Origin of the sequence: Streptomyces sp. NPDC001599 (genome assembly GCF_042893535.1) — a bacterium.
GTDB lineage: Bacteria > Actinomycetota > Actinomycetes > Streptomycetales > Streptomycetaceae > Streptomyces.
This window is the reverse complement of record NZ_JBIAVA010000004.1, coordinates 402890-504306: the sequence shown is the minus strand read 5'-3', so window position 1 is coordinate 504306 and position 101417 is coordinate 402890. Positions and strand designations below refer to the sequence as shown.

The following is a 101417-nucleotide window of genomic DNA, read 5'->3' as shown; positions in this document are numbered from 1 at the left end:
GTCAAGACCGACGAGTTGCGGGAGTGGCTGCGGTCGAAGATCCCCGCCTACATGGTGCCGCCGGTCATGGTGGTGCTGGACGAGATTCCGCTCAGTGGCAACGGAAAGGTCGACCGCAAGGCGCTTCCGGCGCCGGACAGGGGTGACTCGGCTGCCGTCTACACCCCGCCCGCGACCCCCGTCGAGCACGCACTGGTCGAGGTGTGGACGGAACTGCTCAACCCTTCCCGGCCGCTGTCGACCGGCGCCAACCTCTTCGAACTCGGCGCCGACTCCCTGCTCGCCCTGCGCGCCACCGCCGCAGCAGACCGGCACGGCCTGCGCCTCCAGCTCGCCGACGTCTTCGCCCACCCCACCATCACCCAGCAAGCCCTGGCCGCCGACTCCGTCTCGGTCGGCGCCACGCACGACGACCCGGTGGGGCCGGCCGGCATGACACCCTCGCAGCACTGGTTCCTCTCCCAGGACCTGCCGCGCCGCCAGCACTGGAACGACGCCTCCTTCCTGCTGGCGCTGCAACGACCGCTTGACACCGCCGTCCTGGCCCGTGCCCTCGAACGCGTCCTGGGCCATCACGACGCGCTGCGGCTGCGCTTCGCCCGAGGCGCCGACGGCGGGTGGGCCGCGCAGGTGGCGCCGCACGACGGGACGGGAGCGGAACTGCCCTTCACCGTGCACGATCTGTCGCACCTGGACAGCAGGGCACAGAAGAAGCAGAGCGTCGAGATCAGCGACCGGCTCCAGGCCAGCCTCGACCTCGGTCACGGACCCCTGCTGCGCATGGCCTACTTCGACATGGGGGACCGCCCGCACTGCGTGCTGTTCCTCGCCCACTGGCTCGCCGTCGACCACTACTCGGGCCGCATCGTCCTGGAGGACCTGCTCGGCTGCTACGCCGACCTGGAGGCCGGCGGCGAAGGACTGCTGCCACCGCGGACGACGTCGTTCCGTGCCTGGACCCGAGGGCTCGCCGAGTACGCGAACAGTGAGGAGGTGACGGCCGAGGTGGCCCACTGGGCGAGTGACGCCCGCCAAAACGCCACCGCCGTCCCGGTGGACGCGACCGAGGGTCCCAACTCGCTGGAGTCGCTGGAGAACGTCACCGTGCGCGTCGACCGCAAGGTGACCGACGCACTGGTGCACCTGCTGCCCCGGCACATCAGGGCCGACCTCTCCGAAGTACTGTGCTCGGCCGCCCTGCGCGCCCTGCACACGACGTACCCGAAGCTGGACGGCACCGCGCGGACGCTGATCGACCTGGAACGCCACGGGCGCGACCTCCCGGTGCCGGGCGCCAACGTCAGCCGTACGGTGGGACGTTTCTCCACCCTGGTACCGGTGCTGTTCGCCTACGACCCGGCCCTGCCCGCCGACGAGGCCCTGCGCCGGACCCGGGACCAGGTCGACGCCCAGCCCGCCAGGGGCGCCGGACACGGGCTGCTGACACACCTCTCGGTCCGGCCCGAGGCGGAGGCCGTGCGTGGACTGCCCGCCGCTCCCATCGGGGTGAACTACCTGGGCCAGGTGGACGAGGTCTTCCTGCGCAGCGATCTGCTGAGCGTGCCGCGCATGGCCTACGGCAGTCAGCGCAGCGACGTGGGGACCCGGTTCCGGCTGATCGACCTGATCGGGTTCGTGGTCGCGGGCCGGCTCAACCTGACCGTCGGATTCAGCGCCAACCGGCACTCCGCCGCCACGCGCGAGACGTTCACCGCCGCCCTCGTCGACGAACTCACCGAACTCGCCGCGTGGGTCCGCCGGCTGGAGGACTGAGCCGCACCGGAGCAAGGACGGGCCCGGCGGACGCCCCACGTCCCCCGGGCCCGCCTCACGCGCTCAGCAGCAGGGACAGACCGCCGAGCGTGAGACCGATCATCACCACGAACAGCGGGATCTGCGGCAGGACCTTGCGTCCGGGCGGCAGCGCACCGACCGCCGAGTCGTGGGCCGCGATCACGCCGAAGACATGACCGGTGACGACGGCCACCACCTGGAACAGCGCGATGAACACCGCCGCGGGCACGGCGTACGCGGCGGCCTCGGCACCGCCGTGGTGCGCCGCCGCGGGCTCCCCCGAGACGAAGAAGACGTCGACGAACCGCTGGAGCTCCAGCAGCAGCACCGAGGCGTAGTGCGCCATCACGTACCCCACGGCGACCGGGACGAGGGACGGCGCCATGAGACCGCTGTGCCACGGGGCGCCGCGGGACAGGAGGCGTGCCGCGGTCTCCGACAGCCGCAGCAGGCCCAGCATCGTCAGGGCCGTCGCGAGCAGTCCCGCCGTACGCACCGGCGACTGCGGCAGCCCTTCGCTCACCGCCCGCCAGGCGCCCGTGTTGGCCAGACTGTCGAAGGCGGTGAGCGACAGCATCACCGACACCAGGGCGGACAGGCCCGGTTCGTCGCGCACGCCGGCCAGCCCGTTGAAGGGGTTGCGCAGGACCAGCCGCCGGTCGCCGTCGGCCGAGCGGCCCAGCGGCGACATCGCGGCGAGCAGCGAGGAGTACACCTCGAAGGCGTCGCCGCGGGCGAACCACCGTGAGCCGAACACGGTCGCCGCGACCAGTTGCACCGCCCCGTACACCCAGAGCCACAGCAGCACGGTGGCCGTCGAGTCGCGGGCCGGGGCGGCCAGTTCGAGCCAGCCGAAGCAGAACAGGCCGACGACGGCCGGCCACACCCCGACCCGGGCCGGCAGCCGGCGCAGCCCCTCCTCGGGGGCCACACGCGTCAGCGCGCACACCGCCTGGTGCACGGCGCGCAGGGGGTTCATCAGCCGCCAGACCGGACCCAGCAGCAGGGACGCGGGGACGAGTCCCACCCAGAACAGCACGAAGACCATGCCGAGCCCCAGTTCCGTGCCGCCGTACCCGGTCGTCAGCACGGTCAGCGTCAGCACGGCGGAGGCGAGGCCCAGCAGCCGCAGCGTACGCCGCAGCAGCGGATGGTCGACGACCGGGGACAGCGTCCCGGGCAGGGGCCGCCAGACCCGGCGCTGGTCGAACCGACGCTCCTGCCAGCGCAGTCGCAGCGCGTCGAAGGACGCGTACAGGGCGGTCGCCCCGGCGATCAGCGCGTAGGTGCGGGGAATGGGACCGGATCCGTGTCCGACCACGTGGGCGAGAGTGAGGGCTGAGACCATGCGCCCACGGTGGCCGCGGCCCGCCACGGCCGCCCAACCTCCGGGGGCCGCGCCTTCGGGCCCGGTGCGGACGATGCCCGGGGTGCCCGATCGGGCAGGCCGATGGGACCCACCGGTGTCGGATCACGCTGCTACGGCGCCCAGGTGCACCGTGGTCGTATGGAATCGACAGGCATGCGCGCGGTCGTCGGACGGAACTCCATCCCCACAGGCGCCGACCCGCTCGGCCGGCGCAGGTACCTGGCATACGCCGGGGTGGTGATCTACCTCTTCGGCCAGGCCTACGACACCTACTGGCACGCGAAGAACGTCTCCTTCGTCGTCGAACCCCCTGGTTCACTGTGGACCATCCACCTCGGGATATGGGTGGGCGCCCTCGTCACCGCGACGGCCGGTGCGACGCTGTGGCGCGTGCGGGGGTTCCGGGTGGCGGGCGGGCTGCTCGCCCTCGGAGCGGCGGTCGAACTCGCCGGATACTTCCTGGACATGTGGAAGCACTCGCAGGGCACGTCCCTCGACTTCTATCATGACCTGGTGTGGTACGGATTCGGCGTGGTGGTCATCGGCATGGTCAGGATCGAGGCCATGCGCCGCAACCTCCTCGGCCGCTCCGTCCAGCGGGACGACTCAGAGCTGTGAGGCATGATGAACCCTAGCGACGCCGACAAACTGGGCAAGGCCCTGGGGCCGCTCGGCGCCGAGCTGCTCACCGTGCTCTGGCAAAACGGCCGTGGCATGACGGTGCGCCAGGTGCTCGAGCAGGTCAATCACGGGCGGTCGGAGCCCCTCGCGTACACCACCGTCATGACGGTCCTCAACCGCCTGGTGAAACGCAACGTGCTGCGCCGCACCGCGGAAGGCCGTGGATTCGCCTACGAGGCCCTCGTGCGGGACGCGGCCGACCTCGCCGTGCGCGATGTCATCCGGGACCACGGTGTCTCCGCGGTCGCCCACTTCATCGACCAGTGCCAGGCGGAGCCGCAGTTGCGCTCGCGGCTGATGAGACTCGTCCGGGCGGACCCCGACGACACCTGACCGGCAGAACACGAGGCAAGGACACGGGGGAGTGGTGGAAGTTGGCGCGGCTTCGCAAAGCCATGTCACGGAAGTGGGCCGTCGGCGCGGGCCTCGGCCTCGGGGCGCTGCTCGCGCTGGCGCTGCTGGACGTGCTGATCTACCGGCTCCTCAGAGCGTGGCGCCGAAGGCCCGAGGCAGGACCGAGCAGGGGCGTCGCGGAAGTGCTCGACATCCTCGCCCTCACCGGCGGGGCGGCGGTCGCGCTGGTCATCGCGACGGTCGCGGTGACGGTGCTGGTGCGGGCGCTCGTGATCACGCGACGCGCCCTGGTGCGGATCGGCGAGCACGCCCTTCCCCCGTCACGGCGGCTGCTCTCCGTCGCACGCCAGGTCCTTCCTGGCAACGCTGTCAGAATCGTCCAGCTCGACGTGCGGGAGCCCCTCGCCCTCACCTACGGGCTGCTGAGACCCCTGGTTGCCGTCAGCACCGGCCTGGTGGACCGTGCGACGGACGAGGAACTGGCGGCGGTGCTCGGGCACGAGATGCACCACGCGCGTCGCCGGCATCCGCTCGGGCGGCTCGTCGTCGAGACGGTCGCCTCCGCCCTGTGGTTCCTGCCCGTCCCGCGCATCCTGGCCCGTCATGTGCGCATGCGTCAGGAACTCTCCGCCGACCAGGCCGCCCTGACGCTGGTCGCGCCCAGCGTCGTCGCCAGTGCACTGATGAAGTGCCTGTCCGAGAGCGGACCGGCCACCCTCGGCATCGGCATGGGCGGCGACGTGGCGCTGGAGGCCAGGGTCGCCCAGCTGGAGGAGGGACCGAAGCGCTTCGCCCACTTCCTGGGCTGCTGTCACCTGCGCCGTACGGTCCTGGTGGCCGTCGCCCTGGTGGGACTGGTCCTGTACTGCTGTGTGGCGACCGTGGCCGGCGGGGTCACCGCCGTAGTGCCCTGAACCGGCACCCCGGCCCCGCCCGCGCGGGGAGAGCGGCCCCGGCGGGCGGCCCGCCGGGGGCCGGCGGTCAGGCCACGCGCGCGTCGGCGACCCCCAGGGCCTCGTCGATCCGGGCCAGGCCCTCCCGTGCGTCCTCCTCGCTGATGTTGCACGGCGGCGTGATGTTCAGCCGGTTGATGTACACCATCGCGTTCAGTCCGCGTTTCATCAGTGCACCCATCAGCTCCGCACCCTGCGGGGTGAGGCGGTCCGGGGCGTCGAAGCCGACGTACATCTCCCGGGTCTCCTTGCTCTTGACGAGCTCCAGCGACCAGATGGCCCCGATACCGCGGGCCTCGCCGACACAGGGGTGCCGCTCGGCCATCTTCGTGAGCTCCGGCTCGAAGACCTCGCGGCCCAGTCGCGCGGCGTGCTCCACGACGCCCTCGTCGCGCATCGTGTCGATCGCCTCCACCGCCACCGCGCAGCCGAGCGGATGCCCGGAGTACGTGGAGCCGCCCGGGTACGGCGTCTTGCTGAAGGTCTCCACGATCTCGTCGCAGACGACGACCCCGGACAGCGGCACGTACCCGGAGTTGACCCCCTTCGCGAAGGTCATCAGGTCCGGGCGCACGCCCCAGTGGTCGGAGGCGAACCAGGCGCCGGTACGGCCGAACCCGACCATGATCTCGTCGAAGATCAGCACGATCCCGTACCGGTCGCACAACTCCCGCACCCCCGCCAGATATCCGGCCGGCGGGACCAGGACGCCGCTGCTGGTGCCACCGACCGGCTCCAGCACCAGGGCGGCGATGGTCTGTGCCCCCTCCAGGACGATGACCTGCTCCAGGTGCTCCAGCGCCCGGGCGCACTCCTGCTCCTCGGTCTCGGCGTAGAACGCCGAGCGGTACAGGTACGGCGGGAAGAACCGCACCACGCCCGCGTTGCCGGTGTCGTTGCGCCACCGCCGGGGGTCGCCGGTGAGCTGGATCGCCGTCGGGGTGGCGCCGTGGAACGAGTGGTGGGCGGAGAGCAGCTTGTACCGCCCCGTGTGCAGCCGCGCGAGCCGCACGGCGTGCTCCACCGCCTCGGCGCCGCCCGTGGTGAACAGCACCCGGTTCAGGCCCTCGGGCGCCAGCTCCGCGATCTTGCGGGCCGCCGTGGCCCGCCGTTCCTCGGCGAAGTGCGGGGCGATCACGCACAGCCGGTCGGCCTGCTCCTTCACCGCGGCGACCAGGCGCGGATGCTGGTGCCCCAGGTTCGCGTACACCAGCTGCGAGGAGAAGTCGAGGTAGCGGTTGCCGGCGTAGTCCCAGAACCACGATCCCCGGGCTCCGGCCACCGGAAGGGCCATGTGCGCGCCCTGCTGCACCCAGCCCCGGAAGAGATGTGCTCCGTCGTCGGCGACGACCGCCTGCGCGGCTTCGAGTCCGTTGCCTGTCTCGGAAGGTGTCATGGTCAGCACGGTAGGGCGGGGCCCTTCCTCCTCACAGTTCCGTTCGGGCGAGCTAATCGGCTACCTGACGCGGGTCACCGGTGCCTTGGGCAGCGGCCCCGGCGGCCGCCCGGAAACGAAAGCCGGACCCGCCGGGGTGTGCCGTCATGCGCCGGTAGAGCGAGGTGCGGTACGGCCAGTTGTTGGTCAGCGTTCCGTCGGCCGTCTTGAACCAGCTCGTGCACGCTCCCGCCCACACCGTGGCGTCGCAGCCCTCGTCCACGAGGCGCTGCCAGGCCTCCAGGGCCTCCGGCGTCGCCTCCATGGCCGCGCCGTCCGGGCGGGCGTCCAGCAGTTCGACGCACCCGGCGATGTGCTCCGCCTGCGCGTCCAGGGCGAGGGTCACCGAGTTGTGGCCGAGGTTGGTGTTCGGGCCGTACATCAGGAAGAGGTTCGGGAAACCGGGCACGTGCATGCCGAGGTACGCCCGTGCCCCGCCCCGCCAGACCTCGTGGAGCAGCCGTCCTCCGGGACCGGTCACCGTCATGGGCGCCAGGAACTCCGTGGTGCGGAACCCGGTCGCGTACACGATCGTGTCCACCTCGCGGTGGGCCCCGTCGGCGGTCTCGAAGCCCTTGGCGGTGATCCGTGTGATCGGCTCCGTGACGACGTCCACGTCGGAGCGGGCCAGCGTCGGATACCAGTCCGACGACAGCACGATCCGCTTGCAGCCCAGCGCGAAGTCGGGCGTGAGTCTGGCGCGCAGCTCCGGATCGGGCACCCCCGCGCGCAGATGCCGTACGGCCATGCCGCGCAGCAGCGCGCCCGCGGCCCGGTTGCCGCGCAGGGCCCGCAGCATCACCGCCTCCGAGCGGCGGTACAGCAGCGAGCGGTATGCGCGGTGGGCACCCGGCACGCCGCGCAGCAGCAGCGACAGCGCGGGGTGGAAACGGGCACCGGGCTTGGGCAGCACCCAGTTCGCCGAGCGCTGGACCACGTACAGCCGGCGTACCCGGTCCGCGATGGCGGGCACCACCTGGGCGGCGCTGGAGCCGGTGCCGACCACGGCCACGGACCGTCCGTCCAGCCCGTGGGCGTGGTCCCAGCGGGCGGTGTGGAAGGCGGTGCCCTCGAAGTCCTCGGCGCCGGGCAGCGCAGGCACGTGGGGGCGGTGCAACTGGCCCACGGCGGAGACCACGACGTCCGCGGCGTGGGTGCGGCCGTCCGCGGTGTGCAGGACCCAGCCGCGGGTGGCGGGATCGTGGCGCACCGCCGTGATCTCCGTGTCGTACCGCACATGCGGCAGTACCCCCTCGTCCCGGGCGCAGGTACGCAGGTACTCCAGCACCTGCGACTGCGCCGGGTAGCGCACCCGGCCGTCGCGGTAGGGGGCGAACTCGTACGAGTACAGGTGCGAGGGGATGTCGCAGCCGGCCCCGGGATAGGTGTTGTCCCGCCAGGTGCCGCCCAGGTCGGACGCCTTCTCGTACACGGTGAACGAGGTGATGCCGCGCCGCCTGAGCTGCACGGCGGCGGCCAGTCCGGCGTAGCCTGCACCGATCACCGCCACGCGGGTCGACGTGTCGGGGCGCCGGGTCATGGCCGCACGGGGCCCGTCTTGCGGTACACCGCGACGTGCGCCTGGCTCTCACCGGTGAACGCGCCGCCGTCCCAGTCCGCGTACCGCCGCTCCAGGGTCAGCCCGGCCAGCCGCGCCATCAGGTCCAGTTCACTGGGCCACACGTACCGGAACCGCACGGTGTGCTCCCGCTCCGCGGCCGGGTCGGCCAGGCGGTAGCGGGGGTGCATGTGCTGGTGGACCGGATCGTGGTGGACGATGCCCAGGTCCAGACGGGTACCGCCGTCGCGTGCCACCTCCATCCGCTGCCCGCTCCGACGCGCCCCCTCGAAGCGCGCCGCGTCGGGCACGAAACCCTGGAAGACGAAGGCACCTCCCTCGGGGAGCAGGTCCGCAGCGCCCGCGAGGCAGCGGATCTGGTCCTCCTGGGTGGCCAGGCTGTAAAGGGTGTTGAAGACGATGTAGACCAGGCCGAACGGGCCCCGCACGTCCGGTCGCACGAAGTCGCCGTGCACCAGCGACACCTTGTCGCTGCCGGGCTTGCCGCGCAGCCGTTCCAGCATCTCGGCGGAGGCGTCCACACCGGTGACCTCCACGCCCGCCGCGGCGGCCAGCGGCAGGGCCACCCGCCCCGTGCCCACGCCGAGTTCGAGGACCCGGGACTCCCCGGTGTCCTTGGCGACGCGCGCGGCGAGACCGGCCAGGAAGCGCACGGTGGGCTCGGTGTCGTCCTGGAGACGGACGATCCAGTCGTCGTAGATGTCGGCCAGCTCTTCGCCGTAGCTGGTGGGGCCGTACTGCTGCTCGGTGGTCATGCTGCGGGACACCTCCGGGGCGAGAAGGGCGAGAAGGGCGCGAGGGGCGAGGGGCGAGGGGCGAGAAGGGTGAGGGGCGAGAAGGTGAGGGGCGAGAAGGGCGGACGGGAAGGGGCCGGGGCGGGTCAGCGGACCCCGGAGAACGCGACCTCCATGCGCTCGGGTCCGCGCAGGATCACATGCGGGCGGTACTCCAGCGACTCCCTCACCAGTTCCGGGTCGTCGACCCGGGAGAAGAAGGCCTGCAGGGCGAGGGCCGCCTCCAGCTTGCCGAGGTTCGCGCCCAGGCAGCGGTGCACCCCGCTGGAGAAGGACAGGTGGTCAAGACGCCGGCCGGTGGCACGGGTGATGTCGAAGCGGTCGGGCTCGTCGAAGACCTCGGGATCGCGGTTGGCGGCCGCCGCCAGGAGCAGCACATCCGTGCCGGCCGGGATCTCGAAACCGTCCAGCTCGATGGACTCCTTGGCCATCCGGTGCAGGATCTGCACCGAGGGCTCGAAGCGGAGGATCTCCTCCACCGCCCCGAACGCGAGGGCGGGGTCCTCCCGCAGCATCGCCAGCTGCTCGGGGTGGCGCAGTAGGGTGAGGATGCCGTGCGTGATCAGGTTGGCGGTGGTCTCGTGCCCCGCCATCACCAACAGGGCGAGCGTGGCGAGCAGTTCCTTCTCGGAGAGCCGGTCGCCCGCCTCCTCCGCTTCCACCAGCCGCGTCAGCAGCCCCTCGCCCCGGGCGCCGCCGGACGCGATCAGGTCGCGGAAGTACTGGTAGAACGCGGCCCGGGTCTCGGTGTCCTCCTTGTCGATCTCCGGCGTCCGGTTCGCCGCCATCAGCGGATCCAGCGCCCGGCCCAGAACCGTTGACCAGGTGCCGAAGATCTTGTGGTCCTCGGGCGGCACACCGAGCATCTCGCAGATCACCCGCACCGGTACGGGATACGAGAACACGCTCGGGACGTCCACGGGCGAACCGGCGCGGGCCACCTGGTCCACCAGGTCGTCGACGATCTCCCTGATCCTGCCCTCCAGGCTCTGCACCATGCGCGGCGTGAACGCCTGGGTGACCAGGCCCCGCAGCCGGGTGTGGTCGGGAGGGTCGAGGAAGGTCATGACCTCCTTGCGCGACTCGACCGCGTCCGTACTGAGGATCTTGGACTTGCCGCGGTCCGCGCTGGCCACCGGTGAACGCAGCACGGTCTCCACGTCCTTGTGCCGGCCCACCACCAGCAGCGCGCCGTCCATCGCGTAGAAGGGCGACGCCTCACGCATCCGGTGCAGCGCCGGGTACGGATCGGGGCGGTTCGCCGGGTCGAAGAAGGTGATCAGGTGCTCTTCCGGGCTCCGCGCGGCGGAAGCCGTCGTCGTCTCCGTCATGCGCCGAGGATCGGGCCACCGCAGCGCGCCCGCCCAGCCGCCGACGCCGTGGTCGTTCGGGCACCTCACATACACCCTCCAAAGGGCACTCCCCCTGCCCGCGCCCAGCACCGAGGGTGGCCCGACATGGGAACCGAACCGCTCGACCCCGCTGCCGCGGCGACCGCGTACGCGGCACCGCCGCCGCGGGGAGCAGCCTTCGACGCCTGGCGCGACTGGGAGAACCGGGACGGCGCCCACGGCCTGGTCGCGGCCGGCATCCTGGCGGCCAACGCCCGCAACGTCCAGCCGTGGCGGTTCACCGTCGACGACGGCGCCGGACGTGTCGACCTGTACGCCGACCTCACCCGCAGGCAGGGCGCCCTCGACCCGTTCGACCGCGAACTCCACGTGGGTCTCGGCTGTGCCCTGGAGAACATGGTGCTGGCCGCCCGCGCCCGCGGACTGGCCCCCGAACTGACCCTGCTGCCCGACCCCGGGCGGCCCGAGCACGCCGCGACCCTGCGCCTGACCCCCGGCGAGCGGGTCCCCTCCGAGCTGTACGACGCCATTCCGCACCGCCGCACCAACCGCGGCCCCTTCCGGCGCGAGCCGCTGCCACGAGCGCTGCTCGACGAGATCGGCGCCCTCGCCGCCGACGACCCGGGCGCCCCCGCCCTCCTCTGGTTCGCCGACGAGGAGCGGCGGGCGCGCGTGGCACACCTGCTGGTCGAGGCGACCGAGGCGGTCGTCGCCGACGAGGGGCAGTCGCTCGCGGGCCACCGCTGGTACCGGGGCACGGACGGCGCCGTCGAACGCCACCGTGACGGAATGACCGTGGACACCCAGGGCATGTCGCGCACGATGAGCAGTCTCGGCAAGCGGCTGCCCGCGCCCTCGCGGCGCACCGCCGACCGGTTCTGGCTGCGCAACACCCGCTCCGTACACGTCGCCACCGCCGCCGCCTTCGGCATGGTCACGGTGGCCGACACCGACGACCCGGCCCTGCGGATGCGCGGGGGACGACTGCTCCAGCGCGTCCACCTGTTCGCCACCGCCAGGGGACTGGCCGTCGGACACCTCAACATGATGACCGTCCGTGCCGACCGCGAACGCGAACTGGGGCTGCCGCCGCGCTTCGGCAAGGCACTGGACGAACTGGTCGGCGACGCGGGCGGCCGGACCCTGGTCACCTTTCGCATCGGCCGTCCGGCCCGTCTCGCCGGCACCAGCCCCCGGCGCCCCGTCGCCACCGTCCTCGGTGCCGACGCCGGGTGACGCCGGGTGACGCCCGGCCGCACACCTACCGTTCGGCGGACCCGCTCCGCCACCATGCCGAGGAGGCAGAGACCACCATGTACGACGCGATAGTCGTCGGTGCCCGGGTCGCCGGAGCGACGTCGGCCATGCTGCTCGCGCGGGCCGGCCACCGGGTCCTGCTGCTCGACCGGGCGTCCTTCCCCAGCGACACGATGTCCACCCACTACGTCCACCAGCCGGCCATCGCCCGGCTCGCCCGATGGGGTCTGCTGGAGCGGCTCGCCGCCACCGGCTGCCCGCCGCTCGACGTGGCCCGCTGGACCCTGGAGGACGTCAGCATCACCGGGTGCGCGCCACCCGTGGACGGCATCCGGACCGCCTACGGCCCCCGCCGCTACGTGCTCGACCACCTCCTGGTGACCGCGGCCGTCGAGGCGGGTGTCGAACTGCGTGAACGCGCGAACGTCACCGCCCTGGTACGGGACGGCGACCGGGTCACCGGCGTACGGATCAAGGGCGCGAACGGCGAGTACACCGAGCACGCGAAGGTGGTGATCGGCGCCGACGGCATCGACTCCGTCGTGGCCAAGGAAGCCGGCGCCCGCCGCTACGAGGAGGCGCCGAGCCTCAACTGCCTCTACTACACGTACTGGAACGGCCTCAAGGCCGACTACGAGGTGTACGTACGCGGTCGTCGCGCCATCGGGGTGGTGCCCACGCACGACGACAACGTCATGATCGGCATCCAGTGGCCGCGAGCCCAGTTCGACAGTGTGCGCGCCGACATCGAGGCGTCCTATCTGACCGCCCTGGAGGAGACCGCGCCCGAACTCGCCCAGCGCGTCCGGGAGTCCGAACGGGCGGCCCGCTTCACCGGCACCGGCCGGCTGCCCAACTTCTTCCGTCGTGCCGTCGGCCCCGGCTGGGCCCTGGTCGGGGACTCCGGCTTCCACAAGGATCCCGTGGGCGCCTTCGGCATCAGCGACGCGCTCCGCCACGCTGACCTCCTCGCGGGGCTGCTGGCCCCCGCGCTCGGCGGCGAACGCCCGGTCGACGAGGCGCTCGCCGACTTCGCCGAACAGCGCGACGAGGACGCCATGCCGGAGTACTTCTTCAACCTCCAGGCGGCCCAGCTCGAACCGATGCCGGAACTGCTCAACGTGCTGAGGGTCATCGAGGACGACCAGGACCAGATCGACCGGTTCTTCGGCCTCATCGCCGGCAGCTACACCTGGGACGTGTTCTTCACTCCGGACCTCATCGAGCGAGCGGCGGGACTGGCGGGCCAGGAGGCCTGACGCCGGGCAGGACGAAGGGCGGTGGGGAGGATGGTCCTCCCCACCGCCCTTCGCGCTGCTCCCGGCGTTCCGCCGCGCGTCCTACGCGGCGGTCACGGTCACCGGCAGCCGGGCCAGCCTGCGCTGCATGAACAACGGGAGCCATTCGGGCGCCTCGACCGCCTCCGAGGCCAGCCGGGCCGGCCAGCGGGCCAGCGCGTCCAGCAGCAGCGTCCCCTGCTGCTTGGCGAGCGCCGCGCCCAGGCAGTAGTGCAGGCCGTGACCGAGCGCCAGGTGCCGGGCGCCGGCCCGGGTGATGTCGAAGCGGTCGGGGTCCTCGTAGACCGCGGGGTCCCGGTTGGCCGCGCCGATGAACGTCAGGACCCGCACCCCGGCCGGCAGGGTGCGACCGCCGATCTCCAGTTCCTCCGCGGTCCAGCGTCCGCCGCCGGCGGTGGCCAGTTGCAGCGGACTCTCGTACCGCATCACCTCCTCGGTGGCCGCCGCGGCGAGTTCCGGATGCTCGCGCAACAGGGCCAGCTGGGCGGGATTGCGCAGGAAGGACAGGACCGCGCTCGCCGTGAAGGCGACCAGCGTCTCGTGGCCCGAGATGAACACCAGCGCGGCGTTGGCGTGCAGTTCGCTGCGGCTGAGTGCGCCGTCCAGGTGCGCCCGCACGAGGGAGGAGAAGAGGTCGTCGCCCGGGCTCTCGGCCCGGACCCGGGCGAGGTGCGCGAAGTAGTCGTCGAAGGCCTCGTACGCCGCCACCGCGCTGTCGATCGAGGACGGGGCGGCCGGTATGTCCGCGGCCGGCGACATGGCCTGCCCCCAGGCGCGGAGCTTGGGCAGGTCGGCCCGGGGAACGCCGAGCAGGTCGCCGATGGCCTGGAGCGACACCGGGAACGCCAGCTCGTCCACGACCTCCAGACGGCCGCGGCGCAGCCCGTCCGCCAGGATCGAGTCGGCCAGTGACCGCGCGTCGGCGAGGACCCCGCCCAGGCGCGGTGAGGCGAACGGGCGCCGGGTGAGCCCGCGCAGCCTGGTGTGGTCGGGCGGATCGGTGAACAGCAGGGTCCGGCTCATGGACCGCAGCGACTCCGGCACCACGGTGGCCATCAGCTCCGCCACCGGATCGGGCGGCTCCAGCCGCATGCGCGGGTCGGCGAGCAGCGCGGTGGCGTCCGCGTGGCCGCTGACCACGTACGAGTCGAGATAGTCCCAGTACGCGGGGCCGCCCAGCGCCCTGATCCGTTCGTAGTGGGGGTAGGGATCGGCCCGGAACGCGTCGTTGTACGGGTCGAAGTCCTCCAGCGCCGGCACCTCGCCGGGTACGGTGCCGGTGTCCTCGACGGGCTGCTGCGTCATCACATTCCTTTCGGGCCGGTCAGCTCCGCCAGTGCGTCGGCGGGCAGCCGGCCGAGCATGGCCAGCAGGTTGTCCGGGGAGAAGAACTCCTCGGCGGGCACCGATCCCGCGATCATCCCGAAGAACCGGTCGGCGTCCTCCTGGTGGGCGGCGACGACCTGGACCAGTTGCCGGGTCATCGGGTCCAGATCGAAACCGGCCGCCTCGCACGTGAACTCGTAGATCAGCTCGGAGCGGGCGTCGCGGGCACGCGCGTAGGCGGCGAGCGCGCTCTCCCACTCCTCGGCACCGGAGCGCACCCGGTCGACGGCGTCCGCGAGCAGTTCGGCGTCCCGCCAGGCGTCCGAGATGCCCTGACCGGTGAGCGGGTCCTTGTGGTAGCCGGCGTCGCCCACGAGGGCCCAGCCGGGACCGTACGGCTTGCGGTAGAAGTTGCCGAGGTCGGCGGTGCCGCGGAACCGGTCGACGCGTTCCGCGCCGTCGGCCAGCTCCCGCGCCAGCGCGGGCGCCGCTTCGGCGATGGCCTTGTGGTAGTGGCCCTCGATGTCCGAGCGGTAGGCGGGGTAGAACGCGTGCGGGCGGGCCACCTGGATCAGACAGGCGTCGTCGTGGGTCGGGATCACCCCGATCTGCTTGTCGCCCATGAGGAACACCTCGTTGAGGTGCCGGCGGTCCGGTGACAGACCGCGCCAGTAGGCGTAGTAGACGACGGTCAGCGGCGGACGCTCGTGGTACTTCACGGCGCCCGTCTCCCGCGCCACCAGGGAGTTGCGGCCGTCGGCGCCCACCACCAGCGGGGCGTGCGCCGTGTGCTCCCGGCCGCGCCGTTGGTAGCGCACCCCGGTCACCCGCCCGTCGTCGTCCCGGAGCAGGGACCGCACGGTGCACCGCTCGCGCACCTCCGCCCCCGCCTCACGGGCCGCGTCGACGAGCAGCTCGTCGAGCACCGTGCGGCGCGGGGCGAGGGCGCTGTCGACGCCGTCGTGGGGCGGGGCGAACCCCCGCACCGACAGGTCCTCGCCGAACCACCAGCGCGCCTGCGTGATCGGCGGGCAGCCGGTGCCGGCCAGCCGGTCCAGGAGGCCCCAGCGTCGCAGGCGGGCCAGGCCGCTCGGCTGGACGTAGTGCGTCGAGACGGTGTCCTTGGGAAACGCCGCACGGTCCAGGACCAGCACGCGGTACCCCTTGCGAGCCAGCAGCATCGCCAGCGGCGATCCCGCGCAGCGGGCACCGACGACTATGACGTCGTACATATGACCTCCGCGTACGTGCGGGGCGGCGGCCGGCGGACGCCGGTGCCCCGGACAGCAAAGCGGGGCGGCCCGGGGACCGTAAGGCCTGGGGGAGGTGCCCGGTCGGGCAGCGCCTTCGGCCCGCCGTCCCGGTCGTCACCGGCGGCCCCGATCCACCGCCCTGACGGCCCTGTCGCCGCCCACGGCGGCCCGGGCAGCCTGAGTGCCGTCCGACACACACCGGCTCGACCGACACGGGAGCGTGGAATGGCCCTGGACACCGGCAGGTTCGAAGAGATCAAGGAAGTGGCCGGACGCCGCAAGGAGGAGGAGGTCTTCGACTTCGCCCGGCAGCAGACCGGCGGCATCGCGGGGCTCCTCGACGACGTGTTCGGGAACATGCCCGAGGCCTTCCGCGCCGACCGGGCCAAGGGGCAGGAGGCCCGGTTCCAGTACCTGATCAACACGCCCGACGGCGTCTTCGAGTACTACGTCGAGATCGCGGACGGCGGCTGCCGGACCGCCCGGGGCCGCATCGACTCCCCCAAGCTGACCACCACCGTGGGCCTGCCGACCTTCCTCAAGCTGCTGACCGGCCGCCTCAACGGGATGCAGGCGTTCCTCGGCGGCAAGGTCAAGCTCTCCGGCAACACCCTGTACGCCGCCAAGTTCGAGCACTGGTTCGAGCGCCCCGCCTGACGGACAGCACCGCCCAACGCCCTGGGGGAGGCCCCGTGAAGTTCGGTATCGCACTGCCCACCGTCGGTCCGCCGGGCCGCCGGCGCTATCTGATCGACGTGGCGACGGCCGCCGACCGGATGGGGTTCGACTCCGTCTGGGTCAGCAGCCACGTCGCCCTGCCGCGGACCCGCAACAGCACCTGCCTGTATCCGCGGGCCAAGACCGCCAACGCCTACAACTGGGGCGTCGCCTGGCTGGAGCCCGTCGCCGTGATGGGCGTGGTCGCCGGAGTCACCGAGCGCGTGCGGATCGGCACCCACGTCCTGGCGCTGCCCTACCGCAACCCCGTCATCCTCGCCTCCGAACTGGCCTCGCTGGACCAGCTGTCCCTGGGCCGGACCGTGCTCGGGGCCGGCATCGGCTGGATGGACGAGGAGTTCAAGACCGTCGGAGTCCCGCGCACCCAGCGCGGTGCCCGCACCGACGAGGCCATCGAGGTGATGCGCACTCTGTGGAGCGCCCGTCACCCCACCTCGTTCCACGGCAGGTTCACCGACTTCGACGACATGTGGCTGGCCTCCCGGCCGCACAGCCGCACCGGACCGCCCGTGTACGTGGGAGGCAACACCGAAGCCGCCCTGCGCCGGGTGGCCCGGGCCGGCGACGGCTGGCTCGCCCACGAGCTGTACCCCGACGAGATCACGGCCGCCCGCACCACCCTCGACCGGCTCACCACCGAGGCCGGCCGCGACCCCGCCGCCGTCGAGATCACCGTGCGCCGCGCCCTGGTTCCGCCCTTCGAAGTCATGGACTTCATGTCCGACCGGGTCAGCATCACCGGCACCCCGGAACAGGTCGCCACGGAGATCGACGCCTACCGCCGGGCCGGGGTGCAGCTGATGGTCCTGGACCTGTCCATGCGCCCCGCGGAGATCGTCGAAACCATGGAGTGGCTGATCAAGGACGTTCTCGTCCTGCTGTGACCCGCTTTCGCAGCTTCGCGCCCACCCACCGACCCTGGAGAGCAGATGACCACGCCGGAGAACACCGTCGCCGACCGCGAGGCGCGCAAGGCCAAGATCAAGGAAATGGTCTGCCGGATCCTGGAGATCGACCCCGAGCAGCTCACCGACACCAGCCGGTTCAAGGAGGAGCACGACGCCGACTCACTGCGGGCCATCGAGATCCTGGCCGGCCTGGAACGCGAGTTCGGCATCACCATCGAGCAGGAGGAACTCAGCCGCATGGTCAACCTGGACGGTGTGGAGTCGGTGGTGGACCAGGCTCTTCCGGCGCGGTGAGCGCCGTGACGACCCCGGCCCCCCACCCGGAGGCGCAGGGGACACGACGGGTGGTGGTCACCGGGCTCGGCACGGTGACCAGCATCGGCATCGGCGTCGAGGAGTTCCTCGCCGGACTGCGCGAGGGACGCAACGGCGCCCGGCCCATCACCGCGTTCGAGACCGAGGGCTTCGCCCACGCCAACGGCTGCGAGGTCACGGGCTTCGACCCCGCCGAGTGGATCACCCACACCCCCGCCGAACACCTGGGCCGGGCGGCGCAGTTCTCCACGGCCGCCGCGGTCATGGCGGTGCGCGACGCCGGGATGGACGTCGCGGAGCTGCGCTCCCGCCGCGCCCTGGTCTGCGTCGGCACCACCGACGGCGAGTCGGCCGACCTGGACCGACTGGTCGCCACCGAGATCGCCGACGGCCCCGAGCACCTCGACCCGGCCGTCGCCCGCCGCAGCTCCGCCGGACGACTCTCCTCCGCCGTGGTCGCCGAACTGGGCCTGACCGACGTCGAGGCCACCACGCTGGCCACCGCCTGCGCGGCCGGCAACTACGCCATCGGCTACGGACTCGACGCGCTGCGCTGCGGAGACGTCGACGTCGCCCTGGTGGGCGGCGCCGACGCCATGTGCCGCAAGACCTTCACCGGCTTCTACCGGCTCGGCACCATCGCCCCCGAGGCGTGCCAGCCCTTCGACCGCAACCGCAAGGGCATCCTCACCGGCGAGGGCGCCGGCATCCTGCTCCTGGAAACCCTGGAGTCCGCGCTCGCCCGCGGTGCCCGCATCTACTGCGAGGTCCTCGGCTACGGACTCAACTGCGACGCCCACCACCCGGTCGCCCCCGACGGCGACAGCATCGCCCGCTGCATCGAACTCGCCCACGCCAACGCCCGCGTCAAACCCGAGGAGATCGACTTCATCTCGGCGCACGGCACCGGCACCAGGGCCAACGACGTCACCGAGGCCGCCGCGATCCGGCGCGTGTTCGGCGACCGGCCGCCGAGCACCATCTCCATCAAGGCGATGATCGGACACACCATGGGTGCGGCCAGCTCACTGGCCTCCGCCGCTTGCGCCCTGGCCATCGTCGAGGGATTCATCCCGCCCACCATCAACCACGTCGAGACCGACCCCGAGTGCGGACTCGACTGCGTTCCCAACGTGCCGCGCGAGGCCGACCTGCGCGTCGTGCAGAACAACGCCCTCGCCTTCGGCGGCAACAACGCGGTCCTCGTCCTCGGCAAGTACACGGAGGCCGCCCCGGACCCGGCCGGGGAGGTGCGATGAGCGCGCTGATCACCGGGATGGGCGCCAACTGCAGCGTCGGCGCCGACCGCGTCGCCACCTTCGACGCGCTGTGCGCCGGCCGCACCGGACTGGCGCCCCTGCGCGGCTTCGACCGCGCCAACTTCCGCGCCCGCAACGCCTACGAGATCGACGACCGGCCCGCCCCCGGCGCGGACCGCCCGTTGCGCCCCACCCGGTGGCTCCTGGCGGCCGTGGCCGAGGCCCTGGCCGACGCCGGCCTCCCCGAGGACCTCACGGGCATACCCGTGATCGTCGGCACCACCCTGCGCGAGCTGCGCTCCGCCGAGCTGAACTGGTGCGACGGCGCCCCGCTCGACCCGGCGGACCTGCACTTCGGCACCGCACTGCGCCGCCGCTTCGGGGCCGACCGCACCTACACCGTCGCCAACGCCTGCGCCGCCTCCCTGTACGCCCTCGGCATGGCCGTCGACCTGCTCGACCTCCGGGAGGCCGAGACCGTGGTGGTGGCGGGCGCCGACACCATCACCGAGAGCACCTACGGCATGCTCGACCGGGTCTACCAGAAGCCGCCCGAATCGGTGCTGCCCTTCGACCGCGGCCGACGCGGCATGCTCCAGGGCGACGGCGCCGCCGCGGTGGTGCTGCGGCGCGAACCGGGAGCCGGGCGCCGGCCGCACGCCAGGGTCAGGGGCGTCGGCGTCAACTGCGACGCCCACCACCCCTCGGCACCCGACGTGGACAGCATCGCCCGGGTGATGCGCGACGCCCACGCGCGGGCCGGGGTCAAGCCCGCCGACATCGACCTGGTCCTGCTGCACGGCACCGGGACCCCGCACAACGACGCGGCCGAGGCGCAGGCCCTCGTCGAGGTCTTCGCCCGGGTGGACACCGCGCCCCGGATGACCGCGATCAAGTCGATGATCGGGCACACCGCCGGCGCCTCCGGACTGCACAGCCTGATCACCGCCGTGCAGTCGCTCGACTCCGGCAGGGTGCCGCCCACCCTCGGACTCGCCGACCCCATCGACGAGATGGCCGGCTTCCGGCTGGGCCCCGACGCGGCCGTCGACCCGGAACTCTCCCTGGCCCAGATCGACTCCTTCGGCTTCGGCGGCCTCAACGCCGTGGCCGTCGTGGAAAAGGTGGCGTAGATGCGGGCGGCGGAAGCGACGGCGCGGGCCGAGGTGCTGATCAGCGGTTCGGGCACGGCGATCACAGGGGTGCGCGGACCGGACGCCCTGTCGGACCCGCCGGAGACCGTGCCGGGCCCGGACCCGGTGAGCACCCTGCGGGGATCCGGCCTGCGCTACAAGGACCGGGCCACCAAACTGGCCCTGTGCGCCGCCCGGGACGCGCTCGACGACGCCGGACTGCTCGGCCCCGACGGCGAACTCTGCGTCGACGGGGACGACTTCGGCGTGGTGGTCAGCAGCAACTGGGGCAACGTCGACACCGTCTGCGAGACCGCCGCCACGATCAGGAGCAGCACGTACCGGGCCACCAGCCCCATGCTGCTGCCCAACACCGCCGGCAACGTCACGGCCTCCTGGGTCGCCATCACCCACGGGCTGCGCGGCGCCAACGTCACCCTGTGCAACGGCGCGACCTCCGGGCTCGACGCGGTCCACTGGGCCCGTACGCTCATCGCGGCCCGGCGGCTGCGACGGGCCCTGGTCATCGGGGTCGAGCCCGTCAACGAGCCGGTCCTGCACCTGGTCGGCGACGCCGGACCGCTGTTCGACGGTGCCGTCGCCCTCGTCGCCGAGGCCGCCGACGCCGTGGAGGCCCGCGGCGGCACCCCCCGCGCCCGCATCGGCCGCTACGTCCGCGCGGGCGACCTGCCCCGGGCCCTCGCCGCCGCCCGCGAGAACGAGAGCCGCCCACCGGACGCCTGGTGGCCGCCGGAGTTCCCGCTCGCGCCCGCCGCCCCCGTCCCGCCGCCCCCGACCGGCGTCCCCGCCCGTGACCTGCGCGCACGGCACGGCCACTGCTCGGGCGCCCTCGGCGTGATGCAGTGCGTGGCCGCCACCGCCGAGCTCACCCGTACCGCGGGCCACTCGATGCTCGCCGCCGCGGGCCGCGGGCCGGGCGGCGACGGCCCCGGCGAGGACGACGCCGCGGCCGCCCTGGTCCTGCACGGAGTGTCCGTGGCGCCCGCGGGAGCCGCCTCATGAGCGCCCTGCGCGTGACCCTGGTGCACGGACTGGCCGGCAGCACCCGGCTGTGGGACGCGTGTCGCGCCGAGGCGCCCGAGGGCGTCCGGACGACCGCGGCCGACGTCCGCTGGCCCTTCGACGGCACCGCGGGCCCCGGGCTCGCCGGCGACCCGGCCGGCCTCGTCGCCGACGTGGTGCGCGGCACCCGGGCCGAGGTCGTGGTGGCCCACTCCTTCGCGGCCAACGCGCTGCTCGAACACCTCGCTTCACCGCAGGCGTCGCCGCTGCGCGCGGCCGTTCTCGTGGCGCCCTTCTACCGACCGCGCCGACAGGACTTCGACTGGGAGACGATCTCCTACTACTTCAACCGCTTCCACCTGATCCTCGAAGAGGGGCTGCACGTGTCCGCGGGCGGCCGCCTCGACCCCGAGGTCCGGCACGCGATGGCCCTGCGGGTCCGCGAGAGCATCGGCCCGTACGGCTGGATGGACTTCTTCGGGGCCTACCTGCGCACTCCCGCGCTGCCGCTGCACCGCGTCCGGCTGCCCGTCCTGGTCGTCGCCGGCAGCGACGACCGCGCCGCACCTGTGTCCGACGCCCGCGCGCTCGCCGGTGCCCTGCCCGCGGCCCGGCTCGCCGAGTTCCCGGGATGCGGGCACTTCCCGATGGCCGAACGCGCCCGGTCCTTCGGCCGGCTGCTCGGCGACTTCCTCGCCCCACCCGACCGCTCCGCCGGCGCCCCGTCGGCCGACGCCCCGCTGGAGATGACGTGACCAAGGCACCCGTGACCACCGCCCCCTCGCTGCCGGATTCCGTGGAGGTCCTGGAGCGGCCCTCGACCGTGCAGCTGCGGCCGCGGTACGAGGGCTCCAACATCTGTACCTGGATCGGCTTCAAACACGTCAACTACCTTGTGGAGGAGGCCGTCCTCGAACACCTGCGACGCAGCGGCTGGCCCGCCGGGATGCTCTACGAGGACTTCGGCCTGTGCGTCGACATCGTGAGTGTCGAGGCCGCGATCCTGTCCGCCACCCACATCGACGACATCGTCTCCGCCCGGGTCGTCGCCGAGGGGCCGCCCGTCGGACAGGAGATCGCCCTGACCGTCTCCCTGGACGTCCACGGCTCGGCGACCCCGGTCAAGACCGTTTCCGCCAAGGTCCGGGTGGCCCTGCGGCACGACCCGCGCGGCGGCGGCGCCGCCCCGGTGCCCCAGGTCCTGGAACGCTTCACCGTCAAGGAGATCGACCGCGCGCACCTGGTCCGGGTACCCGTCGCCGCCACCCCGCCGGCGAGGGTGGCCGACGGCGACGAACTGCTCGCCGCGCTGACCTCGGACGCCAACGCCTTCGGCTGGAAGTGGCGCATCCCGTACTTCTACTGCCACTTCACCGAGCGCCTCCAGATGTCCGGCTATCTGCGTCTGATGGAGGAGGCCGTCGACCGCTTCCTGGCCGACCGCGGCATCTCCATCAAACGGCTGCTGGACGAACAGAACTGGATCCCCGTCGTACCGAAGAACTCCGTCGTCATGCTCGCCGAGGCCCGGATGGAGGAGGACATCTACACCGTCCTCACCGTCGAGGACGTCTTCAAGCGGCTCATCTACACCGCCCGGATGGACTGCTACGTCCTGCGCGACGGCGTGCCCGTGCACACCGCCACCGGCCGCATCACCCACGGCTACGCGCTGATCGAGAACCGGCGCGACTGGAGCCTGGTGGAGTTCGACGACCGCATGGTCCAGCGGCTCAACGGGCAGCACGGCTGATGGACCCCGTCCTGGTCACCGGAGTCGGTGCCGTGACCTGCCACGGCACCGGAGTGCCCGCCCTCGGCGCCGCGATGGACCGGGCCCGCGGCAGGCAGCCGGACAAGGTGCCCGACCCGTGGGCGCGCATGGAGCTGCCCCTGATGTACCTGGTGCCGGAACCGGCCCTCGACGAGGAACCGGACACCGGCCCGGGCCGCGCCACCACCTTCGCCCTGCGCGCCGCGCACGAGGCGCTGGCCGGCGCCGGTCTCGACCGGGACGCGCTGCGCGCCGCCCGGGCCGCGGTGGTGCTCGGGACGTGCATGGGAGCCCTCGGCGACCGGGAACGGGAGCGGGACCGGGACCGGGAACGGGCCCGGGAACGGAGCGGCGGGGCCGCGCCGTCCGCGCCGCCGCACGATCCGCCGGCGGCGCCGGACCGGCGGCCCGACTTCGAGGTCTCCTCACGGCTGGCGGCCGACCTCGGTGTCACCGGTGCGGCGAGCAGCACCAGCAACGCCTGCGCCGCCAGTGGCTTCGCGCTCGCCACCGCAGCCGACATGATCCGCTGCGGCGAGGCCGACGTCGTCGTCACCGGCGGCGCCGACGCCTACTCCCGCATCGCCCTAGCCAACTTCAACCGGCTCGGCGCCGTCGACGCCCACGGCTGCCGTCCGTTCGCCGCCGACCGGGCGGGCACCGTCTTCGGCGAGGGCGCCGGCGTCGTGGTGCTGGAATCGGCGGCGTACGCCCGGGCCCGCGGTGCCCGGCCGCTCGCCGAGGTCGGCGAGGCCGGCTGGAGCTGCGACGCCGGACACCCCACCGCCCCCGAGGAGAGCGGCGAACAGATCGTCCGCGCCCTGCGGGACGCCCTCGACCGCACCCACGTCGAACCCCACGAGATCGGCTGCGTGATCCCGCACGGCACCGGAACCCGGCTGAACGACCGGATCGAGAGCGCCGCCCTGCGGACCACGTTCGGGCCGCGGACGGAGGTACCGCCCCTGTACAGCCTCAAGGCGCTCCTCGGCCACACCGGAGGAGCCGCCGCGGCCCTCGCCGCCGTCGCCGCCACGGTCGTCCTCGGCCGCGGCACCGTGCCCCCCAACGTGCCGGTCGGCGCGCCGGATCCGGACTGCTCGGTCCCGCTCCCGACGGCCGCGACGCCGCTGACCGCCCGGTCCGTGCTGGTCAACGCCTATGCCTTCGGCGGCAACAACATCTCCCTGGTACTGCGGGAGGCCCTGCCGTGCTGACGCCGCACCGCCCCGCCGAGGCGGACATCGTGGTCACCGGCGTGGCCACCGTCGTACCCGGTCCCGGACGGCCGCCCGGCGCCTGGTTCGACGCCGACGCCGAACTCGGCCCGCGCGGCCACAAGTACCTCCCCCAGGGCGCCCGTTACCTGCTCGCCGCCGGGCGACGCGCCCTGCGCTCCGCGACGGCGCCCGTGCAGGTGCCGCCGGACCGGCGCGGCCTCGCGGTCGGCACCAACAACGGGCTCGCGCCGCTCTTCCGAGACATGGACCGCACCGTCGTGGACACCGGGGCCGAACGGCTGCGTCCCGCCCTCGCCCCCTACTTCGCCGTCAACGTCCTCGCCGGCCGGTTCGCCGCCGAACAGGCCCTCAAGGGGTTCAGTTGCACCCTCACGACCTCCTCCGTCGCCGGCGTGGAGGCGGTGCAGACGGCCGTCCGGGCCCTGCGTCTGGACCGCGCCGACCTGGTGGTGGTCGCCGCCGTGGAGGACCTGGCTCCCTCCTCGGCCGGGGCGGCCGGACCGCCGCCCGAGGAGGGAGCCGTGGCCCTGGTCCTGGAACCGCGGGCCGCGGCCGAGCACCGAGGGGCGCCCGTGCGGGGCAGCCTGCGGGCCGCGGCCGCCTTCGTCCCGCCCGGCATCGACGCCGCCGACCCCGAACTCGGCCTCGCCGTCGGCGACCTGCTGAGCGCCGTCCAGTCCGAGCCGCCCGCACCGGTCCACGCCGTACTGGACGGCTCGGCCCGCGGCACGGCCGTCGGCGCGCTCCTCGGCGCGTCCGCCCGTCGGCCCCGCCCCGCCGGGGCCGGGTGCCTCGCTCCGCTGCTGACCGCGGCCGAGCCGTTCGCGGCCGGCGGCGGGGGCCGGGTGGTCCTCACGGCCACGGCAGCCGGACACCTCGCCGCCGTCCACGTCCTCGCCGCAGCACCACGACCCACCCCGTCAGGAGGCTTACGTGCGCAATCGACTGCGTGACCGTTGGTGTCTGGTCCTCGGCGCGTCGAGCGGCATGGGCCGGGCCACCGCCCTCGCCCTGGCCGACCAGGGCGCGCACATCGCCGGAGTGCACCTCGACCGCGCCGACGGACTCCGGGCGGCCCGGGAGCTGGAGTGCACCCTGCGGGCCAAAGGCGTGCGCGCCCACCTCTTCAACGTCAACGCGGCGTCCGACCGCGGGCGGGCCACCCTGCTGCCCGCCCTCGCCGAACTCACCGGCGGCCGGGCGCTGGCCACCGTCCTGCACTCCCTGGCCTTCGGCAGTCTGGTGCCGTTCCTGCCCACCGACGACACCAAGCAGTCCCTGACCCGTGCCCAACTGGAGATGACGCTCGACGTCATGGCCCACAGCCTCGTCTACTGGACCCAGGACCTGCTGTCCGCCGGGCTCCTCGCCGAGAACTCCCGGGTCTTCGCGATGACCAGCGCCGGCACCAGCCAGGTACTCCCGAGCTACGGCGCCGTCTCCGCCGCCAAGGCCGCGCTGGAGTCCCATGTCCGCCAGCTCGCCTGCGAACTCGCCCCGCACGGAGTCGCGGTCAACGCGCTGCGCGCCGGCGTCACCGTCACACCGTCGCTGCTGCGCATCCCCGGGCACGAGGAGTTCACCGACGAGTCCGCGGCGGGCAACCCGCACGGCAGGCTCACCACCCCCGAGGACGTCGCGGAAACCGTCGTCCTGCTGTCCAACGCCCCGTCCTCGTGGCTGACGGGCAACACGATCGGCGTGGACGGCGCGGAACTCGTCGCCGCCGGCGCCACCTGGAGCCGACGGGAGGCGACCCGATGACCACCACCGTGCCACAGCCGGCGACCGCACCACCCACCCCCGCCACCACCACCGTGATCTCCGGATGGTCGGTGCTCTCCCCGTACGGCATCGGCGCCGGACCCTTCACCCAGGGCCTCGCCGAACGGCGCCCCGTCGTCCCCCGGCTCAACCGCGAGGTGTGGCACGCACCGCCGGGCGACGCCCTGCTCGTGCCCGGGTTCGACGTGGTCACCGTGCTCGGCAGCCGCGGCACCCGCACCATGGACCGGCTCACCGGCCTCACCGTCGCCACCCTGGGCACGCTCGTCGACCCCGACGGGACCGCCCGCCGCCTCGACGAACCGGAACGCGTCGGACTCGTCCTCGGCACCGGCTCCGGCTCCGTGCAGAGCACCATGGACTTCACCCGCGACGCGCTGACCGGTGCCAAGCCCTTCTACGTCGACCCGGCGCTGTTCCCCAACACCGTCATGAACCGCGCCGCCGGGCAAAGCGCCATCTGGTACGGCCTCAAGGGGCCCAACGCCACCCTGGCGGGCGGCCCCCTCACCGGACTCCAGGCCCTGCGCTACGCCACCCGGCTGCGCGAGCGCGGCTACAGCCGCACGGTGCTGTGCGGTGCCGTGGAGGAGTTCTCCGAACAGCGCGCCTGGCTCGCCTGGCACACGAGGGGCGAGGCCCGCCGCGCCACACCGCTCGCCGAGGCGTGCGCCATGTTCCTGCTGGAGGATGCCGAGACCGCCCGGGAGGCCGGCCGCACCCCGTACGCCGACATCCTCGCCGTCCGCTTCGGCGCCGGCCCGCGGGGACCGCGCGCCGCCCTGGAACGGTGCGTGCGCGGCGCCCTGGAGGCAGCCGGCACCACACCGGGCGACGTCGCCCTCGCCGCACCCTCGGGGCGCGTCGCCCCGCCCCCCGGGGCCTGCCCCATGGGCTTCGGGAACCCCGCGTCCGGCACCGACGAGACCGACACGGTGGAGACGGACGTGCTCGGCACCGTACTGGACGGCACGGACGCCGAGTTCATCGGCGTGCGCGACCTGATCGGCGACGCCTCGGCCGCGTCCGCGGGCGTCCAGCTGGCCGCGGTGCTCGCCGCCGCCGCCCACCGCCCCCGGCCCGGCGCCACCGCCCTGGTCACCTCCGTCGACGACGACGGCCTCGTCGCCTGCCTCGTCCTGCGGCTCAGGTGACCCGCCGCCCCCGCCCCCGCCCGAGACCCGCCGAACCGGCAGCGAAAGGAACGTCATGGCCGAAGAGACCCGTACCGCACCCGAGCACACCAGCCGCACGCCCATGGACAAGGAGCGACTGCGCACCCTGCTGGCCGAGATCCTCGACGTCGACGTCGCCGAGATCTCCGACCGCGCCCACTTCGTCGACGACCTCGGGGTGGACTCGCTGATGGCCCTGGAGATCAGTGTGCGGCTCGAAGCGGAGTACCCCGTCAAACTGGCCGAGGAGGAGCTGACCGAACTTGCCACCCTCGACGACACCTACGCACTGCTCGAGGCCAAACTGAGGGCGGCCTCATGACCGCGCCGTCCGTCTCCCTGCTCGGCCTGGAACCCCGGTCCGTCCTCCGCGACGGCGGCGCCGTCACCGCACGGGCCACCGTCGACCCCGGGCACGAGGTCTTCCCCGGCCACTACCCCGGCTTCCCGGTCCTGCCGGGAGTGTGCCTCATCGAGTACGCCGACCGCAGCATCCTCTTCGACCAGCGGCGCCTGGACCGGGAGCGGGAGCTGGTCGCGGTGGACCGCTGCCGCTTCCGGGCCCCGGTCTTCCCCGGCGACGAGCTGACCCTGCGCGTCGAGTACGCCGACGGCGACGACGCCGCGCCCGAGCTGCGCAGCGACGTCGTGGTCAGCACCGGCCGCGGCCGCGTCGCCGAACTGCGGCTGCGGCATCGTACGGTGGCGAGCGGGGCGGGCCGATGACAGCCTGGGCCGCCGACACCGACGCCATCACCCGGATCATCCCGCACCGCCACCCCGTCCTGCTGGTCGACCGTGTCACGCGGGTCGATCCGGGACGGACCCTGACCGCGCTCAAGGCGGTCAGCGCGAACGAGTCGTGCTACCGCGGGGTCCCGGCGCACGGCGGTCCCGCCCGCTTCCACTACCCGCGTCCGCTGCTGATCGAGTCCTGGGCCCAGGCCGCCGTGCTGCTCGCCGTCTGGAACACGCCCAACCCCGACGTGACCACCGGAAAGGTCGAACTCGCCGGTGCCGTCGACGAGGTGGTCTTCCACCGCCCCGTGACCCCCGGCGACCTGCTCGAACACCGGGTGCGGGTCGTCCGGGCGGTCGGGGACACCACGATCCTGGCGGGCGGGACCCACTGCGACGGCGCACTGGTGACCGAGGTCGGCCACTTCATCGTCGCGCTGCGCCCGCTCGCCTCCGTCGCCCCACCGCTCGCCCCGGACCACTCCAGCCCCTGAGACCCGTCGGTCCCGTCCAGCCCCTGAGACCCGTCGGTCCCGTCCAGCCCCTGAGACCCGTCGGTCCCGCAGCCCTCCGAGGAGACCCGCCATGCCCGCACCCGACCGTCCCGTCGCCCTGGTCAGCGGCGGCTCACGCGGCATAGGGCGAGCCGTCGTGCAACGGCTCGCCGAGACCGGCCACGACGTGGCGTTCTGCTACCGCGGCCGGGACGACGCCGCGCAGGAGACCGCGGAGGCGGCCGGCAAGACCGGGGCCCGCGTGCTGCCCGTGCGGGCGGACGTCACCGACGCCGGGGCCGTCCGCTCGCTGGTCGCCGCCACCGAGCGGGAGCTCGGCCCCATCGCGACCGTCGTCGGCTGCGCCGGCATCGTCCGGGACAAACCCCTGCTGATGATGGGCGACGACGACTGGCGGGAGGTCGTCGACACCAACCTCAACGGCACCTACCACCTGTGCCGTGCCGTCGCCTTCGGGCTGATGAAACGCAGGTCGGGCAGCATCGTCACGCTGTCCTCCGTCAGCGGCCTGCACGGCAACGCCGGACAGGCCAACTATGCGGCGACCAAGGCCGGGATCATCGGCTTCACGAAGTCCCTCGCCAAGGAACTCGGCCGCCACGGCGTGCGTGCCAACGTGGTGGCCCCCGGCTTCATCTCCACCGACATGACCGCCGAGCTGCCCGCGAACACCGCCGAGAGCATGCGCGGCCGCATCGCGCTCGGCCGCTTCGGCGGACCCGAGGAGGTGGCCGACCTCGTGGCCTTCCTGGTGTCCGAACGGGCCGCCTACATCACCGGCCAGGTGTTCGCCGTCGACGGTGGCATCGCCCTGTGAACCGGGCGGCGCCGCCGGCCCCTCCCGCACCGCACCCGACCGCAGCCAGCCCCGGAAGGCGAGGGCCATGACCACGAGGACCATCTTCTACTTCTCCCTGCGCAGCCCGTACTCCTGGCTGGCCCACCGCGAACTGACGCGCCGCCGGCCCGGGGTCGCCGCCGAACTGGAGTGGGTGCCCTACTGGGAGCCGGACGCGCGCAGCGAACGGCTGCTGGCCGAGTCCGGGCACGCCTTCGTCTACACGGCGATGTCACGCCCCAAGCACTTCTACATCCTCGCCGACGTCCGCAGGCTCGCCACCGCCCGCGGTCTGAAGGTCACCTGGCCGGTGGACCGCGACCCCGTCTGGGAGGTCCCCCACCTGGCCTGGCTCGCCGCCCGGGCCCACGGCCGCGGCACCGAGTTCGCCGACCGCGTCTACACCGCCCGCTGGCTGGAGGGCCGCAACATCTGCGACCCCGCCACCATCGCCGCCCTCGCCGACGAGAGCGGCCTCGACCCCGCCGAACTCGCGGGCGCGGCCGACCACCCCGGGTTGCGCGAAGAGGGCGCCCGGGCGCTGCGCCGCGCCGTCGAGGACGGCGTGTTCGGCGTGCCGTACTTCATCAACGGCCACGACAAGTACTGGGGTCTGGACCGCCTCGACGCCTTCCTGGCCACCCTCGGCCCCACGGACGGCACCGCGCCGCCCCCCGAACCGGACCTGCGCGAACCCGTGCTCGAGGCTCGCGGAGGAGGTGACCTCGGACATGGCGGCGGGTGCGGCTGAACCGACGACACGGACACACGACACGGCCGGCGACGGCGACTGGGTCTTCGGCTGGCACCGGTGCGGCACCGGTGACCCGGTCGTCCTGCTGCACGGCCTGCTCACCGACAGCAGGGTGTGGGAGCCCGTCACGACCGCCCTGGCCACGACCCGGACGACCGTCGCCGTGGACGCGCCCGGCCACGGCCTGGCACCGGCGCGGACGGCGCCGTACACCCTGGAGGAGGAGGTCGACCGGCTCGCGGACACCTACCGCGGCGTCATGGGGGAGCGGCCCGCCGTCTGGGTCGGCCACTCCATGGGCGGCATGAAGTGCTTGCGCATGGCTCTGCGCCACCCCTCGCTCGTCTCCGCCCTGGTCCTGGTGGACACCCGCCCCGACGAGGAACCGGAGAACACCAGGCGCCCCTTCGAGGCGATGGTCGAGGCGGTGCTCGCGGACGGGATGAGCGCGGACCTCGCGGCCATGGTCGCCCGGCTCAACTTCCGCCGCGCCTTCCTCACCAGCGACACCGCCCGGGCCTGGACCGAGCACTTCACCACGCTCACCGGCGAGCGCATCGAGCACGCCTGCCACTCCGTCTACCGGCGGGGCGACCTCACCGGCCGGCTGCCCGAGGTGGATGTGCCGGTGCTTGTGGTCCACGGCGCCGACGACGTCCCGATCCGGCTGCCCGTCGTACGCGAGTACACCGCCCGCATGCCCAGGGCCAGGCTCGTGGTGCTGCCCGCCACCGGACACACCCCGCCCCTCGAACGTCCCGGCGAACTCCTCGCGGCCGTCCGCGACTTCCTCGCCGACCCGACCGCCTTCCCCCCATCCCCGGCCACGCAGGAGATCCCGTGACCACGGAGACCGTCACCACCCCCCGCCCGCGCGACGTTGTGCTGCCCGACGGCGCGGGTACCCTCCTCCTGATCACCCTGGAGAACGGACTGCCCCCGCTCGGCCCCGCCATGCGGCCCACCACGTTCGGTCCCGAGGGACTGGACCGCCTGGACGCGGTGCTCGACCGGGCGGCGGCCCGGGCCCGGACCGGGGAGATCGCCGCGGTGGCCGTCACCGGAACCGCCTTCATGTTCAGCACCGGCGCGGACCTGGCACTGGCGGCCGGCGTCACCGACCGCGACGAGGCCGTACGTACCCTGCGCCGCGGCCACGAGGTCTTCCGCCGCCTCGGCGAACTGCCCGTGCCCAGCTTCGCGTTCGTCAACGGCGCCGCGGTCGGCGGCGGCCTCGAACTCGCGCTGCACTGCGGCTACCGCACCCTGTCCCGTGGCGCGCCCGTCGTGGCCCTGCCCGAGTGCTCGCTCGGTCTGGTCCCCGCGTGGGGCGGCGCCTGGCTGGCGCCCCGGCTGCTCGGCCCCGACACGACCGTCACCCTGATGCTGGAACACCCCCTGTCCGCCCGGCGAATGCTCACGCCCGTCGAGGCCCACGACCTCGGCCTCGCGGACGTACTGCTCGACCCCACCCGCTTCCTGGACCGCTCGCTGGCCTGGGCCGCCGGGGTCCTGACGGGCCGGCAGACCGTGGACCGGACCCCGCCGGACACCTTCGCCGGCCAGTGGGACGGCGCACTGGCCCGCGCCGCCGACCTCGTCGAGACGCACACGCACGGCGCCGTGCCCGCCCCACGCCGCGCCCTGGAACTGCTCGAACTCGCCAGGACGGCCCCCCGGGACGAGGTCCTCACCGCGGCCGAACAGGCCGCCGCCGACCTGTTCGTCACCCCCGAGTTCCGCTCCAGCCTCTACGCCTTCCAGCTCACCCAGGGCCGCGCCGCCTCCCACCCGGCGCGCCCCGACACGAGCTTGGCGCGGCCGGTGCGCGGCGTGGGGCTGATCGGCGACGGCGAGGACGGGCTGCGGTTCGCCGCCCTGCTGCTGGAGAAGCTGCGCATGCCGGTCACCGTGTGCCTGCCCGACGCGGCCGCGTGCGAGGCCGTGACCGGCCGTCTGCGCGGCCTCGTCGACGAGGCGCGCGCGGCCGGACGCATCTCCGACCTGGACGCCGGACGGTGCGCCGCAGGGATCACCGCCGGAACCGCGGTGGACGTCCTCGCGGACACGGACGTCGTCGTCGCCGGACCCGGCGCGGACGACGCGCTGCTGCGGCAGGCCGAGGGCGCCGTCTCCGAGGAGTGCGTGCTGATCGCCGTCGGCCCCCGCCCGGCAGCCGAGGTGGCGGCCGGGCTCAAGCACCCGGGCCGGCTGGTCGGCCTCGGACTGCCGGCCACCGTCTCCGCGCCGGGCGTGGTGGAACTGGCTCGGGCCGGGGCCACCGACCACGCCTACGCCACGGCGGGCGCCCTCGTCGCCCGGACCGGCCTGCCCCTGCTGCCCGTCGGCGACCACCCCGGGGTCGTGGCCGACCGACTGCGCGGCACCTTCCTGGGCGCGCTGCTGGAGCGTGCCCCCGAGGAGGAACTCGACACCGTCTGCGCGCCGCTCGCCCTCCCGACGCCGCCGAGCGTGCCGGCCCGGCTGCTGCTGCGGGCCGGGATCCTGACCCGTGCGACGCCGCCCCCCACGACCACCGCCCCGGACGCGCTCGACCACGCGCTGACGGCCCTCGCCCGGGACATCGGCGCCCTCGTCGCCGACGGTGTGCTGGCCGCCCCCGCCGACGCCGACCTGATGCTCCTGGCGAGCGGCGAGTGGCCCTTCCACCTGGGCGGCGTCACGCCGTACCTGGACCGGTCCGGCATCGCCGAGAGCGCCGTCGGCGCCACGCCGGGGGAGCGGAGGTGACCGGCCGCGCACGACCGGAGCGCGCCCCGCGCGGATGAGGGGCGCGGCGCGTCGACGCCACCGCGTCATCGTCCTGCTCCACGAGCTCCGGCGGATGCTGATCGCCTACGGCGGCATGTGGACGGCCCCCGGTTGTCCGGAGTACACGGCACTGATCCTGCGCTCCGGCGACCCGCCGCCGGGTCACCCGGAGAGCCGGGACGCCGGGACCCCGCTCAGTGCCGAGGAGCGCGACCTCGAACGCCGCATGTACGCCGACGACCGTCCCGCGCGTGAGCGCCCCGGCGGCAGACGGAAGCGGAACAGGCCCGGCCACGGGCACCGACCGAGGGGAAATCCGTGACGCATCCCGACCGGCTCCTCCGCGACGCGCAGGCGACCCGGCTGGCGCTCGCGGCGCGCGACGGCGACACCGACGCGGCGGAGCGCTTCGTGCGCTCACTGCACCGGGACGTCTGGCGGTACGTGGCCCATCTCAGCCGTGATCCGCAGGCCGCCGACGACCTGACCCAGGAGACCTTCCTGCGGGCCCTGGGGGCCCTGCGCCGCTTCCGGGGCCACTCGTCCGCACGGACCTGGCTGCTCACCATCGCCCGGCGCGCCGTCGCCGACAACGGGCGGCACGCGGCGGCCCGGCCGCGTCTGTACGCCGTCCCGGACTGGGAGACGATGGCCGAACGCGCCCAACCACGCGGCCTGCCCGGCTTCGACGACGGCATCGCCCTGGGCCAGCTGCTCGACACGCTGCCCGAGGAACGCCGTGAGGCATTCGTCCTCACCCAGCTGCTCGGCCTGCGCTACACCGAGGCCGCGCGGGTCAGCGGCTGCCCGGTGGGAACCGTGCGGTCCCGGGTGGCGCGGGCGCGGGCGGCCCTCATCGAGGACCTGGAGGGCTGACCTCATGCATCACGCGGCACTGTCCGGGTTCCCCGGCTGGCTGCTTGCCGCCCTCTGCGCGGCGGTCGGCGCCTACTGCCTGTTCCGCGCCCGCACCGGCCCCCGCGCGGAGCGCGCCGAGATGGCGTCCGACGCCGTGATGGGCTTCGGCATGGCCGCGATGGCACCGCCCTCGCTCATGGCGGTCATGCCGGGCTGGAGCGGCACCGCGGGCGCGGCCTGCTTCGCCGCCGCCGGACTCGCCGCGTCGGCGTCGCCACCGGCACGGCAACGCCTGCACCACGTTCTCGGCGCGCTCGCCATGGTGTACATGTCCGTCACCATGCCGATGGGAGCGGACGGTCCCGGCACCGCACACGCCCGGCACACGGCCGAGACCGGCGTCCCGGTGCTCACCGGAACGCTGCTCGCCTACTTCGGCGGCTACGTCCTGTTCGCCGGCGCCGCCCTCGCGGCCGCGGGACCCGCCGACGCCTCCGGAGCCGCCCACCCCGGCATCCTGCTGGGACGCGCCTGCCGGGTCGTGATGGCGGTGGCCATGCTCACGATGCTCGCCGCACTCTGATCGACGACCCGAGGTCTCGTCATCCACCGCGTCGCCGGTCCGCGTCGATGCGTCCGTCAGCGCCTTTCGACTCCCGGCAGACCGGGCCCACTTCGTTCCGGAGGCGGGGAACAAGGGGCGCGGGACGATCGATAGCCTTCGGGGACAGACGCAGACAGCGAGGTGAGAGGCCCATGTTCACGACCCGTCCCACCCTGCAGGGCACCTTCGGCATGGTGTCCTCCACCCACTGGCTGGCCTCCCAGTCGGCCATGGCCGTACTGGAGGACGGGGGCAACGCCTACGACGCCGCCGTCGCCGGGGCCTTCGTGCTGCACGTCGTCGAACCGCACCTCAACGGGCCCGCCGGGGAGGTGCCGATCATGCTCGCGCCGGCCGGGGGCGAGGTGCGGGTGCTGTGCGGGCAGGGTGTGGCCCCGGCGGGGGCCACGGTGGCGCACTACAAGCGGCTCGGACTCGACCTCGTCCCCGGCACCGGACCGCTCGCCGCCGCCGTGCCCGGGGCCTTCGACGCCTGGCTGCTCCTGCTGCGCGACCACGGCACCAAGTCGCTGGCCGACGTGCTGAAGTACGCCGTCGGCTACGCCGAGCACGGGCACGCTCCCGTGGAGCGCGTCGCGGAGACCGTCGAGACGGTCCGGGAGCTGTTCGAGACGGAGTGGACGTCCTCCGCCGAGGTCTACCTGCCCGGCGGCCGTCCGCCCCGCCCGGGCGAGCTGCTGCGCAATCCGGCCCTGGCCGCCACCTGGAAGCGGCTGCTCGCCGAGGCCACCGGCGCGGGGGACCGGAAGGGCGTCCGTACGGGGGACCGGGAGGCGGAGATCGACGCCGCGAGGGAGATCTGGCGCTCCGGGTTCATCGCCGAGGCCCTCGTGCGGCAGGCCGGGCGGCCCACCCTGGACACCAGCGGCGAACGCCACACCGGCACCCTCACCGCCGCCGACCTCGCCGGCTGGTCGGCGCACTACGAGGCCCCGGCGACGTACGACTGGAACGGCTGGACCCTGTGCAAGGCCGGACCGTGGAGCCAGGGGCCCGTCCTGCTCCAGCAGTTGGCGCTGCTCCCGCCCGAGCTGCCGGACCACGGCGGTGCCGACTACGTCCACCTGCTGGTCGAGGGCTGCAAGCTCGCCATGGCCGACCGGGAGGCCTGGTACGGCGACGCCGACGGCGCGGACCGCGTACCGCTCGACGAGCTGCTGTCGCCCGAGTACAACGCGGCGCGGCGGCGACTCGTCGGCGACAAGGCCTCCTTCGAACTGCGCCCCGGTGCCCCGGGCGGACGCGTCCCGCGGCTCGCCGCCCACGCGCTCGTCGCCGCCGTGGAGGGGGAGGGCCTCGACGCCCTCGGGGTCGGTGAACCGACGGTCGCCAAGAGCCCGGCGTCCCCGGTGCCGGGGGAGCCGGACGTCGCGGCCGACGGAGGCACCCGCGGCGACACCTGCCACCTCGACATCGTGGACCGCTGGGGCAACATGGTCTCGGCCACGCCCAGCGGCGGCTGGCTCCAGTCCAACCCCGTCGTGCCCGAACTGGGTTTCCCGCTCGGCACCCGGCTCCAGATGACCTGGCTGGAGGAGGGACTGCCCAACTCGCTCACGCCGGGCCGTCGCCCGCGCACCACGCTCACGCCCTCCATCGCCCTGCGCGACGGGGTGCCGGTCATGGCCTTCGGCACGCCGGGCGGCGACCAGCAGGACCAGTGGCAGACGCACTTCTTCCTGGCGGTCGCGCTGCGCGCGCGGGTGCGGGGCGGTCTCGACCTCCAGGGCGCGATCGACGCCCCGAACTGGCACAACGACAGCTTCCCCGGTTCCTTCTTCCCGCGCGGCATGCGGGCGGGCTCGGTCACCGTGGAGTCCCGGATGCCGGCGGAGGTCGTCGAGGAGCTGCGGCGCCGCGGGCACGACGTGACGGTCGGGGAGGCGTGGTCGGAGGGCCGGCTGTGCGCCGTCGCCCGGGACCCGGAGACGGGCGTGCTGTCGGCGGCGGCGAACCCGCGCGGCATGCAGGGGTACGCGGTGGGCCGCTGACCGGCAGGTACGCGCGTGCACCCGATGTTCGTGCCGATTCCACCCGGAGTACACCACCCGGGTGGGGATTGTCAGTGGTGCGTGCTCTCATGGAGTCATGATCGAGGACAACGAAACCATCGACGAGTTTCTCGCCCGGCACACCGGCGACGTGGAGGAGGCCGTCCGCAAGGCGGCCGCGCAGGAGATCATGCCGCGCTGGCGCCGGCTCGCGGCACACGAGGTCGACCAGAAGGCGGGCCCGCACGACCTGGTGACGGACGCCGACCGCAAGGCGGAGCTGTACCTCACGGAGGTCCTGCCCCGCCTGCTGCCCGGCTCCGTGGTGGTCGGCGAGGAGGCGGTGCACGCGAACCCCGCTTCGTACGGGGCGATACGCGGCGAGGCCCCGGTGTGGATCGTCGACCCGGTCGACGGGACCCGGCAGTTCGTGCGCGGCAAGGAGGGTTTCTGCACGCTGGTGGCGCTCGCCCACCGCGGCGTCGTGCACGCCTCCTGGACCTACGCCCCGGCCGGCGACCGGCTCGCCACGGCCGTACGCCAAGGGGGCGCCTTCCTGGACGGTGAGCGGCTGTACGCGGGGCCGCCCGAGCCCGGCCGGGACCTGCGGGTGGCCACGTCCCACCCGGACTACACGACGGACGAGCAGAAGCGCGACCTGCTCGCCCTGCGCACCCCGGGCGTGGCCCCCCGCCCCTGCGGCTCCGCCGGCCTGGAGTACCTGGCCGTCGCCCGCGGCGAGTCCGACGCCACCGCCTTCTCCTGGGAAGCGGCGTGGGACCACGCGGCCGGTCTTCTCCTGGTCGAGGAGGCGGGCGGCACCCACCTGACCCGCACGGGCGAGCCCTTCCGCATCACCGGGGGCAACGAACTGCCGTTCACCGCCGCCCGGGACGCGGCCACGGCCCGGCAGGTGGTGGCCCTGCTGTCGGGCGAGGCCTGATCTCCCGGAAACCCGGTGCCCCGGCGGGCCGTCGCGTGGTCGACTGTCGGTTCAGGCAGCCGTCGCCGACCGACCGGAGTCACCTTGTCCATACACGTCACCGCTCTCACCGACCCCGCCCGCACCCCGTCCGCCCATCGCCTGGCCTGGCTGGCCTGCGGGGACGACGGCGGTCCGCTCGGGCACGCGTTCCTGCGGGTGTTCACCCGCGAAGGGCAGGACCACCTGGCGGAGCTGACGCTGAACGTGCACCCGGCGGAGCGCCGCAGCCGCGTCGGGTCGCGGCTCCTCGACACGGCGGTGGCCGCCGCGCGGGAGGCCGGCCGGCGTTCGGTCGTCGCGCAGGCCGATGCCGGCACGCCCGGCGACCACTTCCTCGCCGCCAGCGGCTTCCGCAGGGTGCTGGCCCTCACGTACGCCCGGCTCGACCTGAGCGGCACGGGCGGCGGCCGGGCCGGGGAGACCGACGCGATCGCCGGGCGGCCGCACCCCGGCTACCGGTTGGTGTCCTGGCGCGGCACCGTCCCGGACGACCTGGCCAGGACCTTCGCCGACTCGCGCCGCGCGATGGACGACATGCCGATGGACGACACCGACTACGGCGTCGTGGCCTGGGACGTCGAGCGGGTCCTGGCAGCCGCCCGGGCCGTCGCCGACCGCGGGGAGCAGCTCACCACGGTGGCCGTCGTCGACGAGGCGGACGGCTCGATCGCCGGCTTCTCGGAGTTCGTCGTGCCCGGCGACGGCAAGGGCGACGGGCTGCACTACGGCACCGGTGTGCTGCCCGAGCACCGCGGCCAAGGACTCGGCCGCTGGATGAAGGCCGAGTCGATCCGCCTCGCCCGCGCCCAGCACCCCGATCTCGCCGGTCTGGTCACCGACACGGCCGACAGCAACACGCACATGCGCCGCATCAACGACGCGCTGGGCTACGCCCCTACGCACCGGGCCCTGGAGTACCAGCTCGACCTGTGACGACCGGGCCCGCTGACGACCGGGCCCCACCCCCGGTCGCGCCGCGCGGGGCCCCCGCCGTCAGGCCGCCACCCGCTCCGCGGCGAGGAACTTCTCCACCGCCTCCCGCGCACGGCGGTCGAAGCCGGCGTACTGCGCCTCCCGCTCGGCGCCCTCGACCGCGTCGCCGACCAGCAGACTGCCCTCGGCGTCGACGCGCTGCGGGCGCTCCTCGGCGTCGGTGAGCAGAGCGACGGCCGAGTGGGAGAAGCCGCAGTAGTAGGCGATGCCCTCGCTGAGGTTGGTCTCCAGGAGGGAGTGCATCGCCTCGGTGACCGGATCGTCGGCGGTGGCACCGGCCAGGCCGAGCCAGAGCATGCGCTTGCCCGCCAGGCGCGGCTTGCTGCGGCCGTAGGCGAAGCCGTAGTTCCACACGCGGTCGATCCATCCCTTGAGGAGGGCGGGCACACTCTGCCAGTACACCGGGAAGACGGCGACGACCACGTCGGCGTCGAGTACGCGCCGCATGTGGGCCCGCACCTCGTCCGAGTACGCCTTCTCCCGGTCGCCCCAGTCCGGCTGGTCCGCCGTGTTCATCCGCGGGTCGAAGCCCTCGGCGTGCAGGTCGAGCAGGTCGACGCGGTATCCGGCGGCCTCGAGCCGGTCGGCGGTACGACGGGCCGTGTGCGCGGTGAGGGAACCGGCGCGGTGGTGCGCGACGACCACGAGGGCGGTCCTGGCGTTGCTGCTGCTGTGCTGCGTCACGGGGTCTCCCGGCTGGTCTCGGTCAGTGCGACGAGTCCAGTACAGCCGCGGCCGCATGGATGATCCATGGGAGAAACTCTTGGAAACATACGAGATCGTCTACGATGACCGGCGTGGATCCCCTGAGTTCACTGCTGAGCGGCATCCGGGCCGAGGGCTCGGTCGTCAGCCACGCCGTACTGACGGCGCCCTGGACGATCCGCTTCACCGACGGCGCACCGCTCACCATGGTCAGCGTGCTGCGCGGCGGCGGCACCCTGCTGCTGCCCGACGGCACCCGACGGGCGGTCGGGGTGGGCGACACCGCCCTCGTCCGCGGCCCCGCGCCGTTCCTTCTCGCCGACCGGCCCGCCACCGTCGACCGCCCGCACACCGAGTACGAGATCGCGTGCTTCACCGCGGATCCCGAGTGCACGGCCCAGGACCTCGGCGGCATCCGCTGGGGCACCGGTCCGGACGGGGCGACGGCGCTGATCGTGGGCGCCTACCGCGCCTCGGGCCACCGCCACGAACGGCTCCTGCGCACCCTGCCGTCCGTCCTGGTCGTCAACGAGGACGTCGAGGTCTGCGCCTGGCTGGAGGCGGCCGCGGCCGACGCCGCCCGGCTCTCGGCCGGTTCCCAGGCGCTGATGGACCGGCTCCTCGACTGGGCCCTGGTCTGCACGCTGCGCAACTGGTTCGACCAGGCCGGTGCCGACGCGCCCAGCTGGTACCGCGGCCTGGCCGACCCGGTCCTCGGCCCCGCCCTGCGGGCCTTCCACAACCGGCCCGACCAGTCCTGGACGGTGGCGTCGCTCGCCGGCCGGGCGGGCGTCTCCCGGGCGCTGTTCGCCAAGCGCTTCACCGAGCTGATGGGCCGCCCGCCTCTCGCCTACCTCACCGAATGCCGGATGGCCGACGCCGAGGCACTGCTGACCGACACCGACCTCAGCATCGCCCGAATCGCCAGGTCCGTCGGCTATGCCGACGCCTTCGGCTTCAGCGCCGCCTTCAAACGCCACCGGGGTCAGAGCCCCAGCACGTTCCGCGCCGCCGCGGCGGCCTGAACCCCGGCGCGCGGCCCGGCCCACCCGCGACCGTGCGCTGTCGGACCCCGGGCATATCCTGATCCCCAGTGGCCATCGGCTGACGAAGGGGTCCGAAGGTGCCGTCGATGCTCGATGCGGTCGTAGTGGGTGCGGGGCCGAACGGACTGACCGCCGCCGTGGAGCTGGCCCGCCGCGGCTTCTCGGTCGCCGTGTTCGAGGCGCAGGGCACCGTGGGCGGCGGCGCGCGCACGGAGGAGCTGACCCTGCCAGGCTTCCGGCACGACCCGTGCTCGGCCGCGCACCCGCTCGGCATCAACTCGCCCGCCTTCCGCGACCTCCCTCTGGAGCGGTACGGCCTTCAGTGGCTGCACCCCGGGCTGCCCATGGCGCACCCCTTCCTCGACGGCTCGGCCGCCGTGCTGTCCCGCTCGGTCGGCGAGACCGCCGCCTCCTTCGGAGCGCGCGACGCCGGTCCGTACCGCAGGCTGGTCGAGCGCTTCCTGCCCAGGTGGGACACGCTGGCCCGGGACTTCATGTCCCTGCCGCTGACCGCGCTGCCCCGCGACCCGGTCACCCTGGCCCGGTTCGGTCTGGTCGGTCTGCCCCCGTCGACGTGGCTGATGCGCCGCTTCCGCGACGACAAGGCCAAGACCCTCTTCGCCGGGCTCGTCGCGCACGTCATGGCCCCGCTCGGCGGCTTCGCCACCGGCGCCATAGGCCTGGTCTTCGCCCTGGCCGCGCACGCCCGCGGCTGGCCCGTCGCCCGCGGCGGCTCCCAGTCCATCTCCGACGCCCTCACCGCATACCTCAAGGACCTCGGCGGCGCCGTCCACACCGACTACGAGGTCAAACGCCTCGACGACCTGCCGCCCGCGCGGGCGTACGTCTTCGACACCTCGCCCACGGCCCTGGCCCGCATCGCCGGCCTCGGCAGCCACTACGCGAACTACCGCTACGGCCCCAGCGTCTTCAAGATCGACTACGCGCTGGACGGCCCCGTCCCGTGGACGGCCGAGGAGCCCCGCAGCGCGGGCACCGTGCAGATCGGCGCCGACAGCGCGGAGATCGGCGCCGCCCTGCACGCCGCCTCCGGCACGGACCACGCACCCGAGCGGCCGTTCCTGATCACCGTGCAGCCCAGCGTCGCCGATCCCACCCGCGCCCCGGCCGGCAAGCACGTCTTCTGGGCCTACGGCCACGTCCCCAACGGCTGGAGCGGCGACCTCACCGACGCCATGGAGCGCCAACTGGAGCGCTTCGCCCCCGGCTTCCGCGACCGCGTCCTCGCCCGCGCCACCGCGGGACCGGCCGAACTCGCCGCCCGCAACGCCAACTACGTCGGCGGCGACATCTCCTCCGGCGCGGTCTCCGGCCTCCAACTGCTCCTGCGCCCCAAGATCTCCCTGTTCCCGTACTCGACCCCGCACCCGGCCGTGTTCATCTGCTCGTCGGCCACCCCACCCGGCCCCGGCGTCCACGGCATGTCGGGCCACAACGCGGCGAAGGCCGTCTGGCGCAGGCTGAGGCAGACATGACCGACATCACCCTCGTCCAGGGCGACATCACCCGCGAGAGCGCCGACGCGATCGTCAACGCCGCCAACTCCTCCCTCCTCGGCGGAGGCGGCGTCGACGGCGCCATCCACCGGCGCGGCGGCCCCGCGATCCTGGCGGAGTGCCGCAGGCTCCGCGCGGGCCACCTCGGCAAGGGCCTGCCCACCGGCCGTGCGGTCGCCACCACCGCGGGCGACCTGGACGCGCGCTGGGTGATCCACACGGTCGGCCCGGTCTGGTCGGCCACCGAGGACCGCTCCGGCCTCCTCGCCTCCTGCTATCGCGAATCCCTGCGCACCGCCGACGAGTTGGGTGCCCGCACGGTGGCCTTCCCCGCCATCTCCACCGGCGTCTACCGCTGGCCGATGGACGACGCCGCCCGCATCGCCGTCGAGACGGTGACGACCACCGGGACCTCGGTGACCGAGGTCCGCTTCGTCCTCTTCGACGCCCGCGCGTACGAGGCGTTCGCGGCGTGGGTGGCCTGAGCGCCGCCGGTGCCCTCACCGGTGCGGGGCACTCGGCGGCCTACCGGCGGCGGTGCGGGAAGCGGGCGCGCGGGAAGCGGTCGCGCACCCGTACGGCCCCGACGGCCAGGGTGGCGACGGCGATCGCCGCACCGCCGCCGATGGGATACAGGGAGTCGGCGACCATGCTTCTGCGTTGATCGGCCACGGTCGCCTCGCCCACGTCCTGCCCGTTGAGCAGTCTCCGGCAGTCGACCGTCTCGGACGGGACGCAGTACGGCTCGAACGTCACGACGGCGTGCACGCCGAAGGCGATCAGCCCGACGCCGGCCGAGAGCGCGAGCAGCCACAGGAGGAAGGCCGCCACCGTCAGGAGCGGGCCGCCGACGGCCAGCACCACGCCCACGATCCCGCTCACGCAGATGATCGCCGCGTACCCCAGGACGACCCACCCCCACCACCCGGTCGCGAACCCCACCGGCAGCAGGATGACCGAGAACGCCACGCACCAGTACCCCCCGTTGCGAAGGCCGTTCTGCACCCCGTCCATAGTCCGTTCCCGTCGTCGCAAGGCGGTGTCGGGCGCGGCGGTGCCGTCCCGGCCGGCCGCCCCGGGCAGAGTCCAGCGGCCGCCGGTTTGTTCAGCAACCCGCTCCGCCGCCCTGAACATTCGCCGCATCCCGCCGGTCACCTCCGCCACCTGGCTTGACGCTTTATTGCGAGTGATGTGCAATAGCCACGCATCGACAACAAGCGTGGGGGAGACATGACAGCCCGTCGGACCCGTTGGACCCGTCGGACCGACCGGAGCCTGGCGATACGGAGTGCCGCCGTCGCGGTGGCCTTCGCCGCCGGTGCGACCGCCTGCTCCGCGCCCGCGGACGGGGGAGGGGACGGCGGCGCCGACGCGGCCGAATCCGTCGTGATAGGCGTGGCCTCGGAACCGGACACCCTCAGCCCGCTGCTCGGCTACGGCAAGGACGGGAACTCCAAGATCTTCGACGGGCTGCTCGCCCGCGACACCGACCTGGAGCTGAAGCCCGCCCTCGCCACCGCGCTGCCGAAGGTCACCGACGGCGGCCGGACGTACACGTACACCCTGCGCGAGGGCGTGAAGTTCAGCGACGGCGAACCGCTGACCGCCGAGGACGTGGTCTACACGTACCGCACCGTCCTCGACGAGAAGACCAACAACACCGCCCGCAGCGAACTCGACGCCGTCGAGGACGTCCGCGCGAGCGGGGACGACACCGTGGTCTTCACCCTCAAGTACCCCTACGCACCCTTCGCCGCCCGCACCGTCCTGCCCATCGTCCCCGAGCACGTCGCGGGGAAGCAGGACCCCAACACCGGCGACTTCAACACCGAGCCGGTCGGCACCGGACCGTACGTGCTCACCAGCTGGAGCAAGGGCGAGAAGCTCGGCTTCAAGGCCAACCCGCACTACTGGGGCGACAAGCCCGCGGTGAAGTCGTTCACCATGGCCGTCATCGCCGACGACAACGTACGCGCCACCCGGCTGCGCTCCGGCGACCTCGACGGCGCCGTCCTGCCGCCCAACCTCGCCGCCACCTTCGAGAAGGACGACGGCAGACGCACCTACCGGGCCAGGTCCTACGACTTCCGGGCCGTCACCCTGCCCACGGCCGGCAAGGTCACCGGCGACCGCGCGATCCGCAGGGCCCTGGACGCCGCAGTGGACCGGAAGGCCATGGTCGACAAGATCCTCGACGGCGCGGGCCGGCCGGCGTACGGGCCGCTGCCCGTCGACGACCCCTGGTACGAGCGCGGCATCGAGCGCCCGCACGATCTCGCCGAGGCCGGGCGCATCCTGGACGAGGCCGGGTGGCAGCCCGGCTCCGGTGGCATCCGTGCCAAGGACGGCCGGCGCGCGTCCTTCACCCTGTACTACCCCTCCGGCGACAAGGTCCGCCAGGACCACGCGCTCGCCTACGCCTCCGACGCCAAGAAGGCCGGCATCGAGGTGAAGGTCGAGGGCGCCACCTGGGAGGTCATCGAGCCGCGGATGAAGACCGACGCGGTCCTCGCGGGCTTCGGCAGCGTCGGCGACCCCGACTTCGGCCTCTACACGCTGCTGCACTCCTCGCTCGCGAACGACGGCTTCAACAACATGGCCGGCTACGACAACAAGGCGGTCGACGAGGCGCTCGACGCCGGACGCCGCAGCCAGGACCCGAAGGTGCGCGCCGCCGCCTACGAGAAGGTCCAGCAGGCGCTCGTGGCGGACCCCGGATACACCTTCCTCACCCACATCGACCACCTCTACGTCCTCGCCGACCGCTGGGACGGGCTGACCACCCAACTGGAGCCGCACGAGCACGGCTTCGCCAGCGGACCCTGGTGGAACATCGAGGACTGGCAGCCGAAGAAGTGATCCGCTCGGCCCGACGGCTGCCCTGGGGCGCGATGGCACGGCTGGCGGGGCGGCGGGCGCTGTTCGCCGTGCCCGTCGTCCTCGTCGTCACCTTCGGCGTGTTCGCGATCGCCGCCGCCTCACCCTTCGACCCCGTCAAGGCGTACGCCGGCACCGCCGCGCTCGGCGCCGACCAGGAGACCCTGGACCGGCTGCGCGAGAACCTCGGGGTGGACGAGTCCTTCGTGGTCCGCTGGTGGCACTGGCTGACCTCCGCGCTCACCGGCGACCTCGGCCACTCCGGCGTGCTGCGGCAGCCGGTGACGCAGGTGATCGGTGAACGGCTCGTCTGGTCCGCGCTGTTGTGCGCCGTCGCCTTCGCCGTCGCCGTCACCCTCGGCATGCTCCTCGGCGTGCTGGCCGCTCGCAGGCCGGGCTCGGTGCTCGACCGGGCGGTCACCTCCCTCGCGTACACCCTGGAGGCGGCGCCGGTCTTCTGGATCGCGCTGCTCGCCGTGTGGCTGTTCGCCCTCCAGTGGGACGTGCTGCCCGCCGGCGGCCTGACCGACACCGCCAGCGAACAGATCACCCCGGGACAGGTCGCGAGCCACATCGTGCTGCCCGCCGGTGTGCTCGCCGTCTCCCAACTGCCCTGGTTCACCCTCTACGTGCGCCAGGGCGTCGGCGACGCGCTCGCGGAGGACCCGGTGCGCGGCGCCCGGGCCCGCGGACTGGGGGAGGGCACCGTCCTGGTCGGACACGCGCTGCGCTCGGGGCTGCTGCCCGTGCTCACCCTGATCGGCTCCCGCGTTCCCGAACTCATCACCGGCGCCCTGCTGGTGGAGAGCGTCTTCAGCTGGCCGGGCATCGCCGCGGCCACCGTCGAGGCAGCCACCGCCGTCGACTTCCCGCTGCTCGCCGCCCTGACCGTCCTCGCCACCGTCGCCGTACTCGCCGGCAACCTGCTGGCCGACCTGCTCTACGGACTGTTCGACCCGAGGGTGAAGCTCAGTGAGATGTGATGTTCATGGCTGAGACCACGGCCGACAAGACACACCGCCCGGAGCCCGACGGCCCGGCCTGGCGCTCCCGCGGCGGCGACCGCCGCTCCACCCGCACCCTGCGCCTGCGCACGTCCGCCCTGCTGCTGACGGCGACCGTGCTCGCCGTGCTGCTCGTGCCGCCGCTGGTGCGGCTCGACCAGCAGACCGTCGACCTGGCCGCCAAGCTCCAGGCCCCCGGCTGGGCGCACCCCTTCGGCACCGACGACGTCGGCCGCGACCTGCTGCTGCGCTGCGTGTACGGCCTGCGCGTCTCCCTGCTCGTCGGGGTGGCCGCCGCGCTGACCGCGACGGTCGTCGGCACCGCCGTGGGCGCCACCGCCGGTGCGCTCGGCGGCTGGGTCGACCGGGGCGTCATGCGGGTCGTCGACGCCCTCTCCTCCGTGCCCCACCTGCTGATGGGCATCTTCATCGTCGCGATGTTCCGGCCGGGCGTCTGGCCGGTGGTGGCCTCCGTCGCGCTCACCCACTGGCTGTCCACCGCGCGCATCGTCCGCGCCGAGGTGCTGTCCCTGCGTGCCCGTCCGCACATCGACGCGGCCGTCTCCGGCGGCGCGTCCCGGTGGCGGGTGACCGTGCGGCACCTGCTGCCGGGCGTGCTGCCGCAGGCCGCGCTGGCCGCCGTACTGATGGTGCCGCACGCCATGTGGCACGAGTCGGCGCTGTCCTTCCTCGGCCTCGGACTGCCCACCCACACCGCGAGCCTCGGCAACCTGATCCAGGAGGCCCGGGGTTCACTGCTGGCCGGGCAGTGGTGGCCCACCCTCTTCCCCGGCCTGTTCATCATCGTGCCCACCCTCGCCGTCGCCGGTCTCGCGGGCGCCTGGCGGGAGCGGATCAACCCCCGCCGCCGATCGGAGCTGATGCTGTGACCGGGCGAGCCCCCGTGCTGTCGGTGCGCGGTCTGTCGGTGCGGTTCCTGATGCCGGGCGGGCGCCGGGTCGCCGCCGTCACCGACGCCCACGTCGACGTGGCGGCCGGCGAGTGCCTGGCCCTGATCGGCGAGAGCGGCTGCGGGAAGTCCGTCCTCGCCTCCGCCCTGCTCGGCCTGCTGCCCGGCAACGCGCAGACCGCGGGCCGCGCGCTCCTCGGCGACCTGGACCTGCTCGCCGCGGACGAGCGGACCTTCGCCCGCACGGTGCGGGGGCGGTTGATCGGCCTGGTCCCGCAGAGCCCCGCTGCTCACCTCACCCCGGTCCGCACCGTCCGCTCGCAACTGGAGGAGACGGTCGCGGAACTCACCGGCGTCCGCGGCGGACGCACGGCCCTGCGCGAGGCCGCGGAGGCCGCCGCCGAGCGCGCCGCGTTCCCCGCGGACCACCTCGACCGCCACCCGCACGAACTCTCCGGCGGCCTCGCCCAGCGCGCCGCCACCGCCCTCGCCCTGGTCGGCGACGCCCCGCTGCTGCTCGCCGACGAGCCGACCACCGGGCTCGACCGGGACCTGGTGGACCGCACCGTGGACGAACTGCGGCGACACGTCGACAACGTCGGCAACGTCGACCACGTCGAGACCGTCGGCCACGTCGAAGGCGAGGGTGCCCGGCGCGACACCGGGGGCCGCGCCCTGCTGATGATCACCCATGACCTGGCCGCCGCCGCGCGCATCGCCGACCGCATCGCCGTGATGTACGCCGGGCGCATCGTCGAACTCGCCGACGCCGGCGCCTTCTTCGGCACCCCCGGCCCACGCCACCCCTACAGCCGCGGCCTGCTCGACGCGCTGCCCGACCGGGCCTTCACTCCCATCCCCGGCCTGCCGCCCGAACTCGGCGCCCTCCCGCGCGGCTGCGCCTTCGCCGCCCGCTGCGACCGGGCCACCGACGCCTGCGCCGACCTGCCCCCGCTGCGCCACACGGTGGCCTGCCACCACCCGCACGCCGCGCTCACGGAGGCCGCCGACCGTGCTTGAACTGCGCACCGTCACCGCCGGATACGCCAGGAACGCCCCCGTGTTCCGGGACGTTTCCCTTTCCGTCGCGCCGGGAGAGGCGGTCGGCCTGCTCGGCCCCAGCGGCTGCGGCAAGTCCACCCTCGCCCGCGTCGCGGCCCTGCTGCACCAGCCCGACGCCGGAGCGCTGCACCTCGACGGCACCCCCGTAGGGCGCTGGCGGCACCGCGCCCCACGGGAACAGCGCATCGCGTTCGGCGTCGTCTTCCAGCAGGCCCGGCTCTCCGCGGACCCCCGGCTGCCGCTGGCCGATCTGATCGCCGAGCCGCTGCGCGCCACCGGCCGCCGGGAGGGCGCCGCCGACCGTGTCGCGGACCTGTCCACGACCGTGGGCCTGACCGCAGACCTGCTGACGCGGCGCCCGCACGAGGTCAGTGACGGCCAGTTGCAGCGCGCCTGCCTGGCCCGCGCCCTGGTGCTGCGCCCGCGCTGGCTGGTGTGCGACGAGATGACGGCGATGCTCGACGCCTCGACCACGGCCGCCCTGGTGCGGGTCGTGGAGGACTACCGGGCCGCCACCGGCGCGGGCCTGCTGGCCGTCGGCCACGACCGGGTCCTCCTCGACCGCTGGTGCGACCGCACCGTCGAGTGGGCGTCCCTGGTGTCCCCGGCGGGGCGCTGACCCGCTCGCCTCCCCGGGTCCGTCAGCGCGTGCTCCACTTCTGGTTGTCGCGGCCGCTGCACTCCCAGAGCTGGAGCCTGGAGCCGTTGCCCGTCTTCTCGTCGACGACGTCCACGCACTTGTTGGCCTGCACATTGACCAGGTCCCGGGGGCCGGCCAGGATGAACTGCTGGGCCGGGTTGCCGCTGCACACCGCCACCTGGACCACCGTGCCGTTGGCCGTGCCGCCCCAGGTCGCGTCCATGCACAGGCCCAACGAGCGGATCGTGCCGTCGGGACGGAAGTCCCACTTCTGCCAGTTCTTGCCGGTGCAGTCCGCGATCTGCAGCGGCGCACCGTCCCGCCACTTGTGGCCCGCCACCTCGATGCAGCGGTTCGAGGCGTGGCCGTAGATGGTCGTGCCGGGGGCGACGGGCTCCGGCGCCTCGGCCTCCGGCTTCTCGTCGCCGCCGCCCCCGCCCGACGTCTCCTTCTCTGGCTGCTCGCGCTTCTCGGGAGCCGGCGCCCCTTCGCCACCGTCTCCGCCCTCGTCCGCCGGCTCCTGGGTGACCGGCTGCTGCGCCTGCGGCTGCTCGGCGGGCGCGGACCCGGCGGTGCTGGGCAGCAGCTCAGGGGTGGCGCTGGGACTGGGCGCGAGCGCGGCACCCGCCTGCTCGGTCTGCTCGGTCGCACTGGTGCGGACCTGCGGCTTGTACGCGATCCAGATCATCACGAACGCGATCGCCAACGCCAGGAAGATCCCGAAGAACGTCGCCAGCCAACGCGGCAGGAACCCACGCTGGACATACGTCCCCTCGATCTCGGTCGGGTCCACCCCGGAACGCCGGACGGCCAGCGTGTAGGGCCGCTCCTCCTTCGCACCGAACCAGATGATCTGCTTCGGCTTCAGCGTCGTCTCCACGAACGCCGCACGACCCGGCTCGATCTGCACATTGCCCGGCCGCACCTCGTACGACAGATGATCGCCGTGATCACTGCCCGCGATCGACGCCGTCACCTTCGTATTGCCGAGGTTGTCCACCGCGAGACGCGGCCGCCCCCGGAACCGGCCCTTCACCGTCGGCGGCACCAACTCCGCACGCACCTCGGTGAACGCCGTGATCGTCAGGTTCCCCTCCGGAACCGTCACCGCATCCGGATGCTCCGTCGGCGTGATCCGCACCGCGTACGGATTCGGCCCCGCCACCGCGTCCGGCGTCCGCGGCGGGGCGAAGGTCAGCTCCACGGTGCCGGTCGTGCCCGGATACAGGCGCAGCGTCTGCGGCTCGACCGTCGTCCAGGGCGCCATGTCCCCGACCGGCTCGAACCGGTACTCGTCCACCACGTCACCGGTGTTGCGCACCCGCAGTCGTACGCGCGTACTGCTGCCGGGGTCCACGGTCGCGGACGCGGGCTCCAGGGAAGTCCACAGGCTCACAGGGGGACGTTACGTGCTGATCCGGCCCCCGTCAGGAGCTCCAAGGGCAGACCTGGGTGCCCCAACGGCCCAGGTCACGTGACCGGTCGCCCCGAAAGCCCCGGTGTTCACCAGGAACAAACAAACTCCGACGGGGTAATTGATTCGGTTGTGTTCGGGTTCTAGGGTGACCCGTGACTCAGTAGTCGCCGTGTCACCGGCAGTTGTGTCCCACCACCAAGGCAACTGCTCTCACAGCACCGTGCGTTGAGCCGCCCCCGAAGCCCACGGAAGGCCACGGTCATGCCGCACTCGCCCGTGTCACCCGCCGAATCCCCGGCCCCTCAGCCCAGCCGACCCCGCCCGGTCGTCAGCCGCCGCCGTCTCCTGGAAGGCAGTGCCGCCGTCCTCGGCGCCCTCACGCTGTCCGCGTCGCCCCTCACGGCACAGTCGGCGGTACGACGGGCGGCGGCCGACGAGTCCCCGGAGTGGAACGACTTCGGCGTCTTCCGGCTCGGCACCCAGCCGCCGCACGCCACGCTCACGCCCTACGCCGACGTCGAGCAGGCGCTCGCCGGCGACCGCGCCCGCTCGCCCTACCGGCTGAGCCTGGACGGCACCTGGAAGTTCGCCTACGCCGACCGCCCCGAGGACCGGGACGCCGACTTCCACCGCACCGACGTGGACGACGGTGACTGGGAGACCATCCCGGTCCCGTCCGTGTGGCAGCTGCACGGCCACGACTTCCCCATCTACCTGAACATCACCTACCCGTACTGGGGCCCCAACGGCCTGGGCGAGGACCCGCAGCCGCCCGCCGCGCCGACCCGCTACAACCCGGTCGGCCAGTACCGGCGCACCTTCACCGTCCCCCGGGACTGGAAGGGCCGCCGCACCTTCCTCCACTTCGAGGGCGTCAAGTCCGCGCACTACGTCTGGATCAACGGCGAACTGGCCGGCTACGACGAGGACTCCTACACCCCCTCCGAGTACGACGTCACCGACCTCCTCAAGCCGGGCACCAACCAGATCGCCGTCGAGGTCTACCGCTACTCCGACGGCGACTGGATGGAGGACCAGGACATGATCCGGCTGAGCGGCATCTTCCGCTCGGTCCACCTCTACTCCACCCCGGCCGTGCACCTGCGCGACTTCAAGCTGGACACCCCGCTCGACGACACCTACACCGGCGCCGAACTGGCCGTCACCGCCAGTGTGCGGGCGTACGGCGAGGGCGGCACCGGCCGCTACACCGTCGAGACCCAGCTGTACGACGCGCGCGGCCACGCCGTCTGGTCCCGGCCGTTGCAGCAGCCCGTCGACGTCGGCACGGTCCGCGCGGGAGAGGACGTCACCGTACGGGCCTCGAAGGCCGTGCCGAGGCCCAGGCTCTGGTCGGCCGAGCACCCGAACCTCTACACGGCCGTACTGCGCCTGCGGGACCCCGCCGGGAAGGTGACCGAGACCCTGTCGCACCGGGTCGGCTTCCGCGAGTTCGCGCTCAAGGACGGGCTGATGCGGATCAACGGCGAGCCGGTGTCCCTGCGCGGCACCAACCGCCACGAGATGCACCCCTCCCGCGGCACCGCGCTCACCCGCGAGGACATGGTCGAGGACATCAAGATCATCAAGCGGATGAACATCAACAGCGTCCGCACCTCGCACTACCCCAACAACCCGTACTGGCTGGAACTGGCCGACGAGTACGGCCTCTACCTCGTCGACGAGACCAACCTGGAGACCCACGGCATCCGCGACGAGTACCCCGGCGACCACCCCGACTGGACCGCCGCCTGTGTGGCCCGCGCCCAGAACATGGTGCACCGCGACAAGAACCACGCCTCGGTCGTCATCTGGTCGCTGGGCAACGAGGCGGGCGGCGGCTCCACCTTCACCGCCATGCACGACTGGATCCGCTCCTACGACGACACCCGCGTCATCCAGTACGAGGGCGACGACCGCCCCGGCGTCAGCGACATCCGCTCGGAGATGTACGACAGCCCGCAGCGCGTCGAGCAGCGCGCGAAGGACACCGCCGACACCCGGCCGTACGTCATGATCGAGTACGCCCACTCGATGGGGAACTCCACCGGCAACTTCAAGAAGTACTGGGACATCGTCCGCCGGTACGACGTCCTCCAGGGCGGCTGGATCTGGGACTTCGTCGACCAGTCCCTCTACACGCCAGTCCCCGCCCGTACCCTGCTCACCGAGGCCGGGCCCGCCGGACTGCGCGGCGAGATCCTCGCCACCCGCGGCACCCTCGACCGCGACAAGGGCCTGTCCGGCATCACCGTCTTCGAACGCGACGACAGCCTCGACCTCACGGGCTCACTGACCCTGGAGGCCTGGATCACCCCGCACGTGACGGGCTACCACCAGCCGATCATCGCCAAGGGCGACACCCAGTACGCGCTGAAGCAGAACGGCCGGACGCTGGAGTTCTTCATCCACTCCGAAGGCCAGTGGATCACCGCGAACTGGACCGTGCCGGACGACTGGACCGGCCGCGAACACCACCTCGCGGGCGTCTTCGACGCGGACGCCGGGACCCTGACCCTCTACGTCGACGGCGTCGAACGGGCCACCCGCACCACCGACCGGCGCCCCAGCAGCAACACCGCGCCCCTCGCCCTCGCCACCGACGCCGACAACCAGGTACGGGAGTTCAGCGGCACCGTCCGCCGCGCCCGCGTCTACGCCCGCGCCCTCGGCGCCGCCGAACTGGCCTCCGAGAGCCGCGGTCCGGGCGACGACGGCGTGCGGTTCTGGTTCGACGCCGCCACGGTGAAGACCTCGACGCGGCGGCCCCGGGACAAGACGTTCCTCGCCTACGGCGGCGACTGGGGCGACAACCCCAACGACGGCGCCTTCGTCGCGGACGGCATCGTCACCGCCGACCGCGGCCACACCGGCAAGGCGGCCGAGGTCAAGCGCGTCTACCAGGCGATCAACGCCACCCGCACGCCCGGCGGCGGCCCCGGTGCCGTCACCCTCACCAACGAGTACCTCTTCACCCGCCTCCGCGAGTTCGACGGCCGGTGGGAACTCGTCGCCGACGGCGAGGTCGTAGGGCGCGGGAAGCTGACCCGGGACCAGCTGGACGTGGCACCGCGCTCCAGCAAGGACATCACCGTCCCCGTCCGACTGCCGGGCCGCCCCGACCCGGGCACCGAGTACTTCCTCCAACTCTTCTTCACCACCAAGGAGTCCACCCCGTGGGCCAAGGCGGGCTTCGAGGTGGCGCGGCAGCAGCTCCCCGTCGACACCGACGCCCCCGCCGTCACCCCGGCCCGCTTGGCGAGCGTCCCGGCCCTGCGCCACGAGGACCGCGACCAGGACGTCCGGATCACCGGCAGGGGCTTCTCGGTCACCGTCGACAAGCGCACCGGCACCATCACCTCCTACGAGGCGAGGGGCACCCGGCTGATCACCTCCGGTCCCGTGCCCAACTTCTGGCGCGCGCCCACCGACAACGACAAGGGCAACGGTCAGCACACCCGCAACCAGACCTGGCGCGACGCGGGCGCCCGCCGCAAGGTCACCGACGTCGCGGTGCGCGCGCTCGGCGACCGGGCCGTCGAGATCAAGGTCACCGGCACGCTGCCCACGTCGGCGGAGTCCACGTACAGCACCACCTACACCGTGTTCGGCAACGGCGAGATCAAGGTCGACAACACGCTGCACCCCGGCGCCGCCGACCTGCCCTACATCCCCGAGGTCGGCACGATGCTGTTCCTGCCGCGCGGCCTTGACCGCGTGCACTGGTACGGCCGCGGCCCCGAGGAGAACCACTGGGACCGCAACGACGGCACGGACGTCGGCCGGTACTCCGGGACCGTCGCCGAGCAGTGGACCCCCTACATCCGCCCGCAGGAGAACGGGAACAAGACCGGCGTCCGCTGGATCGCCCTCACCGACCGCCACGGCGTGGGCCTGCTCGCCTCCGGCGAACCCCTGCTGGAGGCCAACGCCTCCTTCTTCACCCCCGAGGACCTGTCGGCCGGCGTGCGGCACGACTACCAGCTCACCCCGAGGGACGAGGTCGTCCTGCGCCTGAACCACCGGCAGATGGGCGTCGGCGGCGACAACAGCTGGGGCGCGCACACCCACGACGAGTTCAAGCTCTTCGCCGACCGGGACTACGCCTACACCTACCGGCTGCGCCCGCTCACCGACGTGCGTGACGCGACGCGCGCCTCGCGGCGGCCGACGGCGACGGAGTAGCGGAGGGGAGCGGGGGAGCGGCGCCGTCAGCCGGCGGCGTCGCTGATCCCCAGCCGCAGGTGCTCCACGTGGTAGACGGCCTGGTCGAGCAGCCCGGCGACATGGTCGTCGTGCAGGGCGTACACCACCGAACGGCCCTTGCGCTCGCCGACCACCAGACCGAGGTTGCGCAGCAGCCGCAGCTGGTGCGAGCAGGCCGACTGCTCCATGCCGACCTCCGCCGCCAACTCGGTGGCGGGCAGCGGTCCTTCGCGCAGCCGGGCGAGGATCAGCAGCCGGGACGGGGTGGACAGGGCCTGGAGGGTCGTGGCCACCTTCGCGACGTTGTCCGCGTCCAGGCGCACCCGCTCGGCGGCGTCCTGCGCGGTGGTGGCGGCTCCGTGACCCATGCCGTCATCTTACGCACCCACCTGGAGGACTCCCCGGAGACACTGGAGACACATGAACGAATGAATGAGTCTTCATGTGTTCCTGTATGGTGTGGCGCGTGTCCACCACCCTCGCCCCAGCTCCGCGGAGCGCGCCCGCCGCCGCGGCGCCGCCCCGCCGCCGCACCCGCGTCCTGGCCCTGCCCGAGGCCCGCTGGGCGCTCGTCTCCCTCGTCGCCTTCCTCGCGGCCCTGCCCCTCGACCTCGGCTCCGCCCCCGCCTGGACGTACGGCCCGCTGTACGTGGTCGCCTACGCCGCCGGCGGCTGGGAGCCCGCGCTCGAAGGACTGCGGGCGCTGCGCGAGAAGACCCTGGACGTCGACCTGCTGATGATCGTCGCGGCGCTCGGCGCGGCGGCCATCGGGCAGGTCCTCGACGGCGCCCTGCTGATCGTCATCTTCGCCACCTCCGGCGCCCTGGAGGCCCTGGCCACCGCCCGCACCGCCGACTCCGTGCGCGGCCTGCTCGACCTCGCCCCCACCACCGCGACCCGCCTGCGAGAAGGCGGTGAGGAGACCGTCCCGGCCGCCGACCTCGCCGTCGGCGACCTGGTCCTGGTCCGGCCCGGAGAGCGGGTCGGCGCCGACGGCACGGTCGTCGAGGGCACCGGTGAGGTCGACCAGGCCACCATCACCGGCGAGTCCCTGCCCGTCCTCAAGCGCCCCGGCGACGACGTCTTCGCCGGCACCCTCAACGGCACCGGCGCGCTGCGCGTCCGTGTCGGGCGCGACCCGGCCGACTCGGTCATCGCCCGGATCGTCACCCTGGTCGAGGAGGCGTCCCGCACCAAGGCGCCGACCCAGCTGTTCATCGAGAAGATCGAGCAGCGCTACTCGGTCGGCGTGGTCGTCGCCACGCTCGCGGTCTTCGGCCTCCCCCTCGCCCTCGGCGCCGACCTCACGGACGCCCTGCTGCGCGCCATGACCTTCATGATCGTCGCCTCGCCGTGCGCGGTCGTCCTGGCGACGATGCCACCGCTGCTCTCGGCCATCGCGAACGCTGGCCGGCACGGCGTCCTGGTCAAGTCGGCCGTCGCCATGGAACGCCTCGGCGAGATCGGCACCGCCGCCCTCGACAAGACCGGCACCCTGACCGAGGGCACCCCCGAGGTGACCGCCGTGACCCCCGCGGCCGGTGTCGGGGTCGACGACGACGCCCTCCTCGCCCTGGCCGCCGCGGCCGAGCACCCCAGCGAGCACCCGCTGGCCCGTGCGATCGTGGCCGCCGCCCGCGACCGGGGACTGCACATCGCGCCCGCCGACGACTTCACGGCGGCTCCCGGCCGGGGCGTGACGGCCGTGATCGACGGCCGCACGGTGCACGTCGGCCGCGCGGACACCCCCGACGGCGCCGAAACCACCGTCCGCGTCACCCGCGACGGCATCCTCCTGGGCACCCTCGCCCTCACCGACCGCCTCCGCGCCGACGCCGCCCGGGCCACCACCCGGCTCACCGCCCTCACCGGTACCGCCCCCACCCTGCTCACCGGCGACCACGCGGCCGCCGCCGCCCGCGTGGCCGACGCGACCGGCATCACCGACGTCCGCGCCGGACTGCTGCCCGAGGACAAGGTCGAGGCCGTACGGGAACAGGAGCGGGCCGGACGCAAGGTGCTCTTCGTCGGCGACGGCGTCAACGACGCCCCCGCACTGGCCGCCGCCCACGCCGGGGTCGCCATGGGCCGGGCCGGTTCCGACCTGGCCCTGGAAACCGCCGACGCGGTGGTCGTGCGCGACGAACTGACGGCCGTACCCGCCGTCGTGGACCTCTCCCGGCGGGCCCGCAGACTGGTCGTCCAGAACCTGGCCGTCGCCGGTGTCTTCATCACCGTCCTCGTCCTGTGGGACCTGGTCGGCCACCTGCCGCTGCCGCTCGGCGTCGCGGGCCACGAGGGCTCGACCGTACTGGTCGGCCTGAACGGCCTGCGGCTGCTGCGCGAGTCGGCATGGCGCCCGGAGTGATCCGCGGGATCCCAGCACGCGGCACGTCCATGTCGGATTCCCGCCAGCCCCGGACCGGCCGGTGCACCATCCTGGACGCATGCAGACGGGAATGCACACCGACACCGAGCGCTGCGTGCGCGCCGTCCGGTCGAAGGACGCGCGGTTCGACGGCTGGTTCTTCACGGCCGTCCTGACGACCCGCATCTACTGCCGGCCCAGCTGCCCCGTGGTGCCGCCCAAGCCCGAGAACATGACCTTCTACCCGAGCGCGGCGGCCTGCCAGCAGGCCGGGTTCCGGGCGTGCAAACGCTGCCGCCCGGACACCAGCCCCGGCTCGCCCGAGTGGAACCGGCGCGCCGACCTCACGGCCCGAGCCATGCGCCTGATCGCCGACGGCGTCGTCGACCGCGAGGGCGTACCCGGCCTCGCGGCCCGCCTCGGCTACAGCACCCGCCAGGTCGAACGCCAGCTCCTGGCCGAACTGGGCGCGGGCCCCCTCGCGCTCGCCCGGGCACAGCGCGCCCAGACCGCACGGCTGCTGATCGAGACCACCCCGCTGCCGATGGCGGACGTCGCCTTCGCGGCCGGTTTCTCCTCCGTCCGCACCTTCAACGACACGGTCCGCGAGGTCTACGCCCTCTCCCCGAGCGAACTGCGCACCCGCACCCCCAAGAACCGCCCGGCCCCCACCGCCCCCGGCGCCCTGTCCCTCCGCCTCCCCTTCCGCGCCCCGCTCAACCCGGACAACCTCTTCGGCCACCTCGCCGCCACCGCCGTACCCGGCGTGGAGGAGTGGCGGGACGGCGCGTACCGCCGAACCCTGCGCCTCCCGTACGGTCACGGCATCGTGGCCCTCACCCCGGGCCCCGACCACATCGCCTGCCGCCTCACCCTCAGCGACCTGCGCGACCTGACCGTCGCCATCAGCCGCTGCCGCCGCCTGCTCGACCTGGACGCCGACCCGACGGCGATCGACGAGCAGCTGCGCGCCGACCCGCTGCTCGCGCCGCTCGTCGACAAGGCCCCCGGCCGGCGCGTCCCCCGCACGGTGGACGAGGCGGAGTTCGCCGTACGGGCCGTGCTCGGCCAGCAGGTCTCCACGGCCGCCGCCCGCACCCACGCCGCGCGCCTGGTCACCGCGCACGGCGACCCGGTGGACGACCCCGAGGGCGGTCTCACCCACCTCTTCCCGTCGACCGGGGCGCTGGCGGCGGTGGACCCGGAGACCCTCGCGATGCCCAGGACCCGCCGCACCACCTTCACCACCCTGGTCGCCCACCTGGCCGACGGCTCCGTCAACCCGGGCGTCGAGAGCGACTGGGCCGAGACCCGGGCCCGGCTCCTGGCCCTCCCCGGCTTCGGCCCCTGGACCGCCGACGTCATCGCCATGCGCGCCCTCGGCGACCCCGACGCCTTCCTCCCCACCGACCTCGGCATCCGCCGCGCCGCCGCCGCACTGGGCCTGCCCTCCACCCCGGCCGCGCTCACCGCCCGCGCGGCGGCCTGGCGGCCCTGGCGGGCGTACGCCGTCCAGTACCTGTGGGCGACCGACGACCACCCGATCAACTTCCTGCCCGTATGAGCCCGTTCGAGCCCGTCCGAGGAGCCGGAGCGAAACCCGTGAAACAGCACACCGTGATCGACAGCCCCTACGGCGCACTCACCCTCGTCGCCGAGGACGGCGCCCTGTGCGGCCTCTACATGACCGACCAGCGCCACCGCCCGGCGGAGGAGACCTTCGGCGCCCGCGACGAACGCCCCTTCGCCGAGACCGAGGAGCAGTTGGAGGCCTACTTCACCGGCGAACTGAAGGACTTCACCCTCGGCCTGCGGCTGAACGGCACCCCGTTCCAGCGCACGGTCTGGGCCCAGCTCCAGAAGATCCCGTACGGCGAGACCCGCACCTACGGCGAACTCGCCGCGGCCCTCGGCAACCCGGCCGCCTCCCGCGCCGTGGGCCTCGCCAACGGCCGCAACCCGATCGGCATCATCGTCCCCTGCCACCGCGTCATCGGCGCGAGCGGCGGCCTCACCGGCTACGGCGGCGGCCTGGAGCGCAAGCAGCGGCTGCTGGACTTCGAACGCGGGGCGGCGGCACCGCAGGCCCTGTTCTAGACGGGTGGGACGCGTGGGCTCCGGGCGAAAACGCGTTGTCCGCGCGCCGCGGGGCCCGTTACGCTCACCGGACTTCGAAGACCACGCTCTCCCGAACGATGCCGCAGATGGGGAGCAGGCCCGCGCACAGCAGCCCGGGACCACGGAGGGGCGGCGCCACTTTTCGGCATGCCCTCCGGAGGACCGCACCCATGCATTCCACGCACCGCCCGCACATCGGCCTCGGCCTGCCCGTCGACGACCCCGCCCTGCTGCTGACCTGGGCCCGGCGCGCCGACGCGCTCCCCTTCAGCACGCTCGGCCTGCTCGACCGGCTCGTCTACGACAACCCCGAGCCCCTGATCACCCTCGCGACCCTGGCTGGTGCCACCTCCCGCGTCCGCCTGCAGACCGAGGTGCTGATCGCCCCCGTCCACAGCACCGCGCTGCTCGCCAAGCAGACCGCGACCCTCGACCGCCTGTCGGGCGGCCGCTTCACACTCGGCATCGGAGTCGGCGGGCGGGCCGACGACTGCCTCGCCGCGGGCATCGACCTCCACCGCCGGGGCCGCCGCCTCGACGAGCAGATGACCCTGCTGCGCCGCACCTGGGACGGCGAGTCCTACGGCACGGACGTCGGCCCCATCGGACCCCGCCCCGCCACCCCCGGCGGACCGCGCGTGCTGTTCGGCGGCTTCGCCCCGGCCGCCCTGGAACGGGTCGGCCGGTTCGGCGACGGCTTCCTCGGCGCCGCGCTGCCCGCCGCGCACATGAGCGGACTGTTCCGCCAGGTCGAGGCGGTCTGGCAGAAGCACGACCGCCCGGGCCGGCCGCGCCTGGTCGCCCAGGCGAGCGTCGCGCTCGGCCCCGACGACACGGTGGAGCGGGCCCGGCAGAACCTCCGCGACTACTACGCCTTCACCGGGCGCGCCGAGTACATGACCAAGGGCCTGCTCACCACCGCACGGGAGATCCGCGCCGCCGTCGACGCCTTCCGGGACATCGGCGCCGACGAGGTCGTGCTCTACTGCTGGTCCTCCGACCCCGACCAGATCGACCGCCTCGCCGACACCCTGTTCTGACGGGCCTGCGGCTCCCGGTTCCCGCCGTCGCGGCTCAGCCCAGCCCGCGCAGCAGCTCGGGCAGGGCCGAGCCGATCGGCTCCCGGACCACCTCGTCGGCCAGCTCGTCGTAGGGTGTCGGCTCGGCGTTCACGACGACCAGCCGGGCCCCGTGCCCGACGGCGACGCCGGCCAGTCCGGCGGCGGGCTCCACCTGGAGACTGGTGCCCACCGCGACGAACACCTGGCACGCCTTGCTGATCGCGGCCGCCTCGCCCAGCACCACCGGGTCGAGGCGCTCGCCGAACATCACGGTCGCCGACTTCAGAATGCCGCCGCACTCCAGACACGGCGGGTCGGCCTCCCCGGCCTCGATCCGGGCCAGCGCGTCCGCCATCGGCCCACGGGCCCCGCAGCCGGTGCACACGCAGTCGCGCGCGGTGCCGTGCAGTTCGAGGACCTTGCGGGCACAGACCCCGGCGAGCTGGTGCAGACCGTCCACGTTCTGCGTGATCACACGGACCGGTACCCCGCGCCGCTCCAGGTCGGCCACCGCACGGTGCGCCGCGTTCGGCTCGGCGTGCAGCGCAGCGGTGTCGCGCCGCATCAGCCAGGAGCGCCGCCTGATCTCCGGATCGCCCATGTAGTACTCGTACGTGACGAGCTTCTCGGCCTCCGGATCGCGCCGCCACAGCCCGTTCGGACCGCGGTAGTCGGGAATGCCGGAGTCGGTGGAGACGCCGGCACCGCTGAGGATGGCGACGAGAGGCTTGCCGGTCATGCGGTCGAGGGTAGGGCGCCGGGGTGCGGCCGGCGAACGGTTATCGGTCGACCCGTACGCCGTCGACCAGTTCGGCCGTGCCGGAGCCGTCCGCCAGTACGTCCAGCGCGGCCAGCACCCGGCCGTGCAGGGAACCGAGCAGGTGGTCGCCGAGTTCCTCGCGCGGCACCAGCCGCCAGGACAGCAGCTCCTCCTCCTGCAGCCTGATCGCCTTGAGGTCGTCCTCCGACAGGACCCCGCCGTCGTACAGGTACGCCACGATCGGCGGCCTGCCCGCCCCGCTCGACCAGTCCACCGCGAGCAGCCGGCCGATCCGCACGTCGAGGCCGATCTCCTCCAGGGTCTCCCGCCACGCACCCCGCCGCGGGGTCTCCCCGTCGTCGGACTCGATGGTGCCGCCCGGCAACGTCCACCCCTCGCGGTAGTCGGGCTCGACGAGCAGTACATGCCCCGCGGCGTCCCGGAAGACCGCGGCGGCACCGGCGAGGACGCGGGGCAGTCCGGCGATGTAGGTGGCGTAGTCAGCAGTGCTCATCCCGGAAGGGTAACGAGCGGCCCGGCCCCGGGCCCGGCGCACTCCCGGGGCGGGTGCACGGCCGGTTCCACGGTGTGGGCAGGGCATGACGGCGCGGGCGTCCTCCGGTTAGGGTCGCAGCGGCGCGACTGCCTTGACGTGCGCAAGGCCCGAAGAGCAAGGGGAGAGCAAGGTGGCTGACGCTGCTGTGGACGGGACCCGCCGGGTACTCGTCGCCGCGGACAAGTTCAAGGGCTCGCTGACGGCCGTCGAGGTCGCCGAGCGGGTCACGGCCGGACTGCGCCGCGTCGTGCCGGACGTCGTGGTCGAGGCGCTGCCCGTCGCCGACGGCGGCGACGGCACGGTGGCCGCCGCGGTCGCGGCCGGGTTCGAACGCCGGGAGGTACGGGTCGCCGGTCCCCTCGGCGACGAGGTGACGGCGGCGTACGCGCTGCGCGAGGACACCGCCGTCGTGGAGATGGCCGAGGCCAGCGGCCTCCAGCGGCTTCCGGAAGGCGTCCTCGCACCGCTGACCTCGTCCACGTACGGCTCCGGCGAACTGCTGCGGGCCGCGCTGGACGCGGGCGCGCGGACGATCGTGTTCGGGGTCGGCGGCAGCGCCACCACGGACGGCGGTGCCGGGATGCTGGCCGCGCTGGGCGCGCGGTTCCTCGGCGCGGACGGGGAGCCCGTCGCGCCGGGCGGGGGCGGCCTCGCGGGCCTGGCCTCGGCCGACCTGTCGGGCCTGGACCCCCGCCTGTCCGACGTGGAGCTGGTGCTCGCCAGCGACGTCGACAATCCGCTGACCGGGCCGAAGGGCGCCCCGGCGGTCTACGGGCCGCAGAAGGGTGCCTCGCCGGAGGACGTGACGGCCCTGGACGCGGCCCTCGCGCACTTCGCGAAGGTGCTGGAGCAGACGGAGGGCGTGGGCGCGCGGGCCGCCGAGTACGCCGCGTCGCCGGGCGCGGGCGCGGCGGGCGGCATCGGCTTCGGGGCGATGCTGCTGGGCGCGCGGTTCCGGCCCGGCATCGAGGTGATGCTGGACGTGCTGGGCTTCGCGCCGGCGCTGGAGCGGGCGGACCTGGTGATCACCGGGGAGGGCTCGCTGGACGAGCAGACCCTGCACGGGAAGGCACCGGCGGGCGTCGCGGCGGCGGCCCGGGCCGCGGGCAAGGAGGTCGTCGCGGTGTGCGGGCGCCTCGCGCTGCCGGCGGAGGTGCTCGGGCGGGCCGGGATCCGGCGGGCGTATCCGCTGACGGATGTGGAGCCGGACGTCGCGAAGTGCATCGCGGACGCGGGGCCGATCCTGGAGCGGGTGGCCGAGTCCATCGCGCGGGACTTCGTCGCGTAGGGGAGTTTCGCCCCCGCCGCCCCTTCCCATACCCGACCCTGGGGGCTGCCGCCCCCAGACCCCTGCTTCGGCCTGAACGGCCTCGTCCTCAAACGCCGGACGGGCTGGTTGGGCCGACCACGGCCACTCATGTCCCCACCGAGTCGGGTGGTGGGTGGGCATAGGCCCGGGGGTCTGGGGGCGGAGCCCCCAGGGACGCCGACACCGACGCCGGGCACGCGCAAACGGAAGGGCCCCGAACCCAACCCGGGGTTCGGGGCCCCACCCAGCGGAGCGCTACGGCAACTGCGCCGCCCGCGCCTCCCGCCGATTGTCACGGAAATTGTTCACCCGGCGAGCCGTGGCGAACAGGGGAATCACCGCCCCCATCACCAACTGCAACGCACACCCCGTCTGCAGCAGCAACTGCCCGCTCGGCGCGTCGAACGCCCACCCGGCCAGCAGCCCCATCGACAGGACGATCCACGACAGCATCGCCACCGCGAGGCGCCCCCGCGGCTTCGGGTACTCGACCCGGCTCACCATCAGCCAGGCCGTCCCGAGGATCGCCAGCAGCGTCGCCACGAACGGCAGCTCCAGCAGCACGATCGACACCACCGTCAGCGCGCCGAACGGCGACGGCATGCCCTGGAAGGTGCCGTCCTTGACGGTGACGCAGGAGAAGCGCGCGAGCCTCAGCACCACCGCCAGCAGCACCACGATCGCCCCCACCGCCGCCACCCGCTGGTAGGCGTCGTCCGCGACCATGCCGTAGACGAGGACGAAGTACGCCGGCGCGAGGCCGAAGCTGATCAGGTCGGAGAGGTTGTCCAGCTCCGCGCCCATCGGCGAGGACCGCAGCTTGCGGGCGACCAGACCGTCGAACAGGTCGAAGATCGCCGCGCACAGCATCAGGATGACCGCCGTGGCCGCGCTGTGCCGGGCCATGCCCGACTCGTCGCTGCCCATGAGGTGCGGGATCAGGATGCCGGTGGTGGTGAAGTACACCGCCATGAAGCCGCACGTGGCGTTGCCGAGCGTGAGCGTGTCCGCTATCGACAGGCGGAGCGAGAGCGGCATCTCCTCCTCGTCGTCCACCTCGTCGGCCTCCGGCACCCATCCGGCCTGGGTCTGTGGATCAATCACGGTCAATTCGAGTCACCCCAGCCACCGTCTTCTGACCCACCTCGACATCCACCTCGACACCCTCCGGCAGGTACAGGTCGACGCGGGAGCCGAAGCGGATCAGACCGACCCGCTCGCCCTGCTCGACCTTGGTGCCCTGCGGCACGTACGGGACGATACGGCGGGCCACCGCGCCGGCGATCTGGATCATCTCGATGTCGCCGAGCTCGGTGTCGAAGTGCCACACGACGCGCTCGTTGTTCTCGCTCTCCTTGTTGAAAGCGGGAACGAAGCCGCCCGGCACGTGCTCGACCGACGTCACCGTGCCCGACAGCGGGGCGCGGTTGACGTGGACGTTGAGCGGGCTCATGAAGATCGCGACGCGGGTGCGGCCGTCCTTCCACGGCATGATGCTCTGCACCACACCGTCGGCGGGCGAGACGACCCTGCCCTGGGTGATCTCGCGCTCGGGGTCGCGGAAGAACCACAGCATCCCCGCCGCGAGCGCGGTGGCGGGGACGGCGACGGCCTTGGCGGCGCCGGAACGGCGGGCCCGCAGGAGGCTGACGGCTGCGGTGGCGACGGTCGGCAGAAGCCACGGCGAGGCTCCGCGCGCGAGGCGTACGCCGGCGAGGCTGTCGCGAGGTGCAGAGGTTTGGCTGTGGGGCATGGATGACCTTCGTAGCGGATGATGCCGCGCTATGACGGGGGACGGCGGCTTTCCGGCGATCGTAGCGGCTCCGCGCCGCAACTGGGTAAGCCAGGAAGCTGAGTCGGCGGCCGAACACTGCCTACGGGGTGTGACCTTCTTCTCCAAGAAAACACCCCGTATCCGGACATCTAACCCTGGAATCGATACTCTTCGAGCAGTCGGCGGCCGATGATCATTTTCTGGATCTCGGCGGTGCCTTCACCGATGAGCAGCATCGGCGCCTCGCGGTAGAGGCGCTCGATCTCGTACTCCTTGGAGAAGCCGTACCCGCCGTGGATCCGGAAGGCGTCCTCCACGACCTCCTTGCAGTACTCGGAGGCGAGGTACTTGGCCATCCCCGCTTCCAGGTCGTTTCGTTCGCCCGAGTCCTTTTTGCGCGCAGCGTTCACCATCATCGCATGCGCCGCCTCCACCTTGGTAGCCATCTCCGCGAGCTTGAACTGGATGGCTTGGTGCTGGGCGATCTGCTTGCCGAAAGTGTGACGCTGCTGGGCGTACTGGACACCGAGCTCGAAGGCACGCTGAGCGACGCCGCAGCCACGGGCCGCCACGTTGACGCGGCCGACCTCGACGCCGTCCATCATTTGGTAAAAACCTCGGCCGGTGACGCCGCCGAGCACCCGATTGGCCGGAATGCGCAGGCCGTCCATGATGAGCTCGGTGGTGTCGACGCCCTTGTAGCCCATCTTGTCGATCTTGCCGGGGATGGTCAGCCCCGGGCGGACCTCACCGAAACCGGGCTCCTTCTCCACCAGGAAGGTCGTCATCGACTTGTGCGGGGCGGTCCCCTCGGGGTGACCCTCGTCACTCTTCACCAGGACGGCCACAAGGGACGACGTACCGCCGTTCGTCAGCCACATCTTCTGGCCGTTCAGGACGTACTCCTCGCCGTCCCGCACGGCCTTCGAGGAGATCGCCGAGACGTCGGAGCCCAGCGCCGGCTCGGACATCGAGAAGGCACCCCGGATGTCGCCCGCGGCCATCCGGGGCAGGAAGTGGTCCTTCTGCTCCTGCGTGCCGTGCTGCTTGAGCATGTACGCCACGATGAAGTGCGTGTTGATGATGCCGGACACCGACATCCAGCCGCGGGCGATCTCCTCCACGCACAGGGCGTAGGTCAGGAGCGACTCGCCCAGGCCCCCGTACTCCTCGGGAATCATCAGGCCGAACAGGCCGAGTTCCTTCAGCCCGTCCACGATGTCCTGCGGGTACTCGTCCCGGTGCTCCAGCTCGGTGGCGACCGGAATGATCTCCTTGTCCACGAAGTCGCGGACGGTGGAGAGGATCTCCCGCTGGACGTCCGTGAGGCCGTGGGTCTGGGCGAGGCGGCTCATCTCTACTTCCCCTGTTCCTTCAGCTCGGGCCGGCCGGGCTGCTCGCCGCCGCGCTCCTTGGTGTATGTCTCGGTCGGCACCATCACCTTGCGGCGGAAGACGCAGACCAGGGTGCCGTCCTGCTTGTAGCCCTTGGTCTCGACGTGGACGATGCCGCGGTCGTTCTTCGACTTCGACGGCCACTTGTCGAGCACCGTCGTCTGGCCGTACAGCGTGTCGCCGTGGAAGGTCGGCGCCACGTGCCGCAGCGACTCGATCTCCAGGTTGGCGATCGCCTTCCCCGAGATGTCCGGGACCGACATGCCGAGCAGGAGCGAGTAGATGTAGTTGCCGACCACCACGTTCTTGCCGAAGTCCGTGGTCTTCTCGGCGTAGTTGGTGTCCATGTGGAGCGGGTGGTGGTTCATGGTGAGGAGACAGAACAGGTGGTCGTCGTACTCCGTGACCGTCTTCCCGGGCCAGTGCTTGTACGTCGCCCCGACCTCGAACTCCTCGTAGGTGCGTCCGAACTGCATCGCCCTCAGCCCTCCGGGATCTCGAACTTGCCGGTGCGCCGCATGCCGGCCGCACGCCCCTTGCCGGAGACGACCAGCGCCATCTTGCGGCTGGCCTCGTCGATCATCTCGTCGCCGAGCATCGCCGAGCCCTTCCTGCCGCCCGCCTCGGACGTGTAGTAGTCGTACGCGTCCAGGATCAGCTCGGCGTGGTCGTAGTCCTCCTGGGAGGGCGAGAAGATCTCGTTGGACGCCTCGACCTGGCCCGGGTGCAGCACCCACTTGCCGTCGAAACCGAGGGCGGCGGCGCGCTGGGCGACCTCGCGGTAGCCGTCCACGTTGCGGATCTGGAGGTAGGGGCCGTCGATCGCCTGGAGGTCGTTGGCGCGGGCGGCCATCAGGATCTTCATCAGGATGTAGTGGTAGGCGTCCGCCGGGTAGCCGGGCGGCTGCTCGCCCACGACCAGCGACTTCATGTTGATGGACGCCATGAAGTCGGCCGGGCCGAAGATGATGGTCTCCACGCGCGGGCTCGCCTGGGCGATCTCGTTGACGTTGTTCAGGCCCCGCGCGTTCTCGATCTGCGCCTCGATGCCGATCCGGCCGACCTCGAAGCCCATCGTCTTCTCGATCTGGGTGAGCAGGAGGTCGAGCGCGACGACCTGCTGGGCGTCCTGGACCTTCGGCAGCATGATGCAGTCCAGGTTCGGGCCCGCGCCCTCCACCACCGTCACGACGTCCCGGTACGTCCACTCGGTCGTCCAGTCGTTGACGCGCACGACGCGGGTCTTGCCGGTCCAGTCGCCCTCGTTGAGGAACTTGACGATCGTGTGCCGCGCCTCCGGCTTGGCGAGCGGCGCGCAGGCGTCCTCCAGGTCCAGGAAGACCTGGTCCGCCGGGAGGCCCTGGGCCTTCTCCAGGAAGCGCGGGTTCGAGCCCGGGACCGCCAGGCAGGAACGCCGGGGGCGGAGACGGTTGACGGTCGTCATGCGGGGACCTCCAGGGGGTCGAGCTTGTTCGCGTACCGGATCTCGTCGACGATCCGGCCGATGATGCCGGTGATGTCGAAGTCCTTCGGGGTGAAGACCGCGGCCACTCCCGCGGCCCGCAGTTCCTCGGCGTCACCGTTCGGGATGATGCCACCGGCGATCACCGGGATGTCTGTGGCACCGGCGACACGGAGCCGTTCGAGTACGTCCGGCACCAGTTGGGCGTGCGAGCCGGACAGGATGGACAGGCCCACCGCGTGCACGTCCTCCGCGAGGGCGGCGTCCACGATCTGCTCCGGGGTGAGCCTGATGCCCTGGTAGACCACCTCGAACCCGGCGTCGCGGGCCCGCACGGCGATCTGCTCGGCGCCGTTGGAGTGGCCGTCGAGGCCGGGCTTGCCGACCAGGAAGCGGAGCTTGCCGACGCCCATCTCCTTCGCCGTCAGCTCCACCTTGCGGCGCACCTCGGAGAGGGCCGAGCCCTCCTCGGCGGTGACCGCGACCGGCGCCGAGGACACTCCGGTCGGCGCGCGGAACTCGCCGAACACCTCGCGCAGCGCCCCCGCCCACTCGCCGGTCGTGGCGCCGGCCCGGGCGCACTCCAGGGTGGCCTCCATGAGGTTGCCGGTGCCGCGGGCGGCCTCCTTCAGCTTCTCCAGCGCCTTGCAGGGGCGCGGGTGGTTGAAGGGCGGCTGATAGCGGGTGTCCCGCCAGTTCCGCAGCGAGGCGACGACGCGGGCCTCCACCGCCGGGTCGACCGTCTGGATCGCGGTGTCCAGGTCGGCGGTCAGCGGGTTGGGCTCGGTGCCCTCGAAGGCGTTGACACCGATGATCTTCTCCTCGCCGGACTCGATCCGCGCCCGGCGCTCGGCGTGCGAGGCGACCAGCTGGGACTTGAGGTAGCCGGACTCCACGGCGGCCATGGCGCCGCCCATCTCCTGGATGCGGTCCATTTCCGCGAACGCCGCCTCGACCAGCTCCTCGACCTTCGCCTCGACCACCTTCGAGCCCTCGAAGAGGTCCTCGTACTCCAGCAGGTCGCTCTCGTGCGCCAGCACCTGCTGGATGCGCAGCGACCACTGCTGGTCCCAGGGGCGGGGCAGGCCCAGCGCCTCGTTCCAGGCCGGCAACTGCACGGCACGCGCGCGTGCGTCCTTGGAGAGGGTGACCGCCAGCATCTCCAGCACGATCCGCTGGACGTTGTTCTCCGGCTGCGCCTCGGTCAGGCCCAGGGAGTTGACCTGGACGCCGTAGCGGAAGCGGCGGTGCTTGGGGTTCTCGATGCCGTAGCGCTCGCGGGTGACGCGGTCCCAGATGCGCCCGAAGGCGCGCATCTTGCACATCTCCTCGACGAAGCGCACGCCCGCGTTCACGAAGAAGGAGATGCGGCCGACCACGTCGCCCATGCGCTCCTGCGGCACCTGACCGCTGTCGCGCACCGCGTCGAGCACGGCGATCGCGGTGGACATCGCGTACGCGATCTCCTGCACCGGCGTGGCGCCCGCCTCCTGCAGGTGATAGCTGCAGATGTTGATCGGGTTCCACTTCGGCAGGTGGGAGACCGTGTACGCGATCATGTCGGTCGTCAGCCGGAGCGACGGTCCCGGCGGGAAGACGTGCGTGCCCCGGGACAGGTACTCCTTGACGATGTCGTTCTGGGTCGTGCCCTGGAGCTTGGTGATGTCGGCACCCTGCTCCTCCGCGACGACCTGGTAGAGCGCCAGCAGCCACATGGCCGTGGCGTTGATGGTCATCGAGGTGTTCATCTGCTCCAGGGGGATGTCCTGGAACAGCCGGCGCATGTCCCCGAGGTGCGCGACGGGCACGCCGACCCGGCCGACCTCGCCGCGGGCGAGGATGTGGTCGGAGTCGTAGCCGGTCTGGGTCGGCAGGTCGAAGGCGACCGACAGACCCGTCTGCCCCTTGGCGAGGTTGCGCCGGTACAGCTCGTTGGACGCCTCGGCCGTGGAGTGACCGGCGTAGGTGCGCATGAGCCACGGCCGGTCCTTCTGACGCTCGGTCACGTGGCGCTCCTCAGATGTTCCGGAAGCGGTTGATGGCGTCGAGGTGCTGCGCGCGCTTCTCGTGGTCGCGCACGCCCAGGCCCTCCTCGGGCGCCAGGCACAGCACGCCGACCTTGCCCTGGTGCAGGTTGCGGTGGACGTCGTAGGCGGCCTGGCCGGTGTCCTCGAGGGAGTACACCTTGGAGAGCGTGGGGTGGATCCTGCCCTTGGCGATGAGTCGGTTGGCCTCCCAGGCCTCGCGGTAGTTGGCGAAGTGGGAGCCGATGATGCGCTTCAGGGACATCCACAGGTAGCGGTTGTCGTACTCGTGCATGTAGCCCGAGGTCGAGGCGCAGGTGGTGATGGTGCCGCCCTTGCGGGTGACGAAGACGGAGGCGCCGAAGGTCTCGCGGCCGGGGTGCTCGAAGACGATGTCGATGTCCTCGCCGCCGGTGAGTTCGCGGATGCGCTTGCCGAAGCGCTTCCACTCCTTCGGGTCCTGGGTGTTCTCGTCCTTCCAGAACCGGTAGCCCTCGGCGTTGCGGTCGATGATCGCGTCGGCGCCCATCGACCGGCAGATGTCCGCCTTCTGGTCGCTGGAGACGACGCAGATCGGGTTGGCGCCGCCGGCGAGGGCGAACTGGGTGGCGTACGAACCGAGTCCGCCGCTGGCGCCCCAGATGAGGACGTTGTCGCCCTGCTTCATGCCGGCGCCGTTGCGGGAGACCAGCTGGCGGTACGCGGTGGAGTTGACCAGGCCGGGAGCGGCGGCCTCCTCCCAGCTGAGGTGGCCGGGCTTCGGCATCAGCTGGTTGGACTTGACCAGCGCGATCTCGGCGAGTCCGCCGAAGTTGGTCTCGAAGCCCCAGATGCGCTGCTCGGGGTCGAGCATCGTGTCGTTGTGGCCGTCGGACGACTCCAGCTCGACGGAGAGGCAGTGCGCGACGACCTCGTCGCCCGCCTGCCAGGCGTTGACGCCGGGACCGGTGCGCAGGACGACACCGGCGAGGTCGGAGCCGATGACGTGGTACGGCAGGTCGTGGCGCTTGGCGAGGTCGCTGACCCGGCCGTAGCGCTCCAGGAACCCGAAGGTGGACAGCGGCTCGAAGATCGAGGTCCACACCGAGTTGTAGTTGACCGAGGAGGCCATCACGGCCACCAGGGCCTCGCCGGGGCCCAGCTCGGGCACCGGCACGTCGTCCAGGTGGATCGACTTGCGGGGGTCCTTGTCGCGGGTCTCGAGGCCCGCGAACATCTCCGTCTCGTCCTTGTGCACGGTGATCGCGCGGTACGACTCGGGGAGCGGCAGTGCGGCGATGTCGGCCGGTGTGGAGTCGGGCGACTGGATCGCGTCCAGGATGTCCTTCACGGTCACGGTGTTGCCTCCGGCGGTGAGCGCCCTGAGGGAGGGGCGCTGAGGGTTACGTCGGTGCTGCTGAGGTGAGGGTGTGTGCCTGTGACGCAGGCGTTCGGACGCGCAGGGGATGAGGTGCGGGGACAGCCCGAACACCTTCAACGTATGACACCGCGTGTCACCCCGCAAGGCACTGAGTGCCAGAAATGCTTCTCAGATGAAATCTTTACGCGACAGATGAGCGATGATCGATCGAATCATCTCCCGCCGAAGGTGAAAAAGGGGCGCCGACATGCAAAAACGGCCACCCGGTGGGTGGCCGTCGTCACAGTGCGGAACGGTGCGGAGGGGGCGGTCAGCGCTCCTTGAGCGCCTGCTCGATGGTGCGCATGACCTCGTGCAGCGGCGCGTCGGTGCGCGCCACCGTCACGAGCACCTCGCCCTGCACGGAGGCCGAGGAGGCGGCGGGACGGGCGGTGGAGGCCGTGCCGCGGCCCGCCCCGATGCCCGTGCCGAAGGTCTTCCGCACGATCGCGAAGGCGTGGTCCAGCTCGGCCTCGACGTCGCCCTGCCCGTCGGCCCGCAGCCAGCGCCGCAGCACGTGGTTGTGCGCCGTCACCACGGCGGACGCCGCGACCTCTGCGAGCAGCGGGTCGTCGTTGGCGTCGTCGTCGTGCGCGTGCTCGTCGAAGTGGCCGAGCAGATAACGGGTGAACAGCCGCTCGTAACGGGCCACCGACGCGATCTCCGCCTCGCGCAGGGTGGGCACCTCGCGCGTCAGTTTGTAGCGGGCGACCGAGATCTCCGGCCGGGCCGCGTACATCTTCATGACTTCCTTGATGCCCCGGCACACCGTGTCGAGCGGATGCTCGTGCGCGGGCGCCGCGTTGAGCACCGCCTCGGCCCGCACCAGGGTGTCGTCGTGGTCCGGGAAGATCGCCTCTTCCTTGGAGCGGAAGTGGCGGAAGAAGGTGCGGCGGGCGACCCCGGCCTGAGCCGCGATCTCGTCGACGGTGGTCGCCTCGTACCCCTTGGTCGCGAACAGCTCCATCGCCGCCGCCGCCAGCTCCCGGCGCATTTTGAGCCGCTGGGCGGCGGCTCGGCTGCCGGCCGCGCTCTCCGGCGCGTCGGACGTGGCTGAGGTACGTGAGGACTTGGCGGGCTGGGACATGACCCGAACGTACTGCATGCGGGCGCAATCATGCGCGTGACCGGGGATTCCCCCGCCCGCGCGGGGCGGGGGAGACCCGGCCGGATCGAGCAGTCCGCCCCAGTCCTCCTCGGACCGCGGCCAGTCGCCCGGCGGCTCAGCGGCGGGCATGCTCGCGGAAACCGCGGCCCGTCTTGCGGCCGAGGCAGCCCGCGGCCACCAGGTGCTCCAGCAGCGGCGCCGGGGCGAGGCCCGGGTCGCGGAACTCCCGGTGCAGCACCTTCTCGATGGCGAGCGACACGTCGAGTCCGACCACGTCGAGCAGCTCGAACGGGCCCATGGGATAGCCGCCGCCCAGCTTCATCGCCGCGTCGATGTCGTCGAGGGTCGCGTAGTGCTCCTGCACCATCTTGACCGCGTTGTTGAGGTACGGGAACAGCAGCGCGTTCACGATGAACCCGGCCCGGTCGCCGCAGTCCACGGCGTGCTTGCGCACCTCGGCGCAGACCTCGTGGACGGTGGCGTGCACGTCGTCGGCGGTCAGCACCGTGCGGACCACCTCGACCAGCTTCATCGCCGGGGCCGGGTTGAAGAAGTGCATGCCGATCACGTCCTGCGGGCGCGAGGTGGCGCGGGCGCAGGCGACGACGGGCAGCGAGGACGTGGTGGTGGCCAGCACCGCGCCCGGCTTGCAGACCTTGTCCAGCGTGCCGAACAGCTGCCGCTTGACCTCCAGGTCCTCGGCGACGGCCTCCACGGCCAGGTCGACGTCGGCGAAGTCGTCGTACGTGCCCGTCGGAGTGATCAGCTCCAGGGTCCGCGCGGCCGCCTCGGCGCTCATGCGCCCCTTGTCGACCGACCGGGACAGGGACTTCCCGATCCGGGCCTTGGCCGTCTGCGCCTTCTCCGCGCTGCGGGCGGCCAGCACGACCTCGTACCCGGCCTTGGCGAACACCTCGGCGATGCCGGACGCCATGGTGCCCGAACCCGCCACGCCCACCGCGCGGACCGGCCGCCCGGCGACCGGGGCGCCGTCCCCGGCGGGGGTCAGCGAGTCCGGCACGACGACCGCGCTGCCGGGCGCCTCGTAGGTGTAGAAGCCCCGCCCCGCCTTGCGCCCCGTCAGGCCCGCCTCGCTGAGCTGCCTGAGGATCGGCGCGGGGGCGTGCAGCCGGTCCCTGGAGGCGGCGTACATGGCCTCCAGGACCGTGCGCGCGGTGTCCACGCCCACCAGGTCGAGCAGGGCCAGCGGCCCCATCGGCAGTCCGCAGCCGAGCCGCATCGCGGCGTCGATGTCCTCGCGGGAGGCGTAGTTCGCCTCGTACATCGCGGCGGCCTGGTTGAGGTACCCGAACAGCAGCCCGTCCGCGACGAAGCCGGGCCGGTCCCCGACCGCGACCGGCTCCTTGCCGAGGTCCAGAGCAAGGTCGGTGACGGCCGTGACGGCGGCGGGCGCGGTCAGCACCGAGGAGACGACCTCGACCAGCTTCATCGCCGGTGCCGGGTTGAAGAAGTGCAGGCCGAGCACCCGCTCCGGGCGGGCCGAGTCCGCGGCCAGCCGCGTGACGGACAGCGCGTTGGTGCCGGTCGCCAGGATCGTCTCGGGACGCACGATCCCGTCCAGCTCCCGGAAGACCCGCTGCTTGATCTCGTACGACTCCGGAACGACCTCGATCACCAGGTCGGCGCCGGCCGCCGCCCGCAGGTCGGTGGAGGTGCGGACGCGGCCCAGGGCGTCGGCGCGCTCCTGCCCGGTCAGGCGCCCGCGCTCGACGGCACGGGCGGTGGAGGACTCCAGTGCGGCGACCGCCTTGACGGCCTGCGCCTCGCTGACGTCGATGCCGATGACCTCGCGGCCGGCTCCGGCCAGGATCTCGGCGATGCCGGTGCCCATGGTGCCGAGGCCGACGACGGCGACGGTGCGGAGCGGGGACAGAGAGGTGTCGGACAGGGGAGCGGCCATCGCGGGACTCCAGGAATGAGGGGTGACGACGGGAACACGCCCGGGTACGCCGTGGGGCGCACCGGGTGTGTGAGAAGGAGGAGAAAGAAGGGAGTGCGGGTGATGCCGGGCCGACTCGCGCACACGCCCGGTGCCGTCCTGAGGGGGCGTGCACACGCCCGCCCGGCGGCCTGTGACCGGCCCTGTCCCGAGGCCGAGTCCTGATGCGGTACCCGAAGTACCGGACCGACTGCCCTCCCGGTGGTTGCGTCACCAGACCACCGTGAGGAGTTGCTGCGGGTGGGTGACCCGCTCGTCTGAGGTTAACCCGCCGGTAACGAGCGCGCCAGCCCCCGGCGTTCGTGATGTACGTCCCAGACGGGGTGTGACGCCCCTAACCTCGGTGTCATGGACGAAGAGTTGCGAGCGCTCACGGAGCGCTTACGGGCCGAGTCGGCGGCCTCGGGTGTTCCGGAAGCCGCGGCCGTGTACGACCGGCTCGTGGCGACCGTGGACCAGGACGAACTGGCCGCCGTGCTCACCGAGCCCGGACACCCGCTGTGGGCCCGGGAGCTGGCCGCCTTCCGGCTGGGGGTGGCGGGGGACCGGCGGGCCTTCGAGTCGCTCGTACTCCTGCTGAACCACCGCGACCCGCCCCGCTGTGCCTCGGCCGCATACGCCCTGGCCCGCCTCGGCGACCCACGGACGGCCCGCGCGGCCGCGGCCCTCGCCACCAACGAACTGCGGGTCGCCTACGCCCTGCACCCGGTACGGCTGCTGGTGGAACTGCGGGCTCCCGAGGCGGTGCCCGCGCTGATCACCACTCTGGAGCGGCGGCTGCGCCCGCACGACCCGTACCGGCGTGTCGCGCTCGCCTGCGTGGAGGGACTCGGTGCCCTCGGGGACGACCGCGCCGGCCCCGTCCTGAACGACGCCCTGGCCCACCCGGCGCTGGCACAGGCGGCGGTGCGGGCCCTGGCGCGCATCCCGGGGCAGCGGTGAGCGGCGGACCGGTGCCCCGGCGACGACGGGCCGGTGTCGCGCGACGACGGGCCGGTGTCGCGCGACGACGGGCCGGTGTCGCGCGATGACGAGCCGTCAGCCGTCCAGCGCCCGGGCGTAACGCACCTCGGGCACCGCGACGCCCTCCACCTCGAAGGGTTCCTCGGCTCCGTCGGGGCGAAATCCCGCCCGCTCGTAGAAGCGCCGGGCGCGGGTGTTGTCCCGGAGCACCCACAGGAGCATGCGCGCGTGCCCGGCGGCCCGGCACCGGCGTACCGACTCCCCGACGAGGGCCCGGCCGATGCCCGCGCCGAACCGTGCGGTGTCGACGTAGAGGGCGTACAACTCGGCGTCCGCGGTGCGCGCCTCGCCGTCCCGGTAGGGACCGTGACAGGCCCAGCCGACGACCTCGCCGGCCTCGTCCTCGGCGACCAGGTTCACCAGGCCCTGAGGGGGCCGGGCGAACAGAGAGCGGCGGCGCTCGGCGTCGGCGGCGGGGTCCATCGCGTCGAGGTACGGCTGCGGCATCAGGCCCCGGTAGGCGCTCTGCCAGCCCCGGACCCGGATCCCGGACACCTGGTCGCAGTCCGCGAGCGCCATCTCCCGCACCCGCACGCGCGCCTGCGGACCGCTCACGGCGCCACGACCGCGAACGCCTCGATCTCCATGAGGAACTCCGGCCGGACCAGCGCGGCCACCTGCACCGCGGAGGCGGCCGGCAGCTTGTCGTCGGGTATGTGCTCGGCGCGGGCGGCGCGGATCGCGCCCATGTGGGCCATGTCCGTGACGAAGAAGGTCAGCTTCACCACGTCGTCGAAGACCGCTCCGGCCGAGGCCAGGCACCGGCGCAGGTTCTCGAAGACCTGGCGGGCCTGGGCCGCGGGATCGCCCTCGCCGACCACCCTGCCGTCCTCGTCCAGGGCGAGCTGCCCCGAGACGGCCACGAACCGCCCGGTGCCGAGGACGACATGGGTGTACTGCGCGGCGGGCGCGACGCCCTCGGGGGCCGGGATCCTGGTCAGTTCACTCATGCGTCCATCGTGGACCACGCCACTGACAACGCCGCCGACGGGGTGCGGCCGACGTGCGGCGACGGGACGGCTAGCCGCGGAAGCCGAGCAGTCCGTGCAGGGTCGAACCCCGCGAGGACGTGGAAGCCGCCTTGGACTCCAGCGGCTTCGGATCCGGCAGTGCCGGGCACACCGCGTCCGCCTCGCCGCCGTCGCCGCGCGGCACCGTTCCGTCGGTCAGGTAGGCGGTCAGGTGCTCGTCCAGGCAGTCGTTCCCGCTCAGCGTGATGCCGTGGTTCCCGCCGCCCTCCTCGACGACGAGGGCGGAGTCGCGCAGCAGCCGGTGCGCGGCGACGCCGCCCTCGTACGGCGTGGCCGCGTCGCCGGTCGCCTGGAACAGCAGGACCGGGGGCAGGTCGCCGTTGGCGACGTCCACCGGCTGCCCGGACCCCGTGGGCCAGAACGCGCACGGCGCGTTGTACCAGGCGTTGTTCCACACCATGAAGGGCGCCTTCTCGTACAGGTCCCAGCTGTCGTCCCGCCACTCGTCCCAGTCCCGCGGCCAGGCGGCGTCGCGGCACTGCACCGCGGTGTAGACGCTGTAGCCGTTGTCTCCGGAGGCGTCCAGGGCACCGAAGTTCTCGTACGCCTCGACCAGCGGGCCGGTGTCCTCGTCCTTGACCCAGGCGGCGAACGCCTCGGCCAGATAGGGCCAGTAGCCGTTGTAGTACCCGCCGGGCATGTAGGTGTCCTCCAGCTCGGAGGCGCCGACCTTCCCGCCGGCCGGCCGCTTCGCGAGCGCCGTCCGCATGGCGTACCAGGCGGCCTCGACCCGCTCGGGGTCGCTGCCCAGACCGTAGGCCGCGTCGTGCTCGGCGATCCAGGCCAGGAACGCCCGGTGGCGGTCGTTGAAGGCGAGGTCCTGGTTGAGGTTGGCGTCGTACCAGACGTCGTCCGGTCCGACGACGGAGTCCAGGACCAGCCGCCGCACCCGCTCCGGATAGAGCTTCGCGTAGACGGCGCCCAGGTAGGTGCCGTACGAGTAGCCGAAGTAGTTGAGCTTCTCCGAGCCGAGCGCCGCGCGGATCGCGTCGACGTCCCGCGCCGCGTCGACCGTGTCGATGTGGGGCAGCACGTCCGCGTACTTCTCGCCGCAGGCGTCGGCGAAGGACTTCGCGCGCGCGAGGTTGGCCTGCTCGACGTCCGGCGTGTCCGGCAGCGAGTCGGGCCGCACCGGGTCGAAGTGGCCCGGCAGGCAGTCCAGCGCGGGAGTGCTCCTGCCCACGCCGCGCGGGTCGAAGCCGATGACGTCGTACTGGGCGGCCACCTTCGCGGGCAGCGACGACGCCACGAACCCGGCGAGCGTCAGCCCGCTGCCTCCGGGACCGCCGGGATTCACCAGCAGAGGGCCCTGGTACGTCCTGGAGGTGTGCGGGACGCGGGACAGCGCCAGCGTGATCTGCCTCCCGCGCGGACGCGCGTGGTCGAGCGGCACCTTCAGGGACGCGCACTGGAGGGTCGGGTAGTCCTCCGTGGCGCACTTCTCCCAGCGCAGGCCGGCCGCGGGCGCCGCGGGCGCGGGGTGCGTGGGCCGTGGTGCGCTCGCGTCGGCGGGGACGGCGGCGACGGTCCCGGCGGCGATGACGGCGGCGCCGCACAGCACGGCTGCGCGTTGTCTCATGGCGTTCTCCCAGGACTCCCAGGACGGAAGGGCTGCGGTCCGCGCGGGTCGCGGTCCTCGCCGGATCGTCCCGGGGAGCGCCTTGGGAAGAACGAGACCTGTCCATACTTGACCCGATTGGGTCGGAAGATGCCCTCCAATGCTCTTACTCGGCCGCTCCCGATGGGCTCACGGTGCCGTCAGGCCCCGAGCCCACCCGCGACCGACATCTCCTGCTTGGTGAACTCCCCCGTCAGCATCGGCATGGCCCGGCCGATCGCGTCCTTCGCCTCGGGCAGTTCCAGCGAAGCGTCGTGATGTTCCCGGGTCCGCCACACCTCGGTCACCCAGATCGTCGTCTCGTCGTCGTCGGACAGGCCCACGAGATAGAGCTCGCATCCGGCGTCCCGCAGACCGTCGGTGGCGCTCAGGAGGAGGGAGACCACCTCGTCGCGGAAGCCGGGCCGGGTCTTCATCGAGGCGATGCATCCGTAGGCCATGGAGGATCCCTTTCACTCGGGCGGGGCCGACTTCTTCGACCGGAGCGCGCACCGAAGGCTGTCAGACGAGTCAGATGAGGGAAAGCTGCACCGGCTCCGGGGACGGGGGTCCGGCCGGGCGCGCGTGCTCAGGCTCCTCGATCCTTCGCGGCATCCCCGCGCGCGCGGGACCGATGCCGTACTCGCGGGCCAGGTCGTGCACCTGGCGCGTGATCCTGCGCTGGTACCACTTCGGGGCGTAGGCGCCGTCCGCGTACAGCCGTTCGTACCGGCGGACCAGGTGCGGGTGGTGCCGGCCGAGCCAGGCCATGAACCACTCGCGGGCGCCCGGACGCAGGTGCAGCACCAGGGGTGTGACCGAGGTCGCGCCGGCGGCGGCGATGGCCCGCACGGTGGCCCTGAGCTGGGCCGGTTCGTCGCCGAGGAAGGGGATGACCGGTGCCATCAGCACCCCGCAGCCGATGCCGCGCTCGCCGAGCGCCCGGACGACCTCGAGCCGGCGCTCCGGGGCCGGGGTGCCCGGCTCCACGGTGCGCCACAGCTGCGCGTCGGTGAAGCCGACCGAGACCGAGATGCCCACGTCCGTCACCCGCGCCGCCCGCGTCAGCAGGTCCAGATCGCGCAGGATCAGCGTGCCCTTGGTGAGGATGGAGAACGGGTTCGCCCGCTCGGTGAGGGCCTCGATGATGCCCGGCATCAACCGGTAGCGGCCCTCCGCGCGCTGGTAGCAGTCGACGTTGGTGCCCATCGCCACGTGCTCGCCCTGCCAGCGGCGCGAGGCCAGCTGGCGGCGCAGCACTTCGGGCGCGTTCACCTTGACGACGATCTGGGAGTCGAAGCCGAGCCCCGTGTCGAGGTCCAGGTAGCTGTGGGTCTTGCGCGCGAAGCAGTACACGCACGCGTGCGTGCAGCCCCGGTAGGGGTTCACCGTCCACTCGAACGGCATGCGCGAGGCCCCCGGCACCCGGTTCAGGATCGAGCGGGCCCGCACCTCGTGGAAGGTGATGCCTCTGAACTCGGGCGTGTCGAACGTGCGGGTGACGACGGCGTCCGCGCCGAACAGCGCGGTGTCCGCCGCCCGGGCGTGGTCGGAGTCCGTGAGGTTCTCCCAGCGCATTGAGGCCTCCTCGGTAGCACTGCCGACACAATAGAACACTTGTTCCCTTGATCGTGCGGACGAATCGTGTGGAGGAGTCGTGCGGACGAGTCGTGCGGACGAGTCGTGCGGGGCCGCTTCGCGCCCCCCGATTTGGTGGCCGGGCGGCGGGGTGGTTGGCTTGCCCCGAACCCGAGAACCAGGCCCTGGAGGAACCCGATGGCGCAGGTCGAGGCGACGACGGAGCGGATCGTCGCAGCGGACGCGGAGACGGTGTTCGACACCCTCGCCGACTACAGCGGCACCCGCGAGAAGCTGCTGCCCGAGCACTTCAGCGAGTACGAGGTCCGGGAGGGCGGCGACGGCGAGGGCACCCTCGTGCACTGGAAGCTCCAGGCCACCAGCAAGCGCATCCGCGACTGCCTGCTGGAGGTCACCGAGCCGACCGACGGCGAGCTGGTCGAGAAGGACCGCAACTCCTCCATGGTCACCACCTGGCGGGTCACCCCGGCGGGCGAGGGCAAGTCCCGGGTCGTCGTGCTCACCACCTGGCAGGGCGCGGGCGGCGTCGGCGGCTTCTTCGAGAAGACCTTCGCTCCCAAGGGCCTCGCCCGGATCTACGACGCCCTGCTCGCCAAGCTCGCCGCCGAGGTCGAGAAGTAGCCAAAGGGCAGGCACCGGGCGGCCGTTGGCCGCCTCACCGGTTCGAGTGATCTCCGTGCGAACCCGCCGTACGTCCGTAACTCGTCGCACTTGTTCGCAGTTGTCGCCTCAGGCGGCAAATGTGAGCAGGTGTGACGAGGGGAGCGGTACGTGGGCGGGATCACTCTGGTGCAGGACCCGGTAAGGGATCCCGCACAGGACGAACCGGTCGTCGCAGTCCAGGCGCCCCCTGGGCCCGCCGTTCCCGAGCCGGGCGGGGCGCGGGACACCGGGCTGAGCCCGCGCCGGGTGCGACTGGTCTTCGTCGGCCTGATGCTGGCGCTGCTGCTCGCCGCCCTGGAGCAGATGATCGTCGCCACGGCGCTGCCGAAGATCGTCGGTGAGCTGCACGGTCTGGACAAGATGTCCTGGGCGATCACCGCGTACCTGCTCACCTCGACCGTCGGACTGCCGATCTACGGCAAGCTCGGCGACCTCTTCGGCCGCAAGGGCGTCTTCCAGTTCGCCATCCTGGTCTTCGTCGTCGGCTCCGCGCTCGCCGGACGCGCGCAGACCATGGACCAGCTGATCGCCTTCCGCGCGGTGCAGGGCGTCGGCGCGGGCGGCCTGATGATCGGCGTCCAGGCGATCATCGCGGACATCGTGCCGCCCCGCGAACGCGGCCGCTACATGGGCCTGATCGGCGCCGCCTTCGGCCTCGCCTCGGTCGCGGGCCCGCTCCTGGGCGGCTACTTCACCGACCACCTCTCCTGGCGCTGGTGCTTCTACATCAACGTGCCCTTCGGCCTGCTCACCATGGCCGTCGTCGCCGTCGTCCTCAAGCTGCCCAGGCCGCGGGTCAAGCCGCGCCTCGACATCCTCGGCGCCCTGCTGCTCGCCGCCGCCTCCACCTGCCTGGTGCTGCTCACCAGCTGGGGCGGCACCGAGTACGACTGGGACTCAAAGGTCATCCTCGGCCTCGGCGCCGGAGCGGTCGCGGCCACCCTGCTCTTCCTGGTCGCCGAGCACTTCGCGCCCGAACCCCTGATCCCGCTGCGCCTGTTCCGGGACTCCATCTTCAACGTCACCGCCCTGGTCGGCCTCGTCGTCGGCGTCGCCCTGTTCGGCGCCGCCAGCTACCTGCCGACCTTCCTCCAGATGGTCGACGGCGCCAGCGCCACCGAGTCCGGCCTGCTGATGCTGCCGATGATGGGCGGTGTCGTCGGCGCCTCGATCATCTCCGGACAGCTCATCAGCCGTACCGGTCACTACCGGATCCACCCGATCCTCGGCAGCGCGCTGTCCGTCGTCGGCATGTGGCTGCTCTCCCGCCTCGGCACCGACACGTCCCGGCTGCACTACAGCATCTGGATGGCCGTCCTCGGCGCCGGCATCGGCCTGGTGATGCCCGTCCTGGTGCTCGCCGTCCAGAACTCGGTGCGCCCCACCGACCTGGGTACCGCCACCAGCGCCAACAACTACTTCCGGCAGATCGGCGGCAGCGTCGGCGCGGCCGTCTTCGGCACCCTCTTCGCGGGCCGGCTCACCGACGCCCTGGCCGACCGGATCCCCGCCGAAGCGGGAGTCGACCTCCCCGACGCCGAGGCCATCACCCCCCAGCTCGTCCACTCCCTGCCCCCGGCGCTGCGCGACGCCTACATCGGGGCGTACGCCGACGCCATGCCGCGGATCTTCCTCTACCTGGTGCCGGTGCTCGTCCTTGGGCTCCTCATCGCCCTCTTCCTCAAGGAGAAACCCCTGGTGTCCCACAACGCCCCCGTCACCGACCCGGAGACCGCACAGCACGTACAGCACGCCCCCCAGCCGCAGCCGGCCGCCCAGGTCCCGCCGGCCCGGTCGCCCTACGCGGGCGGCATCCCCGTCTGCGGCACGGTGCAGCACCCCGACGGCACCGTCGTGCCCCGCGCGGCGCTCACCCTCATCGACGTCGGCGGACAGCAGATCGGCCGGGGCGCCAGCGGCGACGACGGACGGTACGCGCTGGCCACGCCCGGCTCCGGGGCGTACGTCCTGATCGCCGCGGCCGGCGGCCACCAGCCGCAGGCGGTCTCGGTGACGGTCGGCGAACGCCCGGTGGAACTCGACGTGGTCCTCGGCGGCGCCGGACGCCTCGCGGGCAGCGTCATGACCGCCGACGGAAGCCCCGTACGCGACGCGACCGTCACCCTCACCAACGTCCACGGCGAGGTCGTCGCCACCACCCGCAGCGGCCGCGAGGGCGGCTACGTCATCTCGGAGCTGGTGGCCGGCGAGTACACCCTCGCCGCCAGCGCCCCCGCCTTCCGCCCGGCCGCGCTGCCGGTCAGCGTCCAGGCCGCCCGGGAGACCCGCCAGGACGTCGAGCTGGCCGGCGGCGCCGTGCTGCGCGGCACCGTGCGGGCCAGTGGCGGGCGGGCCGTGGAGGACGCGCGCGTGACGCTGCTCGACGCCGCGGGCAACGTGGTGGACACCCTCACCACCGGCCCGGACGGCACGTTCCGGTTCGTGGACCTGTCGTCCGGCGAGTACACCGTCATCGCGGCCGGTTACCCGCCGGTCGCGACCGTGCTCCAGGTGGCCGGCGGTGGCCGGACGGAGCGTGACCTGCAGCTCGGCCACGAGGACTGAGACCGGCACACCGGCGCGCGGGCGCGCGCCGGTGTGTTCGCGCGCCACCAATTCCCCCGTTGCCGCACATGGTCACCGGCCACCCCCGTACGGTGGTGACGGCGACACAGATCTTGCGGAGCCGTGGGCAGAGAGGGCCTGACGCCATGGACCATGGCACCGAGCGGGACGCACCTCCCGGCCACCGTGCCGGACCCGACACCGTGCCGGCCGACCCCGTGACGGGCCGCGTCCCGCTGGCCGTCGTCGTGGTGGACCGCGACGGGCTGGTCTCCCACTGGAGCCGTGGTGCACGGCGGCTGTTCGCCCTGCCCAAGGAAGAGGCGATCGGACGGCCCGCCCCCGATCTGCTGCCCGTCTCGGGCGTGCTCCCCGAGGACACGGAGCCGGGCGGCGCCGAGCACGACGACTCCTACCGCTCGTACCCCGCCCACGACGGCCTGGGGCCCGGCCTGGAGTCCTCCCTCGACGGGCGGCTGTCCTACCCTGCCGCGGGCCGCGCCCGGCTGACCGTGCGGGCCGACGACCGCGTCGACGTGCTCTGGTGGGCCTACCCCCTGGTGGGACCCGGTCCGGAGCGGCTGCTGGTGCTGGCCGCCGACGCGGACGGACTGCGGCGGAACTACGCCGACGGGGCCGACGACAGCGCCGGGCCGGCCGTCGTCGAGCGGATCGCCCCCGGATTCGCCCTGCACACCGACTTCCCCGGCGCCGAAGAACTCTCCCGCCGACTCCCCGAGATCCTGCCCAGCATGAGCGTCGGCGAGAGCGCCCGCATCGTCGCGCAGGTCCTGGAACTGGGCTATCCCGTGCTGGAGTTCAGCCAGAACGACCGGGTGCCCGTCACCCCCGACTGGGGCGTGCCCCGGCGGGCCGAGCGCCGGGCCCGCCGCGAACGGGCCGCACGGGCACTGGCGGCCGGTGAACCGGTGCCGGACGAGCTGCGGGACGAGGCCGAGGACCTGGAGTACGCCGCGGTCCGCGAACGCCTGGAGTTCCTCAACGAGGTCAGCGGCGCGATCGGCACCTCGCTGGACCTCTCCCGGACCATCGTCGAGGTGAGCCGGGCGGTCGTCCCCCGCTTCACCGACGTCGCCGGCACCTATCTGCGGGAACAGGTCGTCGCCGGGGAGGGTTTCCCCGACGGCGTGCCCGACACGACGACGATGTGGCACCGGGTCGCCCTGGAACACACCGACGAACCGGGCCGCTGGGACGACGTCGTACCGGTCGGCGAGGCCATGCCCTTCCCGGCGCACACCCCCTTCTTCCAGTGCATGACCACCGGTGAGCCGGTCCTGGTGCCCCGCATCACCGAGGAGATGGGCCACGCCATCGCCTCCCAGTTCGAGAAGCGGGACATCCGGCCGCTCATCACGGGCCGCTCGATGCTGCTGGTGCCGCTGAAGGCACGCACCGTCGTCCTCGGCTTCATGATCCTGCTCCGGCACCCGGAGCGGCCCGTCTTCAACGACATGGACCGCGTCACCGGCGCCGAACTGGCCGCCCGCGCGGGCCTCGTCCTCGACAACGCGCGCATGTACACCCACCAGGAGAACGTCGCCGAGACGCTCCAGGACAGCATGCTCCCGCACATCCCCGCGCGCCTGGCCGGCTGCGACATCGCCACCCGCTACCTGCCGGGCACGCTGCTCGGCCGGGTCGGCGGCGACTGGTTCGACGCGGTCAAGCTGCCCGGCGCCCGCACCGCCCTCGTCGTCGGCGACGTCATGGGGCACGGACTCAACTCCGCCGCGATGATGGGCCAGTTGCGCACCGCAGTCCAGACCATGGCCGGTCTCGACCTGCCCCCGGCCCAGCTCCTGCGCAACCTCGACGACCTCGCCCAGCGGCTCGGCGACACCCACCTCGCGACCTGCCTGTACGCCGTGTACGACCCCATCGCCGGGGAACTGCACCTCGCCAACGCGGGCCACATCCCGCCCGTCCTGGTCCGTGCCGAGGACGGCGCCAGCGAGCTGATCGACCTGCCGACGGGGGCGCCGATCGGCGTCGGAGGGGTGCCCTTCGAGTCGGTGCGTGTCCCGGTGGCGCCCGGTGACCGGCTGGTGATGTGCACCGACGGCCTGGTGGAGGTGCGCGGCGAGGACATCGGCGTCGGCCTCGCCACCCTCTGCGAGTCCGCCGCCCACCCGGCCGCGTCGATGGACGACGCCTGCGACACCATCATCCGGGCCCTGGGCACCGGCGGCGGCCGCAAGGACGACGTCGCCCTGCTGATGGCCCGGCTGACCGGCATCGAGCCCGACGCCGTCGCCGAGTGGCGCCTCGCCCGCGACCCGGCGGAGGTGGGCCGCGCCCGCGCGGCGGTTCGCGAGCAGCTCCACGACTGGGGGCTGCCGAAGCTGGTGGCCCCCGCCGAGCTGATGGTCAGCGAACTCGTCACCAACGCCGTACGGCACTCCCACGCCCGCCCCGTCGCACTTCGTCTGGTGCGCGCCGACACGCTGCTGTGCGAGGTGGACGACGACGACCACGAACTGCCCACGCTCAAGAGCGCGGGCCCCGGCGACGAGACCGGGCGCGGTCTGCGCGTCGTCAGCACCCTCGCCCGCGAATGGGGCGCCAGCCGCACCGGCGCGGGCAAGACGGTGTGGTTCGAGCTGACACTGCCCGCCCGGCACCGGTAGGGGGAGCGCCGGGGCGCGGCCGGCCGCGTCTCCCGCGCCGTACGACGGGCTCGCGTGCTAGGCGCTGTCGCGGTCGCGCGCCGCCTTGCGTTGCAGGGACTCGCGCCGGGTGCGCAGTTCGCGCTGGCGGCGTCGGCTCTTCCTGCGCCGCTCGGCGCGCGCACGAGCACGGGGGTCCCGGAGCTTCGTATGGTCCAGCCTGGTCAAGTACCAGATGAGGCCGCAGAAGAGGGCCAGGAGGAGTACACCCAGGACGGCGGCGACCGCCGGCGGCATGTCCGCGACCTCGATGTCCCGGTACCTTCCGACCCCCATGCCGTCCCCCGCCCCTGGTTCCGTCCTCGTCGCCCGGACCGGGCCGACCGACCGCAAGTTACCCGATCGGCCCGGCGGCCGGATCCGCCCGGCGCGAACTACCGGTGAAGGAATGCGCCCGGCGCTTGTGGCCGTGCGCCGGGCGCGATACACCGTACGGACCCGTCGTCGGCGGGTCGTACGTCGTCGCACCTGGGGAGACGGGCATGAGCGTGACGAGTCGGTACCGGGACGCCTGGGAGGGCTTCTGGAACGAGGCCTCCGGGGACCGGGGGGCGGTGTTCTGGGACGCGGAGCCGACGCTGACCGCAGGCCGTCACCTGGCCCACTTCGAGCCGCACCTGACCGACCCCGCCCTGCCGCTGATAGACCTGGGCTGCGGCAACGGCACCCAGACCCGCTACTTCGCCGAACGCTTCCCGCACGTCGTCGGCGCCGACCTCGCCACCGCCGCCCTCGACCACGCCCGCCACGCCGACCCGGCCGGACTGGCCGCGTACCGGCAACTGGACGCCGCCGACAAGGCCGAGGCGGAGGCCCTGCACGCGGAGCTGGGCGACGCCAACGTCTACGTCCGGGGCGTCCTGCACCAGTGCGAGCCCGACGACCGGCAGCCCCTGGCCGACGCCCTCGCCGCGCTCCTCGGCGAACGCGGCCGCGCCTTCCTGGTCGAGCCCTCCCAGGCGGCCAAGACCGTCCTGATGGGCCTGGCCCAGGGCCCCGCCGGGCCGCCCGCCAAACTCGCCCCCGTCCTGCGCCACGGTCTGACCCCCGGCGCCGTCCCCGACGAGGCGGTGCCCGAGTACCTGCGCGCGGCCGGCCTCACCGTCCTGGCGAGCGGCGAACTTCCCCTGAGCACCACGGAGTACACGCCGGACGGCGCCCGGATCGAGCTGCCGTCGACCTGGGTGGTGGCCGGCCGGTCCGCGTGAGGTCGTGTCTGACCAGGGCCGACTCATTATTGGTATGGACCGGTGAGAGTTATCCACAGGCCTGGCTGAGGCTCGGCGTGAGCGCGTAACGTGACGCCACATGAAGATCCTCATCAGTGCCGACATGGAAGGCGCCACCGGCGTCACCTGGCCGGCCGACGTGCTGCCGGGGACACCGCAGTGGGAGCGGTGCCGGTCGATGTTCACCTCGGACGTGAACGCGGCCGTGCTGGGCTTCTTCGACGGCGGCGCCGACGAGGTGCTGGTCAACGAGGCGCACTGGTCCATGCGCAACCTCCTCCTGGAGCGGCTCGACGAGCGCACGGAGATGCTGACCGGGCGGCACAAGGCGCTGTCCATGGTGGAGGGCGTCCAGCACGGGGACGTGGACGGCATCGCGTTCATCGGATACCACGCGGGCGCCGGCATGGAGGGCGTCCTCGCCCACACCTACCTCGCCAACCAGCTCACCGGCGTCTGGCTGAACGACGTACGGGCCAGTGAGGGTCTGCTCAACGCCCACGTGGTCGCCGAGTACGGAGTGCCCGTGGTGCTGGTCACGGGCGACGACGTGGCCTGCGAGGACGCGCTCGGGTACGCGCCCGAGGCGCGCAAGGTCGCGGTCAAGGACCATGTGTCGCGGTACGCGGCCGTGTGCCGCACCCCGGCCAGAACCGCCGCCGACATCCGGGCCGCGGCCAAGGAGGCCGCCGTGCTCGCGGTGCGGCACGAGCCGGTGAGCGGCGGACCGTTCACCCTCGCCCTGGAGTTCGACGCCGAGCACCTGGCGGCGGCCGCCACCGTGGTGCCCGGTGTGGCGCAGGTCGGGGAGCGGAAGGTGGCGTACACCCACGACACGATGTTCGAGGCGATCCGGACGTTCAAGGCGGTCACGACGATCGTCTCGGCGGCGGTGGAGGAGCAGTATGGCTGAGCACACGGGGACCGGACCGGACACGGGCGAGCAGGCGCTGGACGAGGTCGTCCGGTTCACCTCCGAGCTGATCCGGATCGACACCACCAACCGCGGGGGCGGCGACTGCCAGGAGCGGCCCGCCGCCGAGTACGCCGCCGCGCGGCTCGCCGAGGCCGGGATCGAGCCCACGCTGCTGGAGCGGACCCCGGGCCGCACCAACGTCGTGGCCCGCATCGAGGGCACCGACCCGTCGGCCGACGCGCTGCTGGTCCACGGGCACCTCGACGTGGTGCCCGCCGAGGCCGCCGACTGGAGCGTCCACCCGTTCTCCGGGGAGATCCGCGACGGCGTCGTCTGGGGGCGCGGCGCGGTCGACATGAAGAACATGGACGCGATGATCCTCGCCGTCGTCCGCGACTGGGCCCGGCGGGGCGTGCGGCCACGACGGGACGTGGTGATCGCCTTCACCGCGGACGAGGAGGCCAGCGCCGAGGACGGCTCCGGCTTTCTCGCCGACCGGCACGCCGCCCTGTTCGAGGGCTGCACCGAGGGCGTCAGCGAGTCCGGGGCGTTCACCTTCCACGACGGGGCCGGGCGGCAGTTCTATCCCATCGCCGCCGGTGAGCGCGGTACCGGCTGGCTCAAGCTCACCGCACGCGGGCGCGCCGGGCACGGCTCGAAGGTGAACCGTCAGAACGCGGTCACCCGGCTCGCCGCCGCCATCACCCGTATCGGCGCCCACGAGTGGCCGCTGCGCCTGACCCCGACCGTGCGCGCGGCCCTGACCGAGATCGCCGCCGTCTACGGCATCGAGACCGACCTGAGCGACGTCGACGCCCTGCTGGACAAGCTCGGCGAGGCGGGCAGGCTGGTCGAGTCCACCGTCCGCAACAGCAGCAACCCGACCATGCTGGACGCCGGGTACAAGGTCAACGTCATTCCGGGAGAGGCCGTCGCCCACGTCGACGGGCGGTTCCTGTACGGCGGCGAGGACGAGTTCCGCAGCACCCTCGACCGGCTGACCGGGCCGGACGTGGACTGGGAGTTCGTCCACCGCGAGGTGGCCCTCCAGGCACCGGTGGACTCTCCGACGTACGCCCGGATGCGTGCGGCGGTGGAGGAGTTCGCGCCCGAGGGGCACGTCGTGCCGTACTGCATGTCCGGGGGCACCGACGCCAAGCAGTTCTCCCGGCTCGGCATCACCGGATACGGGTTCGCGCCGCTGAAGCTGCCCGAGGGCTTCGACTACCAGGCCCTCTTCCACGGCGTGGACGAACGGGTCCCGGTCGAGGCGCTGCACTTCGGAGTCCGTGTCCTGGACCGTTTCCTGCGCACGGCGTAAAGACCCGGGCACCGCCCGGACGAGCAAGCAGCTGGAGGAGAAGTGGGGGAGTCAGTGCCGACTCTTTCGTACGGATCGTGGCCCTCGCCCGTCGACGCGGCCCTCGCCGCCGCGCACGACGGACGGCCCGACGACGTCGGCTTCGTCGGTGACGAGGTGTGGTGGACCGCGCCCCGGCCCACCGAGGGCGGGCGGCGCACCCTGGTGCGGCGGCACGCCGACGGCACCGAGGAGCCGGTGCTGTCCGCGCCGTGGAACGTGCGCAGCCGCGTCATCGAGTACGGCGGCCGGCCGTGGGGCGCGGCCACGACCGACGCCGGTCCGCTGGTGGTCTTCGTGAACTTCGCCGACCAGCGGCTGTACGCCTTCACTCCGGGCGGCGGCGAGCCGCGGGCGCTGACGCCGCTGTCCGCGGTGGGCGGCGGGCTGCGCTGGATCGAGCCGGACCCGCGTCCCGAGCGCGGCGAGGTGTGGTGCGTTCTGGAGGAGTTCACCGGCGAGGGACCCACCGACCTGCGCCGCGTGCTGGTGGCCGTGCCGTTGGACGGTTCCGCGGCCGACGACCGGGGCGCGGTCCGTGAACTCGCTCCCGAGCGGCACCGCTTCGTCACCGGACCCCGCCTCTCGCCCGACGGGAGCCGCGCCGCCTGGCTCGCCTGGGACCACCCGCGCATGCCCTGGGACGGCACCGAGCTGATCGTCGCCGAGGTCGGCCCCGAGGGCACCTTCCGGGACGCCCGGACCGTCGCCGGCGGGCCCGAGGAGTCGATCGCCCAGGCGGACTGGGCCCCGGACGGCACCCTGCTGTACGCCTCCGACCGCACCGGCTGGTGGAACCTCTACCGCGACGGGCGGCCGCTGTGCCCCCGCGAGGAGGAGTTCGGCGGGCCGCTGTGGAAGCTCGGGCAGCGCTGGTTCGCGCCCCTGGACAGCGGCCTGATCGCGGTTCTGCACGGCCGGGGCGCCGCCGTCCTCGGCATACTCGACCCCGAGACCGGCGAGGTCGTCGACGCGGCGGGCCCCTGGACGGAGTTCGCGCCCGCCCTCGCCGCGCACGGGGAGCGGGTCGTCGCCGTCGGCGCAAGCCCCCGCAGCGGCTACGAGGTCGTCGAGCTGGACGCCCGCACCGGCCGCGCCCGGGTGATCGGAGCCCCGCACGAGGACGCCACCGACCCGGCGTTCTACCCGCGGCCGCGGATCCGCACCTTCACCGGTCCGGGCGGACGCGAGATCCACACCCACCTCTACCCGCCGCACAACCCCGGCTTCCGGGCCCCGGACGGCGAACTGCCGCCGTACGTCATCTGGGCGCACGGCGGCCCCACCAGCCGTTCCCCGCTCGTCCTCGACCTGGAGATCGCCTACTTCACCTCCCGCGGCATCGGCGTCGCCGAGGTCAACTACGGCGGTTCCAGCGGCCACGGCAGGGAGTACCGCAACCGGCTGCGCGAGCAGTGGGGCGTGGTCGACGTCGAGGACTGCGCGGCCGTCGCCCTCGCCCTCGCCGACGAGGGCACCGCCGACCGGGAGCGGCTCGCCGTGCGCGGCGGCAGCGCCGGTGGCTGGACGTCCGCCGCCTCGCTGGCCACCACCGACGTCTACGCCTGCGGCACGATCAGCTACCCGATCCTCGACCTGACCGGCTGGGGGACCGGCGAGACCCACGACTTCGAGTCGCAGTACCTGGAGAGCCTGATCGGCCCGTACGCCGAGGTCCCGGACCGCTACACCGACCGGTCGCCCGCCGAGCACGCCGAGCGCGTCACCGCCCCGTTCCTGCTGCTCCAGGGACTGGACGACGTGATCTGCCCGCCCGTGCAGTGCGAGCGGTTCCTCGACCGCATGGCGGGCCGCGGCGTGCCCCACGCCTACCTCGCCTTCGAGGGCGAGGGGCACGGATTCCGCCGGGCGGAGACCATGGTGCGCGCCCTGGAGGCGGAGCTCTCCCTCTACGCACAGGTCTTCGGGCTGGCCCCGCCCGGCGTCCCGGCCCTGGAGCTGACCCGATGAGCCGGGTGCGGGAGCTGGTCCGGCCGCCCCGGCTCGCCCCCGGCGCCCGGGTGGCCGTCGTCGCGCCCAGCGGCCCCGTGCCCGAGGAGCGGCTCCAGGCGGGGCTCGACGTGCTGCGCGGCTGGGACCTCGACCCGGTCGTGGCGCCGCACGTCCTGGACCGGCACGGCACCTTCGACTACCTCGCGGGCACCGACGCCGACCGGGCCGCCGACCTCCAGGCCGCCTGGTGCGACCCGGCCGTGGACGCCGTGCTGTGCGCCCGCGGCGGATACGGCGTCCAGCGCATGGCCGACCTGCTCGACTGGGAGGCGATGCGCGCGGCCGGTCCCAAGGTGTTCGTCGGCTTCAGCGACATCACCGCACTGCACGAGGCGTTCGCCACCCGCCTCGGCCTGGTCACCCTGCACGGGCCGATGGCGGCGGGGATCGACTTCGTCAAGAACGCACGGGCACAGGACCACCTGCGGGCCACCCTGTTCGACCCGGAGACGGTCCGCGTGATCACCTCCGGCGGCACACCGCTGGTGCCCGGCCGGGCCCGGGGCGTCACCCTGGGCGGCTGCCTCGCCCTGCTCGCCGCCGACCTGGGCACCCCGCACGCCCGCCCCTCCGCGCGGGGCGGGCTGCTGTGCCTGGAGGACGTGGGGGAGGAGACGTACCGCATCGACCGCTACCTCACGCAGTTGCTGCGCGCCGGCTGGCTCGACGGGGTCGGCGGTGTGCTGCTCGGCTCGTGGGCGAAGTGCGAGCCCTACGAGCGGTTGCGGCCCCTGCTGACCGACCGGCTCGCGGGGCTCGGCGTGCCGGTCGCCGAGGACTTCGGGTTCGGGCACTGCGAGGGGGCGCTGACCGTCCCGTTCGGCGTTCCGGCGGAACTGGACGCCGACGCGGGCACCTTGACCCTTCGGACGCCCGCGCTGTGCTGACCGTCGTAGGCTGGCCCCATGCCGCACACCCCGCCCCGCCACCTCGCCGAGGGCCCGCGCGTGGGCATCCGGCACTTCACCCACGCGGACGCCGCCGAGTTCACCGCCCGGGCACGGCAGAGCAAGGACCTGCACCACCCCTGGCTCTTCCCGCCGGACAGCGTCCAGGCGTACGAGGCCTACGCGGGCCGGCTCATCGAGGACCGCACCAAGGCCGGATTCCTGGTGTGCGAGAAGGGCACGGAGGAGGCGGCGGACGGGGCGGACGGGGTGGCGGGTCCGGGGCCGGACGGCGGTTCCATCGCCGGGTTCGTCAACATCAACAACATCGTCGAGGGCGGCTTCCTCAGCGGCGCGCTCGGCTACGGGGTCTTCGCGCACGCGGCCGGCCGGGGGCTGATGCGCGAGGGGCTCGACCTCGTGGTGCGGTACGCGTTCGGTCCGATGCGGCTGCACCGGCTGGAGATCAACGTCCAGCCGGGCAACGCCGCCTCGATCGCACTGGCCCGCGCCTGCGGCTTCCATCTGGAGGGCTTCTCGCCGAAAATGCTCTACATCGACGGCGCCTGGCGCGACCACCAGCGCTGGGCGATCACCGCCGAGACCGTGACTTCCGGTTGATCTTCATCGTGTCGAGGTCCGTCACCGTTGACCTCAGATCGCGGAACCCGTAGCCGAGCCCGCGCAGCACGCCCTCCGCCCGGTCCTCCGCGATTGCGCCCGCCATCTCCTCGCCGTCCGCCGCGTCCGACAGCACCACGTAGCGCATCGAGAAGTGCTTCAGCGGTGCGGGCTCGTACGACAGCGAGCCCTCCTCGGTGAACCGCATGCTCGCCATCCCGTGCTCGCCCGCCTCGGCGAGCAGCCGGGCACGGGCGTCCTCGGTCAGCCCCTCCCAGGTGCCCCGGACGATCACCCGGTAGGTGTGCTGCCCATCCACCTGTTGCTCACTCACGTGCCGCTCTCCTTCGTACGCGTGCGCCGACCGCCCGACCCTAAGCCCAGGCCGGCACCGCGTCCCAGGGATTAAACGTGAGCCACGTCGCCCCGGCCCGGCCGGCGGAACCCCTGTTCACCGCGCCGGGGAACGGCTTCCATGGGGAACCGTGACGACGATCCGACGCGAGGTACTGACCCTGCCCGCCGCGCCGCTGGGGCCGGACAATCCCCTGCCGCCGCTGCGCCCCCTGGACGAGGCCCACCGCATCGACGACCGGGACCGGGCCGGCCTGCCGCGCGACATGGTCCGCCAGATCGACTACGAGCCGCTGCGCAGCCTGCTGCCCGCCCAGGTCCGGGACGGCTACGGCCGAGGGCGCGAACCGCGCGGGCTGGACGCCCTCGTCATCGAGAACGACCGGCTGCGGGCGACCGTCCTGCCTGCCCTCGGCGGCCGCATCGCCTCCCTCCACCACAAGCCGACCGACCGCGAACTGCTCTACGTCAACCCGGTCCTCCAGCCCGCCAACTTCGCCCTCAACGGCGCCTGGTTCTCCGGCGGCATCGAATGGAACATCGGCGCCACCGGCCACACCACCCTGTCCTGCTCGGCCGTGCACGCCGCCCGCGTCCCCGCCCCCGACGGCGGCGAGATGCTGCGCCTGTGGGAATGGGAGCGGCTGCGCGACCTGCCCTTCCAGGTCGACCTGTGGCTGCCGGACGGCTCGGACTTCCTCTACGTCGGCGCCCGGATCCGCAACCCGCACGAACGTCCGGCGCCCACCTACTGGTGGTCCAACATCGCCGTCCCCGAGGACCGCCGCGTCCTCGCCCCCGCCGACGAAGCCTGGCTCCCCCACTGCCCTGAAGGCGTGGGAGGTACCCCCATCGGCTACGAGCGCAGACTCCGCCGGGTCCCCGTGCCGGAGTACAACGGCATCGACCGCACGTACCCCCTGAACAGCACCTACGCCGCCGACTACTTCTACGAGGTGCCCGACGACCGGCGCCGCTGGATCGCCGCGCTCGACGAGGACGGTCACGGCCTGGTGCAGACCTCGACCGACGCGCTGCGCGGCCGCAAGCTGTTCGTGTGGGGCACCGGACCCGGCGGACGCCGCTGGCAGGAGTGGCTCACCGAGCCCGGTACCGGCGGCTACTGCGAGATCCAGGCCGGGCTCGTCCGCACCCAGCTCGAACACGTCAAGCTGGAGGCGGAGAGCGAGGTGTCCTGGCTGGAGGCGTACGGACCGCTCGACGCCCAGCCCGACGGCGACTGGCACACCGTGCTGCGCCGGGCGGAGGACCGGCTGGAGGCCGCCCTGCCGCGGGCCGACGTCGACGCCGCGTACGACGCCTGGCGGCCGTGCGCCGACACCGAGCCGGGCGAGCGCCTGGCCACCGGGTCGGGCTGGGGCGCGCTGGAGGTGCTGCGAGCCGGCCGGCAGCTGCCCGGGACGCCCTTCGACGAGGACACCCTCGGCGAGGAACAGCGGCCCTGGCTGCACTTGTTGCACGCCGGGTCACTGCCCGAGCCGGAACACCACGAGCCGCCCGGCCCGACGCTGGTCGCCCGGCCCTGGCGGGACATGCTGGAGACCACGGCCGCCACCCCCCTCGCCGAGTACCACCTCGGGGTCGCCCAGTGGCACGGCGACGACCGGGCGCAGGCGGTGCGCAGCTGGGAGCGCGGTCTCAAGTCCGCCACGGACCGCTGGCCGCTGCTGCGCTGCCTCGCCGTCGCCGACCAGGAGGACGGCCACCACGAGCGCGCCGCCGACCGGTACGCGGAGGCCTTCGACGACCTGTGCGCACGCCGCACCGACGCGGCGAAGGGGGACGAAGGGTGGGCGGCCGCCACCGCGGCCCTGGGCCGGGAGGCGATCGGGGCGCTGCTCGCGGCCGGGCGCACCGCGGACGCCCGGGCCGTGTGGGAGCGGCTGGACCCCGAGACCGGGGCCCGCGGCCGGTTCCGGCTGATCGAGGCCGAGTTGCTGGCCGCGGAGGGCCGGCTCGCGGACGCGCGGGCCGTGTTCGACGAGGGCTTCGAGGTCGCCGACCTGAGGGAGGGGGCCGACGGCATCGGCCTGCTGTGGTCGCGGCTGGACGACGCACCGCTCCCGGCCCGCTACGACTTCCGGATGTGGCCGGACGGGGAGTGAGCCCCGTCCGACGCGGGCGCTACTGGCGCCGGTCCACGTACTCGTAGATCGCCCCGTCCGGGTGCCGGGCGATCAGGTTGCGGCCGCCGGGCGTGGCGACCGGGCCGGCGATGATGTCGGCGCCCAGCGAGCCGAGTACGCGACGGGTCTCCTCGACGTCCGACACGGCGATCGTCGCGGCCACCTTGCGCAGCACCTCGAGTTGGGACTCGGGCCCGCTCATCAGCAGGAAGCAGCCGATGGCGGCGACCTGGACACCGCCGCGTTCGAAACGGAGGGCCTCGCCGCCGGCCAGACCCTCGTAGAAGGGGATCGCCTTGTCCAGGTCGTCGACGTAGATGCGCAGTGTGGCTCCCAGAATGTCCATACGGACGAGCCTAGTTGGACCGGCCGGGCGCCGCCGACCCTCGGTCCGGCCATGGAAGCCCGGCCGACGGGTACCCGCAACCCATGGACCGCATGGATCACTTGGAACACCTGGACAGGCAACTGGTCGACGAACTGGCGCAGGTGGCACGCGAGACCGTGCGCGACGAACTGCGGGAACAGACCCGCAGGCAGCGCCGCAGGGCCACGCTGTACGCCGCGTCCGGCACCGCCGCCCTCTACGCGGGCGCCGCCGTCGCGCTCGCCGTGGGGCTGGCGCTCGCCCTCGCACTCCCGGGCTGGGCCGCCGCGCTGATCACGGCCGCCCTCCTGGGCGTCGTGGCGTATCTGCTGCGGGGTGCGGCCCGGCCGCACCCGTCGCGCCCGGGTTCAACGCCCGCTACCTCCGGGCACGACCACGTCCCCGGAGGCGGCGCGCCCACCGCGCCCCCGGGCGGACTCGGCGTGCCGTACCCGCCGATGCCGCCCGTCGCTCCCGGCGGTGTGGGCGGCGCGACCGGCGCCCCGGGCGCGGGCACACCCGCACCGGGCGGCACCGGTCCCGCGGCACCGCGCCAGGACGACCTCGACCCCGAGAACAAGCACGGTCGCGGCTGACCGGCCGCGCACCGGGGTACGCCCGCACGGACGGCATCCGTGCGGGCGTACCCCGGTTCTTCGCGCGCGTCAGGCGCTCTGCTGGAGCTGCGGCAGCACCTTGGTGCGGTAGAGGTCGAAGAAGCCGCGCAGGTCCGGGCCGATCTGGTTGACGTAGACCCGGTCGAAACCGGCGTCGGCGAACTGCTTCAGCTCGGCCACGTGCTCGTCCACGTCGTCGCCGCACACCCGGCTGTCGCGGACCATGTCCTCGGTGACCAGGGTCTGCGCCTGCTCGAAGTGCTTCGGTGAGGGAAGCACCTGGCCCAGCTCGCCGGGCAGCTGCTCGTTGGCCCACAGCCGGTGCACGGTGCGCACGGCCGCGTCCTTGTCGGTGTCGTAGCAGACCTTGGTGCCGCCGCTGACGAGCTTCCCGCCGCCCCCGCCCTTGCGGTACTGCTCCACCATCGGGGCGTCCGGCATCATCGTGATGTAGCCGTCGCCGACCCGGGCCGCCAGCTTCGTCGCCGCCGGGCCGAAGCCCGAGATGTCGATCGGGACCGGCTCGTCGGGCACCGTGTACAGGCGGGCGTTCTCCACCGTGTAGTGGGTGCCGTGGTGGTTGACCTCCTCGCCGGTGAGCAGCCGCCGGATGATCAGGATGGCCTCTTCCAGCATCTCCAGGCGTACGTGCGCGGCCGGCCAGGCGTCGCCGAAGATGTGCTCGTTCAGTGCCTCGCCGGTGCCGACGCCCAGCCGGAACCGGCCGTCCGTCATCACCGCGCTGGTCGCCGCGGCCTGCGCCACCACCGCCGGGTGGATGCGCACCGTCGGGCAGGTCACCGCCGTCTCGATCGGCAGGGACACGGCGTCGGACAGGGCGCCGATCACCGACCACACGAACGGGCTCTGGCCCTGTTCACCGTTCCAGGGGTGGTAGTGGTCGGAGATCCACAGCGCCTGGAATCCGGCCTGCTCGGCCATCCGGGCCTGCTCGATCAGCTCCGCGGGACCGTACTGTTCGCACGAGAGGAAATAGCCGTACTCGGGCATGAGGGGGTGCCTCCGGACAGGGAGCGGGGGTGGGTCCGGGGCCGGGTACCCGGGCGAGGTGCCGGAAACCGGCGGCCCGGCGGCTTCCTCGCGGGCGTGCCGCGACGTCCCCGCGGACGTTTGGGCGCCCCGGCCAAGGGGACGCGGAAGGCTCACGAGGTACGCGACAGCCCGGAGGCGAACCGTGAGCCGACCCCGCATCGTGATCGTCGGTGCCGGCTTCGCCGGGTACCGGACGGCCCGCACCCTGTCCCGGCTCACCCGGCACCAGGCCGACATCACCCTGCTCAACCCGACCGACTACTTCCTCTACCTGCCCCTGCTGCCCCAGGTCGCCGCCGGAATCCTGGAACCGCGCCGGGTCAGTGTGTCCCTGTCGGGCACGCTGCCGCACGTCCGGCTGGTGCTCGGCGAGGCCGACGGCATCGACCTCGACGGGCGCACCGTGCACTACACCGGCCCGGAGGGCGAGGAGGGCACCCTGGCCTACGACCGGCTGGTGCTCGCCGCGGGCAGCGTCAACAAACTGCTGCCCATCCCCGGCGTCGCCGAGCACGCCCACGGCTTCCGCGGGCTGCCGGAGGCGCTCTACCTGCGCGACCACGTGACCCGGCAGGTGGAACTGGCCGCCGCGGCCGACGACCGGGCCGAGTGCGCCGCGCGGTGCACGTTCGTCGTGGTCGGCGCGGGATACACCGGCACCGAGGTCGCCGCGCACGGCGCGATGTACACCGACGCGCAGGTCCGCAAGCATCCGATGCGGACCGGCATGCGGCCGCGCTGGATGCTGCTCGACGTGGCGCCCCGGGTCATGCCCGAGATGGACGAACGGCTCTCCCGCACCGCCGAGCGCGTACTGCGGCAGCGGGGCGTCGAGGTGCGGATGGGGACCTCCGTGAGGGAGGCCACGCACGACGGGGTCGTACTGACCGACGGGTCCACCGTCGACACCCGCACACTCGTGTGGTGCGTGGGTGTGCGGCCCGACCCGCTGGTGGAGTCCCTGGGGCTGCCCATGGAACGCGGCCGGCTGCTCGTCGACCCCCACCTCCAGGTGCCGGGACGCCCCGAGCTGTTCGCCTGCGGTGACGTGGCGGCGGTGCCCGACCTGAACCAGCCGGGCCAGTACACGCCGATGACCGCACAGCACGCCTGGCGGCACGGCAAGGTCTGCGCCCACAACGTCGTCGCTTCGCTCGGCCGCGGGCAGCGGCGGACCTACCGCCACCGTGACCTGGGGTTCGTCGTGGACCTCGGCGGTGCCAAGGCCGCGGCCAACCCGCTCGGCCTGCCGATGTCCGGCCCGGCGGCGGGTGCGGTCACCCGCGGCTACCACCTCGCGGCGATGCCGGGCAACCGGGTGCGGGTAGCCGCCGACTGGCTGCTCGACGCGGTGCTGCCCCGCCAGGCCGTACAGCTGGGACTCGTACGGTCCTGGTCGGTGCCGCTGGAGTCGTCGTCGCCGGAGGTCGCGCGGGTGCCGGGGCGTCCCGAGCGGGCCGGGACGGCCGGGACGGCCGGGACGGACGCCGGGGCCGCCGGTCGGCGCCCCGACGGCGGGGAGACGAAGAACGAGCCGAGCGGTGAGCCCGCCGACGAGCAACCGAGCACGGAGCCCGCGAGGAACCAGGCGGGTGGCGAACCCGCGAAGAACCAGCCGGGTCGCGAGCCGGCGAAGGGGCAGCCGGGCGGTGAGCCCGCGAAGAACCAGCCGGGCGGCGAACCCGCGAAGGGGCAGCCGGGCGGTGAGCCCGGCGGGAGCGGGTCGCAACACGGGCAGGCGAAGGGGGGCCAGTCCGGCTCGCCCCGAGCTTCCGGCAAGCCGCGCCGCGCCGTCGAGGCCGCCGGACCGCGCCCCGCCCGAGGAGGCTCGGGCAAGCCGGGCAAGTCCTCCCGCGCCTCCGGAGCGGGCTCCGCCGGGAAACGGCCCACCGCCCCGTCCGGACCGAGCCGGTCCGCGGGCCCGCCCACCGACCCCGGCCCGGAACCCCCGGCGAACCAGCCGCCCCCCGGACCCGACATCGCCCCCGGCCCCGTCAGGCGCACCGACGGACGTGCCGCGGAAGGAGACTCATGAACACCGGTGAACTCGTCGACCTCGGACAGCAGTTGCGCGTCGACAGCGTGCGGGCGTCCGCCGCCGCGGGCTCCGGGCACCCGACGTCGTCGATGTCCGCCGCGGACCTGATGGCCGTACTCCTGGCCAACCACCTCCGCTACGACTTCGAGCGCCCCGCCCACCCCGGCAACGACCGCTTCGTACTCTCCAAGGGGCACGCCTCGCCCCTGCTCTACTCCGCCTTCAAGGCGGCCGGCGCCATCGACGACGAGGAACTGCTCACCTTCCGCAAGCTGGGCAGCCGCCTGGAGGGGCACCCCACGCCGCAGCGGCTGCCGTGGGTCGAGACGGCCACCGGTTCGCTCGGACAGGGACTGCCCGTGGGTGTCGGCATCGCGCTGTCCGGCAAGCGGCTCGACCACACCGACTACCGGGTGTGGGTGCTGTGCGGCGACAGCGAGATGGCCGAGGGATCGGTGTGGGAGGCCGCCGAGCACGCCGGGCACGAGCACCTCGACAACCTCACCGTGATCGTCGACGTCAACCGGCTCGGCCAGCGCGGCCCCACCCGGCACGGCCACGACCTCGACGCCTACGCACGCCGGTTCCGGGCCTTCGAGTGGCACACCATCGAGATCGACGGCCACGACGTCGACGCCGTCGACCGCGCCTACGGCGAGGCGCTGTCCACCAAGGGCCAGCCCACCGCGATCATCGCCCGCACCCTCAAGGGCAAGGGTGTGCAGGCGGTGGAGGACCGCGAGGGCCAGCACGGCAAGCCGCTGCCGGAGGCCGAGGAGGCCGTCGCCGAACTCGGCGGCCCCCGTGACATCAGGGTGCGGGTGCACGCGCCCGAGGACGCCCGGTCGCTGCGCTCGACGGGCACCGGGCAGACCGAGCTGCCCCGTTACGACCAGGGCGACGAGGTCGCCACCCGCAACGCCTTCGGGGAGGCGCTCGCCGCGGTCGGCACCGCGCGCGGCGACGTCGTCGCCCTCGACGGCGAGGTCGGCGACTCCACCCGGGCCGAGTTCTTCGCCAAGGAACACCCCGAGCGCTACTTCGAGTGCTACATCGCCGAGCAGCAGATGGTCGCCGCCGCGGTGGGCATGGCGGCCCGCGGCTGGGTACCGTTCGCCACCACCTTCGCCGCCTTCCTGACCCGCGCGTACGACTTCGTGCGCATGGCCTCGATCAGCGGCGCCGGCATCAACCTCGTCGGCTCCCACGCGGGCGTGGCCATCGGCCAGGACGGGCCCAGCCAGATGGGCCTGGAGGACCTCGCGATGATGCGGGCCGTCCACGGCTCGACCGTGCTGTACCCGTGCGACGCCAACCAGGCCGCGCGCCTCGTCGCCGAGATGGCCGGCCTGGAGGGCATCCGGTACCTGCGCACCTCGCGCGGCGAGAGCAAGGTGATCTACGGACCCGACGAGGAGTTCCCCGTCGGCGGCAGCAAGGTGCTGCGCTCCTCCGACGCCGACCGGCTCACCGTCGTCGCGGCCGGTGTCACCCTGCACGAGGCGCTCGCCGCGGCCGACGCCCTGGGAGCGGACGGCATCCCGGTCCGGGTGATCGACCTGTACTCCGTCAAGCCCGTCGACCGGGCCACCCTGCGCGCGGCCGCCGAGGAGACCGGCTGTTTGGTGACCGTGGAGGACCACCGGCGGGAGGGCGGTATCGGCGACGCCGTCCTGGACGCCTTCTCGGACGGGAGGCCGGTGCCCCGGCTGGTGCGGCTCGCGGTCACGACGATGCCGGGCTCCGCGACCCCGGCGGAGGAACTCCACGCCGCGGGGATCGACGCCGAGTCCATCGAGGCGGCCGCGCGGATGCTCGTGGAGCAGGCGATCGTTCCGTGAGCGTGAGCGGGAGCGGGAGCGGGAGCGGCAGCGGCAGCGGCAGGGGTGGCGGCGCACGGGCCGTGCGGGCCGGACGGCACACGGTGGAGGTCCACCGGCCGGACAAGGTGCTGTTCCCTGCCGGTGAGGGCGGGGCGAACGAGTACACCAAGGGCGATCTCGTCGACTACCACCGTGCCGTCGCCCCGTTCATGCTGCCGCACCTGCGGGGCCGCCCGCTGATGCTGGAACGTCGTCCGGACGGCGTCGACGGACCGCGGTTCATGCAGAAGAACACCCCGGAGCACTACCCGGAGTGGATCGACCGCGTCGAGGTCGGCAAGGAGGGCGGCACCGTCTGCCACACCGTGTGCGACGACTCCGCCACCCTCGTGTACCTCGCCGACCAGGCCGCGCTCACCCTGCACCGCTGGCTGTCCCGGACCGGGCGGCTCGACCGGCCCGACCGCATGGTCTTCGACCTCGACCCCGCCGGAGACGACTTCGAGGCGGTGCGCGCCGCGGCCCGGCTGCTGGCCGGACTGCTCGACGAGCTGAAGCTGCCCTCGGCCCCGATGACCACCGGGTCCCGGGGGCTGCACGTCGTCGTGCCGCTGGACGGCCGGCAGGGCTTCGACGACGTACGGGAGTTCGCGCGGGCCGTCGCCGACGTCCTGGCCGCGGCCCACCCCGACCGGCTCACCACCGCCGCCCGCAAGAAGGACCGCGGGGACCGGCTCTACCTCGACATCCAGCGCAACGCCTACGCGCAGACAGCCGTCGCCCCCCTCACCGTCCGCGCCCGCCCCGGCGCCCCCGTGGCCACGCCCATCTCCTGGGACCAGCTGGACGACCCGTCCCTGCACGCCCGCCGCTGGACCGTCGCCGACGCCGTCGAGCAGGCCCGCACCCGGCCCTGGTCCGGGATCATGAACCGCCCCCGTGCCCTGGGCCCCGCCCGGCGGCGCCTGAACGCTCTGCACGGCTGAACGCTCTGCACGGCTGAGCGGTTCGCGCAACTCGGCGAGGTTTGGCGAACACACATACGGCCACCCGAGTGACGAGGTGGCCATGACCAACACCAAGAAGACGTCCGAATCCCACGATTCGCAACGAGGTTCACGCGAGTCGCAGAACTCGCACGAGTCACACACACCACAGAAGTCGCAGGGTCCCAAGCCCATGGAGGTACTGCGCGAGGCGCGAGCCCAGCTCGCGGAGCTCACCGGCATGACCGCCGAGTCCGTGTCGTCCTTCGAGCAGACGGAGGAGGGCTGGGCCCTCGAGGTCGAGGTCCTGGAACTGGAGCGGGTGCCCGACACCATGAGCCTGATGGCGAGCTACCAGGTGGAACTGGACGCCGAGGGACAGCTGACGGGCTACCGGCGCGTCCGGCGCTACGAGCGCGGTCGGGCCGACTCCCGAGGCGGCCGCTAGGCCGTGGACGAGACAGAGAAGACGGAGGAATAGCTGGCATGACAGTCGTACCGGCACAACAGACCGGCGGTGGAGGCGGCAGCAGCGGCCTTTACGACGTGCTTGAGCTTGTTCTGGACAGGGGGCTCGTCATCGACGCATTCGTGCGCGTCTCCCTGGTCGGCATCGAGATCCTGAAGATCGACGTCCGTGTCGTCGTCGCCAGCGTGGACACCTATCTGCGCTTCGCCGAGGCGTGCAACCGGCTGGACCTGGAGGCCGGGCCGCGCAAGGACCCGGGGCTGCCCGACCTGGTCGGCGAGATGACCGAGTCCGGCGCCCGGGGCAAGTCCAAGGGGGCGCTGTCCGGCGCCGCCGAGACCATCTCCGACGCGTTCAAGCAGGCCCGGGACGACGGCGGCTCCGAGCGTGAGACGTCGTCGCGTCCGCGCGCCCGCAAGGCCGCGCCCTCGCGCCGGAAGGAGGAGCAGGAGTGAGTACGTACGTCTACGGCATCACCGCCGCCACGCATCCCTCGCTCCCCGAGGGCGCGGGCGGGGTCGGTGACCCACCGCGCGAGGTCCGGATCCTCAAGGAGGGCGAGCTGGCGGCTGTCGTCAGCGACGCCCCCGAGGGGCTGCGCCCCAAGCGCAGGGAACTGCTCGCCCACCAGAACGTGCTGAGCGAGATCGGCGCGGACGGCTGCGTGCTGCCCATGCGCTTCGGCAGCGTCGCCCCCGACGACAAGGCGGTCACCGGAGTCCTCGCCGAGCGCGCCGAGCACTACGCGGAACGCCTGGGGGCGCTGGACGGCCGCGTCGAGTACAACATCAAGGCCAACCACGTCGAAGAGGCCGTACTGCATCACG

General features: G+C 73.0%; 94 protein-coding genes (1 of these 94 cut by a window edge). 63 read left to right on the top strand and 31 right to left on the bottom strand.

The window, feature by feature from the left end; all coding sequences use genetic code 11:
• Positions 1-1773: condensation domain-containing protein (locus tag ACFYZ3_RS14890; protein WP_388516833.1), on the top strand; the 1773-nt coding region annotated here is incomplete at its 5' end.
• A 55-nt stretch (positions 1774-1828) separates the two neighbouring features.
• Here the strand turns inward: ACFYZ3_RS14890 and ACFYZ3_RS14885 are convergent.
• A complete protein-coding gene (locus ACFYZ3_RS14885) occupies positions 1829-3142 on the bottom strand; it encodes a hypothetical protein (RefSeq protein WP_388516830.1) in 1314 nt (437 codons plus the stop codon).
• Positions 3143-3301: 159 nt separating this feature from the next.
• Here ACFYZ3_RS14885 and ACFYZ3_RS14880 point away from each other — a divergent pair, with 159 nt between their 5' ends.
• From ACFYZ3_RS14880 to ACFYZ3_RS14870, 3 genes are all read left to right on the top strand, one after another.
• Positions 3302-3781, top strand: coding sequence for a hypothetical protein (locus tag ACFYZ3_RS14880; RefSeq protein ID WP_388516827.1), 480 nt, complete (start codon positions 3302-3304; stop codon positions 3779-3781).
• A 3-nt stretch (positions 3782-3784) separates the two neighbouring features.
• Positions 3785-4177 (top strand): BlaI/MecI/CopY family transcriptional regulator, encoded by a 393-nt coding sequence (locus ACFYZ3_RS14875; RefSeq protein ID WP_388516824.1) that lies wholly within the window; start codon positions 3785-3787, stop codon positions 4175-4177.
• Positions 4178-4239: 62 nt separating this feature from the next.
• Complete coding sequence (locus tag ACFYZ3_RS14870; RefSeq protein WP_388516822.1) at positions 4240-5112, top strand: M56 family metallopeptidase; 873 nt, start codon at positions 4240-4242, stop codon at positions 5110-5112.
• Between the two features lie 67 nt (positions 5113-5179).
• On the opposite strand, the gene ACFYZ3_RS14865 is transcribed toward ACFYZ3_RS14870, so the two are convergent.
• From ACFYZ3_RS14865 to ACFYZ3_RS14850, 4 genes are all read right to left on the bottom strand, one after another.
• A complete protein-coding gene (locus ACFYZ3_RS14865) occupies positions 5180-6547 on the bottom strand; it encodes an aminotransferase class III-fold pyridoxal phosphate-dependent enzyme (protein WP_388516819.1) in 1368 nt (455 codons plus the stop codon).
• 52 nt (positions 6548-6599) lie between these two features.
• Positions 6600-8126 (bottom strand): flavin-containing monooxygenase, encoded by a 1527-nt coding sequence (locus ACFYZ3_RS14860; RefSeq protein WP_388516816.1) that lies wholly within the window; start codon positions 8124-8126, stop codon positions 6600-6602.
• On the bottom strand, positions 8123-8920 hold the full coding sequence (locus tag ACFYZ3_RS14855) for a class I SAM-dependent DNA methyltransferase (protein WP_388516814.1): 798 nt from the start codon (positions 8918-8920) through the stop codon (positions 8123-8125). Before ACFYZ3_RS14855 ends, ACFYZ3_RS14860 begins: the two co-directional genes overlap by 4 nt.
• Before the next feature lie 125 nt (positions 8921-9045).
• The gene (locus ACFYZ3_RS14850) at positions 9046-10290 is read right to left on the bottom strand and encodes a cytochrome P450 (protein WP_388516811.1); all 1245 of its coding nucleotides are present in this window, start codon (positions 10288-10290) and stop codon (positions 9046-9048) included.
• Between the two features lie 126 nt (positions 10291-10416).
• Between ACFYZ3_RS14850 and ACFYZ3_RS14845 the strand changes: the two genes are divergently transcribed.
• Positions 10417-11547: an Acg family FMN-binding oxidoreductase gene (locus tag ACFYZ3_RS14845; RefSeq protein WP_388516808.1), complete on the top strand. Its 1131-nt coding sequence runs from the start codon at positions 10417-10419 to the stop codon at positions 11545-11547.
• Positions 11548-11624: 77 nt separating this feature from the next.
• On the top strand, positions 11625-12827 hold the full coding sequence (locus ACFYZ3_RS14840; protein ID WP_388516805.1) for an NAD(P)/FAD-dependent oxidoreductase: 1203 nt from the start codon (positions 11625-11627) through the stop codon (positions 12825-12827).
• Between the two features lie 81 nt (positions 12828-12908).
• Here the strand turns inward: ACFYZ3_RS14840 and ACFYZ3_RS14835 are convergent, their stop codons facing one another.
• Together ACFYZ3_RS14835 and ACFYZ3_RS14830 are read right to left on the bottom strand one after the other, a co-directional pair.
• A complete protein-coding gene (locus ACFYZ3_RS14835) occupies positions 12909-14171 on the bottom strand; it encodes a cytochrome P450 (protein ID WP_388516802.1) in 1263 nt (420 codons plus the stop codon).
• Positions 14171-15424, bottom strand: a complete 1254-nt coding sequence (locus ACFYZ3_RS14830) for an NAD(P)/FAD-dependent oxidoreductase (RefSeq protein ID WP_388516799.1) — start codon at positions 15422-15424, stop codon at positions 14171-14173. Before ACFYZ3_RS14830 ends, ACFYZ3_RS14835 begins: the two co-directional genes overlap by 1 nt.
• Positions 15425-15670: 246 nt before the next feature.
• Between ACFYZ3_RS14830 and ACFYZ3_RS14825 the strand changes: the two genes are divergently transcribed.
• The 25 genes from ACFYZ3_RS14825 to ACFYZ3_RS14705 all read left to right on the top strand — a co-directional run bounded on the left by ACFYZ3_RS14825 (position 15671) and on the right by ACFYZ3_RS14705 (position 37805).
• On the top strand, positions 15671-16102 hold the full coding sequence (locus ACFYZ3_RS14825; protein ID WP_388516796.1) for an SCP2 sterol-binding domain-containing protein: 432 nt from the start codon (positions 15671-15673) through the stop codon (positions 16100-16102).
• A 35-nt stretch (positions 16103-16137) separates the two neighbouring features.
• Complete coding sequence (locus ACFYZ3_RS14820) at positions 16138-17067, top strand: TIGR03619 family F420-dependent LLM class oxidoreductase (protein WP_162833407.1); 930 nt, start codon at positions 16138-16140, stop codon at positions 17065-17067.
• Positions 17068-17112: 45 nt separating this feature from the next.
• Positions 17113-17385, top strand: a complete 273-nt coding sequence (locus ACFYZ3_RS14815; protein ID WP_115745088.1) for an acyl carrier protein — start codon at positions 17113-17115, stop codon at positions 17383-17385.
• Positions 17386-17390: 5 nt separating this feature from the next.
• The gene (locus ACFYZ3_RS14810) at positions 17391-18665 is read left to right on the top strand and encodes a beta-ketoacyl-[acyl-carrier-protein] synthase family protein (protein ID WP_388516793.1); all 1275 of its coding nucleotides are present in this window, start codon (positions 17391-17393) and stop codon (positions 18663-18665) included.
• Positions 18662-19798: a beta-ketoacyl synthase N-terminal-like domain-containing protein gene (locus tag ACFYZ3_RS14805; RefSeq protein WP_388516790.1), complete on the top strand. Its 1137-nt coding sequence runs from the start codon at positions 18662-18664 to the stop codon at positions 19796-19798. Before ACFYZ3_RS14810 ends, ACFYZ3_RS14805 begins: the two co-directional genes overlap by 4 nt.
• On the top strand, positions 19799-20821 hold the full coding sequence (locus ACFYZ3_RS14800; RefSeq protein WP_388516787.1) for a beta-ketoacyl synthase N-terminal-like domain-containing protein: 1023 nt from the start codon (positions 19799-19801) through the stop codon (positions 20819-20821). It abuts the gene before it with no gap.
• Entirely contained in the window at positions 20818-21576 is a 759-nt protein-coding gene (locus ACFYZ3_RS14795) for an alpha/beta fold hydrolase (protein ID WP_388516784.1), read from the top strand. The genes ACFYZ3_RS14800 and ACFYZ3_RS14795 overlap by 4 nt, the downstream gene beginning before the upstream one ends.
• Entirely contained in the window at positions 21573-22574 is a 1002-nt protein-coding gene (locus tag ACFYZ3_RS14790; RefSeq protein ID WP_240330547.1) for a thioesterase family protein, read from the top strand. Before ACFYZ3_RS14795 ends, ACFYZ3_RS14790 begins: the two co-directional genes overlap by 4 nt.
• Positions 22574-23812 carry a beta-ketoacyl synthase N-terminal-like domain-containing protein gene (locus tag ACFYZ3_RS14785; protein ID WP_388516781.1) on the top strand — a complete coding sequence of 413 codons (1239 nt, stop codon included), beginning with the start codon at positions 22574-22576 and terminating at the stop codon, positions 23810-23812. The genes ACFYZ3_RS14790 and ACFYZ3_RS14785 overlap by 1 nt, the downstream gene beginning before the upstream one ends.
• On the top strand, positions 23806-24789 hold the full coding sequence (locus tag ACFYZ3_RS14780; protein WP_388516779.1) for a beta-ketoacyl synthase N-terminal-like domain-containing protein: 984 nt from the start codon (positions 23806-23808) through the stop codon (positions 24787-24789). The genes ACFYZ3_RS14785 and ACFYZ3_RS14780 overlap by 7 nt, the downstream gene beginning before the upstream one ends.
• Positions 24770-25600 (top strand): SDR family oxidoreductase, encoded by an 831-nt coding sequence (locus ACFYZ3_RS14775; protein ID WP_388516776.1) that lies wholly within the window; start codon positions 24770-24772, stop codon positions 25598-25600. Before ACFYZ3_RS14780 ends, ACFYZ3_RS14775 begins: the two co-directional genes overlap by 20 nt.
• Entirely contained in the window at positions 25597-26775 is a 1179-nt protein-coding gene (locus ACFYZ3_RS14770; RefSeq protein ID WP_388516773.1) for a beta-ketoacyl synthase N-terminal-like domain-containing protein, read from the top strand. The genes ACFYZ3_RS14775 and ACFYZ3_RS14770 overlap by 4 nt, the downstream gene beginning before the upstream one ends.
• 55 nt (positions 26776-26830) lie before the next feature.
• The gene (locus ACFYZ3_RS14765) at positions 26831-27118 is read left to right on the top strand and encodes an acyl carrier protein (protein ID WP_388516770.1); all 288 of its coding nucleotides are present in this window, start codon (positions 26831-26833) and stop codon (positions 27116-27118) included.
• Positions 27115-27522, top strand: a complete 408-nt coding sequence (locus tag ACFYZ3_RS14760; protein WP_388516767.1) for a hypothetical protein — start codon at positions 27115-27117, stop codon at positions 27520-27522. Before ACFYZ3_RS14765 ends, ACFYZ3_RS14760 begins: the two co-directional genes overlap by 4 nt.
• On the top strand, positions 27519-28028 hold the full coding sequence (locus ACFYZ3_RS14755) for a 3-hydroxyacyl-ACP dehydratase FabZ family protein (protein WP_388516764.1): 510 nt from the start codon (positions 27519-27521) through the stop codon (positions 28026-28028). The genes ACFYZ3_RS14760 and ACFYZ3_RS14755 overlap by 4 nt, the downstream gene beginning before the upstream one ends.
• Positions 28029-28119: 91 nt before the next feature.
• Positions 28120-28866, top strand: coding sequence for a 3-oxoacyl-[acyl-carrier-protein] reductase (gene fabG, locus ACFYZ3_RS14750; protein WP_388516761.1), 747 nt, complete (start codon positions 28120-28122; stop codon positions 28864-28866).
• 67 nt (positions 28867-28933) lie between these two features.
• Positions 28934-29638 carry a 2-hydroxychromene-2-carboxylate isomerase gene (locus tag ACFYZ3_RS14745; RefSeq protein ID WP_388516758.1) on the top strand — a complete coding sequence of 235 codons (705 nt, stop codon included), beginning with the start codon at positions 28934-28936 and terminating at the stop codon, positions 29636-29638.
• Entirely contained in the window at positions 29607-30485 is an 879-nt protein-coding gene (locus tag ACFYZ3_RS14740; RefSeq protein ID WP_388516756.1) for an alpha/beta fold hydrolase, read from the top strand. Before ACFYZ3_RS14745 ends, ACFYZ3_RS14740 begins: the two co-directional genes overlap by 32 nt.
• Positions 30482-32392, top strand: coding sequence for an enoyl-CoA hydratase-related protein (locus ACFYZ3_RS14735; RefSeq protein WP_388516753.1), 1911 nt, complete (start codon positions 30482-30484; stop codon positions 32390-32392). The genes ACFYZ3_RS14740 and ACFYZ3_RS14735 overlap by 4 nt, the downstream gene beginning before the upstream one ends.
• Before the next feature lie 34 nt (positions 32393-32426).
• Positions 32427-32735 carry a DUF6059 family protein gene (locus tag ACFYZ3_RS14730; protein WP_388516750.1) on the top strand — a complete coding sequence of 103 codons (309 nt, stop codon included), beginning with the start codon at positions 32427-32429 and terminating at the stop codon, positions 32733-32735.
• A complete protein-coding gene (locus tag ACFYZ3_RS14725; protein WP_388516747.1) occupies positions 32732-33289 on the top strand; it encodes a sigma-70 family RNA polymerase sigma factor in 558 nt (185 codons plus the stop codon). The genes ACFYZ3_RS14730 and ACFYZ3_RS14725 overlap by 4 nt, the downstream gene beginning before the upstream one ends.
• A 4-nt stretch (positions 33290-33293) precedes the next feature.
• The gene (locus tag ACFYZ3_RS14720) at positions 33294-33854 is read left to right on the top strand and encodes a DUF5134 domain-containing protein (RefSeq protein WP_388516744.1); all 561 of its coding nucleotides are present in this window, start codon (positions 33294-33296) and stop codon (positions 33852-33854) included.
• Positions 33855-34027: 173 nt separating this feature from the next.
• A complete protein-coding gene (locus tag ACFYZ3_RS14715; protein WP_388516741.1) occupies positions 34028-35887 on the top strand; it encodes a gamma-glutamyltransferase family protein in 1860 nt (619 codons plus the stop codon).
• A 97-nt stretch (positions 35888-35984) separates the two neighbouring features.
• Positions 35985-36830, top strand: a complete 846-nt coding sequence (locus ACFYZ3_RS14710; protein WP_388516738.1) for an inositol monophosphatase family protein — start codon at positions 35985-35987, stop codon at positions 36828-36830.
• An 84-nt stretch (positions 36831-36914) separates the two neighbouring features.
• Positions 36915-37805, top strand: a complete 891-nt coding sequence (locus tag ACFYZ3_RS14705; protein WP_388516736.1) for a GNAT family N-acetyltransferase — start codon at positions 36915-36917, stop codon at positions 37803-37805.
• Between the two features lie 60 nt (positions 37806-37865).
• On the opposite strand, the gene ACFYZ3_RS14700 is transcribed toward ACFYZ3_RS14705, so the two are convergent.
• On the bottom strand, positions 37866-38549 hold the full coding sequence (locus ACFYZ3_RS14700) for an NAD(P)H oxidoreductase (RefSeq protein ID WP_388516733.1): 684 nt from the start codon (positions 38547-38549) through the stop codon (positions 37866-37868).
• Positions 38550-38653: 104 nt separating this feature from the next.
• Between ACFYZ3_RS14700 and ACFYZ3_RS14695 the strand changes: the two genes are divergently transcribed.
• The 3 genes from ACFYZ3_RS14695 to ACFYZ3_RS14685 all read left to right on the top strand — a co-directional run bounded on the left by ACFYZ3_RS14695 (position 38654) and on the right by ACFYZ3_RS14685 (position 41618).
• On the top strand, positions 38654-39595 hold the full coding sequence (locus ACFYZ3_RS14695) for an AraC family transcriptional regulator (protein ID WP_388516731.1): 942 nt from the start codon (positions 38654-38656) through the stop codon (positions 39593-39595).
• Between the two features lie 107 nt (positions 39596-39702).
• A complete protein-coding gene (locus tag ACFYZ3_RS14690) occupies positions 39703-41112 on the top strand; it encodes a phytoene desaturase family protein (RefSeq protein ID WP_388516728.1) in 1410 nt (469 codons plus the stop codon).
• Positions 41109-41618, top strand: a complete 510-nt coding sequence (locus tag ACFYZ3_RS14685) for an O-acetyl-ADP-ribose deacetylase (protein ID WP_388516725.1) — start codon at positions 41109-41111, stop codon at positions 41616-41618. Before ACFYZ3_RS14690 ends, ACFYZ3_RS14685 begins: the two co-directional genes overlap by 4 nt.
• 40 nt (positions 41619-41658) lie before the next feature.
• Here ACFYZ3_RS14685 and ACFYZ3_RS14680 read toward each other — a convergent pair whose 3' ends face one another.
• Positions 41659-42138 carry a hypothetical protein gene (locus ACFYZ3_RS14680; RefSeq protein ID WP_388516722.1) on the bottom strand — a complete coding sequence of 160 codons (480 nt, stop codon included), beginning with the start codon at positions 42136-42138 and terminating at the stop codon, positions 41659-41661.
• 225 nt (positions 42139-42363) lie between these two features.
• Here ACFYZ3_RS14680 and ACFYZ3_RS14675 point away from each other — a divergent pair, with 225 nt between their 5' ends.
• Genes ACFYZ3_RS14675 through ACFYZ3_RS14655 form a run of 5 tightly spaced genes read left to right on the top strand, consistent with a single transcriptional unit; the run spans position 42364 to position 47605 of the window.
• On the top strand, positions 42364-43992 hold the full coding sequence (locus tag ACFYZ3_RS14675; protein ID WP_388516719.1) for an ABC transporter substrate-binding protein: 1629 nt from the start codon (positions 42364-42366) through the stop codon (positions 43990-43992).
• Positions 43993-44024: 32 nt separating this feature from the next.
• Positions 44025-44993, top strand: coding sequence for an ABC transporter permease (locus tag ACFYZ3_RS14670; protein WP_388516883.1), 969 nt, complete (start codon positions 44025-44027; stop codon positions 44991-44993).
• Between the two features lie 5 nt (positions 44994-44998).
• Positions 44999-45904, top strand: coding sequence for an ABC transporter permease (locus ACFYZ3_RS14665; RefSeq protein ID WP_388516715.1), 906 nt, complete (start codon positions 44999-45001; stop codon positions 45902-45904).
• The gene (locus ACFYZ3_RS14660) at positions 45901-46944 is read left to right on the top strand and encodes an oligopeptide/dipeptide ABC transporter ATP-binding protein (protein ID WP_388516712.1); all 1044 of its coding nucleotides are present in this window, start codon (positions 45901-45903) and stop codon (positions 46942-46944) included. Before ACFYZ3_RS14665 ends, ACFYZ3_RS14660 begins: the two co-directional genes overlap by 4 nt.
• Positions 46937-47605 (top strand): ABC transporter ATP-binding protein, encoded by a 669-nt coding sequence (locus ACFYZ3_RS14655; protein WP_388516709.1) that lies wholly within the window; start codon positions 46937-46939, stop codon positions 47603-47605. Before ACFYZ3_RS14660 ends, ACFYZ3_RS14655 begins: the two co-directional genes overlap by 8 nt.
• Positions 47606-47627: 22 nt before the next feature.
• Here ACFYZ3_RS14655 and ACFYZ3_RS14650 read toward each other — a convergent pair whose 3' ends face one another.
• Positions 47628-49022: a ricin-type beta-trefoil lectin domain protein gene (locus tag ACFYZ3_RS14650; RefSeq protein ID WP_388516706.1), complete on the bottom strand. Its 1395-nt coding sequence runs from the start codon at positions 49020-49022 to the stop codon at positions 47628-47630.
• Between the two features lie 282 nt (positions 49023-49304).
• Here ACFYZ3_RS14650 and ACFYZ3_RS14645 point away from each other — a divergent pair, with 282 nt between their 5' ends.
• A complete protein-coding gene (locus tag ACFYZ3_RS14645; RefSeq protein WP_388516703.1) occupies positions 49305-53228 on the top strand; it encodes a glycoside hydrolase family 2 TIM barrel-domain containing protein in 3924 nt (1307 codons plus the stop codon).
• 26 nt (positions 53229-53254) lie between these two features.
• Here ACFYZ3_RS14645 and ACFYZ3_RS14640 read toward each other — a convergent pair whose 3' ends face one another.
• A complete protein-coding gene (locus ACFYZ3_RS14640; protein ID WP_164243803.1) occupies positions 53255-53617 on the bottom strand; it encodes a metalloregulator ArsR/SmtB family transcription factor in 363 nt (120 codons plus the stop codon).
• An 86-nt stretch (positions 53618-53703) separates the two neighbouring features.
• Here ACFYZ3_RS14640 and ACFYZ3_RS14635 point away from each other — a divergent pair, with 86 nt between their 5' ends.
• The 4 genes from ACFYZ3_RS14635 to ACFYZ3_RS14620 all read left to right on the top strand — a co-directional run bounded on the left by ACFYZ3_RS14635 (position 53704) and on the right by ACFYZ3_RS14620 (position 58775).
• Positions 53704-55617, top strand: a complete 1914-nt coding sequence (locus ACFYZ3_RS14635; protein WP_388516881.1) for a heavy metal translocating P-type ATPase — start codon at positions 53704-53706, stop codon at positions 55615-55617.
• 79 nt (positions 55618-55696) lie between these two features.
• Entirely contained in the window at positions 55697-57181 is a 1485-nt protein-coding gene (locus ACFYZ3_RS14630) for an AlkA N-terminal domain-containing protein (protein ID WP_388516700.1), read from the top strand.
• 38 nt (positions 57182-57219) lie between these two features.
• Positions 57220-57714 (top strand): methylated-DNA--[protein]-cysteine S-methyltransferase, encoded by a 495-nt coding sequence (locus ACFYZ3_RS14625; RefSeq protein ID WP_388516697.1) that lies wholly within the window; start codon positions 57220-57222, stop codon positions 57712-57714.
• A gap of 191 nt (positions 57715-57905) precedes the next feature.
• Entirely contained in the window at positions 57906-58775 is an 870-nt protein-coding gene (locus ACFYZ3_RS14620; RefSeq protein WP_388516694.1) for an LLM class flavin-dependent oxidoreductase, read from the top strand.
• Between the two features lie 34 nt (positions 58776-58809).
• Here ACFYZ3_RS14620 and ACFYZ3_RS14615 read toward each other — a convergent pair whose 3' ends face one another.
• A complete protein-coding gene (locus ACFYZ3_RS14615; RefSeq protein ID WP_388516691.1) occupies positions 58810-59535 on the bottom strand; it encodes a Sir2 family NAD-dependent protein deacetylase in 726 nt (241 codons plus the stop codon).
• 40 nt (positions 59536-59575) lie between these two features.
• Positions 59576-60070 (bottom strand): NUDIX domain-containing protein, encoded by a 495-nt coding sequence (locus ACFYZ3_RS14610; protein WP_388516688.1) that lies wholly within the window; start codon positions 60068-60070, stop codon positions 59576-59578.
• Positions 60071-60257: 187 nt separating this feature from the next.
• On the opposite strand from ACFYZ3_RS14610, the gene ACFYZ3_RS14605 reads away from it, so the two are divergent.
• Positions 60258-61400 carry a glycerate kinase gene (locus tag ACFYZ3_RS14605; RefSeq protein ID WP_388516878.1) on the top strand — a complete coding sequence of 381 codons (1143 nt, stop codon included), beginning with the start codon at positions 60258-60260 and terminating at the stop codon, positions 61398-61400.
• 276 nt (positions 61401-61676) lie between these two features.
• On the opposite strand, the gene pssA is transcribed toward ACFYZ3_RS14605, so the two are convergent.
• From pssA to ACFYZ3_RS14560, 9 genes are all read right to left on the bottom strand, one after another.
• On the bottom strand, positions 61677-62495 hold the full coding sequence (pssA, locus tag ACFYZ3_RS14600; RefSeq protein ID WP_030178550.1) for a CDP-diacylglycerol--serine O-phosphatidyltransferase: 819 nt from the start codon (positions 62493-62495) through the stop codon (positions 61677-61679).
• A 22-nt stretch (positions 62496-62517) separates the two neighbouring features.
• Positions 62518-63174 (bottom strand): phosphatidylserine decarboxylase, encoded by a 657-nt coding sequence (locus tag ACFYZ3_RS14595; protein WP_104631952.1) that lies wholly within the window; start codon positions 63172-63174, stop codon positions 62518-62520.
• A gap of 170 nt (positions 63175-63344) precedes the next feature.
• Positions 63345-64550, bottom strand: coding sequence for an acyl-CoA dehydrogenase family protein (locus ACFYZ3_RS14590; protein WP_387059123.1), 1206 nt, complete (start codon positions 64548-64550; stop codon positions 63345-63347).
• 2 nt (positions 64551-64552) lie between these two features.
• A complete protein-coding gene (locus ACFYZ3_RS14585) occupies positions 64553-65065 on the bottom strand; it encodes a MaoC family dehydratase (protein ID WP_361005368.1) in 513 nt (170 codons plus the stop codon).
• 5 nt (positions 65066-65070) lie between these two features.
• Positions 65071-66033, bottom strand: a complete 963-nt coding sequence (locus tag ACFYZ3_RS14580; protein ID WP_388516684.1) for an HpcH/HpaI aldolase/citrate lyase family protein — start codon at positions 66031-66033, stop codon at positions 65071-65073.
• Positions 66030-68057 (bottom strand): protein meaA, encoded by a 2028-nt coding sequence (locus tag ACFYZ3_RS14575; protein ID WP_388516681.1) that lies wholly within the window; start codon positions 68055-68057, stop codon positions 66030-66032. The genes ACFYZ3_RS14580 and ACFYZ3_RS14575 overlap by 4 nt, the downstream gene beginning before the upstream one ends.
• 10 nt (positions 68058-68067) lie before the next feature.
• Entirely contained in the window at positions 68068-69405 is a 1338-nt protein-coding gene (gene ccrA, locus ACFYZ3_RS14570) for a crotonyl-CoA carboxylase/reductase (RefSeq protein ID WP_388516874.1), read from the bottom strand.
• A 340-nt stretch (positions 69406-69745) separates the two neighbouring features.
• Positions 69746-70561, bottom strand: coding sequence for a TetR family transcriptional regulator (locus tag ACFYZ3_RS14565; protein ID WP_356864986.1), 816 nt, complete (start codon positions 70559-70561; stop codon positions 69746-69748).
• Between the two features lie 136 nt (positions 70562-70697).
• Positions 70698-72503, bottom strand: coding sequence for a 3-hydroxyacyl-CoA dehydrogenase family protein (locus tag ACFYZ3_RS14560; protein ID WP_388516679.1), 1806 nt, complete (start codon positions 72501-72503; stop codon positions 70698-70700).
• A 387-nt stretch (positions 72504-72890) separates the two neighbouring features.
• Between ACFYZ3_RS14560 and ACFYZ3_RS14555 the strand changes: the two genes are divergently transcribed.
• Positions 72891-73484: an adenylosuccinate lyase gene (locus ACFYZ3_RS14555; protein ID WP_388516676.1), complete on the top strand. Its 594-nt coding sequence runs from the start codon at positions 72891-72893 to the stop codon at positions 73482-73484.
• 96 nt (positions 73485-73580) lie between these two features.
• Here the strand turns inward: ACFYZ3_RS14555 and ACFYZ3_RS14550 are convergent, their stop codons facing one another.
• The 5 genes from ACFYZ3_RS14550 to ACFYZ3_RS14530 all read right to left on the bottom strand — a co-directional run bounded on the left by ACFYZ3_RS14550 (position 73581) and on the right by ACFYZ3_RS14530 (position 77771).
• Positions 73581-74120 carry a GNAT family N-acetyltransferase gene (locus ACFYZ3_RS14550; RefSeq protein ID WP_388516674.1) on the bottom strand — a complete coding sequence of 180 codons (540 nt, stop codon included), beginning with the start codon at positions 74118-74120 and terminating at the stop codon, positions 73581-73583.
• The gene (locus tag ACFYZ3_RS14545) at positions 74117-74515 is read right to left on the bottom strand and encodes a RidA family protein (RefSeq protein ID WP_388516671.1); all 399 of its coding nucleotides are present in this window, start codon (positions 74513-74515) and stop codon (positions 74117-74119) included. Before ACFYZ3_RS14545 ends, ACFYZ3_RS14550 begins: the two co-directional genes overlap by 4 nt.
• Before the next feature lie 70 nt (positions 74516-74585).
• The gene (locus ACFYZ3_RS14540; protein WP_388516669.1) at positions 74586-76175 is read right to left on the bottom strand and encodes an alpha/beta hydrolase; all 1590 of its coding nucleotides are present in this window, start codon (positions 76173-76175) and stop codon (positions 74586-74588) included.
• Between the two features lie 179 nt (positions 76176-76354).
• Entirely contained in the window at positions 76355-76654 is a 300-nt protein-coding gene (locus ACFYZ3_RS14535) for a putative quinol monooxygenase (protein ID WP_388516666.1), read from the bottom strand.
• Positions 76655-76724: 70 nt separating this feature from the next.
• Positions 76725-77771: an Rv2578c family radical SAM protein gene (locus tag ACFYZ3_RS14530; RefSeq protein WP_388516663.1), complete on the bottom strand. Its 1047-nt coding sequence runs from the start codon at positions 77769-77771 to the stop codon at positions 76725-76727.
• A 198-nt stretch (positions 77772-77969) separates the two neighbouring features.
• Between ACFYZ3_RS14530 and ACFYZ3_RS14525 the strand changes: the two genes are divergently transcribed.
• The 3 genes from ACFYZ3_RS14525 (at position 77970) to ACFYZ3_RS14515 (ending at position 83671) form a co-directional block, all read left to right on the top strand.
• The gene (locus ACFYZ3_RS14525) at positions 77970-78413 is read left to right on the top strand and encodes an SRPBCC family protein (RefSeq protein WP_356864994.1); all 444 of its coding nucleotides are present in this window, start codon (positions 77970-77972) and stop codon (positions 78411-78413) included.
• A 150-nt stretch (positions 78414-78563) separates the two neighbouring features.
• Entirely contained in the window at positions 78564-81020 is a 2457-nt protein-coding gene (locus tag ACFYZ3_RS14520; RefSeq protein ID WP_388516659.1) for an MFS transporter, read from the top strand.
• A gap of 146 nt (positions 81021-81166) precedes the next feature.
• Entirely contained in the window at positions 81167-83671 is a 2505-nt protein-coding gene (locus ACFYZ3_RS14515) for a SpoIIE family protein phosphatase (RefSeq protein WP_388516656.1), read from the top strand.
• 57 nt (positions 83672-83728) lie between these two features.
• Here the strand turns inward: ACFYZ3_RS14515 and ACFYZ3_RS14510 are convergent, their stop codons facing one another.
• Positions 83729-83986: a hypothetical protein gene (locus ACFYZ3_RS14510; RefSeq protein ID WP_388516653.1), complete on the bottom strand. Its 258-nt coding sequence runs from the start codon at positions 83984-83986 to the stop codon at positions 83729-83731.
• A gap of 206 nt (positions 83987-84192) precedes the next feature.
• On the opposite strand from ACFYZ3_RS14510, the gene ACFYZ3_RS14505 reads away from it, so the two are divergent.
• The 6 genes from ACFYZ3_RS14505 (at position 84193) to ACFYZ3_RS14480 (ending at position 90736) form a co-directional block, all read left to right on the top strand.
• Positions 84193-84918, top strand: coding sequence for a methyltransferase domain-containing protein (locus ACFYZ3_RS14505; RefSeq protein WP_388516650.1), 726 nt, complete (start codon positions 84193-84195; stop codon positions 84916-84918).
• Between the two features lie 100 nt (positions 84919-85018).
• Entirely contained in the window at positions 85019-85852 is an 834-nt protein-coding gene (locus tag ACFYZ3_RS14500) for a M55 family metallopeptidase (RefSeq protein ID WP_388516647.1), read from the top strand.
• Complete coding sequence (locus tag ACFYZ3_RS14495; RefSeq protein ID WP_388516644.1) at positions 85845-87176, top strand: M20/M25/M40 family metallo-hydrolase; 1332 nt, start codon at positions 85845-85847, stop codon at positions 87174-87176. The genes ACFYZ3_RS14500 and ACFYZ3_RS14495 overlap by 8 nt, the downstream gene beginning before the upstream one ends.
• Positions 87177-87218: 42 nt before the next feature.
• Entirely contained in the window at positions 87219-89186 is a 1968-nt protein-coding gene (locus tag ACFYZ3_RS14490; RefSeq protein ID WP_388516641.1) for a prolyl oligopeptidase family serine peptidase, read from the top strand.
• Positions 89183-90115, top strand: a complete 933-nt coding sequence (locus ACFYZ3_RS14485; RefSeq protein WP_388516638.1) for an LD-carboxypeptidase — start codon at positions 89183-89185, stop codon at positions 90113-90115. Before ACFYZ3_RS14490 ends, ACFYZ3_RS14485 begins: the two co-directional genes overlap by 4 nt.
• An 18-nt stretch (positions 90116-90133) precedes the next feature.
• On the top strand, positions 90134-90736 hold the full coding sequence (locus tag ACFYZ3_RS14480; protein WP_388516635.1) for a GNAT family N-acetyltransferase: 603 nt from the start codon (positions 90134-90136) through the stop codon (positions 90734-90736).
• Here the strand turns inward: ACFYZ3_RS14480 and ACFYZ3_RS14475 are convergent.
• Positions 90708-91055 (bottom strand): DUF6204 family protein, encoded by a 348-nt coding sequence (locus tag ACFYZ3_RS14475; RefSeq protein WP_388516871.1) that lies wholly within the window; start codon positions 91053-91055, stop codon positions 90708-90710. The two genes, ACFYZ3_RS14480 and ACFYZ3_RS14475, sit on opposite strands and share 29 nt — an antisense overlap.
• Positions 91056-91221: 166 nt before the next feature.
• Between ACFYZ3_RS14475 and ACFYZ3_RS14470 the strand changes: the two genes are divergently transcribed.
• Positions 91222-93216, top strand: a complete 1995-nt coding sequence (locus ACFYZ3_RS14470; protein WP_388516632.1) for a DUF5107 domain-containing protein — start codon at positions 91222-91224, stop codon at positions 93214-93216.
• Positions 93217-93235: 19 nt separating this feature from the next.
• Here the strand turns inward: ACFYZ3_RS14470 and ACFYZ3_RS14465 are convergent, their stop codons facing one another.
• On the bottom strand, positions 93236-93583 hold the full coding sequence (locus ACFYZ3_RS14465) for a VOC family protein (protein WP_388516629.1): 348 nt from the start codon (positions 93581-93583) through the stop codon (positions 93236-93238).
• 83 nt (positions 93584-93666) lie between these two features.
• Here ACFYZ3_RS14465 and ACFYZ3_RS14460 point away from each other — a divergent pair, with 83 nt between their 5' ends.
• Positions 93667-94200: a phage holin family protein gene (locus ACFYZ3_RS14460; protein ID WP_388516626.1), complete on the top strand. Its 534-nt coding sequence runs from the start codon at positions 93667-93669 to the stop codon at positions 94198-94200.
• Between the two features lie 69 nt (positions 94201-94269).
• On the opposite strand, the gene ACFYZ3_RS14455 is transcribed toward ACFYZ3_RS14460, so the two are convergent.
• Positions 94270-95232, bottom strand: coding sequence for an LLM class F420-dependent oxidoreductase (locus ACFYZ3_RS14455; RefSeq protein ID WP_361005302.1), 963 nt, complete (start codon positions 95230-95232; stop codon positions 94270-94272).
• 184 nt (positions 95233-95416) lie between these two features.
• On the opposite strand from ACFYZ3_RS14455, the gene ACFYZ3_RS14450 reads away from it, so the two are divergent.
• From ACFYZ3_RS14450 to ACFYZ3_RS14425, 6 genes are all read left to right on the top strand, one after another.
• Entirely contained in the window at positions 95417-97309 is a 1893-nt protein-coding gene (locus tag ACFYZ3_RS14450) for an FAD-dependent oxidoreductase (RefSeq protein WP_388516623.1), read from the top strand.
• Positions 97306-99153 carry a transketolase gene (locus ACFYZ3_RS14445; protein ID WP_388516620.1) on the top strand — a complete coding sequence of 616 codons (1848 nt, stop codon included), beginning with the start codon at positions 97306-97308 and terminating at the stop codon, positions 99151-99153. The genes ACFYZ3_RS14450 and ACFYZ3_RS14445 overlap by 4 nt, the downstream gene beginning before the upstream one ends.
• 62 nt (positions 99154-99215) lie before the next feature.
• Positions 99216-100121 (top strand): non-homologous end-joining DNA ligase, encoded by a 906-nt coding sequence (gene ligD / locus ACFYZ3_RS14440; RefSeq protein ID WP_388516868.1) that lies wholly within the window; start codon positions 99216-99218, stop codon positions 100119-100121.
• 82 nt (positions 100122-100203) lie between these two features.
• Positions 100204-100569: a gas vesicle protein gene (locus tag ACFYZ3_RS14435; protein ID WP_388516617.1), complete on the top strand. Its 366-nt coding sequence runs from the start codon at positions 100204-100206 to the stop codon at positions 100567-100569.
• 38 nt (positions 100570-100607) lie between these two features.
• Entirely contained in the window at positions 100608-101045 is a 438-nt protein-coding gene (locus tag ACFYZ3_RS14430; protein WP_003972478.1) for a gas vesicle structural protein GvpA, read from the top strand.
• Positions 101042-101417, top strand: partial view of a GvpL/GvpF family gas vesicle protein gene (locus ACFYZ3_RS14425; RefSeq protein ID WP_388516614.1) — the 5' end (the start) only. 398 nt of this gene lie beyond the right edge of the window; 376 of the gene's 774 nt are visible here — the first part of the coding sequence; the start codon lies at positions 101042-101044; its stop codon lies off the right edge, out of view. Before ACFYZ3_RS14430 ends, ACFYZ3_RS14425 begins: the two co-directional genes overlap by 4 nt.

What these genes read in the sequence shown, in the direction of transcription:
- ACFYZ3_RS14885 (WP_388516830.1), bottom strand. Translation starts at nt 3,142, where the DNA reads ATGGTCTCAGCCCTCACTCTCGCCCACGTGGTCGGACACGGATCCGGT.
- ACFYZ3_RS14880 (WP_388516827.1), top strand. Translation starts at nt 3,302, where the DNA reads ATGGAATCGACAGGCATGCGCGCGGTCGTCGGACGGAACTCCATCCCC.
- ACFYZ3_RS14875 (WP_388516824.1), top strand. Translation starts at nt 3,785, where the DNA reads ATGATGAACCCTAGCGACGCCGACAAACTGGGCAAGGCCCTGGGGCCG.
- ACFYZ3_RS14870 (WP_388516822.1), top strand. Translation starts at nt 4,240, where the DNA reads ATGTCACGGAAGTGGGCCGTCGGCGCGGGCCTCGGCCTCGGGGCGCTG.
- ACFYZ3_RS14865 (WP_388516819.1), bottom strand. Translation starts at nt 6,547, where the DNA reads ATGACACCTTCCGAGACAGGCAACGGACTCGAAGCCGCGCAGGCGGTC.
- ACFYZ3_RS14860 (WP_388516816.1), bottom strand. Translation starts at nt 8,126, where the DNA reads ATGACCCGGCGCCCCGACACGTCGACCCGCGTGGCGGTGATCGGTGCA.
- ACFYZ3_RS14855 (WP_388516814.1), bottom strand. Translation starts at nt 8,920, where the DNA reads ATGACCACCGAGCAGCAGTACGGCCCCACCAGCTACGGCGAAGAGCTG.
- ACFYZ3_RS14850 (WP_388516811.1), bottom strand. Translation starts at nt 10,290, where the DNA reads ATGACGGAGACGACGACGGCTTCCGCCGCGCGGAGCCCGGAAGAGCAC.
- ACFYZ3_RS14845 (WP_388516808.1), top strand. Translation starts at nt 10,417, where the DNA reads ATGGGAACCGAACCGCTCGACCCCGCTGCCGCGGCGACCGCGTACGCG.
- ACFYZ3_RS14840 (WP_388516805.1), top strand. Translation starts at nt 11,625, where the DNA reads ATGTACGACGCGATAGTCGTCGGTGCCCGGGTCGCCGGAGCGACGTCG.
- ACFYZ3_RS14835 (WP_388516802.1), bottom strand. Translation starts at nt 14,171, where the DNA reads ATGACGCAGCAGCCCGTCGAGGACACCGGCACCGTACCCGGCGAGGTG.
- ACFYZ3_RS14830 (WP_388516799.1), bottom strand. Translation starts at nt 15,424, where the DNA reads ATGTACGACGTCATAGTCGTCGGTGCCCGCTGCGCGGGATCGCCGCTG.
- ACFYZ3_RS14825 (WP_388516796.1), top strand. Translation starts at nt 15,671, where the DNA reads ATGGCCCTGGACACCGGCAGGTTCGAAGAGATCAAGGAAGTGGCCGGA.
- ACFYZ3_RS14815 (WP_115745088.1), top strand. Translation starts at nt 17,113, where the DNA reads ATGACCACGCCGGAGAACACCGTCGCCGACCGCGAGGCGCGCAAGGCC.
- ACFYZ3_RS14805 (WP_388516790.1), top strand. Translation starts at nt 18,662, where the DNA reads ATGAGCGCGCTGATCACCGGGATGGGCGCCAACTGCAGCGTCGGCGCC.
- ACFYZ3_RS14800 (WP_388516787.1), top strand. Translation starts at nt 19,799, where the DNA reads ATGCGGGCGGCGGAAGCGACGGCGCGGGCCGAGGTGCTGATCAGCGGT.
- ACFYZ3_RS14795 (WP_388516784.1), top strand. Translation starts at nt 20,818, where the DNA reads ATGAGCGCCCTGCGCGTGACCCTGGTGCACGGACTGGCCGGCAGCACC.
- ACFYZ3_RS14785 (WP_388516781.1), top strand. Translation starts at nt 22,574, where the DNA reads ATGGACCCCGTCCTGGTCACCGGAGTCGGTGCCGTGACCTGCCACGGC.
- ACFYZ3_RS14770 (WP_388516773.1), top strand. Translation starts at nt 25,597, where the DNA reads ATGACCACCACCGTGCCACAGCCGGCGACCGCACCACCCACCCCCGCC.
- ACFYZ3_RS14765 (WP_388516770.1), top strand. Translation starts at nt 26,831, where the DNA reads ATGGCCGAAGAGACCCGTACCGCACCCGAGCACACCAGCCGCACGCCC.
- ACFYZ3_RS14760 (WP_388516767.1), top strand. Translation starts at nt 27,115, where the DNA reads ATGACCGCGCCGTCCGTCTCCCTGCTCGGCCTGGAACCCCGGTCCGTC.
- ACFYZ3_RS14755 (WP_388516764.1), top strand. Translation starts at nt 27,519, where the DNA reads ATGACAGCCTGGGCCGCCGACACCGACGCCATCACCCGGATCATCCCG.
- fabG (WP_388516761.1), top strand. Translation starts at nt 28,120, where the DNA reads ATGCCCGCACCCGACCGTCCCGTCGCCCTGGTCAGCGGCGGCTCACGC.
- ACFYZ3_RS14745 (WP_388516758.1), top strand. Translation starts at nt 28,934, where the DNA reads ATGACCACGAGGACCATCTTCTACTTCTCCCTGCGCAGCCCGTACTCC.
- ACFYZ3_RS14730 (WP_388516750.1), top strand. Translation starts at nt 32,427, where the DNA reads ATGAGGGGCGCGGCGCGTCGACGCCACCGCGTCATCGTCCTGCTCCAC.
- ACFYZ3_RS14720 (WP_388516744.1), top strand. Translation starts at nt 33,294, where the DNA reads ATGCATCACGCGGCACTGTCCGGGTTCCCCGGCTGGCTGCTTGCCGCC.
- ACFYZ3_RS14715 (WP_388516741.1), top strand. Translation starts at nt 34,028, where the DNA reads ATGTTCACGACCCGTCCCACCCTGCAGGGCACCTTCGGCATGGTGTCC.
- ACFYZ3_RS14710 (WP_388516738.1), top strand. Translation starts at nt 35,985, where the DNA reads ATGATCGAGGACAACGAAACCATCGACGAGTTTCTCGCCCGGCACACC.
- ACFYZ3_RS14695 (WP_388516731.1), top strand. Translation starts at nt 38,654, where the DNA reads ATGACCGGCGTGGATCCCCTGAGTTCACTGCTGAGCGGCATCCGGGCC.
- ACFYZ3_RS14690 (WP_388516728.1), top strand. Translation starts at nt 39,703, where the DNA reads ATGCTCGATGCGGTCGTAGTGGGTGCGGGGCCGAACGGACTGACCGCC.
- ACFYZ3_RS14685 (WP_388516725.1), top strand. Translation starts at nt 41,109, where the DNA reads ATGACCGACATCACCCTCGTCCAGGGCGACATCACCCGCGAGAGCGCC.
- ACFYZ3_RS14675 (WP_388516719.1), top strand. Translation starts at nt 42,364, where the DNA reads ATGACAGCCCGTCGGACCCGTTGGACCCGTCGGACCGACCGGAGCCTG.
- ACFYZ3_RS14670 (WP_388516883.1), top strand. Translation starts at nt 44,025, where the DNA reads ATGGCACGGCTGGCGGGGCGGCGGGCGCTGTTCGCCGTGCCCGTCGTC.
- ACFYZ3_RS14665 (WP_388516715.1), top strand. Translation starts at nt 44,999, where the DNA reads ATGGCTGAGACCACGGCCGACAAGACACACCGCCCGGAGCCCGACGGC.
- ACFYZ3_RS14645 (WP_388516703.1), top strand. Translation starts at nt 49,305, where the DNA reads ATGCCGCACTCGCCCGTGTCACCCGCCGAATCCCCGGCCCCTCAGCCC.
- ACFYZ3_RS14640 (WP_164243803.1), bottom strand. Translation starts at nt 53,617, where the DNA reads ATGGGTCACGGAGCCGCCACCACCGCGCAGGACGCCGCCGAGCGGGTG.
- ACFYZ3_RS14635 (WP_388516881.1), top strand. Translation starts at nt 53,704, where the DNA reads ATGGTGTGGCGCGTGTCCACCACCCTCGCCCCAGCTCCGCGGAGCGCG.
- ACFYZ3_RS14630 (WP_388516700.1), top strand. Translation starts at nt 55,697, where the DNA reads ATGCAGACGGGAATGCACACCGACACCGAGCGCTGCGTGCGCGCCGTC.
- ACFYZ3_RS14620 (WP_388516694.1), top strand. Translation starts at nt 57,906, where the DNA reads ATGCATTCCACGCACCGCCCGCACATCGGCCTCGGCCTGCCCGTCGAC.
- ACFYZ3_RS14615 (WP_388516691.1), bottom strand. Translation starts at nt 59,535, where the DNA reads ATGACCGGCAAGCCTCTCGTCGCCATCCTCAGCGGTGCCGGCGTCTCC.
- ACFYZ3_RS14610 (WP_388516688.1), bottom strand. Translation starts at nt 60,070, where the DNA reads ATGAGCACTGCTGACTACGCCACCTACATCGCCGGACTGCCCCGCGTC.
- ACFYZ3_RS14595 (WP_104631952.1), bottom strand. Translation starts at nt 63,174, where the DNA reads ATGCCCCACAGCCAAACCTCTGCACCTCGCGACAGCCTCGCCGGCGTA.
- ACFYZ3_RS14590 (WP_387059123.1), bottom strand. Translation starts at nt 64,550, where the DNA reads ATGAGCCGCCTCGCCCAGACCCACGGCCTCACGGACGTCCAGCGGGAG.
- ACFYZ3_RS14585 (WP_361005368.1), bottom strand. Translation starts at nt 65,065, where the DNA reads ATGCAGTTCGGACGCACCTACGAGGAGTTCGAGGTCGGGGCGACGTAC.
- ACFYZ3_RS14580 (WP_388516684.1), bottom strand. Translation starts at nt 66,033, where the DNA reads ATGACGACCGTCAACCGTCTCCGCCCCCGGCGTTCCTGCCTGGCGGTC.
- ACFYZ3_RS14565 (WP_356864986.1), bottom strand. Translation starts at nt 70,561, where the DNA reads ATGTCCCAGCCCGCCAAGTCCTCACGTACCTCAGCCACGTCCGACGCG.
- ACFYZ3_RS14560 (WP_388516679.1), bottom strand. Translation starts at nt 72,503, where the DNA reads ATGGCCGCTCCCCTGTCCGACACCTCTCTGTCCCCGCTCCGCACCGTC.
- ACFYZ3_RS14555 (WP_388516676.1), top strand. Translation starts at nt 72,891, where the DNA reads ATGGACGAAGAGTTGCGAGCGCTCACGGAGCGCTTACGGGCCGAGTCG.
- ACFYZ3_RS14545 (WP_388516671.1), bottom strand. Translation starts at nt 74,515, where the DNA reads ATGAGTGAACTGACCAGGATCCCGGCCCCCGAGGGCGTCGCGCCCGCC.
- ACFYZ3_RS14540 (WP_388516669.1), bottom strand. Translation starts at nt 76,175, where the DNA reads ATGAGACAACGCGCAGCCGTGCTGTGCGGCGCCGCCGTCATCGCCGCC.
- ACFYZ3_RS14535 (WP_388516666.1), bottom strand. Translation starts at nt 76,654, where the DNA reads ATGGCCTACGGATGCATCGCCTCGATGAAGACCCGGCCCGGCTTCCGC.
- ACFYZ3_RS14530 (WP_388516663.1), bottom strand. Translation starts at nt 77,771, where the DNA reads ATGCGCTGGGAGAACCTCACGGACTCCGACCACGCCCGGGCGGCGGAC.
- ACFYZ3_RS14525 (WP_356864994.1), top strand. Translation starts at nt 77,970, where the DNA reads ATGGCGCAGGTCGAGGCGACGACGGAGCGGATCGTCGCAGCGGACGCG.
- ACFYZ3_RS14515 (WP_388516656.1), top strand. Translation starts at nt 81,167, where the DNA reads ATGGACCATGGCACCGAGCGGGACGCACCTCCCGGCCACCGTGCCGGA.
- ACFYZ3_RS14510 (WP_388516653.1), bottom strand. Translation starts at nt 83,986, where the DNA reads ATGGGGGTCGGAAGGTACCGGGACATCGAGGTCGCGGACATGCCGCCG.
- ACFYZ3_RS14505 (WP_388516650.1), top strand. Translation starts at nt 84,193, where the DNA reads ATGAGCGTGACGAGTCGGTACCGGGACGCCTGGGAGGGCTTCTGGAAC.
- ACFYZ3_RS14500 (WP_388516647.1), top strand. Translation starts at nt 85,019, where the DNA reads ATGAAGATCCTCATCAGTGCCGACATGGAAGGCGCCACCGGCGTCACC.
- ACFYZ3_RS14495 (WP_388516644.1), top strand. Translation starts at nt 85,845, where the DNA reads ATGGCTGAGCACACGGGGACCGGACCGGACACGGGCGAGCAGGCGCTG.
- ACFYZ3_RS14485 (WP_388516638.1), top strand. Translation starts at nt 89,183, where the DNA reads ATGAGCCGGGTGCGGGAGCTGGTCCGGCCGCCCCGGCTCGCCCCCGGC.
- ACFYZ3_RS14480 (WP_388516635.1), top strand. Translation starts at nt 90,134, where the DNA reads ATGCCGCACACCCCGCCCCGCCACCTCGCCGAGGGCCCGCGCGTGGGC.
- ACFYZ3_RS14465 (WP_388516629.1), bottom strand. Translation starts at nt 93,583, where the DNA reads ATGGACATTCTGGGAGCCACACTGCGCATCTACGTCGACGACCTGGAC.
- ACFYZ3_RS14460 (WP_388516626.1), top strand. Translation starts at nt 93,667, where the DNA reads ATGGACCGCATGGATCACTTGGAACACCTGGACAGGCAACTGGTCGAC.
- ACFYZ3_RS14455 (WP_361005302.1), bottom strand. Translation starts at nt 95,232, where the DNA reads ATGCCCGAGTACGGCTATTTCCTCTCGTGCGAACAGTACGGTCCCGCG.
- ACFYZ3_RS14445 (WP_388516620.1), top strand. Translation starts at nt 97,306, where the DNA reads ATGAACACCGGTGAACTCGTCGACCTCGGACAGCAGTTGCGCGTCGAC.
- ACFYZ3_RS14435 (WP_388516617.1), top strand. Translation starts at nt 100,204, where the DNA reads ATGACCAACACCAAGAAGACGTCCGAATCCCACGATTCGCAACGAGGT.
- ACFYZ3_RS14430 (WP_003972478.1), top strand. Translation starts at nt 100,608, where the DNA reads ATGACAGTCGTACCGGCACAACAGACCGGCGGTGGAGGCGGCAGCAGC.